The sequence below is a fragment of the Rhodococcus sp. 077-4 genome, assembly GCF_047782425.1.
GTDB lineage: Bacteria > Actinomycetota > Actinomycetes > Mycobacteriales > Mycobacteriaceae > Rhodococcoides.
Map to the genome: position 1 here is coordinate 1,579,287 of NZ_JAJPWC010000001.1, position 115,343 is coordinate 1,694,629.

The window sequence follows — 115,343 nt, forward strand, 5'->3', positions numbered from 1 at the left end:
TCGCCACCGTCGTCGTGGTGGCGTGGACCCTACTGCCTGCAGTACTCGCGGTACTGGGAACGCGTATCGGCGCATGGTCGTTGCCACGCAGATTCCAGCCGCCGTCGGTCGACGAGCACGACGCGGCTGTGCCCACGTGGTGGTCGCGGTGGGCGCAACACGTCATCGAGCGCCCGTGGCGCTATACGGCCGTGTCCGCTGCGCTCCTCATCGTGTGCCTGATCCCGATCGGTTCCATCTCCTACGGCGTCGACCTCGGGGCCGAGGCACTCAGTGCCGAACCGTCAGGTCGGGCGAACACGGTCCTGACGGAGAAGTTCGCGCCAGGGACCATCTCGCCCATCACCATCGTGTTCACCGGTGAGGACGACAGTCCGCTGGGGCCGCAGCAACTGGCCACCGTCAACGCGTTCGCCGACTCCGTGCGCGGAGACGATCGCGTCGCCTACGCGCTGGCTCAGCAGGAAGGCGGACGGTCGCTGCTGATCGTGGTGCCCTCGGTGCCGATCGACTCGACGGCGGCCGCCGATCTCGTCGGATCCCTTCGCGCCCAGGCGATCGCCGCCGGAAACACGGACGGCACGAACGTCTCGGTGGGCGGCACCACCGCACTGGTGGTCGACGCGTCCGACGAGATCTCCGGCAAGTTCGCCTGGGTCGTCGCCGCGGTCCTGGCATTCTCGCTCTTCTATCTGGCCGTCGTCTTTCGCAGCGTGGTGATCCCGCTCAAAGCCGTCGTCATGAACCTGTTGGTCACCGGTGCCGCGTTGGGTGCGACCGTCGCCGTCTTCCAATGGGGTTGGGGTGCAAGCATTCTCGGCTTCGAGAGTCCGGGCTACATTCAGGTGTACCTGCCGGTGACGGTGTTCGCAGTGGTCTTCGGTCTGTCGATGGACTACGAGGTGTTCCTCATCGGCCGGATGCGTGAGGTGTTCGTCAGGGGAGCGAGCAACGACGCGGCCGTCGTCGACGGAATCGAGCACACCGCCAGGCCGATCACGGCCGCTGCCGCGATCATGATCGCCGTGTTCGCCAGCTTCCTCACAGCCGACGTGCTCGAGCTCAAACAATTCGGCTTCGCGCTCGCCATCGCAGTGCTGTTCGACGCGGTGCTGGTGCGCATGATGATGGTGCCCGCGATGATGAAGCTCTTCGGCGAGCGCAACTGGTGGCCGGGCTCGGACCGCGGGAAGGCCGTCGCAGGCTCGGGGCGCTACGAGGCCGTCGGCAGCTGAGCGCGAGCCAGGACGGCACCGCCGGACGTGCGGATCTCGATGTCGGTCACGTCCTGGCGTAGCACCGCGGCGTTCATCCGGCACTCGATGGTGACGTCGCTACCGAGAAAGGTGCCGGACGGGCGTTCGGCACCGGACCGGTCGACGAGAACCACCTCGTAGGGGCCGCGGTCGGAGATGCCGTCCATCTCCAGGACGGTCTCGGTGCCCCACGTGTGGGCAACCAGACCTCCTTCGATGTCGACGTCCGACACACTCGTCGTGAACGCGACCTCCTCGTACGCGCCGAGGGTTCCGGGTGGGCCGGTGATCGCGGCGGATGCATTCGTGGGCTGCTGGCGGTAGGCATCTACTCCGAGCACGATCCCGCTTCCGACCACCACCCCCACGATTGCGGCTGCAGCAGCGAGTCCAGCAGATCTGCGCTGTACTCCGAACCGCTGCATTCCGAATTGCTGCCGCTCGGAGTTGCTCGTCGCGTCGAGGATTCGTGCGCGCAGGTCCGGTGCCGTTGGAGGTTCGAGCCACGGCTCGGCAGGTCTGTTGCGGCCCAGGGTGTCCGTCATCGCGCGCAGTTCGGCGATCTCGGCGTCGATCGTAGGGTCCGACGCGGCCAGCGCGCGCAGTTCGGCGGCCTCTAGGTCGTCGAGGTCGTCGCCTACGGCGGCAGCGATCAACTCGGCTCGTCGATCGTGTGACGCGCTCATGTGTCCTCACTTCCGTCGAGATGCTCTCGTAGTGCTCGCAGTGCGTAGAAGGCTCGGGTGCGCAGTGTTCGCACGGCAACCCCCGTCGACTCCGAGAGCTCCGTGTAGGTGCTGCCGGCCAGGAGCACGGCGACGACGACCTGTCGATGCTCAGGGGAGAGCAGTGCGAGCGCGGCGATGATGCGAAGCCTTTCGTCCACATCGGGGCTGGTGTCCCGCGTGACGGAGCCCCGATCGATGTCCTCGATCCGGTCCGAGGCCGGCACCGGCATTCTCGTCAGCGACCGTTAGACGTCGACGATGACGTTGCGTTCGATGGCGAAGAGCCAGGTACGCAGCGACCCGCGTCTCGGCTCGAATCGGGCTCGGGCCCGCCATGCGCGAAGGAAGGTCTCCTGCACACAGTCCTCGGCCAGGGTTCTGTCACGGAGCGCGTTGACGGCGAACCCGAGCATGGCCGACGCGTGCTCGTCGTACGCGGCAGCGACGTCGAAGTCCAGTTCGATCACGCTCCCGATGCTCATGACAGTGAATACGTCGGTGGACCCCCGGACGTTCATATCCAGGACTGGAAAATTTCTTTACGGAGCGTTGAACATTCTGGCATCGGCGCTCGTACACCTTCCACGGGCTCGCCTGCCCGATACTCCCACGGAAGGCATACGAGATGACCAGACGCTCGATCCCACGCCCGGCAACGTCGATTCGATCCACCGCCACAGCACTCGTCGGTGGTACTGCAGCCCTGATGCTGTTCGCAGCTGCCCCTGCCGGTGCCGATACGCCTGTCGCCGAACCGGATTCGTTCACCAGCGCTTTCACCGCTATGGCCACCCCGGACCAGGTACTCAACGGTGAGGGTGTCGCTACTCCGGGGCAACCGGGCTCGATGGGTACCTTCACACTGCGCATCAACTCCGACCTCGACATCGTTTGCTACGACATCGCGCTCGAAGGCGTGACCGGCGACTACATGAGCCCGGCCAAGACCGCCACGCACATCCACCAGGCGGCAGCAGGCGCAGCAGGACCTCCGCGTCTGGCATTCCCGAACCCGACCCCGATCGGCGACGGCCCGCGCACCAGCAGTGGCTGCATGCAGGGACCGTTCACCACCGGTCTGACTCCGGCAGGTGCCACCGCGGACAGCGGAACCGGCTTCACCCTCGACCAGATCGAAGCCGATCCTGCGGCCTTCGCCGCGGACACCCACACCGTCGACTTCCCGGCCGGCGCGGTGCGCGGCCAGCTCACCCAGATTCCGGTCGGGTCCGTCGCGACCGGAGGCGGCGGCTCGGCCATTGCCGCGCCCGATTCGACGTCGAGCTCGATGGTTCCCGTCGTCGGTTCGTTGGCGCTGGGTGCGATGGTTGTCGCGGGCGTGACGTTCGCGGCCCGACGAGGGGTGCGGAGCTGAAATTTCCGGCTCTGCTCGCGACCGCGGCAGTGGTGGTGGCGATGGCGGGCTGTACCGCGTCACCACCACCATTGCCGGGACCGTCACCGCTACCGGCTACGTCCGCGGCGCCCTCACCCGATCGGGCACCCGTGTCTGTGCCGGTCCCTGCGAGACCGGCCCCGGCGCGAGTGAGCGCGCAGGCGATAGGCCTCGACGAGCCGCTGATCGGACTCGGTCTCATGGAATCGGGCGAGATGCAGGTGCCCGCCGACTACGACGACGTCGGCTGGTTCACCGGAGGTGGCCGGCCCGGCGCGATCGGCAGCCCGACGGTGATAGCCGGGCACGTCGACTCGACGACCGGTCCCGCGGTGTTCGATCGTCTGTCGGAACTCGGAACCGGCGATGTCGTCACGGTGCAGGACGAGGCGGGTGAACGAGCCGAGTACCGCATCGACGAGATCGGTGACTACGGCAAAGCGGAGTTCCCGACGGCGCTGGTCTTCGGGGCGGTGCCTGCGGACGAGATTCGGCTCGTGACGTGCTCGGGTGATTTCGACGTGGCCGTCGGCAGCTACGAGCGCAATCTGGTTGTCTACGGGGTGCGTATATAACAGTGCGATCGACGACGTTTTGGAGTTGACGCCGAACGTGTTGTAGCCTGGTCGACGGTTCGGATCACGAGTGCTTGCACCTGTGCCCGCACCGCCCAATCAAGTTCTACCCAAGACCGTTGGTCACCGCCTTCTCGAGGATTCACTTCCGGGAGTTGCGCGGTTGAAGGTCCGAGATCGCATCGGACGGCCCACGCAGGAGAACGAGGTAGGGAACCTGTATGCAGCCCTTGCGGTTGCCCGCTCGTTCACGCCCCGTGTGCTTCTTGCGCCGGGGCGTTCGTCGTTTTCCGGCCCTCTCGCGATCGACACAACTTCCCACGAGAGGAGGCGAAGTATGGCAAAGCCCGAAAAGGTCTCAGCAGTATCGGAGATCACCGAACAGTTCAAGGGTTCGACGGCTGCCGTCGTCACGGAATACCGTGGCCTGTCGGTGTCCGGTCTGACTCAGCTCCGGCGTGCGCTCGGCGAAGGTGCCACGTACTCCGTCGCCAAGAACACCCTGGTCAAGCGCGCAGCAGCCGAGGCTGGCATCACCGGCCTCGACGATTTGTTCGTCGGACCGACCGCCATTGCATTCATCAAGGGCGAGCCGGTCGACGCAGCGAAGGCCATCAAGGCTTTCGCCAAGGACAACAAGGCCTTGATCGTCAAGGGCGGCTACATGGACGGCGCAACGCTGTCCGTGGACGAGATCAACAAGATCGCAGACCTCGAGTCGCGCGAAATCCTGTTGGCCAAGCTCGCCGGCGCCATGAAGGGCAACTTGTCGAAGGCTGCAGGCCTGTTCAACGCTCCCGCATCGCAGTTCGCGCGTCTGGCGTTCGCGTTGCAGGAGAAGAAGGCTGCCGGCGAACCCGCCGCAGCCGAGGCACCTGCAGAAGCAGAAGCACCGGCGGAAGCTCCCGCCGAAAGCTGATCCGCTGGTATTGGCGAACAGCTCAGCTCCACACCACCAACACCAAGTCGCGGATCAGCGACCAGGTACTTACAGGAAGGACCCGCCACCATGGCGAAGCTCAGCACCGAAGAATTGCTCGACCAGTTCAAGGAGCTCACCCTCCTCGAGCTCAGCGAGTTCGTGAAGGCATTCGAGGAGACCTTCGAGGTCACCGCAGCCGCTCCCGTCGCAGTTGCAGCAGCAGGCGCAGCCGGTGCTCCGGCTGAGGCCGCTGAAGAGCAGGACGAGTTCGACGTCGTTCTCGAGTCGGCCGGCGACAAGAAGATCCAGGTCATCAAGGTCGTCCGTGAGGTCGTCTCCGGCCTCGGCCTGAAGGAAGCCAAGGACCTCGTCGAGAGCGCTCCGAAGGCAATCCTGGAGAAGGTCGCCAAGGACGCAGCCGAGGCTGCCAAGGAGAAGCTGGAAGCTGCCGGCGCGAAGATCTCCGTCAAGTAAGACCGCTTCTGTGCAGTCGTACTACGCGCTCTGAAATCGAAGAGCGAGTCCAGGGGCCGTTCCCACGTGTGTGGGGACGGCCTCTTTTCTGTGTTTCGGGTGTCGCCGCATGACTCGTCGTTGTGATCGGTCACGGAGTCCGTCGGATTGCGTGACACCCGCTCTGCGTCACTGTTTACTCGACCTCGCCGAAGTCCGAAGCGTTCCGAAGGGCTTCGGATGTGATCGCTTGTGGCTTGTCACAGCAACGCAGGGCAGGGACTTGTCACAGTTCTGGCGAGTCTACGACCGTGTCGAGTGAGATGAGCCACACTGATGCAAGCTCTCCAGCCCGACTCGGGGAAGTTCTTACTGGGCGGTAAGCTCCCGTGTCGGTGCGGACACGTGCATGGGATACAGTGACGCAACCCACATCTGGGTCGATGTGTACGAATTGTGGAGGTCAGCGTGGGAGTCGAGGTTTCGGTCGAGGGATTGACCAAGTCTTTCGGTGTACAGAAGATTTGGCAGGACGTGACGTTGACCCTGCCGAAGGGTGAAGTCAGTGCGCTCCTCGGTCCTTCCGGTACCGGTAAGTCGGTCTTCCTGAAGTCTCTGATCGGTCTCCTGCGTCCCGAGCAGGGCAAGATCTTCATCGACGGCACCGACATCCTGCAGTGCAGCTCGCGCGAGCTCTACGAGATCAGGAAGCTGTTCGGGGTGCTGTTCCAGGACGGCGCACTGTTCGGCTCGATGAACCTCTACGACAACGTCGCGTTCCCGCTGCGGGAGCACACGAAGAAGTCCGAGTCCGACATCCGCAAGATCGTGATGGAGAAGCTCGAACTGACGGGTCTGCTCGGTGCCGAGGACAAGCTGCCCGGCGAGATCTCCGGCGGTATGCGCAAGCGCGCCGGACTGGCCCGCGCTCTGGTACTCGATCCGGAGATCATTCTGGTCGACGAGCCGGACTCCGGCCTCGATCCTGTTCGTACCACCTACATCTCGCAGACTCTGATCGACATCAACGCCGAGATCGACGCCACGATCCTGATCGTCTCGCACAACATCAACCTGGCTCGGACGGTGCCCGACAACATCGGCATGCTCTTCCGTCGCCAGCTGGTGATGTTCGGTCCACGTGAGGTGCTCCTGACGAGCGACGAGCCGGTGGTCAAGCAGTTCCTCAACGGAACGATGATCGGCCCGATCGGCATGTCGGAGGAGAAGGACGAGGCGCAGATGGCCCAGGAGCAGGCGATGGTCGACGCCGGTCACCACGCCGGTGGCGTCGACGACGTCGAAGGCATCGTGCCGCAGATGAAGGCGACTCCCGGTACCCCCGTGCGCCAGGCCGTCGGGCGCAGGCAAGAGCGCGTGCGTCAGATCATGCACACGCTGCCGCACAACGCGCAGGTCGCCATTCAGGAAAGCCTCGACACCACCGATCCCGGTCAGCGTTACCCCGCCTACGCAGATCAGCAGCAGGGTTACGACCAGCAGGGCTACGACCAGCAGGGTTACGACCAGCAGGGCTACGACCAACAGGGTTACAGCCAGCAGGGTTACGACCAGCAGGGTTACGGCGGACAAGGTCATGATCAGCAGGGCTACCAAGCTCCAACACAAGGTCGGGGTCAATAGCAGACATGGGGGGATCGAAGAAGTCCGCGTTCGCTCCGGCGAACGCCGCTCTGACACAAGCCGGCAATATCGTCGAACTGTTCGTCGAGGTGGTTCGGAACACGTTCCGTAGGCCGTTCCAGTTCCGTGAGTTCATCGAGCAGGCCTGGTTCATCGCCAGCGTCACGATTCTGCCGACAGCACTCGTCGCAATCCCGTTCGGCGCGGTCGTGTCGCTGCAAACCGGATCGCTCATCAAGCAGCTCGGTGCCGAGTCGTTCACCGGTGCGGCCAGCGTGCTCGCGGTCATTCAGCAGGGCAGTCCTATCGTGACCGCGCTGTTGGTGGCCGGTGCTGCCGGTTCTGCCGTCACCGCAGACCTCGGCTCGCGCACCATTCGCGAGGAGATCGACGCGATGCGGGTTCTGGGCATCGACCCGGTTCATCGTCTGGTCGTTCCGCGAGTTCTCGCGATGATTCTTGTCGCTCTGTTGCTCAACGGCCTGGTATCGGTCGTCGGCATCGCCGGCGGCTACTTCTTCAACGTGATCCTTCAGGGCGGTACGCCCGGTGCGTACCTCGCGTCCTTCGGAGCGCTGGCGCAGCTACCCGATCTCTATGTCGCAGAAGCCAAAGCGGCGATCTTCGGACTCATCGCGGGCATCATCGCCTCGTACAAGGGACTCAATCCCAATCCCGGACCCAAGGGCGTCGGCGAGGCAGTGAACCAGACGGTGGTCATCACGTTCCTGCTGCTCTTCTTCGCCAACCTCATTCTGACCCTGGTGTATCTCCAGGTCGTCCCAGCGAAGGGAGCGTAACCGCGATGACGATCGCAAGAGGTCGCGGTGACCGCACACTGATGCGCGTCAAGCGCGTCGGTAATGCCCCGCTCAACGTGCTCGACCGCGCAGGCGAGCAGATGTCGTTCTACCTGCGGGCCATCGGGTGGATTCCCAAGACCGCAGTGCACTACAAGAAGGAGGTGCTCCGCTTGCTGGCGGAGGTCACCTTCGGCAGCGGCGCGCTGGCCGTCATCGGTGGAACCATCGGCGTGATCGTGATGATGTCCGGTTTCACCGGCATCGTCGTCGGCTTGCAGGGCTACGCCGCACTCGAGCAGCTGGGCAGCTCGGTGCTCACCGGCTTCCTGTCCGCCTACGTCAACACTCGTGAGATCGCACCGGTCGTCGCAGGCCTGGCGCTCTCGGCCACCGTCGGCTGTGGTTTCACCGCCCAGCTCGGTGCGATGCGCATCTCGGAGGAGATCGACGCTCTCGAGGTGATGGCAGTGCCGAGCGTGCCGTTCCTGGTGACGACGCGCATGATCGCTGGGTTCGTCGCCGTCATCCCGCTCTACATCGTCGGACTGCTGGCGTCGTACGTCGCCTCCCGAGGAATCAGCACCATTTTCAACGGGCAGTCGTCGGGGTCCTACGACCACTACTTCAACCTCTTCCTACCGCCGGAAGACGTGTTGTATTCGTTCCTGAAGGTGCTCATATTCGCCTTCGTGCTGATCATGATCCACTGCTATTACGGCTACCACGCGTCCGGCGGACCTGCCGGCGTCGGTGTGGCGGTAGGCCGTGCCGTTCGTACCGCGATCGTCACGATCGCCGTTCTGGACTTCTTCTTGAGCCTTGCCATTTGGGGCACGACCACCACAGTGAGGGTTGCGGGATGATCGACTCGCCGTCGCGACTGAAGCGAGTACTGCTCGGTTTGGCGTTTTTCCTGGTACTCATCCTGTTCCTGGGATGGAGCATCACCTCCTACAACAAGACGTTCAAGTCAGTGGTGAACGTCAGCCTCGAAACCGACTCGGTCGGCAACGCCTTGCCGCTCAATGCCGATGTCAAGGTGCGCGGAATGATCGTCGGCGAGGTGCGCTCGGCGTCCACCGTTGACGGCGTCGTCACCTCGCAGCTCGCCATCGACCCGGACAAGGCTCCGCTGATTCCGTCCAACGTGACTGCGCGGTTGCTACCGAAGACGCTGTTCGGTGAGCGCTACGTCTCGCTGATCCTGCCCGAGAACGACTCGGCATCGCCGATCACCGACGGCACCAAGCTTCGACAGGACGTGAGTGGAAACGCCATCGAGGTCGGGCAGTTGCTCGATGGCCTGCTCCCACTGCTGCAGGCGATTCCGCCGCAGGATCTCGCCAACACCCTCGGGTCGCTGGCGCAGGGCCTCAGTGGAAAGGGCGAGCAGCTCGGGCAGACGATCGACAATCTGAACAACCTCGTGTCGGGTCTGAACACGGAGCTGCCGAACATTCAGCAGACGTTGGTCGGGCTCGCGGACTTCTCCCAGACCTACGCAGACGCCGCGCCCGAGTTGATCTCTGCGCTGGACAATCTGCGGACGACGGGAAACACCGTGGTCGAGCGGCAGTCCAGCCTCGAAACGCTGTACGGCTCGCTCACCTCGGCCTCCTACACGACCGCGGACTTCTTGCAGACCAATTCCGAGAACCTGATCGGACTGGCCGCGAACTCCCGTGAAGCCCTCGAACTGCTGGCCGAGTTCTCTCCGACCTTCGGCTGCACCTTCACCCAGTTCGCCGAAGGTGCCAGGCGCGGCAAGATCGTGCTCGGCGAGGGCGACGAGTACCCCGGCATCAACGTGTCCGCATCGTTCGTCAACCCGAAGGGCCGTTACTTGCCGAACCAGGACGAGCCGCGCTTGTTCGACGACCGTGGGGCCACGTGCTTCCAGCCCGCAGCGCCGGGGGAGTTCTTCCCGCAGTATCCGGGAGGCTCGGTCAACGACGGGTCCTACCAGGTTCCGACGCGCAACCCGGGCCCGCAGGTGATCGAAGGACAGGGACCACCCAAGTCGGCTCAGAGTTCCATCGTTCCTGCCGTCTCCGCATCCGCGCAGCCTGCGAGCTACGAAGGATCGGACTTCGAGCGTGACACCCTCGCCGTGATCTACGGACAGGCGAATGGTGTTGCACCGGAAAGCATCCCGTCGTGGGCCGCCGCTATCGGCGCACCGGCACTGAGAGGAGTGGAGGTGACCGTGCCATGAGAGGACTTCTCGCGCCGATCATCAAGTTGGTTGTGTTCGCCGTGATCACGATCATTGCAACGGCCACTCTCGCCTTCACCATCGCGAACTCCAGCGGTGGCGGCGGCACCAAGTTCTCGGCGGTGTTCACCGACGTCACCTCACTCAACGAGGGCGACGAGATTCGCATCGCCGGCGTTCGCGTGGGCCAGGTCGACAAGATTCAGATCGCCAACGAACGCGAAGCGAAGGTCGACTTCACACTGAGCAATCGCGATTGGCTCCCGGCCGGTTCGACGGCAACCATTCGGTTCCGGAACCTCGTCGGCCAGCGCTACATCGCCATCGAGCAGGGCTCGGGCGACCAGGGCCGCAAGATCACCGAGGGAGCGACCATTCCCTTGGAGCGGACCAAGCCTGCGGTGAATCTGACCACGCTGTTCGACGGCTTTCGGCCGCTGTTCACCACGCTCAGCTCCGATGACGTCAACAAGCTCTCGTACCAGATCATTCAGGTGTTCCAGGGGGAGTCGGGCACCATCGGTGAGCTCGTGAGCAACACGGCAACCCTGACGAACACCGTCGCCGACAAGGACCAGGTCATCGGCCAGGTCATCACCAATCTCAACAACGTGTTGGCCACGGTCAACCAGAACGACGGCCAGCTCGACAGTCTGATCGTCAACACTCAGCAGCTCGTCTCCGGCCTGTCGGCCGACCGTGACGTCGTCGGCTCCGCCGTCACTTCACTCGCCGGTCTGACCAACGCCACCGCCGACCTGCTCGAGCCCACCCGGCCGTCGATCCAAGGATCGGTGACCGCGTTGAACACACTGTCCGAAACCATCAACCGCCGAAGCGACGACGTCGACACGGTCCTCGGAATCCTGCCGAACAAGCTCGACAAGTTGATCCGCACGGCTCAGCAAGGATCCTGGTTCACCTTCTACCTGTGCGGCATCGACATCGTCGCCGGACCGGGTAGCTCGCCGAATCTGAACCTGCCCACCGGGCTTCCGACCGTCAACCAGCCGCTGTACACGAACTCGGCAGAGCGCTGCAGAGCTGGGGGTATCAAGCAATGAAATCTCGTCGTAGTCCGGCCACCATCGGCGCACTGGGCATCGCAATCGTCCTGCTCGCCACGATGTCGGTCTTCTTTCTCGACCGGCTCCCGATCATCGGTGCGGGTTCGGTGTACACCGCCGAGTTCAGTGAGGCGGCAGGTCTCAAGCCCTCCAACGAGGTCCGCATTGCCGGCGTCAAGGTCGGCAAAGTGACCGACGTGCGCCTCGAAGGCGATCGGGTTCTCGTGGACTTCACAGTTCAGGACGCCTGGGTCGGTAACGAGTCGCGGGCAGCCATCGCGATCAAGACTCTGCTGGGCCAGAAATATCTGGCGCTCGACCCGAGCGGACCGGAGACACTGAGCCCCAAGGACCCGATCCCGCTCGAGCGCACTACGTCCCCGTACGACGTCATCGACGCATTCTCGGACTCCGCTGCGGTCATCAACGACATCGACACCGACCAGCTCGCCACGAGTATGCGGACGCTGTCCGAGGCGTTCTCCGAGACGCCCGCGAACATCCGTGCATCGCTCGACGGCGTGACCCGGTTGTCGCAGACAGTGGCCAGCCGCGACGCAGAGCTGAAGAAGTTGTTCGAGGCGACCGGCGAGACCTCCAAGGTGCTGGCCGACCGAAACGAGCAGTTCAACAAGCTGATCACCGACGCAGGTCCGCTTCTCGAAGAGCTCAACAATCGGCAGCAGGCCATCTCGCAACTGCTGACCGGTACTCAGCGTGTCTCGCAGCAGCTGACCGGCCTGGTTCGTGACAACGAGGCCACTATCAACCCGATGTTGCAGCAGCTCAACGGCGTCATCGAGATTCTGCAGCGCAACAACGACAACCTCGACCGTGCTTTGAAGCTGTACGAACCGTTCATTCGGCTGTACACGAACGTGACCGGCAACGGTCGATGGCTCGACATCGCACTGGCCAACATCGCACCTCCCGGAGTTCCGTTGATACCTGGTTACCGTCAGCCCTCCAACGACATGCGGGTGGGGAACTGATGACCGAGACTCAGGCAGCACCGAAGAACACGAACAAACTGGCGATCATCGCCGTCGTCGTGGTCGTCGCGCTGGTTCTGGCCGTCGCAGGCTGGTGGCTGTTCACGAGGGCAGGCACGACCAAGATCACGGCGTACTTCGACAAGTCGGTCGGTATCTACTCCGGCTCCGAGGTGCGCGTGCTGGGCGTCAAGGTCGGCACCGTCGAGTCCGTCACGCCACTCGGTGACGACGTCGAGGTCGTCCTCCGCGTCGACCGCGGGGTCGATATCCCGGCCGACGCCAAGGCCGTACAGGTCAGCCCGTCGCTCGTCGCCGATCGTTACGTCCAGCTTTCGCCCGTCTACACCGGCGGCGACACCATGGCCAGCGGCACCACGATCGACCGCGACCGCACCGCCACACCCGTCGAGGTCGACGAGCTGTATTCGTCGATCAACGACCTGTCCAGGGCTCTCGGTCCCGACGGCGCGAACAAGGACGGGGCTCTCACCGACCTCGTGAACACCGGAGCTGCCAACCTCGACGGCAACGGTGAAGCGTTGGGCAACAGCATCACTCAACTGTCGGCCGCCGGCCGCACGCTGAGCGACTCGCGCACCGACGTGTTCGACACGATCAAGAACCTGCAGACCTTCGTCAGTGCACTGGCCGTCAACGATCAGCAGGTGCGCAATTTCAACACCCAGCTGGCCGACCTGACCGGTTTCCTCTCGGGACAGCGCGAAGATCTCGGAGCAGCGCTGAATCAGCTCTCGATCGCGCTGGGCGACGTGGCTACGTTCGTCGCGGACAATCGGACCGAACTGACCGATGCCGCAAACGGTCTCGTGGTTCCGACTCAGACGCTCGCCGACAACCGTGAGCAGCTGGTTCAGACCCTCACGTTGCTGCCGCTCGCGATCAGCAACCTGGTGAATTCGTACGACGCAGAGTCGGGCACGCTGGCCTCGCGCGCCAACCTGAACGACGAGACCCAGGATCCGCTCGGTACCGTCTGCCGGCTCCTCGATCTCGGCAAGCTGGTCCCCGGTGATCCGCGATTCGAGGCGCTGGGCGCGCAGATCCAGCCGATCCTCGATCAGTGCTCCAACATCACCGACATGATCCAGGCTCCGATCCGCGACCAGAACCGGATCGTACTTCCGTTCGGTGTCCTGTCCAACGACATCGAGCAGAACGTATCGGTGCCGGGCACCGTGCCGGGCGTCGTTTCACCCAGGCTCGGAAACAGCTCCATGCCCGGACTGGAGCAGTCGTACATCGGAGGTGGGGGTCAGTGAAAACCTCTGTGAATCGGAATCGAGTTCGCGTGAAACGTTCGTTGGTCGTCGGAGCCGGAGCGTGTGTGGTGGCCCTGTCCGCCGGAGCGTGCTCGTCGGCAGGCATATACGCCGTCCCACTGCCAGGAGGCGCCGATGTCGGTGACAACCCGTTCAACCTGACGGTTCAGTTCGACGACGTGCTGGACCTGGTTCCGCAGTCGACCGTCAAGGTCGACGGTGTGGCTGTCGGCCGGGTCGACTCCATCTCCGTCCCGAACGAGGGATGGACGGCCGACGTCAACGTCATCCTGAACTCGGACGTCGATCTGCCTGCCAATGCGATCGCATCGGTACAGCAGACCAACCTGCTCGGTGAGAAGTTCGTGCAGCTCTCGGCGCCTCCCGGTGACGAGGCCGCGTCGCGTCTTCAGGACGGCGACACCATCCCGCTCGATCGCACGCGCCACGCCACCGACATCGAGCAGGTCCTCGGCGCACTGTCGTTGCTGCTCAACGGCGGCGGCGTCGGGCAGCTCTCGCCGATCATCAAGGAATTGAGCACTGCGTTCGACGGTCGCGAAGGCAAGACCAAAGAACTTCTGCAACAAGCGAACACGCTGATCGACGGTCTGAACCAGCAGCGTGACGACATCACCCGGGCCATCGACGGTCTCGATACCCTCAGTGGCCGCGTCAACTCGCAGACCGACAAGATCGACGCAGTTCTGAAGGACCTGCCGATCGCCACCGAGGTTCTCGAGAAGCAGCGTCCGCAGCTGACCGAGATGCTCGGAGCGCTCGATCGCCTCGGCACCGTCGGCACCGACGTCATCGACCGGTCCAAGGACGATCTGATCGCGGACCTGCGAGCACTGCGCCCGACGCTCCAGGCCTTGGCCGATTCGGCGGACGACGTGGTGACTTCGCTCGCGGTGGTCCCCACGCTGCCGTTCGCCGATGGCACCGAGAAGATCATCGAGGGCAACTCCGCCAACCTGTTTCTCTCGCTCGATCTGTCGATCGGAACCGCGTTGCGCAACTTCGGTGTCGGCGAGGGCGATCCGGTCTACATCCAGCCCAAGTACGGCAACACGTTGCCCGTCGTAGACCCGTCGAATCCGTATTACAACGGAAACGGACCGCGACCGGGCTGGCCGACGATCTCGCTGCTGCCTTTGCCGCCGATCATCCCGTCACCTGTTCCCGGCCCGGGAGCGCCTGCGAACGAGCAGGCGGCGGCGGCTGCTGCGCCTGCACCGTTCGACCCGTTGGCACCGTTGAACGATCTGCTCGAGCGATTCGGAGTTGGACAGTGAGATCGAAACTTGTTCGCTTTCAGTTGGTCGCGTTCGTCGTGGTCGCCGTTCTGGGATTGATCTTCGTCGGTGGCAAGTACGTGCGCCTGGACAACATGCTCGGGTTCGGGCAGTACCAGGTCGACCTGAATCTCGCCGATTCCGGCGGAATCTTCTCCAACGCGGAGGTCACCTACCGAGGTGTTCCGGTCGGAACCGTCGGGGATCTGGAACTGACGCAGGACGGCATCCGGGTCGCGCTCATGCTCGACAACGGTGGCCCGGATATTCCGGCCGACACCAAAGCCGTTGTGGCCAACAGGTCCGCGATCGGCGAGCAGTACGTCGACCTGCAGCCCGAGACCGATCAGGGCCCGTACCTGGTCGACGGTTCGCAGATTGCGCAGGCCGATACCGCCACGCCCGTGCCGGTGGAGGACGTCCTCGCCAACACGAACACCCTCGTCAGGTCGGTTCCGTTGGAGAATCTGACTCGGGTCGTCAATGAACTCGGAGTTGCGTTCGACGGCAAGGGCACAGATCTCGCGTCACTCGTCGATTCGCTCGGAAACATCTCCGAGGCAGGCAACGAGGCGCTGCCGCAGACGCTCGCGCTGGTACGTGATGCGGTGCCGGTGCTGAACACACAGTCCGAGCAGTCGGATCTGATTCGTGAATTCAGCACCAGCCTCGATCAGGTGACCGCTCAGCTGAAGTCCAGTGATCCCGATATCCGTCGCCTGATCGATACCGGTACAGCGGCAGGCGATCAGCTCGGTGGGCTGATCACCGACGCCGGTCCCGCACTGACCACCGATATCAACAACCTTGCGTTGGTTGCTGCTCAGGCCGAGCCGCGGTACGTCGCGCTTCGTCCGTTCCTGACGTTCCTGCCTGCTCTCGGTGCAGGCATCTCGACGATCGTCCCCGGTGACGGCACCATTCACCAGGGTCTGCTGCTCGAGACCAACAATCCACCGCCGTGCACGGTCGGCTACGAAGGTAGTCAGGCAATTCTCGACGAGGAGAAGCGCAAGAATCCGAACTTCGATCCGACTCGGGAGAACTACCCGCTGAACCTCGACGCGAACTGCGCGACGCCGCAGGGCAGCGTGACGGGTGTGCGTAGCGCCAACCGCATCGTGTTCGCCGATCCGGACGTGCCGCAGCCGTGGGACCTCAAGCCCAAGGTCGATCCCGAGAAGCTGAACCTCAACCCCATCGCCACCCAGTTGGCACCGCTGATCGGCGTCACGCCGAAGTAGAGGAATCGGTGGAACTGCTGCTCAGCAATGCCGTCGGGCCGAGAGTGGTTCGGCCGGATATTACCGAGTAGTAGGGTGGAAAGTGTGAACTCGAGCACCGAAGCCCTGGAGTCCCCAGCGACTCCAGGGCGCAACAACACCGCAAAAATTCTCTTTGGCGTCGTCACGGCGATTGCCGTGGTTGCTCTCGCAGCGGCAGTGTTCTTCGGTTACGGCTGGGGCAATGCACTACTGAGCCAGAAGCCGACCGCGGACACCAGGGACGCGGCGCTGACCGGCGCTCAGCAAGCGGCCGTCAACCTCAACACGGTCGACGCGGCCAACATCGATCAGTCGTTCGACAACATGAAGTCGTCCATCACCGGTGACCTGATGCTCAACGACCTCGAGCAGACTCGCTCGGGCATCACCGATCAGGTTCGACAGTCCGGTGCCAAGAGCGAGGCCGAGGTCTTGCACGGAACGCTGACCGAGCTGAGCACGGACGAGAACACCGCCACCGCTCTGGTGGTCATCGCGACCACCACCACGTGGCCCGACCGCACCGAGCGAAGCAAGCTGACGATGCGTCTGGCCATGGAAGAGGTCGACGGGGTGTGGAAGACCAACAAGGTCGATCCCATCGGTTCACGGATTTCGCTCGACAACCCGAGCACCAACCCCGTCATCCCGACCGAACCTGGCGGCCCCGCCGATCCGAATGCGGCCGACCCCAGTACGGAAGCGACGCCGGCTCCTGCGCCGGACACCGGCGGCAACTGAGATATCCGGCAGTGCCGTCTTTTCCGTCTGTATGAAGTGAGTTTCGAAGGAGTTCTTCCAGTGCCTCCCCAGCGTCGCAAGATCGTTCCACCCACCACCACCAGCAAGGTTCGCCGCAAGGTGGCCGGTACCGGAAAGCCGACCGTTCAGGGCACGGAGTCGACCGGAACCGAGGGATCTCCGGTGACCGATACGACGGCAATCACCACAACGCCGCCCGAGAAGCCGGTGTCGGCCGAGCCCGCCGCCGACAAGTCGGTAACCGAGAAGCCGATAACCGAGAAGCCTTCGCTCGACAAACCTGCCGCCGACAAGCCTGTGACCGAAAAGCCTTCGCTCGACAAGCCTGTGACCGAAAAGCCTTCGCTCGACAAGCCCGCAACAAGCGGCCGTCCGTACGCCGCATCCTCGTCGGGGATCGGCTACAAGCACGTGATCGTCGTTGCGATCATTGCCGTGGTACTCGGTGCGTTCGCTGCCATTGCAGCGTTCAAGCCTTTCGCCACGATCGACGATGCGGCCTGGGTGGATTCCGCGGCTACACAGGAAGTCACCTCGGCCGCGACCGATGCGCTGCAGACCCTGTACACGTACAAGGCCGCCACGATCGACGCCGATTTCGATGCCGCCCGTGCTGTGCTCAACCAGTCGATGCTCGACGAGTTCAACTCCACTGCTGAAACCACGAAATCTGCTGTGGTGCAGACGAATACGGGAACCGAAGCTTTGGTCACCGATATCGGCGTCTCGCGGCTGGAGGACGACAAGGCAGAATTGATCGCCAACGTGAACATCAGCGCCACGCAGAACGGCGTCGCGTCGGGCAGTGCGGAGGGCCCGTTGACGGTCAACATGGAGAAGGTCGACGGCACCTGGAAGCTGTCGGCAATCGACGACCAGTAGTAGCGGGTACCAGCTCGAGTCGGTACAAGAGAGCCCCGTTCGACGCAGAATCTCTGCTCGGACGGGGCTTTTTCGTGCGCTTTTCGCCCATCTGCCACCGGCTTCCCACCGAGTTACCATCGCGTTTGCGTCCTGGCTTGGGACGAGCCCTGGTTGTTCGGGACAACCATTTCACGCTCGACAGCCAGGGGTGGATCCGATGAAAACGGAGCATGCTGGTCATGACTGACACAACTGTCGATGTATCTGTGTTGCAAACGCGGTCCGGGCGATCGGGCTACGCCGAGAACGTCAATCCCGAACTGTATCGCCTGCTGTCTGCATTGAACCTGGATCGTGAGTACGTTCGCGGTGACGGGACGGTGTTGTTCGACGCCTCGGGCCGCCGCTATCTCGATTTCGCCGGCGCGTACGGCGCTCTTCCGTTCGGGCACGGTCCGACTCCGATCTGGCAGGCGGTCAACGATGTTCGGTGCAGCGGGGAGGCGATTTTCGTGCAACCCTCGGTGTTGAGCGCTGCGGGTGAGTTGGCAGATCGGTTGGGGCGTATAGCTCCTGACGGATTGACGCGAACGACGTTCGTCAACAGTGGTACCGAGGCTACGGAGGTGGCGCTCAAGATCGCGCGAGCGCACACCGGACGGCTGGGTGTTCTCACCACCGGAAACAGTTTCCACGGCAAGACTCTCGGGGCCTTGTCTGCAACGGGAAATATCAAGTACCAGAGCGGTTTCGGTGCTCCGGTGGAAGGCTTCGATCACATCGAGTTCGGTGATGCGGACGCGCTCGACGCGGCCCTGGCCGCGGCGCCCGGGCACTATGCGGTGTTCTTGGTGGAGCCGATTCAGGGTGAGGGTGGAGTGGTGTGTCCACCCGATGGTTACCTGCGTCGGGTGCGGGAGATCTGTGATCGGCACGGGGTGCTGATGGCGCTCGACGAGGTGCAGACCGGGCTCGGCCGGACCGGCAGGATGTTCGCGGCGGAGCACGAGGGTGTGGTGCCGGACATTCTGACCGTGGCCAAAGCGCTCGGTGGCGGCATCGTTCCGGTAGGAGCTGTGCTGTGTGCGCCGAGGCTGGTGAACGAGAGTTTCGCGTTGCGCCACACGTCGACGTTCGCGGGCAATGCTCTGGCGGCGCGGGTGGGTATCGCGGTTCTCGACGAGCTGACTCGGGACGACTGCGCGGTGGTGGAAAATGCGGCTGTTCTGGGACGGCAGTTGAAGAACGACCTGAGTGCGCTGGCCGAGAAGTATCCGTCCGTGGTCACCGAGGTTCGTGGGCGCGGTCTGCTGCTCGGTATCGAGCTCAGTGCGGACGTCAACATGGTCGGGAGACAGTCGCTGCTGGGATCGATTGCCGATCAACACAATCTGACCGTGGTGATCTGCTCGTACCTGCTCAACGTCGAGGGGATCCGAGTGGCTCCGACTCTGTTCGGCAACAGGGTGATTCGGATCGAGCCGCCGCTGACGGTGTCGGCGGTGCAGTGTTCACGTTTGGTCGCAGCATTGGATCGAGCGTTGGGGTACGCGGCGGTGGGGGACATGGACGGACTGTTCGGGCACCTGCTCGGGCGTCCGACCGTTGCCACTCCGCCTGCGCTCGAGGCGCTGCGTCCGGGCCGGACGCCCGATATTGCTGTGCGACCGACGGATCGACGGTTCGCGTTCATTGCGCATCCCCTCGATCTCGGGTTCTTCGCTGCGTTCGATCCGGCTCTCGAGGTGTTCGACCATGCCGAGCGGCTGGATCTGCTCGAGCGGTTCGCGGCGTCGACGTCCGAGCTCGAACCCGCCTCGTTCGTCATCGGCAGTGGCCGGGTGGTCGGGGGAGGGGACGCGACGGCTCACGGTGATCTGATCGGGCTGCCGTACACCTCCGAGCAGTTGTTGCATCTGTCGACCGAGCGGGCGCTGCGAGTGGTGGGTGGTGCCGTCGAACTGGCGATCTCGCGCGGGGCCACGGTCGTCGGGTTGGGTGGGTACTCGTCGGTCATCACTGGGAACGGGTTGGGCCTCGGCGCGACGGCTCGGCCGATCACCACCGGCAACACGTTCACCGCTGCGGCCAGTCTGCGGGCTGTTCGACGCGTGTGCCGTGAACGCGGCATCGATGTCGCGAGGGCTCGGGTGACGATTCTCGGTGCTGCCGGGGCGATCGGGCGAACGATCGGCAAGCAGTTGGCCGGCGAGGTGGGCAGTATCGTGCTGGTCGGCAGGCAGGGGGAGAGCTCGGTCATCGCTCCCAAGCTGTGGGCGGCCGCGCAGGAGATGGTGGCGAGCGCTCGGGTCGGTTCGGGTTCGGGAGATCTGGCCGCTGCCGCGGACGCGGTCGACGGCGATCTGGACGATCTGATCAGGTCGCGTCATGTCGAGTTCTTCACAGATCCTGTTGCTGCGGTGCATGATTCGCTGATCGTCATCGCGGCCACGTCGGCGCCGCACGCGCTGATCGATCCGACGGATCTGATGGAGGGTGCCATCGTCTGCGATGTGGCGCAGCCGCCGAACATCGGCCGGGACGTGCGTAGTGAGCGGCCGGACGTGACGGTGTTCGACGGCGGCATCGTGCGGGTGCCGTCGGCTTCGGATTTCGGGTTGACCTACGGGTTGGCTCCTGGTCTGACATACGCCTGCATGGCCGAGACGATGCTGATCGCGTTGTCGGGTGAGTTCGGACTGCGCAGCATCGGCACCACTCTCGACGGTGACAGCGTCGAGCGGTTGGGCGAGTTGGCCGACGTTCACGGCTTCGCGCTCGCCGAGGCCACGCGGTGGCGCGAGGGCACCCGGTAAGTCGGCAGGGGCGGGGCGCACGCCCGGTGCGTCCCGCCCCGACCGGACGGGTCTCGAGAAAACGGATGGGGCCGTCCCTCTTGACGAAGGCGGCGGCACGGTTCACTCTTGTCGTCAGGAGCACCCCCAGTAGTTCCGGAAGCACAGTGGTTTCGGAAGCGCAGTAGTTCCCGAAGCACAGTGGCATCGGGCGCGAAGTCGGACCGGAAGTCGTGGCGACACGCTTTCGTCTTCTCAGCGCATGATCGGACCCCGGGTGCTACTTTTGATGCCCCCGTTGCGCTGCGCGCACATTTGGGGTATCTTTGGACGTTGCGCTGGCTGCCTCCTGTCCACCTCTCGATCGCTGTTACCCGAATCCATGTTTTCGGGCCGCTGTGATGGGGATTCGGTTTGGTTGCACCAGCCGAAATTCGCCCCACATATAGCAAACAGATACAGCGGCGGTCGCCATGTCCTGTCAACTGACAGAACGGCGCGACCCGCGTGAGGTGCTGGAAGGACGCATCTTGGCAGTCTCTAGCCAGACCAAGGCAGTTGTCGGAACACCGGGAGCCCCGAGGAGGGTTTCGTTCGCGAATATTCGCGAGCCGTTGGAGGTACCCGGTCTCCTCGATGTACAGACGGATTCGTTCGAGTGGCTGGTGGGTGCGCAGAGTTGGCGTGACCGTGCCGCCGCCCGCGGAGACAGCAGTGTCGCCGGTGGACTCGAGGACATCCTGACCGAGCTCTCCCCGATCGAGGACTTCTCGGGCTCGATGTCGCTCTCCTTCTCCGACCCACGATTCGACGAGGTCAAGGCCTCGACCGATGAGTGCAAGGACAAGGACATGACGTACGCAGCTCCGCTGTTCGTCACCGCCGAGTTCATCAACAACAACACCGGTGAGATCAAGAGCCAGACGGTCTTCATGGGTGATTTCCCGATGATGACCGACAAGGGCACCTTCATCATCAACGGCACCGAGCGTGTCGTGGTGTCGCAGCTGGTGCGTTCTCCGGGCGTCTACTTCGATCATTCGATCGACAAGACCACCGAGAAGGACCTGCACAGCGTCAAGGTGATCCCCGGTCGCGGTGCATGGCTCGAGTTCGACGTGGACAAGCGCGACACGGTCGGTGTCCGTATCGACCGTAAGCGTCGCCAGCCCGTCACGGTGCTGCTCAAGGCTCTCGGTTGGTCCACCGAGCAGATCACGGAGCGCTTCGGCTTCTCCGAGATCCTCATGGCCACGCTGGAGAAGGACAACACCGCCGGTACCGACGAGGCGCTCCTCGACATCTACCGCAAGCTGCGTCCGGGCGAGCCGCCGACCAAGGAGTCGGCGCAGACCCTGCTGGAGAACCTGTTCTTCAAGGACAAGCGCTACGACCTCGCTCGCGTGGGTCGCTACAAGATCAACAAGAAGCTCGGCCTCAACATGGGTCAGCCCATCGTGGCGTCGACCCTCACCGAGGAAGACATCGTCGCGACCATCGAGTACCTGGTGCGTTTGCACGCAGGTGAGACCTCGATGACCGCACCCGACGGCGTCGAGGTTCCGGTCGAGGTCGACGACATCGACCACTTCGGTAACCGTCGTCTGCGTACCGTCGGCGAGCTCATCCAGAACCAGATCCGCGTGGGCCTGTCCCGCATGGAGCGCGTCGTGCGCGAACGTATGACGACTCAGGACGTCGAGGCGATCACGCCGCAGACCCTGATCAACATCCGTCCCGTCGTCGCTGCGATCAAGGAGTTCTTCGGAACCTCCCAGCTCTCGCAGTTCATGGACCAGAACAACCCGCTGTCGGGTCTGACGCACAAGCGTCGCCTGTCGGCTCTGGGACCCGGCGGTCTCTCTCGTGAGCGCGCCGGCCTCGAGGTCCGCGACGTTCACCCGTCGCACTACGGCCGCATGTGCCCCATCGAGACCCCGGAAGGCCCGAACATCGGCCTGATCGGATCGCTCTCGGTGTACGCACGCGTCAACCCGTTCGGGTTCATCGAGACCCCGTACCGCAAGGTCGTCGACGGCAAGGTGACCGACGATGTCGATTACCTGACCGCCGACGAGGAGGATCGCCACACGCTCGCGCAGGCGAACTCTCCGGTCGACGATTCGGGTCGCTTCATCGAGGACAAGATTCTCGTTCGCCGTAAGGGTGGAGAGGTCGAGTTCGTCTCGTCCGACGACATCGATTACATGGACGTCTCGCCTCGTCAGATGGTGTCCGTCGCAACCGCGATGATTCCGTTCCTCGAGCACGACGACGCAAACCGTGCCCTGATGGGCGCGAACATGCAGCGTCAGGCCGTTCCGCTGGTTCGCAGCGAGTCGCCGATCGTCGGAACCGGCATGGAGCTGCGTGCAGCTGTCGACGCCGGTGACGTCGTCATCACCGAGAAGACCGGTGTCGTCGAAGAGGTTTCGGCCGACTACGTCACGGTCATGGCCGACGACGGATCGCGCAAGACCTACCGGATGCGTAAGTTCGCGCGCTCCAACCAGGGCACGTGCGCCAACCAGCGTCCGATCGTGGACGAGGGACAGCGCGTCGAGTCCGGCCAGGTCCTCGCCGACGGCCCCTGCACCGAGAACGGTGAGATGGCTCTCGGTAAGAACCTGCTGCTGGCGATCATGCCGTGGGAGGGCCACAACTACGAGGACGCGATCATTCTGTCGCAGCGCCTCGTGGAAGAGGACGTTCTCACCTCGATCCACATCGAGGAGCACGAGATCGATGCTCGCGACACCAAGCTCGGTGCCGAAGAGATCACTCGCGACATCCCGAACGTCTCCGACGAGGTCCTCGCAGACCTCGACGAGCGCGGCATCATCCGTATCGGTGCCGAGGTTCGTGACGGCGACGTGCTGGTCGGAAAGGTCACGCCGAAGGGCGAGACCGAGCTGACCCCCGAAGAGCGCCTGCTGCGCGCCATCTTCGGTGAGAAGGCTCGCGAAGTTCGCGACACCTCGCTCAAGGTTCCGCACGGCGAGAACGGAAAGGTCATCGGCATCCGCGTCTTCTCGCGCGACGACGACGACGATCTGCCTCCCGGCGTCAACGAGTTGGTCCGCGTCTACGTGGCTCAGAAGCGCAAGATCCAGGACGGCGACAAGCTCGCCGGCCGCCACGGCAACAAGGGCGTCATCGGCAAGATCCTCCCGCAGGAGGACATGCCGTTCCTGCCCGACGGCACCCCGATCGACATCATCCTCAACACCCACGGTGTGCCGCGTCGTATGAACATCGGTCAGGTCCTCGAAACCCACCTGGGTTGGATCGGCAAGACCGGTTGGAACGTCCAGATCGCCGCGGACGGCACGAAGCCCGATTGGGCCGAGCGTCTGCCCGAGGAGATGTTGGCGGCTCCGGCCGACAGCAACATCGCCACCCCGGTGTTCGACGGTGCCAAGGAAAATCAGCTCGCCGGCCTGCTGGAGAGCACGATTCCCAACCGCGACGGCGAGCAGATGGTCGGATCCGACGGAAAGGCCACGTTGTTCGACGGCCGCTCCGGCGAGCCGTTCCCGTACCCCGTCTCCGTGGGCTACATGTACATCATCAAGCTGCACCACTTGGTCGACGACAAGATCCACGCTCGTTCGACCGGGCCGTACTCGATGATCACGCAGCAGCCCCTCGGTGGTAAGGCGCAGTTCGGTGGACAGCGCTTCGGTGAGATGGAGTGCTGGGCCATGCAGGCCTACGGTGCCGCGTACACGCTGCAGGAGCTTCTCACCATCAAGTCGGACGACGTCGTCGGCCGCGTGAAGGTGTACGAAGCGATCGTCAAGGGCGAGAACATCCCGGAGCCCGGTATCCCCGAGTCCTTCAAGGTGCTCCTCAAGGAGCTCCAGTCGCTGTGCCTCAACGTGGAGGTGCTGTCCTCGGACGGCGCAGCCATCACGATGGCCGACGGCGACGACGAAGACCTCGAGCGTGCCGCAGCCAACCTGGGAATCAACCTCTCCCGCAACGAAGCTGCCACGGTCGACGACCTCGCTCAGTAGTTCAGTGATCCCCGTGCCTGCGTCACCGCAGGCACGGGGGTGATCACGCTTTTTCTGATTCGGTATCACAACACCCATAACGGGGAAAGGAAGTTACGTGCTCGACGTCAACTTCTTCGATGAACTTCGCATTGGCCTTGCCACTGCGGACGACATCCGTCAGTGGTCCTACGGCGAGGTCAAGAAGCCGGAGACCATCAACTACCGCACGCTCAAGCCCGAGAAGGACGGCCTCTTCTGCGAGAAGATCTTCGGCCCCACTCGCGACTGGGAGTGCTACTGCGGCAAGTACAAGCGCGTCCGCTTCAAGGGCATCATCTGTGAGCGTTGTGGCGTCGAGGTCACTCGCGCCAAGGTGCGTCGTGAGCGCATGGGCCACATCGAACTGGCTGCTCCCGTCACGCACATCTGGTACTTCAAGGGTGTGCCGTCGCGTCTGGGCTACCTGCTCGACCTGGCTCCGAAGGATCTCGAGAAGATCATCTACTTCGCTGCCTACGTCATCACCACGGTCGACGACGAGCTCCGTCACAACGAGCTCTCGACGCTCGAGGCCGAGATGGAGGTCGAGAAGAAGGCCGTCGCAGATCAGCGCGACGCCGATCTCGAGGCTCGTGCGCAGAAGCTCGAAGCCGACATCGCCGAGCTCGAAGCCGAGGGTGCCAAGTCCGACGTGCGCCGCAAGGTCAAGGACGGCGGCGAGCGCGAGATGCGTCAGCTCCGTGACCGCGCGCAGCGTGAGCTCGATCGTCTCGAAGAGATCTGGACCACGTTCACCAAGCTTGCTCCCAAGCAGCTCATCGTCGACGAGCTCATCTACCGCGAGCTCATCGACCGGTACGGCGAGTACTTCACCGGTGCCATGGGTGCCGAGTCGATCCAGAAGCTCATGCAGACCTTCGACATCGACGCCGAGGCGGAGTCGCTTCGCGAGACCATCCGTAGCGGCAAGGGTCAGAAGAAGCTGCGCGCGCTCAAGCGTCTGAAGGTCGTCGCTGCGTTCCAGGCCGGCCGTAACTCACCGATGGGCATGGTTCTCGACGCCGTCCCGGTGATCCCGCCGGAGCTTCGTCCGATGGTGCAGCTCGACGGTGGACGTTTCGCCACGTCCGACCTCAACGATCTGTACCGCCGCGTCATCAACCGCAACAACCGCCTCAAGCGTCTGATCGACCTCGGTGCTCCCGAGATCATCGTCAACAACGAGAAGCGGATGCTGCAGGAGTCGGTCGACGCCCTGTTCGACAACGGCCGTCGTGGACGTCCGGTCACCGGACCGGGTAACCGTCCGCTGAAGTCGCTCTCCGACTTGCTCAAGGGCAAGCAGGGTCGTTTCCGTCAGAACCTCCTCGGCAAGCGCGTCGACTACTCGGGCCGTTCGGTCATCGTCGTCGGCCCGCAGCTCAAGCTGCACCAGTGCGGTCTGCCGAAGCTGATGGCTCTCGAGCTGTTCAAGCCGTTCGTGATGAAGCGTCTGGTGGATCTGAACCACGCGCAGAACATCAAGTCGGCCAAGCGCATGGTCGAGCGTCAGCGTCCGCAGGTGTGGGACGTTCTCGAAGAGGTCATCGCCGAGCACCCCGTGCTGCTGAACCGTGCACCCACCCTGCACCGGTTGGGCATACAGGCGTTCGAGCCGCAGCTCGTCGAGGGCAAGGCCATTCAGCTGCACCCGCTCGTGTGTGAGGCGTTCAACGCCGACTTCGACGGTGACCAGATGGCTGTCCACCTTCCGTTGTCGGCCGAGGCTCAGGCCGAGGCGCGCGTGCTGATGCTGTCGTCGAACAACATCCTCTCGCCTGCATCGGGCCGTCCGCTCGCCATGCCGCGTCTGGACATGGTGACGGGTCTGTTCCACCTGACGCGTCTCGACGCCGGTGCTGTCGGTGAGCGTTCCGACGCCAAGACCGATCAGGCCGAGTTCGGGGCGTACTCCTCCCCGGCCGAGGCTCAGATGGCCGTCGATCGTGGATCGCTGACGGTTCAGTCGCAGATTCGAGTTCGTTTGACCACGCAGCGCCCGCCGCGTGACATCGAGAACGAGCTGTTCCCGAACGGTTGGACTCGCGGCGAGGCATGGACCGCGCAGACCACTCTTGGACGCGTTCTCTTCAACGAGCTGCTTCCGGCGGACTACCCGTTCGTCAACGAGCAGATGCCGAAGAAGCGTCAGTCGACCATCATCAACGATCTCGCCGAGCGTTACCCGATGATCGTCGTCGCACAGACCGTCGACAAGCTCAAGGACGCAGGCTTCTACTGGGCCACGCGTTCGGGTGTCACGATCTCGATCTCCGACGTCCTCGTGCCGCCGGAGAAGCCTGCCATCATGGAGACCTTCGAGGCTCAGGCCGACCAGATCGAGAAGAAGTACCAGCGTGGCGCACTCGACAAGGTCGAGCGCAACTCTGCACTGGTCAAGATCTGGCAGGACGCGACCGAGCAGGTCGGTAAGGCCATGGAGGCGCACTTCCCCGACGACAACCCGATCCCGATGATCGTGAAGTCCGGCGCAGCCGGAAACATGACTCAGGTTCGCTCGCTCGCCGGCATGAAGGGCCTGGTGACCAACCCGAAGGGTGAGTTCATCCCGCGTCCGATCAAGTCTTCCTTCAAGGAAGGCTTGACGGTCCTCGAGTACTTCATCAACACGCACGGTGCTCGTAAGGGTCTGGCCGACACGGCGCTTCGTACCGCCGACTCGGGCTACCTGACGCGTCGTCTGGTCGACGTCTCGCAGGATGTCATCGTTCGGGAAACCGACTGTGGCACCGAGCGCGGCATCGTCACGACGATCGCCGAGAAGACCGCCGACGGCAAGATGATCCGCGACGCTCACGTCGAGACCAGCACGTACGCCCGCACCTTGGCGAACGACGCTGTCGACGCCGACGGCACGGTCGTCGTCGCTCGCGGCCACGATCTCGGTGATCCGGCCATCGACGCGCTGCTCGCTGCGGGCATCACGTCGGTCAAGGTTCGCTCGGTGCTCACCTGCACCACGGGAACCGGCGTCTGCGCCACTTGCTACGGCCGTTCGATGGCCACCGGCAAGCTGGTCGACATAGGTGAGGCCGTCGGTATCGTTGCCGCACAGTCCATCGGTGAGCCCGGAACCCAGCTGACCATGCGTACCTTCCACCAGGGTGGTGTCGCCGGAGATGACATCACCGGTGGTCTGCCTCGCGTGCAGGAGCTGTTCGAGGCACGTGTGCCGAAGGGCAAGGCTCCGATCGCGGACGTGTCGGGACGCATCCAGCTCGAGGACGGCGATCGTTTCTACAAGATCACCATCGTCCCGGACGACGGTGGCGAAGAGGTTGTCTACGACAAGCTCTCCAAGCGTCAGCGTCTGCGCGTCTTCAAGCACGACGACGGCACCGAGCGCCTTCTGGCGGACGGTGACCACGTCGAGGTCGGCCAGCAGCTCATGGAAGGTGCTGCCGATCCGCACGAGGTCCTGCGTGTGATGGGTCCCCGTCAGGTGCAGATCCACCTCGTCAACGAGGTCCAGGAGGTGTACCGGTCGCAGGGTGTGTCGATCCACGACAAGCACATCGAGACCATCGTGCGCCAGATGCTCCGTCGCGTGACGATCATCGACAGCGGCTCCACCGAATTCCTGCCCGGTTCACTCACCGAGCGCAGCGAATTCGAGTCGAGCAACCGTCGCGTCGTCTCCGAGGGTGGCGAGCCCGCAGCCGGACGTCCGGTGCTGATGGGTATCACCAAGGCATCGCTGGCCACCGACTCGTGGCTGTCGGCGGCGTCCTTCCAGGAGACCACTCGTGTGCTCACCGACGCGGCGATCAACTGCCGCTCGGACAAGCTCATAGGTCTCAAGGAGAACGTCATCATCGGTAAGCTCATCCCGGCTGGTACCGGCATCAACCGGTACCGGAACATCACGGTGCAGCCGACCGAAGAGGCACGTGCCGCGGCATACGCGGTTCCGTCGTACGACGATCAGTACTACAGCCCGGATGGCTTCGGCCAGGGAACCGGCGCTGCAGTGCCGCTCGACGACTACGGTTTCTCCAACGAATACCGCTAGAGCGACTTCGTCGCACGTGAGCAGAAATTCGTAGCCCGCTACGAATTTCCGTGCACGACGACAGAGCGTGACACACAGAGCCCCGCATCGACTTCGGTCGGTGCGGGGCTTTGTCGTATCTGGAGGCGAGCGGTGAGTTTCCCGGGTCAGCCGGGTCGGTACGGATATGACTGATCAAGCACCCGGCAACCAAACACCCAGCACCATCGTGAACATCGGCGTGGCCATGTTCACCGTCGCGGACCAGGACGCGGCTCTCGATTTCTACTCGCGCGTGCTCGGCTTCGAGATTCGCGGCGATCTGCGGTTCGGCCCCGAGGGTGAGTATCGGTGGCTGGAAGTGGCGCCACCCGGTTCGACGGCACGGCTCGCCCTCAATCCGCCGATGGGGGGCGCGCCCGGCGGTGCGTCGATCGGTGTCGAAACCTCCGATGTCGCGGCCGAGCATGCGCGCCTGAGCGCGATCGAGGGCCTCGATCTGGACGACGCCTTCGAGTCGCAGGACGGTGCGCCGCCCATGTTCGCGCTGCGCGATCCCGACGGCAATTCGGTGTGGGTCGTTCAGGCCTGACTCGGGTACCGGGGCCTATGGGCGCTGCGATCGCGTCGCCGCTGCTACGCCGATGAATGCCAACGCGGCAAAGGTGAACAGCAGCAGTTGAGCCGATCGCAGCGTCGACGGTTCTCCGAGGTTCACCAGTACGCCCGCGAGAGCTGCGCCGAAGGCATTGGCGATCAGTTGGACGGTGTTGATGGCGGCGGAGGCGCGTGCGCCTTCGCCCGGTTCGGCCACCGCGGTCATGGCTCCGACCGCCAGGTGCGGCCACGCGATTCCTATTCCGACGCCCGCGACGATCAGACCCACTACCCACGTGGCGACAAGACCGGCACCGGCGTGGTCGGTGAGAAACGCTGCCATGATGCACAGTCCGGCGGCGACGAGTATCGGTCCGCCGATGACGATGCGTCGTACGACGCGCGGAGCGGTGGCCGAGGCGCTCGGTATTTCGCCGATGGTCCACCCCAATGCCAGTGCGGCTCCGAGGAATCCGGCCGCCAACGGTGCCAATCCGGCAAGTCGTTGGCCGAAGAGCGGGATGAACGTCTCTACCGTCGAGGCGACGGCGAGAACGACGATGGTCAGGTACACCCATTTCAGCGACGATGCCTCGAAGGTCGATGGCGGCAGTACGCCGTGCGCTGCGCGACGGTCTGCCGTCACGAAGGCGATCAGCAGAAGCACTCCTCCCAGGACCATCGCTGCGGTGATTGCGAGACTGGGCATCACTCCGGCGACGCTCACCATCAGTGCAGCTGTGGTCAGCAAGGTCAGCGACAGTGTCGGTACCGGGCTGGTCTCGGCGGCCTCGCTCGTGCGGGCGGGAAGTGCCCTTGGCACGAGGGCGGCGACCGCGAGTGCTGCGACGACGAGCACGCCGAACGCCGTTCGCCAGGCTCCGAATTGCGCGAAGATGCCGCCGATGGCCGGGCCGGCGAACGTTCCGACGCCCCACATGGCCGAGACCAGCGCAGCGCCGCGGGTCCAGAGATGTTGCGGCAGTGCTGCATTGATGACGGCGTAGCCGAGTCCTGCCAGGAGGCCGCCTCCCGCGCCCTGGATCGTTCGGCCCACCAGTAGCAGCTCCATCGTGGGGCTGACCGCGCATACGACGGTTCCGGCAGCGAAGATCGTCAGGCCGATCAGGTACGCGCCGCGCGGTCCGCGGGCGGCCAGAACGTTACTGACCAACATCGAGGAGATGACGGACGCGATGAGGAAAACCGTTGCGGTCCATGCGTAGTAGCGTTGGCCGCCGATCTCGTCGATGGCTGTGGGGAGCAGGCTCGTGGTGAGGTAGACGTTGGTCGCGTACAGCGCAACGCCGCCGGCGAGGACGGTGGCGGTGCCGACGTAACGGGCGCTGAGCAACTGTCGCCAGGTTCCGGTCGTGGATTCGGTGGGGGAGTGCATGGTGACGAAGGTTAGGATCTCAAGTGCACTTGAAGTCAAGTCCGTATATCTGCTGGGAGGCAGCATGATCCGAATCAGTGACGAATTGCTGTCGATCGGCGAGGTGGCGGCCCGAACCGGTGCTGCCGTGTCCGCTGTCCGGTACTACGAAACGCTCGGGCTCGTTCCTGCCGAGCGGACGGCCGGCAACGTCCGCAAGTTTCCCCGTCATGCGATTCGGCGGATCTCATTGATTCAGGTCGCGGTGCGGTTCGGAATACCGCTCGCCGAGGTTGCCGAGGTCTTTGCGTCCCTGCCATCGGGTCGTACCCCGAACAAGCGTGATTGGGCCAAGATCTCGGCTGCATGGAACCAGCGGTTGGAGGACCGCAAGCAATCGATAGCACGGATGCAGGAAGAGCTGACCGGCTGTATCGGCTGCGGATGTCTTTCGCTCAACAAATGCACCCTGCTGAATCCGGGGGACGAGCTGGGCAAGGCGGGTCCAGGGGCGCGGCTCATCTGAACCGACTCATCCCGCAGGCGGCTGACTACTTCTGGTCGAGGAACGTGTACAGCTCGGCGATCCCGTCGTCCTTCACGACGACGAAGTCCTGGCCGGCGACGACGGCCGGGGCATCGGGAGGCGACAGTGCCCAAGAAATTCGAGCGACGCTGCCCAGGGCGGTGGGTTCGGCAGTGACGGCGAACGTCAGGCCGTTGGAGGGACCGACCAATGCTCGGATTGCCTCGATGACCGCTTCTCGGCCGGTCGCTGTGTTCTCGGCGTCGTAGAACACCGCGTCGTGGTGGTACATGGCCTCGATGAGTTCGCGTCGCTTCGCGTCGTCGCTCGTGTTGAACACGTCGACGACGTTGCGGCGTGCCAGCTCCGCGGGCGAGTTCTGGTTCATGGTGTGCCCTCTATCGTTGGTTGTCGGGGTCGTGGGTTTCCGCACCCCCGGATTCAGCATCCCAGAAAGTGCGTGACATGTCACCTAAAGACGAGCAATCGACCCAGCGCTGGTTGACGCCCGCTCAGGAATCGGCGTGGCGCGCGTATATGGGCTTGTCGTTGCAGATGACGTTCGAGATGAACAGGCAGCTCACCGAGGACCACGGACTGTCCTTGGCCGACTATTCGGTGTTGGTCGCGTTGGCCGACAGCCAGGACGGCCGGCGCCGCGTGGCCGACCTCGCGTCGGAGATCGGCTGGGAGCGCAGCCGGACATCCCACCACCTCGCTCGCATGTGCGCTCGCGGTCTCACCGACCGCCAAGCGTCGAGCGGCGACGCCCGCGCCACGGATGTGGTGCTCACCGACGCAGGGAGGGCTGCGTTGGAGGCATCCGCGGCCGGCCATGTCGATCTGGTGCGTCGGTTGTTCTTCGATGGTCTCGATCCCGACGACGTGGCAGACCTCGGTGTTGTACTGACCCGTTTGCGTGAGCACGTGCGATCGAACGGAACGTTGCCGCGACCGCGATGACGGACCCGACCCGCCGAGTTCACTTGGCTGTCGGATCGATGACGAGCACAGTTTTCCCGAGCGCGACAGGCTCCAGTGATGGTGAGACGGGGTAACGAGGTACGGATCGGGCAGGACATCTCTCTGCGGGCGGGGGCCACGCGTCGACAGTTCCTGACGTGGAGCGCGCTGGTCGGGGCGCTGGCCTTCACACCGGAACTCGCGGGGACGTCCGCGACGGCAGGTGCCCAGTCGGTGATCACGCCCGACTACCCGTTCCGTCTCGGAGTGGCGTCCGGCGACCCCTTGCCCGATTCTGTGGTGTTGTGGACCAGGCTCGCCACCGATCCCTTTGCGCCGCTGGGTGGAATGACACCCGGTGTGGTGCCGGTGCGGTGGCAGATTTCGACGGACGAGCGCTTTGCGAACATCACCCGCGAGGGCATCGAGCTCGCCACCGAGTTCGACGGATGGTCGATACACGTCGACGTGCGAGGTCTCGAGCCGGCTCGCGAATACTTCTATCGGTTCCTCGTCGGACCGCATGCCAGTCCGGTGGGACGAACCAAAACTGCACCGGCACAGGGCCAGCAGCTCAACAGGCTCGATTTCGCGTGGGCGTCGTGCCAGAAGTGGGAGGACGGCTACTTCGGTGCGTACCAGGACTTGGCTGCGTCGAACCTCGACGTGGTGTTCTTCCTGGGTGATTACATCTACGAGTACGCGATCAAGGACGAGGGTGCACGCAAAGGCCAGCCGCGAACCGCATCGGCCGCACGAGAGACCATGGTGCTCAGCGACTATCGCGACCGGTATGCGATGTACAAGGCCGACGAGAACCTTGCTGCGGCGCACGCGTCGGCTCCGTTCGTCTCCACGTTCGACGACCACGAGGTGGACAACAACTGGGCCTCGCAGATCAGTCAGGACGACGACGATCCGCGAGAGTTCCTGTTGCGTAGGGCCGATGCTTTCAAGGCATGGTGGGAGAACACCCCGGTCCGCGCGAACCTGAAGCCCGTGGGCCCGGACATGAAGGTATACCGTCGGTTCTCGTTCGGGGATCTGGTCGACTTCTCGGTGTTGGACACTCGGCAGTACCGCAGCGATCAGGCGCACGGGGACGGCGAGCATGCGCAGGACGCCGAGACGGCGGATCCGTCGCGCACGATCACCGGTGCGGCGCAGGAGAAGTGGATACTCGACGGCTTTGCATCACCGTCGAAGTGGAACTTTCTGGCGCATCAGACGGTCATCGCCGATCTGGCCCGTGGTCTCGACAGTGATCGCAAGGTCGGCATGGATCCGTGGAGCGGGTACGAGGCTTCTCGGCATCGGATTCTGGACGGAGCCAGGGATCGTGGCACGAAGAACGTGGCCTCGATCGTCGGCGACATCCACCGCACGATCGTCTCGGAACTGCGCCGGGACTATCAGGATCAGGTGTCGCCGATCCAAGGCGTCGAGATCGCTACCACGTCCATCGCGTCGGGCAAGGACGGTGCCGATGTCGACTCCGCCGGGGCGGCCATCGCCAATGGCTCCCCCCACGTCAAGTACGGCAATGCTCGGCGTGGCTACCTGCGCAGCACGCTGACGAACACCGAATGGCGTTCGGAGGTAAGGGTTCTCGATCGAGTGTCGACGCCGGGAGCGTCGGCGCGAACCGCAGCGACGGTCACCGTCCCCGAGGGGCGCCCCGAGATCCAGCTGAGCTAGCGCAGATCAGCGCCCGTCGGCGATGATCTGCGCGACGTTGCGTTCGGCGAGTGCGGTGATGGTCAGCGACGGGTTGGCTGCTCCGGTGCTGCCGGGGATCAAGGCACCGTCGACGACGTAGAGACCGGGGTGGCCCTTCACGCGGCCGTAGTTGTCGGTGGCCTCGCCCAGTACCGCGCCGCCGAGTGGGTGGGCGGTGAAGGTGTCGTCGACGTCGCGGGTGAAAGGTTCGGCTGCGACGATGGTGCCGCCGGCCTGGGCCATCCGATTCTGCACTGCGCGTAGGGCTTCGACGGTGTCGCGGCTGCCGCCCTTCGGCCAGTTCAGCGTCAATTTGTTGGTGGCGGAATCGAATCCGAAGTTTCCGCGCAAAGGGTCGATGGTCATGCCGAGTGAGCCCAGGAAGCCCATGTTCACCGGAACGCCCGGGGTGTACCAGTTCTCGACGGTCAGCGGCAGACCGGAGTCGTCGACGATGCGGGATGCGCAGGGTGCCGCTTGGGGGCCTGCGGACATCGGTCCGAGGGATCGGGTCATCGAGGCGTCACCGTTGGTGCCCCAGCCGGTACCGACGAATTCGTTGAGATTCCCCAATGCTCCGGTGGTACGGGCGCGCATCAGCAGTTCGGTGGTGCCGATGGAGCCGGCTCCGAGAACGAGGGTGTCGCACGTGAGGGTTCGGGTCTCGACGATGTTGCCGAACGGGTCGAGTCGTTCGATCTCGACGCGGTAGCGTCCGCCGGATTCGGTTCCGATCGCCGCGACGCGGTGGCTGTGACACACCGTTGCGCGGCCGGTGGCCTCGGCTTGGGGGATGTAGTTCTGCGTCAGGTCGTGCTTGGCACCGTTGGAGTTGCCGAAGGTGCTTTCGCCTACGGTTGCGGATGGCCTCGAGCGGCCGCCGATCTCGTCGCGCACGACGTTCCAGTTCCAGTTGCCGTCGACTGCCTGGGGGGTGAAGCCTGCCCGCCGGGCGTGATCGTCCCAGGTGCGCGAGTGCGCGAAGTTGGGGCTGTTGTAGACGTCCTCGGGCATGGGCGACGGTCGGAGCATGGAGCGGGCCTTGGGGTACCAGGTGGCGGCCATCTCGTCGAAGTTCAGTCGTCCGCCGAAGGAGAGGTCGAAGAACTTCTTGTCGGGGGCGATCGTGACGCCGGTGTAGACGATCGAGCCGCCGCCGACGGCCGCTCCGCGCCAGACCGAGAGGTTCTCGTAGCGGGTGGTGTCGAGGACGCCGCCGAAAAGGTCGACCGGCCCGACGGGCATACCGGTGATGTTGGTGAACGAGCTCTGTTGCCACAGTCCGCGTCCGTCGGCGGTCATGTCGGCGGTGAAGATTTCGCGCCACGGGTCACGCGGCCAGCGCAGTCCACGTTCGAGGACGGTCACCGGGGTGCCGGCCTGAGCCATGCGGAGGGCGGCGGCGCTGGCACCGAATCCGGATCCGATGACGATGACCGGAGAGTGGTCCGGTGGACGCGGGGGGTCGGCGAACAGCTCCGGTACCAGTGCTCGGATGCGTTCTGCACCGATGGGAAGTGCGCCTGCCACGGCAGAACCCGGTGCTCCGGTGGAGCTCAGGACCGGAGCGGCGGCAGCGCCGAGCATTCCGGCAGCGGCCAAACGCAGCAGTTGCCTTCGATTCACGGACACTTCCCCCTAGAACACCTCACGGACACCGCCACCGATTCTGTCGTGTTTGTTGCGAGAAAGCCAACACTTCGGTCGGATTTGGGGACGGCTCCCAGCTCGGCCTCAGGTTTTGCTGGCACACTCCGCTCATGGTTTCGGCATCGGTGGCTTTGTTACTGCTCTTCGTGGCGGTACTCGGCATCGCGGCACACCTTCTCGACGCGCGCGGGCAGGGGATGCTCGTCCTGGGTGCGTTGGCACATGTCCTCATGCCGGCCGCCGTGCCCGGAACAGTCCTGGCGGCGTTGGCGTTCGGTCCGTGGGGGCTGACGGGCGGTCTTGTGGTGCTGGTCGTCGCGGCTGCAACCCAGGTACCGCTGCATCGGCGCAGATTCGTCTCGGACTCCGACCAGTCGAACCTGACGGTGCTGCACACAAACATCTGGCTGGGGCAGGCCGATCTCGATGCGTTGGTTGCACTGGTCGAGCAGCACCGGCCCGATGTGCTCACGCTCGTGGAGCTGACGCCTCAGGCGGAGGCGGATCTACGCGGCAGGTTGGTCGAGCTGCTGCCGCATGCCTATGTCAGTGCAGCTCCCGGCGGCGACGGCACCGGAATCTACAGTCGCTTCCCGCTCCGAGACCAGCAGCGGCACGACGGCTTCGTGACCGAGTTGCTGTCCGCGCGGGTGGAGATGCCGGGTCGGCCGCTCGTGTTCGCGGTCCATCCCGTGCCGCCCTGGCCGCGGGAGCCGTCCGAGTGGGTTCGCGAGCTCGGACTGTTGCGTGAGTTGCTGGCCAAGATCCCCGTCGACGACGGTCCCGTGGTGGTGGCGGGCGATTTCAACGCGACGCAGGATCATCGTCGCTATCGGGACTTGCAGGACGGCCGGTTCGTCGACGCCGCGGTGGCCACCGGAGCCGGGATGCTCAGGACATACCCGGCGCACACCTGGTACCCGCCTGTCATTGCCATCGATCACGTGCTGGTCGCCGACATGGCGGTCCGGTCGGTCGATGCGGTGCCGATCCCCGGTTCGGACCACCGCGGCATCGTCGCGCGGCTGCAGGTGCGGACCTAGCCTCAGGATTGCGCCGGCAACTGCTGCACCGACCACTTGTTTCCGTCGGGGTCGGCGAAGTACACGAAGGTGCCCCAGCCCTCGTCCTTGGGCGGGTCGATGCTCAGGCCTGCCGCGGTGAGGTGTTCGTAGGCGTCCTGGACGCTGTCGACAACCATCAGAATCCCGGCTCCCTTGCCCGGCTCGGCGTCGGTGATGTTCTCGCCGATCGCGATGGAGCACGCCGAGCCCGGGGGAGTGAGCTGGACGTACCGGATGCCGTCCCAGGGGCGGGCATCGTGGTCGGCGTTGAAGCCGATCGACACGTAGAAGTGCTTGGCCCGGTCGACATCGGTGACGGCGAGAGTGACGAGTTCGATCTTCATGGTGAGGTTCATGAGGTAATTCTGAACGGCATTGCGGACAACTTCGGTCCGCGATGTTCCCCTTGGACCGAGAAATATGCCCGACGCCTCGTCGGTTGAATTGATCGTGCTCTTCTCACTGCTCGACAGGTCTCGCACTCGAACCGGTTTCGACGACGCCTCGGCGCTACGTCATACCGTCGAACGGGCTGTGCATGCGGAGACGATCGGGCTGCATCGGTTCTGGGTGGCCGAGCATCACGGCGTTCCCGGAATCGCGTCGGGCGCACCGGCGGTACTTGCCGCGGCGGTGGCGTCACGGACTTCGAGCATTCGCGTCGGGTCCGGTGGGGTGATGCTGCCCAATCATCAGCCGCTGATCGTGGCCGAGCAGTTCCTGATGTTGGAGTCCCTCTTTCCCGGGCGGATCGACCTGGGCGTCGGCCGTTCCCTCGGGTTCACCGAGCCGGTCCGGGAAGCATTGCGAGGTGGGCGCACCGACACGTTCGAGGACGACATTGCCGAATTGCGTTCGTATCTCGACGGTTCCGGCTCGGTGACGGCCCGGCCCGCTGCGCCGCCGCCGCCGGTGTTCGTCCTCGCGACCGGAGCCGGCCTCGAGGTTGCCGCCCGAGCCGGACTCCCGGTGGTCGTCGGTGGACCCGTGCTGCAGCACGACGACCCATTGGCGCTGTATCGCAAGCACTTCCGGCCGTCATCGACGAATCTCGAACCGTATGTGATCGTCTCGCTCGACGTGACGATCGCGGCCGACGCCCAGGATGCGCGCAGGCTTGCCGTACCGGAGGCGTGGGCGATGGCCAGGTCGAGACGCGAGGGTGAGTTTCCGGCTCTGGAACCGGATTCCGCGATCGATGCCGTGCAGTGGACGCCGCAGACACGCAGCCGAGTGGAGGCGTCGCTGGCGTCGAGCATTCTCGGCACTGCTCTGCAGGTCCGTCCTCGGCTCGAGGAAATAGTCGAACGTACCGGCGCGGACGAGATCATGGCCTCGACGTCCACCTACGATCGCGCCGAACTGTTCGACGCGGATGCCGCCTTCGCTCAGCTCGCCGGAGTGGCGGGCTGAACCGGAGCGGTCGCCGCCAGGGCTGCCACGAGGTCGCGCTGTATGTCGGTGGCAGGCACGGTCGCGTCGACCACGGCCGATACCGGTAGCCGCAGTCTGCGGTCGGCCTCGGTGCGGAAGACCAGGCCGGTCTTGGGGGTGCTGTCGGCGGTGCTGGCGTACAGGATCGACCAGCACTGCGGGTGGTTGAGCAGCTCGGCGCTGGCGGTGTGGTCCGACGCCACGGGTGGGCCGAAGGTGAGTGGTAGTCCGCTGTGCTTCATCTCGCGCTCGATCACCCGGTGCAGCAGAATCTGTTCGCTGCGTTTGGGTAGCAGCAGGGGGTAGTCGGCGAGCTGGCTCAGGCTCGGGTTGTCCTCGGCTGCCAGGGGATGGCCCTCGGCGAGCACGACGACGAGGTCCTCGGTCCACAGTTCGGTCACGTGCAGCCCGGAGCGTTCGACGCTGCCACGGATCAGCGCGACCTGGCAGTCCCCTGATGTCACCGCTTCGATCTGTTCTGCGAATCGTTTCAGCACGAAGTCGATCTCGGCGTCGGGATGGCGCTCGCGTACCGCGACGATGGCGGCGATGGCGTTGGCGGCGAAGGTCATGTTTCCGGTCAGGCGCAATTGATTCTTCTTGCGCGTCGCCAGCGCCAGGGCAGCTTGCTCGAGCTCCACCATGTGTCGTGCGATGGACACCAATTGTGCTCCCACAACGGTCAATCGGACGGTGCGAGAGGTGCGCTCGAAGAGTGGCTCACCGATTTCTCGTTCCAGCTTGGAGATCTGCAGACTGATCGCCGATTGCGAGACGTAGCAGCGTTCTGCCGCGCGCGAGAAGTTCAATTCCTCCCCGACCGCGAGGAAGTACTTCAGCTGTCGAAGCTCCATGTGGTCATTCAATCATGAGTTCTGCTCATAGATGCTATTTCAAGTTTCGCGTTGATAGACCACGGCGGTGGGAGTTTCATGGAAGTAGTTCGCAGATCGGTGAAGTGTGTTGCTCGGAAAGGTAAGTGCTGTGGAAACGTACGACGTCGTCATCGTGGGATCGGGATTCGGAGCGTTGGCTGCTGCCAAGACTCTGGGCAAGGCCGGCGTGACGTTCTCTCTGATCTCCAGCACCACCGAGCACTTGTTCCAGCCGTTGCTCTACCAGGCTGCCACCGGAATGCTCTCGACGGGTGAGATCGCCCCTCCGATCAGACGCATTCTGGCGCAGTACGATTCGGCCGACGTTCGTCTCGGCCGCGTCGTCGATGTCGACCCCGAGCGCCACCAGGTGACGTACGTCGGCGGCGGTCGGCGCCACACCATCGGCTTCGGTCGCCTCATCGTCGCCACGGGTGCCACGCAGGCGTACTTCGGCCGCGACGAATTCAAGGACCGCACGTTCGCGCTCAAGACAGTCGACGATGCGATCGCTCTGCGTGAGCAGATCCTCAGCTGCTACGAAACCGCGCATCTGACAACCGATTCGGCCGCCCGCAAGGAGTTGCTGAGCTTCGTCGTCGTCGGTGCGGGTGCGACGGGTGTCGAACTCGCCGGTCAGATCAGGGATCTCGCGCATCGCTACTTCGCGGGCTCGTTCCCGGATATCGAGCCGAGCGACGTCACGGTGACGTTGGTCGACGGGGTCAAGGAAGTGCTGCCCGCGTTCGGCGGCAAGCTGAGCGCCTACGCCCGCACCAAGCTCGAGAAGTCGGGCGTCGACGTCGTCACCGGGGCCATGGTCACCGATATCGCCGACGACGTCGTGACCGTGCAGGACGTGGATACCAAGACCTCCCGCACTTTTGCGGCCAAGACCGTCATCTGGTCGGCGGGCGTGCAGGCCAGTGAATTGGCCGCCACGATAGCCGAGCGCACCGGATGCGAGACCGACCGTGCCGGACGGCTTCTCGTGCACGACGACCTGACCGTGGGCTCGGCCGAGGACATCTACGCCATCGGCGACGTGACGTCGCTGAACAAGCTGCCCGGGCAATCGCCGGTGGCGATGCAGCAGGGCCGCCACGTGGCGAAAACGATCATCGGCAAGGTCGACGCGGGTACGCCGTTCGAGTACACCGATAAGGGCAGCATGTCGATCGTCGGCCGATTCAGCGCTGTGGCGCGGTTGTTCGGCAAGGTCGACATGTCGGGACCCATCGCCTGGGTCATGTGGCTCGCGGTGCACCTGATGTACCTGGTCGGCTTCCGGAACCGCTATGTCGCGGTGGTGTCGTGGATGACGTCGTACATCGGCGACAAGCGGCCCCACTTCCAGTACACCGACCACTCCGCTTCTACGGCTCAGCTCACCGGCGAGACGTCGGACACCAAGGAACGCAGGGCTGCCTAGCTGCTCACGAGCCCGTTGCGGTAGGCCCAGATCACCACGTGCACTCGGGTATTGACGTCGAGTTTGCGGCAGATGTTGCTGATGTGGGTTTTGATCGTGCTCTGTTCGAGGTGGAGTGACCGGGCGATTTCGCTGTTACCGAGGCCCTGCGCCAACAGTTGAACCACCTCCATCTCGCGCACGCTCAGATCATGCTGCGGGGCAGGGGACTTCGGCGGTGTTGCAGCCGCGCCGCGGCGGGCGAACTCGCTCATCAAGCGCGGAGTCAGGCGCGGCGACAGCACCGCTCCGCCGCCGGCGACGGTAACTACGGCGTCGGCGAGTTCGTCCGGGTCGGTGTCCTTGAGCAAGAAGCCGGATGCTCCGCTGTCGAGAGCCGCGAACACGTAATCGTCGAGATCGAACGTGGTGACGACGAGGACACTGACGCTGCCGCCGTCGGTCGAATTGCGCGACAGTATTTCTCGCGTGGCCGTCAGTCCGTCGCCGTCGGGCATTCTGATGTCCATCAACACGACGTCCGGTTTCAGTGCAGACACTTGTTGCACGGCGTGCCTTCCCGATATCGCGTGCCCGACGACCTCGATATCGGGATGGCCGGCAAGGAACAACTCGAATCCCTGCCGAACGACCGGTTGATCGTCCGCGATGAGCACTCGAATCATGCAGGCACCCCGATCATGTAGGCACTCCGGTCATCCGAACAGCTCGGCGGGCTGCGAGATCGTTCCGCCTACGGGCACTCGTGCGTGCACGGTCCACCTGTCGCCGTCGGCAGACGATCCGGCATCGAGGGTTCCGCCGAGCAGCGCAGTGCGCTCCCGCATTCCTGGTATACCGAAACCCTGACCTGCCGAGTCGTGATCGTCTGTTGTTGCCGAGGTGATCGAGTTGGTGACGGTCACCTCGATGGCCGAGGATCGAGTCGTCACCTGCACCTGCACCTGCACGGCGCAGTCGGGTGCGTGGCGTCGGGCATTGGACAGTGATTCCTGAACGACGCGATAGCACGTCAACTGCACGGCGCTGTCTGTGTCGTCCGTGTTCTCGACGTCGCCGACCATCCGGAACTCGATGGACGAGAACGACATTCGTGACTGGTCGATCAAATCGGGGATGTCGGCGATCATCGGCTGCGGTGCGCTGTCGGTGCGATCGGTCGGGCGCAGGATCCCGACGATCTGGCGCAGGCTGTCGAGGGTGCGCTGGCCATGTCCGATTGCGCCCGTGAGCAGTTCGCGCGCCTGCTCGGGTTCGGTCGAGATGAGTGTCCTCGACGCCTTGGCCTGGATGAGCATTCCGGTCAGGTGGTGGGCTGCGACGTCGTGCAGTTCGCGTGCCATGGTTCGGCGTTCGTTCTCCAAGGCCGCGTCCAGTTGTTCTCTGTGTTCGAGTTCGGCTCGGTCGAGGGCGGCCTCGCTCTCGAGTTCCTGTGCCCGCCCACGCGCGATGTACTTCCCCAGTGCGATGAGCACGGTGTAATTGATGGCGAGGTTCACGATCTGTTCGGCCACCACGCCGATCGTGCCACCGGGACCGGCCGCTGCATCCGGGAAGGACAGGCGGGTGTCGACGCTGACGAGAATTTCGAGGATCAGTCCGACGGCGATGGGGGCGAACAGGCGCGGCCCGGTCACTCGAATCGCCAAGGCGGCGATGGCAAACCAGTACAGCGGGGTGAACCCCAGAGTGCGGTCCGGCAGCACCAGGATCAGCGCGACACTGATCGCCACCACCGTCAGATACGCCATGACGGGAAACGCGCGACGCACACACGTCACCGCGGTCATAGCCAGCAGGGCAGCGACGCTCACCGCGATCAGGGTTGGGCTGCTGACGAGTTCGTCCCTGGTGTCACCGACCATTCCTGTCGAGAGCTGGAACCCGGCGTAGACGAGCGTGGCCAGCAGCATTTCGATCGGCAGCACCACAGGATTGCGTGGCCGCCAGGCGGGACGAAAGGCACTCAGTCTCCCGGAACCGCCCAGTATCCCGGACTCACCCAGCCTCCCGGAAACGCCCATATCAGTGCCGACTCCGTTCTCCTGCAGTATCTTTCGTATTCTTCGTACCCACTACCCACAGCGGTCCGGTGACGAACCAGAAGAAGGTGATGACGCCGAGAGGCCCGATCACTGCTTTCAGCGCTGCGGCCTGCTCAGAGTCTGCCACGGTGTAGGCCAGTGCGTAGGTGATCGCCAGGGCGATAGCGGCGGCGAGTAGCCATTTCACGAAACTCCGGATCTCGTTGCGGAATGCCTGCGGACCGGTTTTCGGGGGCTTGACCGGAGCGGGTCCGCCCGCGAATCGGTGCGCGAAACGTACATCGAGCCAGGCCACGGTTGAGTGCGCGAAGACGACGGTCCAACCGAGGTAGATGCCGGCGAGGCGGTGTGCGAATTCGACCTCGCCGCCGCGGTGTAGATCGAGGGCGACGGCCGCCACGAGGACGATGTCCAAGACGGGGAGCAGGGCGAGCGTGATCGTGCTGGCGAGCCGCAGCCGTGCGATGTAGCGCAGGCACAGGCCACCGACCACGAGTACCCAGAAGCCGACCTCGCAGATCGCGATGGTGAGCAGAATCGGATTGTTCATGGGCCACATTTCACCGCAGCCGTCGTGCGCGCGACACCCCCGCGGAGGCGTCGTACCTGGTTGTTCGGCAGAAGGTACGACGCACATCTCCACCGAAAGTCGTAGCCGGGAGCTATGCATCAGGCGGGCTAAGCTCTTCGGCGTGATCCGCTTCGGAGTGTTCGGACGTCAACCGAAGATTTTCTGGGTCTTCGTTGCTGTGGTCTTGGTTGCGGTGGGAGTCATCGTCGTCGACTCGCGCGCGACCGGCCCTACGGAGGTTGCGTTGCCGGAGACGCCCGCGTCGAGTGGGTTCAGCGCGTCGAGCCGTGACCAGAGTGGCGCGCCGACATCGATACCGGGTTGCGATGCCGTCGTCGCGTCCGGCTCCGAGAGTTTCGTCGGAGTGATCTTCCAGCTCGGCGACGGCAGCTACGACGATCCTCGCTATCCGTGGTTCTCCGGGCGTAAGGCAACTGCGCTGTCCGACGCGCTTGCGTCGGCGTTGCCGGCAGGCACCGCCATCGAGTTCGCCACACCCGGTACGGCCGCGTTCGGCACCGAATCGGCGTTTCGATTCGGACCGGTCCAAGGTCCCATGTCCGACGGTTCTATGTCCGACGGTTCCATGGACGACGGTTCGGTGCATGATCTCTCGATGTTCGCGAGCTCCACTGCCGCCGGGCTGCTGATTCGCGACGGCCGAGGTGCCGACGTGACGGTGACGATCTCGAAGTCGACTGGTGGTGTACCGCCCTGTGTCGCCGGTGATCTCGACAGCAGGCAGGTGACGGCAGACGGTGCGGTCGTGGACACGAAGGAGGCCATCAGCGAAGACGGTGGCAGGAGGGCGGTGACCAGGACGGCGATTGTCCATGCGCTCGACGGAACGATGTTGCAGGCCAGCGCAAGTCAGTTCGTATCGCCCAACGAGGTGATGTCGATGGACGAGCTGATTTCTCTGGTGTCGCCGAGCGATCTCCGGCTCGGCGCACCGATACCGGACGGAACCCGCCCGCCTCCTGTTCCGTGCGACAGGCTCGGTGAGGCGCAGGCTGGACCAGCGGTGAACCGTGCCGACGCAGACCGTATCGGTCTTGCGCTGGAACAGGCCCGCATCCGCGCGCTTCGGGCCGTGATTGCGTTCGAGCAGCCGCTGACTCCGATGCAACGCGGCGCGTTCGCCGACGACACTGTGTGCGCGGCCGGAAGGATCGTCACCCCTGGTTCGGAAGGCGTTGTGACGGTATCGATCACGGGTGGGCAGCCGCTTCCCGAAATTCCCGACAAGTACGATCCGGCTGCTGATCGCTCGGTGTACACGGTTCGTCTGCCCGACGGATCCATCTCCGAGCGCTCGAAGTTCGGTGCCCGTACCGTGACCGTCACCCGGCCGTCCGGCACCCGCATCTGCATCTCGTCGACGTCGGCGGGCGAACTCGTCACCGTCGGCAATCTCGAGTCCATCGCGACAGCACCGGGTTTGGACCTGTGAGCGCCCGGTGGCCGGTGTGGCTCGCGGGCACCGCAGCAATGGTGGCCGTCGTTGCGGCGGTGATCGTCGTGCAGGACGACCCGACTCCTGTGGTGGCGACCGCGCCGGCATCGACCACTACAGGAACCCCGACGGTTCCGCGTGCGCCCGAGGTCCAGTGGTCGAGATCGGCCGAGGATGTCTACGGTCGCGAATTCGCGCAGTTTCGCGATCCGGGTGTGGGCAACCAGTTCGATTCCAGTGCAGCCACATTCATCGATGCCGGTGACGTATACATCACCTCTGTCGGTCTGCCCGATCCGTCCAACAGTAATTTCGACGCCCCCGCCATGGTGGGTCTCGATGCGACGGATGGATCCACGGTGTGGCGGCGTGACGATATTCGAGTGGACTCTTGTGCGGACCGTCTATTCCTCGGAGATGTGGTCTGCGTCTCGGGTGTCGAGTCGCAGGAATCGGAATCTACGATCGTGCTGGTGAACGCCATGACCGGTGAGGTTGATTCCGTTCGTGCCCCGCAGCGTGTCCTCGCCGTCGGAACCGATGGATCTTCGGTCTACACGGTGAATTCCACTGTGACACCGCAAGGTTACGAGGGGACGCCGCAGCTGAGGAAGGGCTCGGTAGACGATCTCGGTCGCGAATGGGTCAGCGAATTCCCCGGCGTCGCTCTTTACGCAGGTTCGCAGGGGCCGGCCATAACTCTCGACGGAGCGTACGGCTTGGGCCGGTTCGGTTCGACGGCAATAGGATTCGACTCGGCTACCGGCGCAATCACCTGGAACCGGGGGTATCCCGACAGTTGCGTGCAGCAGCCGTACCGGGTGAAGCCGGCGCTGGTGATCATGACCGAGATGGTGTGCTCGCAGTCCGAGGCATTCACCGGCACTGCCGCTGTCGCTTCCGATGGTCGAGTTGTAGCTCGGTCATCGACGCCGATTTATCCCTATCCCGAAATCGACGCTCCTGCTGACCTATCGCTGCCGATGATTGTCGGTGATACCGCGTTCGACCGTTCGACCGGAGCGTTTGCCTGGTCGAGCCCACTGTTGGCGTCGAGCAATGGTGTGGCCGTGGTCGGCGACGTGGTGATTGTGCGTGGCTCCGGAACCGCACTGGTGACGGCCCTCGACCTGAAAACCGGGGCGATCCGGTGGGAGAACGATCCTGATGACTACTACCCGATCACCGCATACGCCGACGGTCTCGCGTACTCCACGGTCGGCGGTGTCGTGGAGTCGATCGCTCTGGATGACGGTTCGACCCGGCGGCGAATCGAGATCGAGCCGACGCCCGATCCCCATGCATCGAATCGCTACCTGGGATCGCGGGTGACGGAATCCGGCGATCGTCTGGTGTATTCGTCCACAGCAACGCTTGCTGTCATGGACCGCTAGACGCCCTGTGGACCTGGTGCGTTGGCAACTACAGTGGAAGTACGCATACAGGACATACGAAACCCGGGAGTCGACGATGGCAGGCAAGAAGATCGACAGAGTGCACGCACAGTCCGCGCTGGAGACGGTTCGCGAGAATCCCGGCATTGCCCTGATCGCCGCCGCACCCGCATTGGTGGTGCTGGCAGTGGTGTGGTGGCTGCTCGGGTTCCCCGCAGCGTTGATTCTGCTGATCGCGGCAGGCGGTGCGGGCTTCCTCTATCTCAGGAACCGCTGATTACCGACAGGCACTGCTCACTGCTCGGCGCGAGGGATGCAGAACTCGGTGATGGTGGCCGTGCCTGCGGCCAGTTCCGCCCAGGACGCCTCGGTGGTCAACACGGCGATTGCCGAGGTGGGGAAGCGGTGTCGCACTTCGCGGGCCACGTCGGTGTCGTCGTCTGTCGCCAATTCGAGTGCAGTCCAGGGGATTCCGGGCTCATGCCCGACGACCAGCAGGGTCGAGACAGCGACGTCTGCAGTGTTCGAACCCGCGAAGTAGGTGTCGGCAAGCCGGATTTCGTCGATGATCTCGTCGGCCGATCCGCCGTAGATGTCTCGCTCGAACCGTGTGGGGGCATCGCCGAGACCGGTGGCGACCAACGTTTCGCGGGTTCGCAGAGCCGTCGAGCACAGAACTGCATCGACGGGACCGACGTGCTCGGTGATCCAGGCTCCGGCAAGTCCGGCCTCGCGTCGGCCGCGCGCGGCCAAGGGGCGTTCGTGATCCGGTATTCCGTCGGGGTAGCCGGACTTGCCGTGCCGCATCAGCACGAGGGTCCTAGTGGTCGCCATGCTGTCCACCGTAAACGGTCAGGGCGACGGGATCGGGTACGACGCTCACCGGCTCCGGGAAGACGAACTTGCGCATCGCCCACCATCGGAACGCGGTTGCCAGCAACGTGCCGATGATGGATCCACTGATGAAGTCGGCGATGTTCTCGGTGAGGAAAGACACGTTCGGCGACCGTAGATCCAGCATGTAACTCGACACCCACAGCGGTAGCTGGTTGATTGCCAGACCGGTTCCGGCGACTGCGAAGAACAGCGCCGCCTCGTGGTGACGACGTCGTCCGCCGCGGGCGGTGAACGACCATTCCCGGTTCAGGATGTACGACACAATCGTCGCGATCAGCACGGCCAGAACGTTCGCTGTCACCGGCTTGTCCTGCAGGATCGTCCACTTCAGGCCGAAGAACAGTACGACGGTGATGACGAAGGTGATGCCTCCGACGATGAGGAACTTGAGGGCCTCGGCGTGCTTGACGAGGGGCTCGAGCCAGCGCTGGGGAACGTGGTCGGTGAGGCGGTCGGACACATGCATCCCATCGACGTTACCTCGAGTAACGGATCCGGCTCGCTCGTCGGCGATAGGCTCGCATCGATATGAGTAGCGCTCGGATGTCCGTAATCGTTGTTTTCTTCGTCAATGGAGCCGTGTTCGCCAACTGGGCTCCACGCATCCCGGAAATTCAGAACTCGCTGTCGATCGACGTCGCCACTCTCGGTCTGGCTCTGACCGGAATCGGACTCGGCGGGTTGGCGGCTGCGCCCATCGCGGCCGTGATGGTTCGTCGGTTCGGCAGTCGGTGGGCAATTCTGGCCTCGGGGCTGCTGTTGTGCGCGGCGTTCGTGCTGCCTGCAGTGGCCGCGTCGTGGTGGACGCTGTTGGCCGCGCTGGTGCTGCTGGGTGGGGCGGACGCGGTGATGGACATTTCGATGAATGCGCAGGGCGTCCTCGTCGAGGAACGGGCGGGCAAGTCCCTCCTGAGCAGCTTTCATGCCGCGTGGAGCGTCGGTGCCGTCGTAGGAGGAGTGACCGGTGCCGCCGCGGCAGGCGCGCGAGTGCCGGTAGCGCTGCACTTCGCCGTGGTCGGTGTGGTCTTGATTCTGGCCTTGTCGGCTGTGGGACGGGGCCTGCTCGGACCGGCGCGGGTCGGCCGCGCGCACGAGAACCAGGTGGCCGGCCCGGTTGCCGCACGACCCACCGCTGCCCTCGCCCTACTCGGAGCCGTCGTGTTGCTCGCCGGGCTGATGGAGGATTTTCCGCAATCGTGGAGCGCTGTCTACATGACGACCGAGGAGGGTGCGGGCCCGGGCTCGGCCGGCATGGCGTTCGTAGCGTTCTCGGCCGCGATGCTGGTCGGGCGGCTGGTCGGAGATCGAGTCGTCGATCAGTTCGGACCGTCGACGGTGTTGACGGGCGGTGCGTCGTTGGTGGCGCTGGCCTTTCTCGCCATCCTGGGCTTGTCGCTGCTCGCTGCGGATCTACCGGTACTGGTCATCGGGGCATTCGCAGTTGCAGGCCTGGGTGCGAGTCCGCTGTTTCCCATCGTGTTCAGCCTGGCCGGTCGGCTTGCCGGTGTGTCCTCGGCAGCGGCCATCTCGATCGTGTCGTTGGTCTCGCGGATCGGATTTCTCCTGGCACCGCTGGCCGTCGGTCGTGTCGTGGATGCGTCGGGCTTCGGATCGGTGTTGGGGGCCATTGCCGCGGCGGGCATCGTCGTCGCCGTGATCGGCTGGTTCTACGGCCGCAAGTTCCCGGTTGGATCGCGCTCGCACTCTGCCTCGGGGTAATTGCGCAGTACGTAATCACGCAGCAGTCGACGCACCTCGTCGGCGGTCAGTTGCTCGGGATATGTCACGGCCTGCAGCGTCAGCCCGTCGATGTACGTGTGCAGTTCCGCTGCCGCGTGCTCGTCCGCAATGCTGCCGAACCGGAATGCGGGCGAGTTCGGGAGATCGAGATCGCGAAGGTGTGCCCAGGCGAGGCGGCACAGGTACCGGCTACCGAACCAACCGGCCGTCTTGAGGGCGGCGAGCCGCTCGTCGAACCGAGCCCGAACGATCGCCTCCAGCCACACCGACGCCTCGGCTCGTCGGTCCTCGTCGAGAGGCAGCAATTCCTCGAGCACACGAATTGCGCGTACGAGGCCGTCACCGCTGTTGGGATGCGCCTCCAGCCGATGCACGACGCGCTGCGTCATGGCCTCTGCCGCGAACAGGACCAGCTCGCCCTGATCGGCGAAGTAGTACCGCAGTGATCCGGGGGACACACCCGCCTCTGCGGCGACGCTGCGTACCGTCGCTCCGCTCATGCCTGCTCGCTCGATGACGCGCCACACGGCGGCGACGATCTCCGCCCTGCGAGCTTCGTGGTCGACGATCTTCGGCATCGGTCTGTTCTAGCACGAGCAAATTTTATCTGACACACATGTGTCGAAAAACTGTTACGGTACATCTGTGTTAATTAAGCTGGCCGGGCTCGCGCTGGTGGACAGCGTCGGCGTCGGAACTCTCGCGGTTCCGCTGTGGATGATGCTGCGGCCGTCGTTTCGAGCGCGCGCCGTTCTGCTGCATCTCGGTGTGCTGGGACTGCTGTATCTCGGTGTCGGCATCGCGTTGTCGGCTACCGCCGGCATCTCCGTGGTCGCCCCCGGTAACGCGTGGATTCGGCTGGCGGTAGGTCTGGTGGTTCTGGTCGCAGGGCTGTTCTGTGACCGTCGGGGTCGAGATGTCCGAGGTGCCTGGTGGGCGAGAACACCGGCAAGTGCGCGCGGGGTGGTTCTACTCGCCGTCGCGGTGGGCGTGACGGAGGTGGCGACGATGCTGCCGTACTTCGCCGCGATCGACGCGGTGGGCCATGCCGGCCTGGGGTCGATATCGACGGCGTTGGTGCTCGCGTCGTACGTGCTCGTGATGCTGACGCCGGCTCTGGCCCTTCTTGTCGCCAGACTGGTTGCACAACAATATGTTTCGACCATCGCGCAGCGCCTGCTGCGCAGGGTGGATCGCTGGAGTGCGGGAGCGTTGGGAACGGTGTTGATCGTGGTGGGTGCACTGCTGGCCGCAGACGCGGCGATCGAACTGAATTTGGTCTGAACAATCGAGAGGAGACGCAATGAAATTTCGGGATGCGCGCAGCGTCGTCATGATCGGTGTGGGCGCGGTGCTGGCACTGTTCTTCTGGGATTTGCAGGTGTTCTGGTTTCAGGGCGGCCCGTTCGGCTGCGTTCTGATGGTCCTCGCCGTGGTGGACATGTGGAAATCGCGTCGCGGCACCCCGAAGAGGGGTCTGCTCGAAGAGTTGCGCGACGACATCGTCGGCAGCAGGGATTCGGGTAGCAGGGATTCGACCGACACATCAGAGCGTGACACTCGGCCTTGAGTCGAGCGGCTTTTGTCGCATCGCGGGGACGGTACTGAATTCTCGGCCGAGCCGTGATAGACAAGCAGTTCGTCGATGCTGTGTCGAGTGGAATGGTGGTGGCCTGGTGACGACCGGTGTCGACGCGGGTTGCCCTGCTCACTCGCCTCGGCGTGGAGTGACCGTTCTGGGCACCGCCGTGATGGTCGTGGGTCTGGTGATCGGCTGGGTTGTTCTCTACGCCGTCGGCCTGGTGGGTGCGTTGTGGCGTTTCCGCGAGCCCGATGCGCCTGCTCCGACGCTGTCTTCGAGTGATCAGTGGGCCGATCTTGCGGTCGGCGCGGCCCAGGTGGCCGTGGGGGCCATAGCGATCGCCGCTGTGTATTTCGCTCGGCGTCGGAGGTTGTCTGCGGTGTGGCTGCCGCGTGCCGGCACCGCCCGTGAGGCTGCGATCACCTGGTGCGCCGCGATCGGTGCTGCGTCTGCCTCGGTGCTGTTGTTGTCTCGGACGGACATCGTCAGGTTCAGTTTCTCGATCCCGGCCTCGGTCGAGTCCGATTGGCTCGCAGTGGTTTCTGCGCTCGCCGTGGGTCTGCGCGAGGAGCCGATCCTGGTGGCGCTACCGGTGCTGCTGCTCGTGGGCAGGCTTCCGGTCTGGGCCATCATGGCGTTGTCGGGCACGATGCGGGGCCTTCTCTACCTGTACTTCGGCGGCGGTGGATTTCTGTGGGCCCTGTGCTGGGGTGCGGCGGCGGTGTGGGTGTTCTACCGGTACCGGCGGCTGTGGGTGTTGATCGCGATTCACGGACTGGTGATGAACATTCAGGTGCTCGATCGGGTGATTCCGTCCGAGAATGCGGCCACCGTCCTGCAGTGGATCAACATTCTGATCCTGTTCACGGCGCTCCTGTGGTGGGTCACTCCGCGGGCGCTCGACGCGTTTCTGCCGAACACGGTGGCCGGTCGATACGGCGATTCGACTGGCCGGACGACCCCGATGGTGACCGAGGTAGTGCTGAACCACGAAAAACTCGATCCCGACGAGGTCGGAAGAGAACCGCCCGTCAAGCCCTGACCATTCGGGCTTCGAGGCACTCCCAGAGCGGGTCGAATTTCGTTGTGCCGTCCAGCTCGAACCGGTGCTTTCGGTAGAACGCCACCGCACGGTCGTTTGCCGCGGCCACCCACAAGTAGGCGGGCGTCTGTTGGCCGATCACCTCGACCATGAGTGCGGTAGCGACGCCGGTGCCGTGATGTTCGGGCAGCACGTTCAGTGACCACAATTCGGTCGAGGCCGGCGGATTCTCGTCGCGGGGAGGGCCGCCGGTGGCGAATCCGACGATGCTTGAACAGTCGGTGTCCACGGCGCATCGGGTCCGGACGCCGCGGCTCGACGCCTCGTCGCGGCCGGCGATGATGTGCTCCCAACGTTCGATGCGATCGCGGGGGCGTATCGCGTCGAGCTTGGCGCTGTTCATCATTCCCGCGTACGTCGCCTTCCAGATGGCCACGTGAGCTGTGCCGAGCTGTGTTTCGTCAGCAGGACCGATATCACGGATCGAGTAGCTGCCCACGGTTGTAGTTATACCGACTCAGTACATGTTTTTGGTGCGATTTTCTGTCGGACCCTTCCCATATTCTCGAATGCATGTTCGATACCGGGGGGTGTGGGGTGGCGCAGACGCCACCGATCGACGACTGCATTGCGGGGTTTCTCGACGTCATTGCGCTCAACCGTGTCAGCGAGAACCTTGCTCGGGCGGCGACTCTGCTTGCGTACTGCGACGTACTCGAGATGCGTCTCGATGCTGCCGAAGCAGCTGGGGGCGACCCGGGCGAGACGGTTCGCGGTGCCTTGTGCGATCTGGCGGTGACGATGACCGGCACGCGTCGCGATGCGTCGGTGGTGCACGATGTCGCGGAGCGCCTGCATCGAATGCCGTTGACTGCCCTGCGTTTCGTGACCGGAAGCTTCGACTGGTCGACGGTGGTGACGATCACCTCGGTGCTGCATCGTGCACGTGACGAGACGATCGCGGCAATCGAGTACGAGGTCTGTGCAGCGGGCGGGCGAATGCGGCCGCAGGCGTTGCGCAATCGGATCTGGCGGCTGTGGATGAAGGCCGACCCGGTCGGTGCCGCAGCGGCTCGCGAGACCGCGAAGTCCGAGGAGGTCGGTGTGCGGATCGACCGCACCGGTCCCGGAGGCATCGCGTCGCTCATCGCGAAGATCACCGATCTCGAAGCGGCCGAAGCCGATGCCCTCATCGTCGAGATCGTCGGGACGGTCTGTAAAGCCGACCCCCGATCGACGGGGATGCTGCGAGCGGCGGGTCTGATGGCGTTGCTGCACGGCGAGCATTCACTCGTGTGCCAGTGCGCTCGAGGCGACGACTGTCCGGTGGCCGGTGCTGCCGACGACCTTGCCCCTCGGCGTGGCCATCTGCTCCAGATCGTGGTGGCGGTGGAAACGTTGCTCGGGCTGAGCTCGGAGCCTGCGACCCTGGCCGATGGGACGCCTATCGACCCCGAGGTGGCGCGCATCGTTGCCACGGACGCAAAGTGGCAGGCCCTCCTGACCGAGCTGGTCGAGATGCTGAAGCCCGGACAGACGAGCTCGGGTGACGACGGATCGCACGATGACGGCCCTGACGATGATGGTGCTGACGATGGCGGTCTTGTCGGTGGTGGTCCTGACGGTGACGGTGGCCCGGATAAAGGTGGCCCAGATAGCGGTGGACCCAAGGGCGGTGGTCCAGGTTGCGGTCCTGACGGTGATGGTTTTGACGGTGATGGTCCTGACGATGATCAGGACGGCTCCGGTGCTGATGGTGACGGTGGCCCGGATGGTGACGGTGGCCCGGATGGTGACGGTGGCCCGAGTGGCGGTCATGGCGACGGTGGTCCGGAATCCCGCAGCACCGAAGGCAGCGATGGCACCGACGGTCCGGCTTCGAATGGCTCAGGGGGTCGGTCGAACACGTATACCGCGCAGGTGAACACCGGTTTCGGTGCTGCCGGACATCTCGGTTCGGTATCGAGTCCGTACGGGCCGTTCTCGCCCGGACGTTTTTCGTTCGGCCCGTTCTCGGTGCGCCCGTCGCTGTTGCGTCGGGTGGTCGGCATGGGTCGGGTGCGGGGTGCCGCCGAGCTTCCTTCCGTGCGGTTCGTGGATGGCTGTTGTCCATCCCTGAATCAGATTTGTCCACCCCTGAATCCGATGCTGGGGGAGGAGTCTGTCCGCGATGGGCTCGTCGCGCGGTGGCTGGCATGGATTGCCGAGCGACCCGAGCGTGCTCGTGGCATCTTCCCTGACGGTCATGGGGGCGAGGCGATTCCGTCGAAGGCGGCGGTGACGTATCGGCCCAGTGCGCGTGTCGCCGCGTTCGTACGGGCTGCGTATCGCACGTGCACGTTCCCGAACTGCGACGTGCCATCGGCTCGGTGTCAGATCGACCATCTGGTTCCGTTCGACAAAGACGATCCGAGACATGGCGGTTGGACGATCGTGACCAATCTTCAGCCGGTGTGCGTGTTTCATCATCAGGCCAAGACCTCGAAGGCATGGTCGGCGGTGATGCTCGCCGGCGGAGCGATTCTGTGGTCGAACTCCCTCGGTCTGCGCAGGGTCACGTTGCCGGAGTTTTCCGTCGCACCGCATCCAGGACGCCGTCGACGTCGGAAGCGGGCGGTGGAGATGGTGCGATCCCCGGCCGAACCCACCCGTTGGGAACTCGAACACGGCGGGTCAGCGCCGCCGACTCTTGCAGAAATTCGTTCTGCATCAACGGAAATGGAGAGGGAGAAGCTCGCGGAGAAGCTGCGCGCCTACCTCGAGCACTGCCGCGTCGTACATGCGCGCGTTCGATACGACCGCACCCATTACGACCCGCCGCCATTCTGAACAATCACCCGTGCCGGTGTGGTCAGGGCCACCCACCTGCTATCTTGAACGCCGTTCAAGTCTCTGGGGCAGGTCACCGCCCCACTCCTCGAGGAGTCACCCGTGCCAGATGTCGACAGCAGTACCCGCCAGCCGAGCCGTAAGGTCGGGCGAATGAACGTCTCCGCCCGTGACATGGCGCAGATTGCAGTGTTCGCTGCACTCATCGCTGCTCTCGGTCTACCGGGCTCGATCACGGTCGGGTTCTCGGGCGTCCCCATCACCTTGCAGACCCTCGGCATCATCCTGTCCGGTGCCATCCTCGGACCCCGCAAGGGCACAGCCGCGGTCCTCGTGTTCCTCGCGCTGACGATGATCGGTTTGCCGCTCCTGGCAGGTGGACGCACCGGTCTCGCAGCCATGGCCGGACCCACTGTCGGCTATCTGATCGGCTGGATCCCGGCTGCGTTCCTGATCGGCTTGCTCACCGCACGCATCCTGCCGAAGTATTCGATCGCGCTCGGCCTGCTGATCAACGCGGTCGGCGGCATCGTGGTCGTCTACGCATTCGGCATCATCGGACTCGTTCTGCGTACCGATGTCGGACTGTGGGCCGCCGTCACCTCCAACGGACCGTTCCTGCCCGGCGACATCGCCAAGGTCGTCGTCGCCACCGTTGTCGCCAAGAGCGTCCACCGTGCGTACCCGGGTCTGATCAAGGCGTGACTCTCGCGCTGGGAGGTCGAGGCAGCGACAACAGCACAGCCAACGGCACCGCCGTCGTCTGGCGTGGTCGCACCCTCACCTACGCCGAACTCGACGCCGCCGTCGAGCAGTGGCCTCACCTCCCGGTGCATGACGCGTCAGCGCTCGATCTGCCCGAGGCATTGATGTGCGTCTTCTCGGCAGCGCGCCAGGGCACTGCGGTACGAATCGAGGACCCGGCCGCCCGTCCCGATCGCTCTGCACCCACCGATCCCGACGCGTTCCTGCTGGTGGCGACCTCCGGTTCCACCGGCCGCCCGAAACCGCTGCAGCGCACCGCAGCGTCGTGGGTCGACAGCTTCCCCGAGTTCACCGAGATCACCGGAATTCGACGCACCGACACCGTGCTGATCACCGGACCACTGCACGCCACGATGCACCTGTTCGCCGCGGTGCACGCACTGTGGCTCGGGGCATGCGTCACCGACGACCCGGCGCTGGCCACGGCGGTGCACGCTGTTCCTGCGGTGCTCCGCGATGTGGTTCGATCGATGCCAGGCGCGCGCATCGCCATCGCAGCAGGAGCCGGCCTCGATCCCGCTGCAGCGCAACTTATCTCGGCGCAGGGCGTGAGGCTGGTCGAGTACTACGGCTCGGCGGAGCTGTCGTTGGTGGCGACGAGGGTGGTGGGCGAGCACTCGTCGCTGATGCTGCTCTCGGGCGTCGACGCACGCACCGAGGGCGGGTATCTTTTCGTCAGATCCCCGTACTCGGCGCTCAGTGCGCGCGGGTGGTTCGGCATCGGTGATCTGGCCGAGCTGAACGGCCGCGAGCTTCTGGTCCACGGCCGCGGGGATGCAGCGATCAACGTGGGCGGTACCACCGTGATCGCCGAGGACGTGGAGAACATCCTGACCGCACTCGACGGCGTCCGAGCCGCGGCAGCCATCGGTAGTCCGCACACGGTTCTCGGCGAAACGGTCTCAGCGGTCCTCGAACTCGACGGATCCCGCGAGCTGGACCTCATTCGCGCAGACGCGCGCGCGATCATGACGAAGGAAGCATTGCCGAGGCGGTGGACGGTGGTGCACCAATTGCCCCGCACTGCCAGCGGCAAAATCGCTCGAGGGGCACTGGTGTGACGCCGATTCCTGTCATCGTTGCAGGCAAACGCACTGCAATCGGTATCGCTGGGCATGGCTTTGCCGATATCACCGCTCCCGATCTGGCTGCCCCTGTACTGAAAGCTGTTGCAGCAGAGGTCAGCTCTCTCGGCATCCCGATCGATGATGTGATCCTTGGCAATTGTCTCGGTCCCGGCGGTGACGTCGCGCGTGTTTCTGCCCTGCTCGCGGGCCTCGGTGTCGGAGTCCCCGGCGTCACCGTCGATCGGCAGTGCGGATCCGGGCTCGACGCCGTCGCGCAGGCCGCGTCGCGTATCCGCAGTGGCGACGAGACGCTGATTCTGGCCGGCGGCGTCGAATCAGCCAGTACGACCCCATGGCGATTCTGGCCCCCGGTCGACGGCGCAGAACCCTTCCGCTACACCCGGGCGCCGTTCGCACCCGAGGGCTTCGAGGATCCGGACATGGGTGCCGCAGCGGACGAGCTCGCCAAAATTCGCGGAATCGGCCGAGAACGACAGGATGCCTATGCCGCACGGTCGTTCGCATTGGCCCATGCGCACGACTTCGCCGCCGAGATCGTCCCCATCGGGCAAATTGCCGCCGACGAGCGAATCCGCCCCAACATGACCGCCGGGCGGCTCGGCAGATTACGTCCCACCTTCACCTCCGACGGGACCGCCACTGCGGGCAACTCGTGCGGAATCTCCGACGGCGCAGCGGTTCTGGCGATCACCTCGGCCGAACGGGCGGCCGGAATGCCGTCGATGCGCATCCTCGGCAGCGCTGTCGCGGGGTCCGACCCGGCACTTCCCGGTCTCGGTCCGGTGCCCGCGATCGAGAAACTGCTCGCCCGCACCGGGGTAGCGATCGGCGATGTCGACACCGTCGAAATCACCGAGGCGTTCGCATCGGTAGTGCTCGCCGTCGCGGACGAACTGGGCCTCGACGAGGAGCGCATCTGCCCGGACGGTGGAGCGATCGCGATGGGGCATCCGTGGGGCGCGTCCGGTGCAATCTTGTTGGTGCGCCTGGCTTCTCGAATGCTCCAGCCCGGGGGTTCGGCTCTGGGCTTGGCGGCCTGCGCCATCGGCGGCGGGCAAGGTATAGCAATGTTGGTGGAGCGAGTGACATGAGCAGGGTCATATGAGCACGGTCAAGTTCGAGAACATCTCCCATTCGTTCGGGGAGCGGCAGGTGCTGCACGGCATCGAACTCGAATTCGACGAGCGTCGAATCGGCATCATCGGCTCCAACGGTTCGGGCAAGTCCACTCTCGCTCGAATGATCAACGGGCTCATCAAGCCCGATACGGGCCGCGTCACCGTCGACGGTATCGACGCCGCGAAGAAGGGGGCGCAGGTTCGCAAGAAGGTGGGCTTCGTGTTCACCGACCCCGACTCACAGATCGTGATGCCCACTGTTGCAGAGGATCTTGCGTTCTCGCTGCGCAGGTCCGGTTTGAGCAAGGCCGAGGTGGCCGAGCGCGTCGAGGAGATTCTCGTCCGTTTCCGCCTCGATCAGCACCGAGACCATCCGGCGCACTTGCTTTCCGGTGGACAGAAGCAACTGCTGGCAATCGGTGCAGTCCTGATCCGACGCCCGGAGGTGGTAGTCGCAGACGAGCCGACGACGTTGCTGGATCTGCGCAACGGACGCGTCGTCGCCCAGGCTCTGGATTCGATGGACCAGCAAGTCATCGTCGTGACCCACCAACTGGCGCTGCTGGACAGCTTCGAGCGCGTGATCGTCATCGACGACGGCCGCATCGCATTCGACGGCACCCCTGCGTCCGCCGTCCCGGCTTATCGGGAGCTGATCGGATGATCGGTCTCTACCGCCCCGGCACCTCTCTGCTGCACCGGATGAGCCCGGGGTGGAAGCTCCTCGCGCTGATCATCTCGATCCTGGCGACGGTGATCTTCGCACGAACCCCGTTCGAGGTGGCTGCAGTCGCCGGGGTTGTCGCGGCTCTGTTCGCCGTGGCGCGCATCCCAGCGAAAGTGGCACTGGCGCAACTGTGTCCGGTGCTGTGGATGCTGTTGATCATCGGCGTGTTCCAGGTGATCATCACCACCTGGCAGCGCGCGGTAGTGGTGTGCGGGGTGCTGGTGATCTCCGTTGCACTGGCGGCCCTCGTCACCCTGACCACCCGGGTGACCGACATGCTCGACACCGTCACCCGGGCTCTCGGCCCCATCCGCCGCTTCGGCGTCGATCCGGATCGCATCGGACTGCTACTGGCCCTTGCCATTCGATGCATCCCACTACTCGCGTCGATCGTGCAGGAGGTCTCGCAGGCCCGCAAAGCTCGCGGGCTGCAGTGGTCGATGACGGCACTGGCTACGCCGGTCCTGGTGCGCGCCCTCCGCACTGCCGACGCCATGGGGGATGCTCTCGTCGCACGCGGTGTGGACGACGACGGTGTGGATGATGACGGTGTGGACGACGACTGCGAAACAGACCATGACGAGTGAGCTTCTCGCCTCTCGGATAGCGCGGCATTCCGACCGTCGGGAGACGGCGATCGTCGACGCGACCGGTGAGATCACCTACCGCGAGTTCTGGAGCCGGGTGCAACGCGCGGCGACGGCGCTTTCTCACAGATCGGCAGGGATGCGTCGCATCGCGGTACTGCCGACGTCCGACATCGGTTCGCTGGTGATCGTCGTCGCAGCGATGCACGCCGGAGTGAGTGTCGTTCTGCTGCATCGGCATCTGTTGCCCCAGGAGTTCGCCGACGTCATGGCGGCGAGTGAGCCCTCGCTCGTCATCGCGCATCCGCGCCAACACTCGAGGTTGCATCGTTGGGGTGCTGTCGACGTATTCGCACCCGAGGACATGGCTGCCGACACGCCCGTCGCCATCGCTGACCCCACCCCGAATACCGAACTGCTGGTGGGCATCACGTCCGGAACCACCGGCCCACCAAAACTGTTCGTGCGCAATCAGGCGTCGTGGGCGGCCACGCTCGACCGCTCCGATGCCCTGTTCGATCTCGGCCCGGGCGATCGGGTCTCCGCGCCCGGCACCCTCGATCACACACATTTTCTCTACGGCGCACTGCATGCGCTCACGCGTGGGGCGACGGTGGACTTGCGTGAACCGAAAGCAGCTCTCGAAGATGCTGCCACCCATCTGTATTCGGTTCCGACCATCGCGTGGGACATTGCTCGCTCGGGAGTCGAAGCCCTCAGCGTCCGCGAGGTGCTCTCGTCCGCGGCGCGGTGGCCGGAGTCGGGCCGGGCTGCACTGGCGGCGGCACTGCCGAACGCGGCGCTGACCCACTTCTACGGCGCGTCCGAGCTCAGTTTCGTCTCCTACGACCGCAGCGAGAACACTGGCGCAGGGGTCACCGGAATGCTCTTCGACGGAGTCGAGGTGGAGATTCGGGACGAGTTGCTTCACGTGCGCAGCGACATGCTGTTCGACGGTTACCTCGGCCGCGCCGGGAAGCAGGAAGTTTTGACCGGTGGGCCGGTCGACGGGTGGATTACGGTCGGCGATCGGGCGCGATCGGGGGACGACGGGCTGCACCTGCTCGGTCGCAGCAGCGACACGATCGTCAGAGCCGGGCTCACCGTCGAGTTGACGCCGATCGAGGCTGCCCTGCTCGCCGTTCCCGGTGTACTCGAGGCCGGGGTGGTCGGGTTGCCCAACGACCGCACCGGTGAGGAACCCGCAGCGGGAGTCGTTCTTGCGCAGTCCGATCGGACTTCCGTCGCGCAGATCCGCCGCGGGCTGCGCGCCGTACTTCCTGGGCCGAGCCTACCGGTGGTGATCGCCGTGCTGGACAGCTTGCCGCGCACCCCACGCGGCAAGCTGGACCGTCAGGCTTTGGGGGCAACCTTGGCGACAGTACGTACTGCTCCCGGTTCGCCCGATGCTCCCGTGACGACGAACCAGACGGTCAGCGCGCCGCCGGAGTAGCGGTGGCGCAGGGTGACGCGTTCGTTCGCCAGCACCGGGCTCAGGTACTCGATGACGGCGCGGTGCGGTGCCGCAACCAGCTCGGGTAGGTCGACCAGCAACTCCTCGATCGCATGCCAGTAGACCGCATTGTTGAGGTGGTTGAAGGGGTCGATATCGGTTGCGCGCAAAGGGAAGTGCATGTCGGCGGGCGACTCGGCCGGTGCGGGCTCGCTCAGCCATGCCTTCCACCGCAGGCGATGCTGATCGGTGGTTCGGGCCAGCATTTCCAAGGCACCGTCGCTGATGCGGGTCGGCATTCCGGTGGTTTTGCTGATGTTGATCCAGAAGCCCTCGGTCTCGATGCGCCCACCCTTCGGCGTCGTCAGTGCCACGCGCATGTTGGACCATCGCGTCGACATCGACGAACACCAGCGCCGCATGTGCACCCGGTCCGGAAAATGGATGGGCTCGAAGACGTCGATGACGGTGCGCCGCACGATCCACATCGGGTCGGTCTCGCCGAGTGTGGTGGCGTCGAGGTTGTCGGTGCCGATGTCCTGCAGGTACCGGGCCACTCCGTCGAACCGCAGCCTGTTGTTCGGGTCGATGTCACCCGTCCGCACCGGCCAGTCGGTCTCGAAGCCTTCACCGGGCGGCGGCTCCGGTGCCAGTTCGTCCTCGAAGCCGGCCGGTTCCACGCGTGCATTGGTCACGCTCGCACTGTACGCGGACAGGCCGAAATAACGCCGCTACACGATGTGCCGGGCCCGCATTCCGTCGAACACCGGTGCCACTCGCACCACGTCACCGGTGGTGGGAGCGTGCACCATCTGGCCGTTGCCCATGTAGATCGCCACGTGTCCCGGGCCGGCCGGGCCGAAGTTGCCGAACAACAGATCGCCGGGTTGCGCGAGCTCCATCGGCACCTCGGCACCTACATTCCACTGAGTTTCCGAGGTGCGAGGCAGCGTCACCTTTCCACCCGAGGCCTTGTACAGGGCATACGACGTCAGGCCGGAGCAATCGAATCCGCCACCGGAGGGGCCGTTGATGTTGCCGCCGCCCCACACGTACGGCAGGCCCAGGTAGTCCATCGCCAATTGCACCGACCGGCCGCCGATGCCGGTGAGGTCGAGTCCGGCGAACGGGGTGAGGATGGCAGCGAACTGCGCTTCGGTCGCCCGGATACGAGACACGTACGGTTTCGTCTGCGTCTCGTAATCGACTGTCCCCGAGGGCATCCCGCCCGATCGGAGTACCGCGCCCGCGCCGGCGTTGTACCCGGCCAGCGTCAGGTCCAGGCTGTCGCCGGACACCTTGCCCTCTCGCTTCCAGCCGTCGACCTGTCCGTAGATATCGCACAGCAGGGTGCCCGACGCCATCACCGAATCGCCGATGCTGTTGACGTCGGTGACGCCGTTGCCGTCGTAATCCTTGCCGTACGTCGCCCACGTGCCCGGCATGAACTGTCCGGGACCCTGCGCGCCGGTGCTCGAGACCGGAGCGGTGGGGCCGTGCCGAAAACCGTTCTCGGCGGCATAGAGTGCGGCGATCGTCGTCGCTTTGACGCCGCCGCAGATGTTTCCCGCCTTCTGCAGCCACGGCACGAAGGCGGTGATGGCTCCGACTGCGCCCAAACCGATCGGACCTATGTTGATGCCGGTGAACGTGGCGGGTTGACCGGGAAACAGCGCTCGCCGAATGGCCTCGGCCGACGCCATGAACGCCGTCTGGGTGGCGATATCGGCCGCGGTGTACGTGCGGCCGGCGAACTGCACAGCACCGGCACCGAGCGCAGCGGCGGTGGTGGACACCGCGCTGGAAGAGAACCCGGCATTCGACGAGAACACACTGAACGGAAGTGGGGTGCTGGGTACGGCCGCAGCAGCTGTAGCGGCGGCTACTGCTGTCGGATCTGTCGGCACCGTAGCGCCCTCGACTGTTTCTGCCGCTTCTGTGTCTGTGCCTGCTGTTTCGATGTCTTCCACCGTCGGTAAGTCGGGGAGCATCGGCTCGGCCGCGGTGTGCAGGCCCTCGGCGGCGTCGGAGAGTGCTCGGTCGGCGATATCGGCTGCAGGCTCGGGCATGGTGCCCAGGAGCTCGGCCCATCGATCGGTCATCGTCTTCGCCTGGTCCTCGGCGGAGGCAGCTATCTCTGTCGCCTGATCCTGGACCGCCTGATTCTGCAGCGGTGGCGGTGCGTCCGTGCCAGCGACGGCACCTGCGGCAGACACGATGACGGCAACGATGACTGCGATGGGATCGCCGGCCATGTATCGACTCCTGTTACTCGAACGTCCTTCCCCGAGCCAGGAGCTGTGACCAGACTCACTCGGGTGCTGCACCCATCATGCACGGTGCGGACGTTCGACTCATGAGATTCGCAAAAGGAGTGGCAGCGTTGTCGGAACAGGGTTGTCGAAACCGGTTGTCAGAAGAGGGACGCCCAGTAGTCCGAGAAGCGGATTCCGATGAGCGCGACGACGATTGCGTACCACACGGCGAGCAGCGTCCACCGCCATTCGAGGAACAACCGGCCCACGGTGCTGGGGTTCTCGCGACCGATCAATCGGCTCAGTGCCAGCACGAACATCGGCATCGTCACCGCCCACACCACCATGCAGTACGGGCACAGGGCATTGATCTCGTACAGGCTCTGGAACATCAGCCAATGTACGAACACCTCGCCGAGCAGCAGGCCTGCACTCATCCCGAGCCAGAACCAATGCGGCAGCTCGACGCGGCCGAGCACGAGCACCCCGGCGACGAGGGCGATGGAGAACGCGACGATGCCGAGGACGGGGTTCGGAAACCCGAACAGCGCAGCCTGTTTCGTCACCATCACCGACCCGCAGGAGAGCACCGGATTCAGGCTGCAGGACGGTACGTACGACGCGTCTTCGAGCAGTTTGAATCGCTCGATCGTCAGCGTCAGTGCGGCCAACAGTCCGAGCGCGCTGAAGACTGTGAATACTGCAGCGCCTGCCCGGGTCCTCACGGCGTCAGTTACCGGCTGCTGCTGCAGCGGCGAGGATGTTCTCGGGCGTCGGGTTGGTGATGTCGGTGCCGTTGACGCGCACGCTCGGCGTTCCGTTGATGCCTTCGCCGAGGACGGACTGTGTCTGGGTGGTGACCCAGTCGGTGTAGCTACCGTCGGCGATGCACGATGCGGTGGCGGGGGAGTCGGCACCGGCTGCGGCGGCGATCTCGACGAGCTTGTCGTCGGACAGGCCGTTGCCGTTTTCGGCGGGCTGCTCCGCGAACATCGAGTTGTGCCAGTTCATCCAGCTGTCCCGATCGTTCTCGGCCACACAGATCGAGGCGCTGGCCGCGCGGGTGGAGTACTTCGTGCCGTTCGAGAAGCGATCGAGGATCGAGATCGGTCGGTAGTCGACGGCGACATTGCCTGCGTCGGCCACCTGCTGCAACGTCGAACCGCTGATGGACTCGAAGTTCTTGCACGCCGGGCACTGGAAGTCCTCGACGACACTGATCACGGTGGTGGCATCGGGATTACCGAAACGGATGGCACCGTTCTCGGTGAGAGAGGTAGGGGTGAGCTGCGCTCCGGAACCTCCGGCGGGGGATGCCTCTCCCGACGTCGAATCCTTGTTGACGACGAAGAAAGCAATCGCGGCCACGAGCCCGATCAACACGACTGCGACGACGATCTGAATCAGAGTTCGACGATTCTTGTCGCCGTTCTGCATGGCCCGGATGTCTTTCGAGACGCTGTTCTTACTCGTGTTCACGGCGACCAGTTTAGGCAGGACAACCTGAGCGCCAGATGAGAGCTGTTGCTGGATGAGTGCTGTTGCTGATTGAGTGCTGTTGCTAGATGAGAGTGACGAGTCGCTCTATCGCGAAACGGTATCCGTCGATCCCGAGGCCGGCGATGACACCGCTGGCGATCGGAGATACGTAGGAGTGGTGCCGGAAGTCCTCGCGGGCGTGCACGTTGGAGATGTGTACCTCGATGATCGGCACCTCCGGGATGACGAGTGCATCGCGTAGCGCCACCGAGGTGTGGGTCAGTCCGCCCGGGTTGATGACGATGCCCGATGCCACCCCGCGGGCCTCGTGGATCCAGTCGATGAGCTGGCCCTCGTGGTTGGATTGTTCGGCCTTGATGGTGAATCCGTGGTCGGCGGCGGTTTTCTCGCACAGGGCGACGACGTCGGCGAGGGTGGCACTGCCGTACACCTCGGGCTGCCTGGTTCCGAGCATGTTCAGATTCGGACCGTTGAGCACCAACAGTTGCTTGGCCATGACTCGACTCACTTTCCTGCGCAACGAACTACCGAGTCGATCATTTCACAGCTGTCTTGAGAGACTTGTCCGGTGAGAGCTGTGACTGCATGAGGACCGTGTGGGTGGTGTGGGGCGTCGGTGTCTTCGCCTACATCGTCGGGGTGCTGCATCGCACGTCGTTCGGTGTTGCGGGTCTCGGTGCTGCCGATCGCTTCTCGGTGTCGCCGTCGGTGCTGTCCTCGTTCGTGGTGTTGCAGGTGATCGTCTACGCGGGCATGCAGATCCCGGCCGGGGTGCTGCTGGATCGGATCGGTTCGCGCAAGATGATCGCCGCGGGCGCAGTGATCATGGCGTCGGCGCAGATCACGTTGGCGCTCACCGAATCGCTTCCGATCGCGGTGGCAGCGCGCGCGTTGGTCGGCGTGGGTGATGCGCTCACGTTCATCTCGGTGCTGCGATTGGTGCCGCGTTGGTTCACGCCGCGACGGGTGCCGATCGTCTCGCAGTTGACGGGTCTGCTCGGGCAATTCGGGCAGGTGCTCTCGGCGGTCCCGTTCCTGATTCTGTTGAACGGGTCCGGCTGGACCTTCGCTTTCGGTAGCGCGGCGGCGTTGGGGTTGCTCGCTCTCGTCCTGGTCCTCGCTCTCGTTCGCGACCGCCCCGACGGCGGCGGTGCCCCAGAAAGCGGTGCCCCAGAAAGCAGTGCCCCAGAAAGCGGTGCCCCGGAATCGCTCGCCTCCGACAGTGGGCCCACATCGCTGCGGCAGACCCTCGCCTCCATCGCGGAGGTGTGGCGTCGGCCCGGCACTCGGCTCGGATTCTTCTCGCACATGGGTACGCAGTTCTCGATCACGGTGTTCGCGTTGCTGTGGGGAGTGCCGTATCTGACGCAAGCACAGGGCCTGTCGGCGTCGACGGCCGGAGCATTGCTGACGACGTCGGTGTTGGCCGCGGTGGCGTCGGGCATCGTGCTCGGGTTGCTCACCGGGCGTTACCCGATGCGACGGTCGTGGCTGGTGCTGGCGATCATGGTCAGCAACGCGACCATGTGGGCGATCGTGCTGGCGTTGCCGGGGCCCGCGCCGCTGTGGTTGCTGGTGTTGCTCGTGGTGGTAATCTCGGTGGGCGGCCCCGGTTCGGTGATCGGGTTCGATTACGCGCGCACGTTCAATCCGAGCGCAAATCTGGGGACGGCGCAGGGGATGGTGAACATCGGCGGCTTCCTGGCGTCGCTGTTGGTGATCGCGGCGATCGGCTGGATTCTCGACGCGATGGGCGGTTACACCTTCGACGGTTTCCGGGTGGCGTTGCTCGCCCAGTTCCCGGTGTGGATCGTCGCCATCATCGGAGTTCTGTCGACGCGGAGCAAGACTCGCAAGGTGCTCGCGGCGGAGGGCATTCGTCCACACACGATGCGTGAGGTGCGGGACCGGATTCGGCGCAGATAAACCTTTGCTTCGAAGGCCTTCGGGGAGCATGCTGATGTCCGAATATTGTTGTAGGACACAAGCAAATGCTACGTAAAGGTGCGTCAAAGAGATGGTAACCGAGCCTGAAACGACACCCGCGACCGGCGAGTATTCGCATCGCGAGATCATGACGATTCTGTCGGGCCTGATGATGGGCATGTTCCTGGCTGCTCTCGACCAGACCATCGTGTCGACGTCGGTGCGCACCATCGCCGACGACCTGAACGGGTTCTCGGTTCTGGCCTGGGTGACGACGGCCTACCTCATCACCTCGACGGTATCCACGCCGTTGTACGGCAAGCTCTCCGATCTGTACGGACGCAAGCCGTTCTTCATGACTGCCATCTCGATCTTCGTCGTCGGATCGATGCTGTGCGGTATCGCGACGTCGATGTACGAGCTCGCCGCGTTCCGTGCCGTTCAAGGTCTCGGCGCAGGCGGTCTGATGTCGATGGCGTTGGCGATCATCGGCGATATCGTCCCGCCGCGTGAGCGCGCCAAATATCAGGGCTACTTCCTGGCTGTGTTCGGAACGTCCAGTGTGCTCGGGCCGGTCATCGGTGGCCTGCTCGCCGGGCAGTCGTCGATTCTCGGAATCACCGGCTGGCGCTGGGTCTTCTACATCAACGTGCCGCTGGGGATCATCGCGCTCGTGGTGGTGTGGCGGGTGCTGAACCTGCCCGTGTATCGGCGCGAAGCGCGCGTGGACTGGTGGGGCGCAGTGTTGCTCAGCGTCGGACTGGTGCCGCTGCTCATCATCGCCGAGCAGGGTCGCGTCTGGGGATGGAGTTCGCCGCGGGCCCTGCTGTGCTTCGGAATCGGCATCGTCGGCGTCATCGCGTTCGTGCTCGCCGAGATCAAGATGGGCGACGACGCCCTGATCCCCATGCGGTTCTTCCGAAACCCGTTGTTCTCGTTGTGCATTGCCGTGAGCGTCATCGCCGGCGCGGCCATGTTCGGCGGCATTTCGCTGTTGCCGCAGTACCTGCAGGTGGTCAAGGGCTCCTCGCCGACGCTGGCCGGCTATCAGACCTTGCCGCTCGTCGGTGCGTTGATGGTCGCGTCCATCGTCTCGGGCTCGATCATCTCGAAGACGGGGCGCTACAAGATCTTTCCGATTGTCGGAACCGCGCTGATGGCGATCGCGATGTTCGTCTTCCACTATGTGCACGCCGATACCCCGCTGTGGCAGACGATGGTCGTCATGGGTGTGTTCGGGCTCGGTCTCGGTTCGATGATGCAGCCGCTGACCCTCGCCATCCAGAATGCGATGCCGCCCAAGGACATGGGCGTATCCACTTCTGCCGCAACGTTCTTCCGGCAGATCGGTGCGACGGTGGGTGTTGCCGTCTTCCTGTCGATGCTCTTCACTCAGCTGACCCCCAAGACGGGCGACGCGTTGGTCGCCGCGAGTTCGACTCCGGCGTTCCAGCAGGCAGTGCAGAGCGCCGCGAGCAGTTCCGATCCTCTGCAATCCGGGTTCGCGCGGGCAATCGCGTCCGGCGATGCCTCCGTCGCCGGCAGTGCACTGGAGGACAGCTCGTTCATCCAGAAGCTCGAACCGGCTCTCGCCGAGCCGTTCCGCATCGGCTTCTCCGACGCCATGGACTACGTGTTCCTGGCAGTGTCGATTCTGATGCTCATCGGGTTCGTCCTGGTGCTGTTCTTGAAGGAGGTTCCGCTGCGCACGATGTCGGGTCTGGCCGCGGCGCAGCAGGAGCGAGACGAAGAACGAGCGAACGAGGTAGACCCGAGCCAACGGTAGGTGCGGTGAGTTCTGCCAACCGGGTGCATTCTGGTCCCGTCACGGATGCGGTGTTCAGGGGCCCATGCATGGATTTCGCGCCGATATTGCGGCCGTGATTGCTCGACACAGCCAGTGCGCGCTCGAGTTCGGCCGTTCGGAATCGAGATCTCCGATGCAATGGATTACGTGTCTGTCGCGGTGCCGATCCTGAAGATCAGGGTATTCGTGCTGGTGCTCATCCTAAAACAGGTTTCGCTGCACACGATGTCGGGCGGTGCTCCGGCGCAGCAGAAAGCGTCGAGAGAATCGAGAGGCCAAGGCGAGCTCGGCTTGCCGGTTTCACTGCATTCCGAAGGGACGATCGGCCCAGGATTCTCGGAGCATTGGACGGGGTGGGGCGCATAGTCTTTATGCATTCTAATCTTTATGAGTTCTAATAGTTTATCTGTAACCGTCGGTAATGGAGTTATGGATCGGTTTAGACCCCCTAAACAAACTACTTGTCCCGGATTGACAGCTCGATATCCTGATGGTGTGATTGGCCTCACATCATGATGCTCGCAATGGCCATGACCAGGAGTGAGGGTTTGATAGCCGCCCACATCATGGCTGTATTTCAGTGTTGAAGCAGAGGCGGTAGAAGCTCAAAGCAGGATCCAGAAGTATGAATGTCTCACGCCATACACGCCTTTGGTGCGCAATTCAGTCAGTCGTGCAATGGTTTACATCGATCCTACGGACTTCAGGGACGCCCATGCATTCTTCGGAATATGGCAATGCGAAATCCGGACGCTCAATTTCACGCAAGAGGCTGTTCCCTCTGGCGGGTTCTATCGCGACGGCAATCGTAGGTTTGATGCTGCTCCACGCCTCACCGGTTGCAGCTCAACCTTCGACCGTGGGGCTCGGCACGGCTGACAGTTATGCAGTACTGGCGGGCTCGACGGTGACCAATACCGGTACGTCGGTGATTTCCGGCAGCATCGGGGTGAGTCCTGGTGTCGGCGATCCGCCCGGCGTTACCGGTTTTCCGCCCGGAGTGGTCACCGGGGGAACGATCGAGGATCGCACTGCCGCGGCTGCGCAGGCGCAGTCGGATTTGACAGTCGCGTACAACGATGCCGCCGGCCGGACTCCGCCGACCGCGATCGGTGTCGAAATCGGCGGATCGACCTTCACAGCCGGGGTCTACAGAGCAACGACCGAAATTGGTCTGACCGGACAGGTGACCCTCGATGCGCAGGGAAACTCGAACGCTGTGTTCATCTTTCAGGCAGGCTCGACGCTCACCACTGCATCGGAGAGCAGCGTCCTACTGATCAACGGAGCAAACCCTTGCAACGTGTTCTGGCAGATCGGAAGCTCGGCCACCCTCGGCACCGACACGGAGTTCGTCGGTACGATCATGGCCCTTGCATCGATCACGGTCACAACGGGAACGACGGTCCAGGGACGCATGCTGGCGCGTAATGGTGCGGTGACGCTCGATTCCAACACCATTACCAGGCCGGTGTGCGGGGAGCCGACGACGACAACGACAACGCCGCCGACAACAACAACGACCACGACCACCGACGCGACGACGACCACTGACGCGACGACGACCACGACGACCACGGACGCGACGACGACCACGGACGCGACGACGACCACGACGACCACGGACGCGACGACGACCACCGACGCGACGACAACCACCGACGCGACGACGACCACGACGACCACGGACGCGACGACGACCACCGACGCGACGACAACCACCGACGCGACGACGACCACGACGACCGCGGGCGCGACGACAACCGCAGGTCCTCCTGTCATTACGATCCCGCAGATTCCGGGCATACCAGGGCTGCCTCCTGTCATCACATTGCCGCAGATTCCGGGTATCCCGAACACGCCGGGACAGCCAGGACAGCCAGGACAGCCAGGACAGCCAGGACAGCCAGGACAGCCAGGACAGCCAGGACAGCCGGGTCAGCCGGGTCAGCCGGGTCAACCGGGTCAGTACAACCCTGGTGGTCAGATCACCCAGATTCCCATGGGCGGTGTCGACACTGGCGACGGAAGTTCCCTGCACGACCGGAGCCCGACCTCGGTCCCGGTGTGGATTCTGTTGATATCGGTGATCGGCAGTTCGACCTTGGCCCTCTCCCTGGTTCGTATTCGACGCTGACTCTCGGTGAGCTCTGTGAAGAACGCCCGCTTCCTGCCGCTGGTGGCGGCCGGGATAGTCATGATGATCGCGCTGCTCGTCGGTTGCGCCACTCCGGCGGACCCGGGGCCGAGCCCGAGGACGGCATCGAGTGACACGGTGCCTGCCCCCGCCGAGTCGGTCGGTCCTACTGAGTCGACCGGCGAGAATGCGGTCGGTGCGGGGTCACCTCCGATTCGGATCGAGATCGCCGCGATCGGTGTCGATTCCGGGGTCATGGGGCTGGGGCTGCGCGCAGACGGCACTATGGAGGTACCCCCGGGAGGATTTCCGGCCGGGTGGTACACCGGATCGCCGATCCCCGGATCGCTCGGTCCCTCGATATTGGCCGGGCATGTCGATTGGGGTGGCAGTGCGGGTGTCTTCTATCGCCTCGGCGAGTTGAACAAGGGAGACGCGGTGGTCGTCACAAGCAGTGACGGTCAACAGGTTCGGTTCGATGTCACTGCGGTCGAGCAATACCCGAAAAACGAATTTCCGACCCAGTCGGTATACGGCGATATCGATCATGCGGGCCTACGGCTGATCACCTGTGGTGGTCAATTCGATTCCGGTGCAGCCAGTTACGACGACAACATCGTCGTGTATGCAGCGCGGGTTTGAGGTATTTTTCCAAGGCTGTACACACGGCGCTGCTCGCACACGAGTGGGCGCGGTGACTCCTCGCTCCCACGCGGGTCTTCTTGTGTAGCCGGGCGTCGGATCCGGGTACGGGGAGGATCTTCATGACCGAGGGCTGGGTGCAGTTGGGTCCGGTGCGAACGTGGTTTGCGGCGGTCGGTGACGGTGATCCCGTGGTGTTTCTGCACCCCGGGGGCGTCGACGCGCGGGCGTTGGATCCGACCGTCGCTGGCCTGGCGTCGGCACTGCGCGTGTACACACCTGAGCGTCGAGGTCACGGCCGCACACCCGACGTCGAGGGTCCTGGGCTCTCCACGAAATTGTCGTTCGCGGACATGGCCACCGACACCATCGCGTTCATCGAACAGGTCGTCGGTGGACCCGCGAGGTTGGCCGGATGCAGTGACGGCGGTGTGGTGGCCCTGCTGGTCGCGTTGCAGAGACCGGATCTGGTGGAACGCCTCGCCTGCGTCGCGAGCGTGTTCCACCGTGACGGTTGGGGCGGAGGCATGTCGGGACAGGGCGATCGGAGCGACTTCGTCCGCAGACTCGACGGCATGCACAGCGCGGATCCGGTGTTGACGGGCGCGGATCTGGCCGAGCTGTCGGTACGCACACTGGTGATGATCGGCGACGACGACGAGGTGAGCATCGAGCACGCCGCCGAGTTCTACCGCAGTGTGCCGGCTGCCGAACTTGCGATCGTGCCAGGGACTTCCCACGGGCTGTTGGTCGAGAAGCCTGCCCTCTGCAACGCGATCCTGATCGACTTCCTCACTCGGGACGCAGTGCAGACATATGCGCCGATTCGGCGGGTGTGATGGCCTCGGCCGGCCGCATGGCGCGCTCGAGACCATCGAACAGCACGTCCAGTCCACGTTCGAGCTCGTCTGCACCGTCGTACTCGGTGATGAGCGGCGGCAGCGTGGACAACAGCGGAAACTGATCGACGGGGAGTCGGCGCAGGGCGAGGCTGAGGCGGTCGCCCGTCTCGTCCTGATTCTCGGTCATTTCCTGGGTCTCGCTCAACAGGTGACCTCGTAGGAACGACCTCAACAGTCGGTAGGTCGACAGAGCCTCGGGTGCGGTGAATCCTGCGGTGATCATCAACGCCAGAATGCTCTCGAGCGATCTCAAAGATCTGGTGGTGCCGAGCCCGAGCGGGGTCGACTGCGGCCGGGTGGCCAGCAGGATCACCGTCTTGGGATGTTCGAGGGCGAGTTCGCGGTAGTGCCGGGCGAAGATTCTCAGCTGGTGCCGCCAGTCCGGGTCGGTTCGATCGACCGCGACAAGCGTGCTGAGTACCGAATCGGCTATGGCGTCCAGTAGTGCCTCCTTGGTCGGGAGGTACCGGTACACGGTCATGGGGTCGCGATCGATCGATGCAGCCAGGCTGCGGATCGACAGACTGTCGAGGCCGCTGCGATCGACGATGGACAGGGCAGCTGACACCACGTACTCGCGGTCGATCTTGTCCCGGGAGTGTGGGCCGAATCGGTTGTTCGGAGACATCGGCTGGCACCCCTCTCGTAAAGCCGTAAACGAACCGTTTAGTCGCTTGCAAACAAACTTGTTGTTTGGCAACGCTTTTGGCTTGACGCACGATGCTACACGTGGTGTGCTGTAGTTCTACACCGTAGAGATACGGGGAAACTCTTTGTTGCGGAGTGGGAATGAGCCTCCGCTGAATTCGCATTCTTGTCACCCTGCTGAAGCCAGTCGGCCGGTGACACCAACGATGTACAGAATCTGCGAGACCTCGACGCCCCTGGTCTGTTCCAGTGAGCACTCGTCGAACGTCGCGGTATATCTGAAGACGCACACGAATCTCGTCGGGGGATTTGGAACGCACATCATTCAGTGAGACAACATGTTTCACTCGAACCCTCGAGCAGATCGGTACATTCATGCACGCTCCGCAGCACGGCTCTGCCTCGGCCAAGTCCAGGCGAAAGGGCGCGACTCTGATTCCGCTCGCCGGCACGATAGCGCTGGCAACCAGCGCGCTGATGCTGGTCAACGCGTCGACGGTAGACGCACAACCCACCACGGTGGGCCTCGGAACCGCACAGAGTTTCGCCGTTCTGGCCGGGTCCACTGTGACCAATACCGGTCCTTCCGTCATCGTCGGCGATGTCGGCGTCAGCCCCGGTGAAGGCGAACCGCCCAGTGTGAAAGGCCTTCTACCGCAGCAGGTTACAGGCGGAGTGATTCACGACCGCGACACTGTTGCGGCATCGGCGCAAGCGGGCCTCACGGTCGGATACAACGATGCTGCCGGGCGAACGGGGCCGGCCAATGTCGGGGTCGAACTCGGTGGACAGACTCTCTTCGCCGGACTGTACGGAGGCTCGGGCACTCTCGGCCTCACCGGAACCCTGACGCTCGACGCCCAGGGAAGATCGGATGCCGTCTTCATCTTCCAAGCCGCATCGACCCTGATCACGGCGTCCAACAGCCGAGTGTTGCTTACGAACGGGGCCAACCCGTGCAACGTGTTCTGGCAGATCGGTAGCTCCGCGACGCTTGGTACCGGTACCCAGTTCGTCGGCACCGTCATGGCCCAGGCGTCGATCACTGCCACGACGAACGCGACTGTGCAGGGTCGACTGCTGGCTCGAAGCGGTGCCGTCACCCTCGACTCCAACACGATCACCCGGCCGAACTGCGCGACAGTCCCGGTGACGACCACAACGGTGCCACCGACTACGACCACGACCACGGTGCCACCCACCACCACGACCACCACCACCGTGCCACCCACCACGACCACCACGACCACCACCGCGGCGCCGACGACGACCACGACGACCACGACTGCACCGGGTGGCGGTGGCGGGACCCCGGGTGGGCCAGGTGATGGTGGCGGAACACCGCCCATCGTCATCGAGGTTCCCCCGATCCCGGGCGTGCCGCCGATTCCCGGTGTGCCGCCGGTGATCACGCTCCCGCCGATACCCGGTTTGCCCGGTATCCCTGAGCAGCCGAACACGCCGAACATCCCGAATCAACCGAACATCCCGAATCAACCGAACACGCCCAACACACCGAATCAGCCGAACGTGCCGAACACTCCCAATACACCGAACACTCCGAACACACCGAACACTCCCAATACACCGAACACACCGAACACACCGAATCAGCCGAACACACCCGGTGTTCCGAATCAGCCCGGTCAGCCAGGTCAGCCAGGTCAGCCAGGTCAGCCGGGTCAGCCGGGCACGTACAACCCGGGTGGTCAGATCACTCAGATCCCCAACGGCGGTGTCGAGACAGGTGACGGCAGCACCACGTCGCGGCCCACCGCAGCGTCGATGATTCCGATGTGGAGTGTGCTTGCGGTGCTTACCGCAGGTGCGGTATCGGTCCTGGCGCTGACCCGTCGTCGTCGCTGAGATCGAAAGATGCACGCGAACAGGGAAATTGATTCCCCCGCTGCTGTCGCCCGTACTACAACTCGATACCGGGTTGTAGTACGGGCGGCGGTGGCAGCCGTCCTGATGTCGATCGCGCTCGTGTCCGGGTGTGCGACGCCCGTGGATCAGCCGGCTCCGGCTCGTGCCGTGCCGGCAGAGTCTACCGAGGCTGTGACGTCTACTGAGGCTGTGACGTCTACCGAGGCTGTGGCACAGCCGAATTCGACTCCGACGCAGGGGAGTGATTCAGGTGTCGAGTCGGGTTCCCCGCCCGCTCGCATCGAGATCGGCGCTATCGGTGTCGATTCCGATGTGATGGGTCTCGGTCTGCGTTCGGACGGCTCCATGGAAGTTCCGGCGGGCGGTTTCCCCGCCGGTTGGTACACCGGGTCGCCGGTTCCTGGTCAGTTGGGACCGTCGATCGTTGCAGGACACGTGGATTGGGGCGGCAGCCCCGGTGTCTTCTACCGGCTCAGCGAACTCGAGCAGGGCGACGACGTCACCGTCGTCGGCCAGGACGGGAACACGGTTCGGTTCGTCGTCAGCTCGGTGGAGCAGTATCCGAAGGATGCGTTTCCCACGCAGCAGGTCTACGGCGATATCGATCATCCCGGCTTGCGTCTGATCACCTGCGGCGGCCAATTCGACTCGGATGTCTCCAGTTACGAGGACAATATCGTCGTGTACGCCGACCGCGTCTGATCGAGACCCGAGCTCACAGGTAGTTCGCAGCCTGCTCCCAGCTCGGCCGACGTTCCATCGCACATTCTCGTAGTCGACAACTTCGACGAACAGGATCTGCGATGACTGCCCAACTCGACCGACCGGCTGCGATGCCGCCGTCGCACGCCCGCCAGCCGTCCTGGCAGGGCCGGTGGTGGTATCGCCGCCGCCACCTGCTGGGGCTGCTGGGTCTGCTCGCTGCCACCGCGACGCTGTACCTCTGGAATCTGACGGCAAGTGGGTACGCGAACACGTTCTACGCCGCTGCGGTGCAGGCGGGTACCAAGGACTGGACGGCGTGGTTCTTCGGGTCGCTCGACTCCGAGAACTTCATCACCGTGGACAAGCCGCCGGCCTCGCTGTGGGTGATGGGGCTGTCCGCTCGACTGTTCGGGTTCTCGAGCTTCGGTCTGCTTCTTCCGCAGGCGTTGATGGGCGTCGCCTCGGTGGCCACCGTGTACGCCGCCGTCAAGCGCGTCGCGAATCCCACGGCCGGCCTGTTGGCGGGCTTCGCGCTTGCGTCGGTTCCGGCGGCGGCGTTGATGTTCGACTTCGACAATCCCGACGCACTGCTGGTTCTGCTCATGACGCTCGGCGGCTACTTCGTCGTGAGGTCTCTGCAGACGACAGCGGGACGACGGGCCGCGATGTGGTTGGCGCTTGCTGGTGTTGCACTGGGCTTTGCATTCCTCACAAAGATGTTGCAGGGACTGCTGGTGTTGCCGGCATTCGGGTTGACGTATCTCGTTGCGGGGCAGGCGCAGTTGCGGTCTCGGCTGGTCCACTTGATGGGTGCCTTCGCGGCGTTGGTCGTGGCGGCCGGATGGTGGGTGGTGACGGTTCAGCTGTGGCCCGTGAGCGCCCGACCGTACATCGGCGGGTCCACCGACAACACCGTGATGGATCTGGTGCTCGGATACAACGGTTTCGGTCGTATCTTCGGCAACACCGGCGGGGGTGGGATGGAGGCACCCGCCGGAATGAGTGCAGGCGCCGCGGGATCCAGCTTCGGTGGCTCGACCGGGTTGGATCGGTTGTTCGGCAGTGAGATGGGGATTCAGATCTCGTGGCTCATCCCGGCTGCGCTGGTGGCGTTGGTATTCGGGTCGATCGCTCGTGGCCGGGCACCGCGTACCGATCTGCTGCGCGCGTCGCTGATCCTGTGGGGCGGCTGGTTCCTGGTGACGGCGCTGATCTTCAGCTACATGTCCGGAACGATTCACCCGTACTACACCGTGGCGCTGGCCCCGGCTCTTGCGGGCATGATCGGCACCGGCGGCTATGCACTGTGGGTTCGACGTGAATCAATTTGGGGCAGAGCCGGTATGGCGGCAATGATGATTTCTGCCGGCACCTGGAGTTGGGTGTTGTTGCACCGTAACGCAGATTGGCTGCCGGCCCTGAAATGGATCTTGTTGGCCGGAACCGTCGTGGCAGCTGTGATGATCATGCTGGCCGGGCGCTACAAGAAACTCGCAGCGGCGGCGCTGATCCTCGGTGCGGTCGCAGGTCTGGGCGGCGGGGCGTCGTACGCCATTGCCACCACAACCAACGCGCACAGCGGGTCGATTCCGACCGCAGGTCCGACCGGTGCAGTCAGCGACGGTGGTATGGGAGGAATGGGTGGCGGAATGCCGACCAGCGGAATGCCGACCAGCGGAATGCCGGACGGTGCGCTGCCGGCCGGTGCTGCCGATGGTGCCGCGACTGACAGTGCTCTGCCGGACGGTGCCGTGCCGGACGGTGCTGGTGCCGATGGTGTTGCGGCATACGTCGGTGCTGCTGCTGCGGGAGCGACTGCCGATGCGGCAGGTCTTCCGACGGGATTGGGGACAGGCGATGGCGGCATGCCCAGCATGCCCAGCATGGGTGGCGGTATGGGCGGTGAGACCAACGAGGAGTTGACGACTCTGCTCGAGTCCACGACCACGCGCTGGTCTGTTGCAGTGAACGGCTCTATGTCGGCTGCGGGGTACGAGTTGTCGTCCGATACTGCGGTGATGGCGATCGGTGGCTGGAGCGGTGACCCGGCGCCGTCGCTCGACGAGTTCATCGAGTACGTCTCCAACCACGAAGTGACGTACTACGTGTCCGGCGGCATGGGTGGCGGTATGGCTCGTGGCGGAATGGGCGGCGACACGGAGAGTACGTCCTCGCAGATTCAGGAATGGGTCGAGGCGAACTTCACGGCCACCACTGTCGGCGGCGCGACGGTGTACGACCTCAGTTCCTACGCAGGCTGACCGAAGACCGAACGGTACGACCGAACACACGGCAGAAACGCACACTTTTTCCGTCGCAGATGTATTCGACTGCGGCGGAACAAGTGTGTGCACCCTCGGGTCTGGTCAGAAGGGCGGTGGCTCGTCCTCGGGCGTCGAGGTCATCAGTGGAGTCGGTTGCGGGGTCGGTTGTGGTTTCGCAGCCCTCGAAGTCGACCAATCTTGCTCGATCGCTGCCCCTCTGGGCTTCGAGTGGACCTTCTGCAGGTGGCTGAGGTCTGCGGGGTGGGTCGTGCCGGGAACGGTGACCGCGGTGGTGCCGGCGTTTGAGATCCAGAACTCGGCACCGCCGGCGAGCATGACGGGAGTCCACAGGCCCATGGTCTTGAGGCTGTGGTGGTAGCGGCACAGGCAGTGCAGGTTGGTGTCGATGGTCCAGCCGCCCGTCGAGGGATCGCGATGGAAGTACGGGACTATATGGTCGATGTCGCATTGCCGAGCCGGGACATCGCACCCCGGATGCCTGCAGGTGCGATCGCGATGCCGAATGAGCTCTGCCAGTGCAGCAGTCGGTCGATATACGAGAGCTCCGGGTGGCGGCACCACGAGACCGCCGTGCCCGTCCGGGTGCAGGGCAAGTCCGAGTGTCGGATCGGCCGCGATGGCCGCTTCGAAATCGGCGACGAAGGTGTAGGTGCCTCGATACGGCGTGGCGATACAGGTGTTGCGCAGTCCTTGTGGGGACTGTCCTTGTGCCGACTGTGATTGTGCGGACTGTGCTTGTGCGAAATACGGCGCTCGCGGGGGCCTGGGAACGGACCCGCCGGTGCGACGCCGACCGCGCCCCAGCGGATGAAACACCGTGTGCCCGCTGCTTTTCGGCCCGTTGCCTCTCTGCCCGTTGCCTCTCGGCCCACCGACTTTCGTCCCGTCGCCTTGCGTCGCGTTGCGATTCGGCTTGCTGCCGCTGTCGGTTGTGCCTTTGGCACCTGCGCCGGTGTCACTGTTGTCGCTACTGGTCGCGAGGTCGGTATCGAGCTCGGTGAGTGACTCCAGGTCGTCGCCGTAGCCGAGCTTCTCGGCAAGATCGCGCGCCTCGGTGAGGAGGATCTGCCAGTGAGCGTTGCCGGCGAGTTCGCGGGCGTAGTCTGCGTCGATGCTGCCGTGGCCGGCCAGGTGAGCCGGATTGGACAGTAATCCGGCAAGGGTGGCGAGGTCGACAGTGATGACCGTCAGCGGTGTACGCCGATCGGGTCGCGAGGTATCGGCCGTGCACGGATTGTCCTCGTCGGGCTCGCACATGCATGCCATGGAGGATTCCTGGTGCAGCAGAGCAACATACGCCGCCGCTCGCTTCTGTCCTCTGTTCCGTGGATCTCGACGACATACGGTTGCGGCCATCTCGTTGATGAGTTGCCAGGCAGCGGCGGCGTCGGCAGCGGTGAGGTCAGCTTTCAGCGTCGACAACACATCTTTGTCGGTGTACGTGACGTTGGTGTGCCGTTCCAATTCCGTGCGCAGCGCGGCGGCCTCCTCGGGCGCGATGCGGAACATGATCGACCAAATTTCGGTCGCGAGCGGACCGGGCGACAATCGTCGGGCAGCGTGCAGAACTTCGCGCTGGACGGCCGTCGCCGCCTCCAGCGTCAGATTGTGGGTGCAGCGGTAGATCGCACGAACTCGAGGTAAATCGAGCTCGCCGGCCCCGAATGCGGCTGCGACGGCGGGAAGCCGAAGCCGCAGGTCCATTCCGACCTCGGCGTATGTGTTCGCGACGGTCTTGGAGCAACCCAGAACGTGCGCAATTTCGGAGGCCGCATAGTTGCCCGCGTCGTGGATGACATCACCGACGAGCACATTTTGATGAATGCACTTGTCCCAGATATCAGCGGCCAGAGCAACCTTGCGAGCGCACGCCTGATTCTCGAGGATCGCGATGTCGCGGATCTCGCCCAGCGCTGCACTGTCGATGTACGGCTTCGATTGCGGCCCGAGATAGGCAGCGAACCGACTCCGCGTCGTTGTAGATGCAGTCATCTCGAGTCGCCCCCCGGCATGTGTTCCCAACAGCGATAGAACGTATGTTCGATGATACTTCGGATTCCGACACCGGTCAACCCCAATTATGTTGCGCAGAAACAAGATCGGAGAATTGCGCTCTATACACCCGCCCACCGACACAATTCTCGATCCCGATGCACGCACCGACTGTCTCGCGGTCAGTGCTGCGTGCCGATGCTTCTCACATACCCGCCCGCGACTGGACGCCTTCAGTTCGGCGAGTATTTCTTGGCATCGGCCCCTGGATCGCAGGCTGTCCCCGGGGCCGCCACGAGCTCGAATCGCTCCAGAACCACCTGGGTATCGTCGTTCACGGTGAAGTGCGGGTCGCCGAGTTCTTCGCGGACTGCGGCCGACTGCCAGAACTTCTCGTGGCCGGCCCGCCACTGCGCAACGTCGATGTATCCCTCGCCCTCGTCGAGGGCGTGGTGCAACGAAACATTCTTCAGCGCAACGATATCTACCGCTATCGTCTCGATGACCCCCACTACGGCTTCGGCGGAATCCACTACCGCGCCGCGCTCACCGACCCTCGGTAGGTCCTCGTCCGCATACTGCGCCAACAGGCTCGCTGTGGTGGTCTTCTCGCCGGACAGAACCGCCGAAACCAGGGCATCCCTCAGGGGCCCAGGGAACGCGAATTCGACTAGCGGTAGCTCGGACACTGTCGGATCATATTTCGAGGTCTGCCCACACCAGTCGGTGGTCGGAGGGGTGCTCGGGCTGATTCGGCCAGTACACCTGCGAGTCGATCACCGTCAGATCGTCCGACGGCAGGACGTAGTCCACGCGCAGATCGCCCGGCGTCGGGTCCGAGAAATCGGCTGTGTCCGTGCCGTGTTCGGCGGATGTGGGCGCCGGATCCTGAACCCGCGCGAGATCGAGAACCTGCGCGATGGCACCCGCTACCGAATCGCCGTCGACCGGGTCGCTGTTCTGATCGCCCAGCATGATGAACGACGCACCGTCCTCGAGCCCGCCGCGCACACCCTTGTCGTCGTAGAGGTAGTCCGCACCCGAGATGTAGTCGGCGCTGAGCCGAATCTCGTCGTGATTGCGCTTGCCGTTGCGGTCCTCTTGTCCGTCGAACGACGGGGGAGTGGGGTGTGATGCCAGCACGTGCAGCGTCTTCCCGTTCACGTCGATCGGCACGTCCCAGTGCGACTTGCTGGACAGCCGAAGCGCGTCCGACGCCTCGCCGTAGTAGTCGCGCGGCAACAGCGAGTCCGGCATGTCCTTCCACAGAAAATTCTGGAACGTACGTACCGAATCGGTGTCGATCGGGAACTTCGAGTAGACGACCATCCCGTACTGACCCGGGAACTGACCGAAACCCCATGCATCGCCCGGCCCGCCGAGCTTGCCGTCCCGGTCCAGGTCGAGTCCCGAATCGACGCCCGTGTTCACCGGTGCGGTGAAGAAGTGTGGGTACCGACCATCCAGGTAGTTGTCGTTGAACAGGGCCGGAGCATCGTCGCCGGAGTAGTCGAACTCGTTGACCAGCAACACGTCCGGTGAGTTCTCGGCGATCACGTCGGCCACCGCGCGGGCCTGTGCGTTCTCACCGGTCAGATCGGTCACCAACTGTCCGGCCGCAGGCCGGTTGAGGCTGGCATTGAACGTCGCCACCCGAATGTTCGACGGTTCGTCGGGGGCCGGATCCGCAGAAGAGCAACCAGCAGCCATGAAGGTGATGGTAACGATCACGGCCACGACTCTCGACATTCTCACGCTCGACACCGTAGAGACGGCAAGCGAACACGAGGTTACGAATTAACAAGCAGGCGTGCTTGCTTTTTTCTTGGCTCTTTGTGAAGCTGGACCGATGGCAGACCTCGACACGCTCATCGCCGACCTTCGCGCCGAGGGCAACGACCTCGATGCGCTCGTGGCCGACTTGACTCCGGAGCGATGGGAGGCACCGACACCAGCCGAGGGCTGGACCGTCGCGCACCAGATCGCACATCTTTCCTGGACGGATCACGTCGCGGAGCGCACCACGTCCGGTGCATCCGGCGACGCCGACGCGACAGCGGAGTTCGCGGTCACCCTGAAGAGGGCGTGGGAGAACCCCACCGGCTTCGTCGACGAGGCCGCGGAGGAAGAATCTCGCAACCCGAACCTCCTGAGCGAATGGCGAACCCGACGCACCGCCATGACGGAAGCGCTGCTGCAGGTGCCGTCGGGAACCAAGATCGAATGGTTCGGCCCGCCGATGAGCGCGGCGTCCATGGCCACCGCGCGTCTGATGGAGACCTGGGCACACGGCCAGGACGTCGCCGACGCGGTGGGCGTCACGCGCGTTCCCACCGACAGGATCCGCGGAGTGGCGCACATCGGAGTCCGCACAAGAGATTTCGCCTACGCGGTCAACCAGCAGGCTCCACCCACCGAACCGTTTCGCATAGAACTCACCGCGCCGTCGGGTGAGCTCTGGGCCTGGGGGCCCGAGGAGGCGAACCAGCGGGTCACCGGCCCGGCTCTCGATTTCTGCCTCCTCGTCACCCAACGCGCTCACCGCGACGACCTCGCCGTTCACGCCGAGGGGACCGACGCCGCGCACTGGCTCACCATCGCTCAAGCCTTCGCAGGCCCTCCAGGGGGCGGACGGCCACAATCAGGACGCGAGAAAGCATGACAGTACGAATCGGCAATTGTTCCGGCTTCTACGGAGACCGGCTCTCCGCCATGCGCGAGATGCTCGAAGGCGGCGACCTCGACTATCTCACCGGCGACTACCTCGCCGAGTTGACGATGCTCATCCTCGGCCGCGATCGTATGAAGGACGCGACCCGCGGCTACGCCAAAACCTTTCTGCGCCAAGCAGAGGACTGCCTCGCCCTGGCGCTCGACAAGGGCGTCAAGATCGTCGCCAATGCCGGCGGACTCAATCCCCGAGGCCTCGCGGAGGCACTCGAAAAACTGGACTCCGGCGCGAAGATCGCCTACGTCGACGGCGACGACCTCCTCGGCAGAGCTGCCGAACTCGGCCTCGGCAACCCGCTCACGGCCAATGCCTACCTCGGCGCGTGGGGCATCGTGGAATGCCTGAACTCGGGGGCCGACGTCGTCGTCACCGGGCGCGTCACCGACGCCAGTGTCATCGTCGGACCGGCGGCAGCTCACTTCGGCTGGACCGAAACCGATTACGACGCGTTGGCCGGGGCTGTTATCGCCGGGCACGTCATCGAGTGCGGAACTCAGGCGACGGGTGGCAACTACTCCTTCTTCACCGAAATCGCGGACATGTCTCGGCCCGGATTCCCCATCGCCGAGATCGAGGCCGACGGTTCCTCCGTCATCACCAAGCACGAGGGCACCGGCGGTGCTGTCAGTGTCGGCACCGTGACCGCTCAGCTGCTGTACGAAATCACCGGCGGCCGTTACGCGAACCCCGATGTCACTGCACGTATCGACACGGCGATCCTGACGCAGGAGGCCAGTGATCGAGTGTCCGTCACCGGAGTGACCGGTGAAGCTCCACCGCCCACTTACAAGGTGTCGCTCAACGCACTCGGCGGCTTCCGCAACGAATTCACGATGGTCCTCACCGGTCTCGACATCGAGGCCAAAGCCGAACTGGCGCAGCGACAGTTCGAGTCCTGGCTCACTGCCAGGCCGGCCGAGCTGGACTGGACCCTCGTTCGCACCGACAAGCCCGACGCCGAGACCGAGGAGACGGCCAGCGCTCTGTTGCGGTGCGTCGTCCGCGACAGCAACCCCGACATCGTCGGACGTCAGTTCTCGGCGGTAGCAGTCGAACTGGCGTTGGCCAGCTACCCCGGATTCTCCGTCACCGCGCCACCCGGAAACGGTGCACCGTACGGGGTGTTCACCGCCGGATTCGTCGACGCCACCGAGGTGCCGCACGTGGCGCACCTCGCCGACGGCACCGAGCGCATCATCGCTCCGTCCCGGCAGACGCGAGCACTGGAAGCGGTGACCGAACCGGCTCTGCCCGCACCGAGAGCGCCGGAAGCGACCATCAGGCTGCCACTCGGGACCATCGCCGCGGCCCGTAGCGGCGACAAGGGCGGCAACGCGAACGTCGGAGTGTGGGTCCGTACCGACGACGAATTCGCTTGGCTCGTCCATGCATTGACTGTGAACACCCTCAAGACGATGCTGCCCGAGGCCGAGCCCCTCACCGTCACCCGCCACGTATTGCCCAATCTGCGGGCGGTCAACTTCGTCATCGAGGGCATCCTCGGTCAGGGCGTTGCATCGCAGGCACGATTCGACCCACAGGCCAAGGGACTCGGTGAATGGCTGCGGTCGCGGCACATCGACATCCCGGAAACACTCGCGTTCACAGGAGAACTCGTATGAGCATCTGGACGACGCCCGAGCGTCAGCAGCTTCGAAAGACCGTGCGCAGCTTCGTCGAGCACGACATCGCACCGCACATGAATCAGTGGGAAGCCGACGGCGAGATTCCGCGTGATCTGCACAAGAAGGCTGCCGCTCTCGGTTTGCTCGGAGCCGGCTTTCCCGAGGAGGTCGGAGGTAGCGGCGGGGATGTCGCCGACGCGGTTCTGATCTGCGAGGAGATGCATCAGGCCGGCGCGTCCGGTGGACTGTTCGCATCCTTGTTCACCTGCGGAATTGCGTTGCCGCACTTGATTGCCGCCGGAGACCCGGAGCAGATCGAGAAGTGGGTCGTGCCGACACTGGCGGGGGAGAAGATCGGCTCGCTCGCCATCACCGAGCCAGGGGGCGGCTCCGACGTCGGGCACCTCAGAACGAAGGCGGTCAGAGACGGTGACCACTACGTCGTCAACGGTTCCAAGACGTACATCACCTCGGGGTGCCGAGCCGATTTCGTCGTCACTGCGGTCCGCACCGGAGGCGACGGCGCCGCGGGTGTCTCGCTGCTCGTCATCGAGAAGGGCACACCCGGCTTCGAGGTGACGAGCAAGCTCGACAAGATGGGTTGGCGCGCATCCGATACCGCCGAACTCTCCTTCGTCGACGCACGGGTGCCGGTGGCCAACCTGGTCGGTGCCGAGAACAGCGGCTTCGTGCAGATTGCGCAGGCGTTCCTCACCGAGCGCATCGCCCTCGCGGCCCAGGCCTACGCCAGTGCGCAACGGTGCCTCGATCTGACGCTGCAGTGGGTGCGCGACCGCGAGACCTTCGGAAAGCCGCTCATCGCACGGCAATCCGTACAGAACACCGTCACCGAGATGGCTCGCAAGATCGACATCGCGCGGGTCTACACCCGCTCCCTCGTCGAGCGATCCATGCAGGAGAACCAAGATTTCATCGCCGAGGTCTGCTTCGCGAAGAACACCGCCGTCGAGTCGGGAGAGTGGGTTGCCAATCAGGCGGTGCAGCTCTTCGGTGGGCTCGGCTACATGCGCGAGAGCGAGGTCGAGCGACAGTACCGCGACATGCGAATCCTCGGCATCGGCGGCGGCACCACCGAAATTCTGACCGGATTGGCAGCAAAACGATTGGGGTACCAGGCATGAGCGTGCTCAAGTCCGCCCTCGACACCGCATCGGAGCAGTACTCCGGAAGCGTCGAGGCCATGAACACCAAACTCGCCGAGATCGACGCCGAGCACGACAAAGCACTTCTCGGTGGCGGCCAGAAGTACATCGAGCGTCACAAGAAGCGCGGCAAGCTGCTCGCGCGCGAACGCATCGAGCTGCTCATCGACGAGGATTCGGCTTTTCTGGAACTGTGCCCACTCGCGGCCTGGGGCAGCGACTTTCCGGTCGGTGCGAGCACCGTGATGGGCATCGGCGTCGTGTGCGGGGTCGAATGTCTCATCGTCGCGAACGATCCGACGGTGCGCGGCGGTTCGAGTAACCCGTGGACCCTCAAGAAGGGTTTCCGCGGCAACGACATCGCCACGCAGAACCGTCTTCCGGTCATCTCACTCGTCGAGTCCGGTGGTGCCGACCTGCCGACGCAGAAGGAGGTGTTCATCCCGGGCGGGCGCATGTTCCGCGATCTGACGCAGCTCTCCGCGGCCGGAATTCCCACCATCGCGTTGGTATTCGGAAACTCCACCGCCGGCGGTGCGTACATCCCCGGCATGTCCGATCACGTCGTCATGATCAAGGAACGATCGAAGGTCTTCCTCGCCGGGCCACCGCTCGTGAAGATGGCCACCGGCGAGGACTCCGACGACGAGTCTCTAGGCGGGGCCGAGATGCACGCCCGAAAGTCGGGTCTCGCAGACTACTTCGCCGTCGACGAGCAGGACGCCATACGCATCGGACGCAGCATCGTCTCCAGGTTGAACTGGAAGAAGAAGGGCCCCGAACCTCGCGCCGAGGTCATCGAGCCATTGGCCGACCCCGAGGACCTCCTCGGTATCGTCCCCACCGATCTGAAGATCCCGTTCGACCCGCGCGAGGTCATCGCTCGCATCGTCGACGGCTCCGACTTCGACGAGTTCAAGCCCATGTACGGCGGCTCGCTCGTCACCGGATGGGCCGAGCTGCACGGTTATCCGATCGGTATCCTCGCCAATGCTCGCGGTGTGCTGTTCAGTGAGGAATCACAGAAGGCGACGCAGTTCATCCAACTCGCCAATCGATCGAACACTCCACTTCTGTTCCTGCACAACACCACCGGCTACATGGTCGGTAAGGAATACGAGGAAGGCGGGATGATCAAGCACGGCTCGATGATGATCAATGCCGTCTCCAACTCCACCGTCCCGCACATCTCGATCCTGCTCGGCGCTTCCTACGGAGCGGGTCACTACGGCATGTGCGGACGCGCCTTCGATCCGCGATTCCTTTTCGCCTGGCCGTCCAGCAAGTCCGCCGTCATGGGCGGAGCGCAGCTGGCCGGGGTCATCTCCATCGTCGGACGCGCCGCCGCCGAAGCTCGCGGCCAAGCCTTCGACCCCGAGGCCGACGCCGGAATGCGCGCCATGATCGAGGGCCAGATCGAAGCCGAGTCGATGCCGATGTTCCTGTCCGGACGCCTCTACGACGACGGCGTGATCGACCCCCGTGATACTCGTACGGTAGTGGGAATGTGCCTGTCGGCCATCGCCACTGCCCCGATCGAAGGCACCGCCAACTTCGGTGTCTTCCGGATGTGAAGCCATGACCATAACGTCCGTCCTCGTAGCCAACCGCGGCGAAATCGCCCGGCGCGTATTCACCACCTGCCGCGCAGGAGGCATCGGCACCGTCGCGGTGTTCTCCGACGCCGACGCGAATTCCCCACACGTGCGTGAGGCCGATGCAGCAGTGCGGCTCCCCGGCAACAGTTCGGCCGAGACGTACCTGCGCGGCGAGCTCGTCATCGCTGCCGCTGCGGCGGCCGGAGCCGACGCCGTGCACCCGGGCTACGGATTCCTCTCCGAGAACGCCGATTTCGCGCAACAGGTGCAAAATGCCGGCCTGACGTGGATCGGACCGCCCGTCAAGGCCATCGAACTGATGGGCTCGAAGGTCGAGTCCAAGAAGATGATGGCCGACGCCGGAGTGCCCGTGCTGACTCAGCTCGATCCCGAGTCGGTCACCGACAGCGAGCTGCCGGTCCTGATCAAGGCCTCGGCGGGCGGCGGTGGACGCGGCATGCGCATCGTACGCAGGCTCGAGCACCTGCAGTCCGAGCTTGAAGCCGCGGGCCGAGAGGCACTCTCGGCGTTCGGTGACGGGACGGTGTTTGTCGAGCGGTACATCGAGACCGGGCGCCACATCGAAGTACAGGTCATGGCCGACAGATTCGGCACCGTGTGGACGGTGGGCGAGCGCGAATGCTCGATCCAACGCAGACACCAGAAGGTCGTCGAGGAAGCTCCGTCACCGTTGGTGGAGCGTATCGACGGAATGCGGGCCCGACTGTTCGACGCTGCGCGTCTGGCCACCGAGGCCATCGGCTACGAGGGCGCGGGCACCGTCGAGTTTCTGGCCGACGAGCGCGGCAACTTCTTCTTCCTCGAGATGAACACTCGTCTGCAGGTGGAACACCCGGTCACCGAGTGCACGACAGGTCTGGACCTGGTAGCACTGCAGATCGAGGTGGCAGCGGGGCAGCGGTTGCCCGCCGAACAACCGCCGACGCGAGGTCACTCCATCGAGGTGCGGCTCTACGCCGAGGATCCGGCACAGGATTGGCAGCCGCAGAGTGGAGCGGTGCACCGATTCGACATTCCCGGTGCGCAATTCGAGGTGCTGGCCAAGTCCGGCATCAGAGTCGACTCGGGCGTCGAGAGCGGCAGTGTGGTGGGAACTCACTACGACCCGATGCTCGCCAAGGTCATTTCGTTCGCGCCGACGCGGGATCACGCCGCGAATCTGCTCGCGAAAGCGTTGCAGAAGGCCACCATTCACGGACTGAAGACCAACCGTGATTTGCTGGTCAACATACTGCGGCACCCGGCGTTCCTGGCGGGTGACACCGACACGGCCTTCTTCGACACGCACGGGCTCGACGTCTTGGCTGAGCCGATTGCCCACGGCCGCTCCGAGGAGCTGTCCGCACTCGCGGCGGCGCTGGCCGACGCAGCGGGCAACGTAGCGCGGGCGCGAGTGAACCGGGGACTGCCCGGCGGATGGCGAAATCTCAGGTCGCAGCCGCAACGAAAGATCTACAACGACACCGTTGTCGAGTACTCGATCGGCCGTGACGGGCTCATCTCGTCGGTGGACGGCGTCACACTGAACGGTGTAGAGCTCGTCGAACATACTCCGACGCGGGTGGCGCTCGACGACAACGGAATTCGCCGTACCTTCGAGGTGCGCAGCTACGGGCCGGACGTGTTCGTCGACTCCGCGCTCGGTCCGGTCAGGCTGGTCAAGGCCCCGCGATTCACCGACCCCACCGACGCGGTTGCGGCTGGTTCCCTGCTCGCGCCGATGCCGGGCAGCGTCATCAGAATTGCTGCAGCGCAGGGCGATACGGTCACCGCCGGTCAGCCGATCCTGTGGCTCGAGGCCATGAAAATGGAGCATACGGTCACCGCACCTGCCGACGGCGTACTCACCGAACTGAATGTGCAGCAGGGGCAGCAAGTCGAAGTCGGTGCAGTTCTGGCCGTGGTCACAGAAATGGGAGTGGAGCAATCATGAGTTTCATCGAGACCGAAGAACAGAAGGGTCTGCGCAACGCAGTCTCGTCACTCGGCAAGCGCTACAACTACATCGATTACGTGCTGCCCAAGGCGCGTAAGGGCGAGCCGCTGACCGAACTGTGGAACGAGGCGGGCAAGCTCGGCTTCCTCGGCGTCAATCTGCCCGAGGAGTACGGCGGCGGGGGCGCGGGCATCTACGAACTCGCGCTCGTGCAGGAGGAGTTGGCAGCGCACGGCGCAGGCCTGCTGCTGGTGGTCGTCAGCCCAGCGATCTGCGGGACCATCATCGGTAAGTACGGCACGGCCGATCAGAAGCAGGAGTGGCTCACCGCTCTCGCCGATGGTTCCAAGATCATGGTTTTCGGCATCACCGAACCCGACGCCGGATCCAACTCTCACCAGATCACCACCACCGCGCGTCGCGACGGCGACGAGTGGATTCTCAAGGGCAACAAGATCTATATCTCGGGTGTCGATCAGGCTGACGCAGTTCTGATCGTCGCGCGCACCGAGGATTCCAAGACAGGCAAGCTCAAGCCGGCCCTGTTCATCGTTCCCACGGACGCTCCCGGTCTGCAGAAAACGCAGATGGAGATGGACATCGTCGAGCCCGATCACCAATTCGTCCTGTTCCTCGACGACGTCCGTCTGCCTGCCGAAGCGCTCGTCGGTGAAGCCGATGCTGCTTTGATGCAGTTGTTCGCGGGCCTGAACCCCGAGCGGATTCTCGGTGCCGCAATGGCGATCGGGATGGGTCGCTACGCTCTGGACGCAGCCGTGAAGTACGCCAAGGAGCGGACCGTCTGGAAGACGCCGATCGGGGCGCATCAGGGCCTGGCGCATCCGTTGGCGCAGTGCAAGATCGAACTCGAGCTCGCCAAGCTGATGATGCAGAAGGCAGCGGTGCTCTACGACTCCGGCGACGATTTCGGTGCTGCCGAGGCCGCGAACATGGCGAAATACGCTGCTGCCGAGGCCAGTATCAAAGCACTCGACCAGGCGATCCAAACCCACGGGGGTGCCGGCTTGAGCAGTGAGTACGGGCTCGCTGCCATGCTCGGAGCCGCCCGCATCGCCCGCGTTGCACCGGTGAGCCGGGAGATGATCCTCAACTTCGTCTCGCAGCATTCGCTCGGACTGCCGAGAAGCTACTGATGGCTGTCCTCACAGAATCAGGCAATGGGGTCGAGTCGGGCGACGGCACAGCATATTTGACATTGGACTCTCCGCAGAACCGAAACGCACTGTCCTCGGTGCTGGTCGAGGAACTCACGGCCGGTCTCATCGCTGCGGCGCACGACGAGAACGTCAGAACGATCGTGCTCGGTCACACCGGCACGACGTTCTGTGCCGGAGCCGATCTTCGGGAGGCCGGGGCATCACCGGAACTGCGGACCCGGCAGATGCTCGATCTGATGCGGCTGATCATCGACACCCCCAAGCCCGTCGTCGTGCAGATCGACGGACATGTACGGGCGGGCGGAATGGGTCTCGTCGCGGCGTGCGATATCGCTGTCGCCGGACCGCAGAGTTCGTTCGCGTTGACCGAGGTTCGGCTCGGGCTCGCCGCGTCGGTCATATCTGTCGCCGTGTTGCCGCGACTGTCGTCTCGGGCGGCGAGTCGCTACTTCCTCACCGGGGAGACGTTCGACGGTGCCACCGCCGAGGCGATAGGACTGATCACCGTGGCCGACGCCGTTCCTGCGGCCGCGGTGGCCGACTACATGACTATGTTTCGAAGGTGTTCGCCGCAGGGTCTGGCCGAGTCGAAGCTGCTCACCACGGCCGCGATCAGGCGTGAAATCGACGAGCGCGGGGCCGCTGTAGCCGAGCAATCGGCCCGGTTGTTTGCATCGGACGAGGCCCGAGAGGGGATGATGTCCTTTCTGGAGAAACGGCCTCCGTCCTGGGCGGCCGAGAAGTAGGTCAGGAGCAGGGAGATGGTGATGGCGCGCGAACCCAAGCAGGATCGCAGCAGAATGACGCGTCAGCGACTGCTCGAGGCGACGATAGATTCACTCGCCGAGAAGGGCTGGGTCGCGACGACGGTCGGCGTGGTTGCCGAACGCGCGGGTGTCTCCCGCGGCGCGACCCAACACCATTTCCCGACGCGGGAGGATCTGATCACCGGGGCGCTCGAGTACATGTTCGATACTCGAATGGACAGCGCTCGCCGCGAGGCCCAGGAAATTCCGCCGGGCCCCGGCCGAACGAAACTCGTGGTGGAGCGGCTCGTCGAGTACTACACCGGACCGATGTTCAAAGCGGCACTGCAGGTCTGGACTGCGGCGTCGGCAGATCCCGAGTTGCGTGATCGGATCGTGCCCCTCGAGGAACGGTTCGGCCGTCGCGCCCACAAGATGGCCGTCGAGAACCTCGGTGTCGACGACAACGATCCCGTCACGCACCGTCTCGTCCAGGCCACCCTGGATCTCGCTCGCGGATTGGGACTGGCCGATGTTCTGACCGACGACGCGCGACGACGTGCCGAGGTCGTGCGATCGTGGGCCGAGGTATTGGACGCCTCGCTCAACGCGCGGCTGTCCGTCGTTGCGGCGGGTGCGCGCTAGACCCATACGGTCTGCGCCGCAGCGCAACCTGTGCTTGAGTCGGCTCGTGACTTCAGACCTCGCACGCGTGTATCGCGGCCACATATTTCACGTCGCAGGCTCGCCCACCGTGACGGCCGCGTCTGCTGCGTTGGTGTCGATTCCCGACGGTGTCCTCGTGGTGTCCGGTGAGGGGATGATCGAGTTCTGCGGCGAGTTCGATTCTCTCCCAGCTCGATTCGCCCAACTATCGATTGCGGATCATCGACCCGGGTTTCTGCTGCCGGGGTTCGTCGACACGCACGTTCATTTCCCGCAGACCTACGCGGGAGATTCCTACGGCGGCGGGCAGCTCCTCGAGTGGCTGAACACGTGCATCTTCCCGTCCGAGTCCCGCTTCGCCGATCCCGAGTTCGCAGCCGCGGCGGCCGCGGATTTCTGCGCTGCAAGAATCCGGGCCGGCACGACGCAGGCGATGGTGTTCGGATCGGCGTTCCCGCACGCGCAGGACTCGCTGTTCTCCGAGACCCTGAAAAGTGGGCTACGCATCGTCAGCGGCCGCGGCGTACAGACCACCGGCCCGGCGTCGGCGCAGGCCTTGATCACCGGTGAGGACGAGGCCATCCGGCTGGTGTCCGAGGAGATCGAGAAGTGGCACGCCGCCGATACCGGTGATGTCGACACGGCGATGCTGCACGTGGCCGTCGTACCGAGGTTCTCGCTCTCGGTGACGACAGAAACCCTGCAGAATCTGGGCGAGCTCTACGATTCCGTCCGCGATCGCGGCGTCTACTTCCACACACACCTCAACGAGAACAACCGGCCGGGCACCGGCGAGATCGACGCCACCAAGAACGCCTACGGGGTGGACAGCTACCTCGACACCTACGACGGCAAGTTTCTGCCGGGATCGCAGGTCGGCGGCAAGAGCTTCCTCGGTAAGCGGACCATCCTGGCGCACGCGGTGCACTGCCAGGACGCCGAACTGGCGCGAATGGCAGAGACCGGCACCTCCATCGCGCATTGCCCGACCTCGCAGCAGTTCCTCGGCTCGGGAACCATGCCGTGGCAGCGGACCGTCGCCGCGGGAGTGAACATCGCTATCGGTTCGGACTTCGGCGGAGGCGACGAGTGGCTGCTGCCACAGGTACTCGCAGACGCCTTCAAGGTGCACATCTCCGAGGACGGGGACGCCGGACTGTCGCTGCACCCGGCAGAACTACTGTTCACCGGAACCCTCGCCGGGGCTCGTGCACTGGACATGGAGAACCGCATCGGCAATTTCGACACCGGCAAGGAAGCAGATTTCGTCGTCGTCGATCCGTCCGCATGGCCGCAGTTGGCCGCGGCGATCGACCACGGCGTCCGCGCCGACGACCCCGAGTTGGCACGCGACCAGACCCTGTTCGCTCTGCTGATGGCCATGCGCGAGCCTGCCATCGTCGGCGTGTACGTCCGCGGCCGTGAACTCACCGGCCCGGCGAACTGACATGCCGCAGGCGCGGGTTGCCGCATCTGCGATCACTGTCTTTCACCGCGGACCGGACACCCGGCCGATGGAGCAGCTCGACGCCGCCGTGCGGGGGTGGCCCGGGTTGGTCGGCAGCGTCACCTCCCTGTACGACGCGCCGATCGACTGGACGTGGTCGGTGACGTTCGAGTCGGAAGATGCGTTGCACAGCTGGTTGGACAGCCCCGAACGCGTCGACGCGCTGGCCGGCGCTGCAGCCGCCGGAATGCCGCGCGCCGGTACCGACATCGTCGTGGCCGACGGACACGAAACTGCGCCGGGACTCGAAATCTTCGAGCACGACGTCCGGGCCGGTCACGAGGCAGACTTCCTCCTCGCGCAGCGTCGGTTGATAGAACTCAGCTCTGGGTTCTCGGGCTTCGAGGGTGCGTCGGTACTACCGCCGCGCAGTCCCGGAGTGGGCTGGCTGTCGGTGCTGCGGTTTCGAACGCCCCGGCAGCTGGCGGTCTGGATGGAGTCCGAGGCGCGCGCCCGCGCACTACCGCAGGTGCGACGCGATCTGCGAGAAGACTTCACCGTGCATGCGCGTGACACCGGATTCGGGTCGATCGTGCGCATCGACGGCGACCGGACGAGCGTGACGCCGGACTGGAAGACGGCGATGCTCGTACTTCTCGTGCTCTATCCCACGGTGATGACTTTGTCCCGGTTTCTCGGACCCGTACTCGACGGCGTTTCTGCGTCGCCGTGGCTGACGATGTGGCTCAGTCAGATCTGCAGCGTCGTGGTGATGACGTACGTGTTCATGCCCGCGGTGACCCGGCGCTTTCGTCGGTGGCTGGACCCGGTGGACGGCGCGAGAGTGCGTGTGACCGTGAGCGGTGCAATGATCGTCCTCGCGCTGTACGCACTGACCTTGACGTTGTTCGCTTCGGTGAAGTGGTTGCAGTTCTGGGACTACTTCGATTGATACCGTGAGGGCTCTCGGTGCGAGATCGGTACATCAACAGGTGATCAGGAGACACGCTCGTATGGTTCGTCGGACTCGATTCGGTCTTGTCGCAGCAGCAGTCGCGGCCGTCGCTGCGATGGCCTTCTCGCCGGTCGCGCAGGCCCAACCGCCTGCCGACCAGCCGCCTGCACCCACCGAGAACGCGCCTGCACCCGCTCCAGGACCTGTCCCCGTTCCCGTTCTGCAGATTCCCAACCTCGGGGTCACCGTCGGCGGTCTCGTCGTCCCCGACCAGTGGATCGGCACCATCGAGGTGGCCAGCACCGCGACGCCGGGACTGACCCACATCTGGGGCCGCGCCGCCGAGCCGAGGATCTGCACCTCCTACCAGAACTTCGCCAGCCTCCAGGTCGACTTCGTCAACATCGCCAACGGGCGCACCGGGTCGGTCAACGCGCCGATCTGCCAGCAGGGAAACGGGGTGTTCGAGCCCTCGGGCCCGGTGATCGCGGATACCGGCAGCGGTCCGGTTCTGTTCACCGCACACGTCCTGGCCTACGGCATCCTGTTCGACATTCCCGGCGTCGGCGGATTCTCGGCCCCGTAGATGTGAGCCCCCGTGGATGTGAGCTTCCGCAGATGACGAGACGCTTCGCGATGGTCGTGACGGCGACAGCTGTGCTGATCGCCGGATGCGGCGGTTCCGAGGACGACGCTGCGGCACCGGACGACACTGCCCCGACCACCGCTGCCTACGAGCCCGGCCCCTTCTTCGGCGAGTGCGGATCGATCGGCGACGCCGAGGTGCAGTCCGCTTTCGGAGCAGGCCCGTTCGCCCAGATCACCCGCAATTCCGTCGGCTGCCAGTGGGAGACCGCGGGATTCGGCGGCCCGGGCGTGAGCTTTTCCTGGTACCGCGGCAGCCCCATCGGACGCGAACGTGCCGGTTCCGAGCTGATCGGGCGTCCCGCCAAGGACATCGAGATCGACGGCAACCCCGGTTTCGAGGCCGAACAGGGCGCGCTGTGCGAGATCGGCGTGCAGTTCGGAGACGACTTCTTCCACTGGTCCATCACGTACTCCGACGGACCCGCGGCGCGCCCGCCGTGCGACGTCGGAAACGAACTCGCGAAGCTCACAGTGGAGCGCAAGCAATGACGCGCGCCCGCTTCATCGCGGCGGCGTCGACCCTGTTGCTCGTCGCAGGATGCGCCCAGACAGTCGAGGGGACTGCGATACCGGCGGCGAGCTTCACCGGATCCGGTGGCCAAGAATTCACCGAATTGTTGACCGAGTGCGACGCCGTCTCCGACGAACAGATTGCCGAGACCACCGGTGCCGACGCCATCGAGCGGGGCTTCTTCGGGGCCATCTGCCGGTGGGATCTCGTCGGCTCCGCGGGCACGGTGAAGGTGACGTTCAACTGGTTCGAGTCCGGCACCCTGGCGGCCGAGCGGGCCGCCGACGAGAAGATGAACTACACCGTCACCGACACAACTGTGCAGGGCCGCAAGGCAATACAGGCCCAGCGGCCCAACGACGCCGCGTCGTGTGGAGTCTCGGCCGGTGCGGATCGAGACGGCATCTTCGGGTGGTGGGTGCAGTACCAGCCGGACGTCGCCCATCCCGATCCCTGCCAGGCCGCGGCGAAGCTCGCCGACCTCACGCTCAACCTGAGCCGATAGGTTGCGCGCCCGTCCGAGGGGTGTTTTGACCCGAGGCGACGCTGCCGGGTATCGTTATGGGTCGTGTCCGGCCTGGCCGGACCGTTTGTGTGCCTATGCGAGGTACAGCCGTGCGCACGTTCCCTTGAAAGAGCGCGCAACCGGCTGGACGTGTGGGGGTATGCGACACACCCGACCGCGGGGTGCAAGAGACCCGCGGTAGCAGTACTGGAGCAGCAGCAGTACCGGGTGAGGAGCAGTGTTCTCTTGCTCCAACTGCTAGATCCCTGTTTATCGACACGAAGAAAGCCGGTTTATGCCAACGATCAACCAGCTGGTCCGCAAGGGTCGCACCGACAAGGTCGCGAAACTGAAGACCGCTGCCCTCAAGGGCAGTCCACAGCGCCGTGGCGTGTGCACTCGCGTGTACACCACCACCCCCAAGAAGCCGAACTCCGCTCTCCGTAAGGTCGCGCGTGTTCGCCTGACCTCCTCGGTCGAGGTCACCGCGTACATCCCCGGTGAGGGTCACAACCTGCAGGAGCACTCGATGGTGCTCGTTCGCGGTGGTCGTGTGAAGGACCTCCCGGGTGTGCGTTACAAGATCATCCGCGGCTCGCTCGACACCCAGGGTGTCAAGAACCGCAAGCAGGCTCGTAGCCGCTACGGAGCCAAGAAGGAGAAGAGCTGATATGCCACGCAAGGGCCCAGCACCCAAGCGGCCGCTGATCAACGACCCGGTCTACGGATCGCCGTTGGTCACGCAGCTCGTCAACAAGATCCTTCTCGACGGCAAGAAGTCGACCGCAGAGCGCATCGTCTACCAGGCGCTCGAGCAGGCTCGCGAGAAGACCGGCACCGACCCCGTCGTCACGCTCAAGCGTGCACTCGACAACGTCAAGCCGGCCCTCGAGGTTCGCAGCCGTCGTGTCGGTGGCGCCACCTACCAGGTGCCCGTCGAGGTTCGTCCCGGCCGCTCCACCACGCTGGCACTGCGCTGGCTGGTCACCTTCTCGCGCGCTCGTCGTGAGAAGACCATGGTCGAGCGCCTGGCAAACGAGTTGCTCGACGCCAGCAACGGCCTCGGTGCCGCTGTGAAGCGTCGCGAGGACACTCACAAGATGGCCGAAGCCAACAAGGCGTTCGCTCACTACCGCTGGTGATCTCCTCGCTCGGGCGGTATCGGAACTTTCCGATGCCGCCGGAGCGTTGATCAGCTCAGGCATTACCTCTTCCAACACCAAGGCGGGTTAACTCGTGGCACAGGACGTGCTGACCGACCTCAACAAGGTCCGCAACATCGGCATCATGGCCCACATCGATGCCGGCAAGACCACCACTACCGAACGCATCCTCTTCTACACCGGTATCTCCTACAAGATCGGTGAAGTTCACGATGGCGCAGCCACCATGGACTGGATGGAGCAGGAGCAGGAGCGTGGCATCACGATCACCTCTGCTGCCACGACGTGCTTCTGGAACGACAACCAGATCAACATCATCGACACCCCCGGCCACGTCGACTTCACCGTCGAGGTGGAGCGTTCGCTCCGCGTCCTCGACGGTGCTGTCGCAGTGTTCGACGGCAAAGAAGGTGTCGAGCCGCAGTCCGAGCAGGTCTGGCGTCAGGCCGACAAGTACGACGTGCCGCGCATCTGCTTCGTCAACAAGATGGACAAGCTCGGCGCGGACTTCTACTACACCGTGCAGACCATCATCGATCGTCTCGGTGCCAAGCCGCTGGTCATCCAGCTGCCCATCGGCGCGGAGAACGACTTCGAGGGCGTCATCGATCTCGTGCAGATGAAGGCTCTCGTGTGGAGTGGCGAGACCAAGCTCGGTGAGAAGTACGAGATCCAGGAGATCCCGGAACACCTCAAGGAGCGCGCAGACGAGTACCGCACGCAGCTGCTCGAGACCGTGGCCGAGTCCGACGAAGCGCTTCTGGAGAAGCACTTCGGCGGCGAAGAGCTCACGATCGAAGAGATCAAGGGCGCCATCCGCAAGATGACGGTCAACAGCGAGCTGTACCCGATCCTGTGTGGATCCGCGTTCAAGAACAAGGGCGTACAGCCCATGCTCGACGCGGTCATCGACTACCTCCCGTCTCCCCTCGACGTTGCCGAGACCATCGGACACGCCGTCGGCGACGAGGAGAAGGAGATCACTCGCAAGCCGTCCGCAGACGAGCCGTTCGCAGCTCTCGCGTTCAAGATCGCGACTCACCCCTTCTTCGGCAAGCTGACCTACGTCCGGGTGTACTCGGGCAAGGTCGACTCCGGTGCTCAGGTCATCAACTCGACCAAGGGCAAGAAGGAGCGTCTGGGCAAGCTCTTCCAGATGCACTCCAACAAGGAGAACGCGATCGCGACCGCATCTGCCGGTCACATCTACGCCGTCATCGGCCTCAAGGACACCACGACGGGTGACACGCTCTGCGATCCGCAGAACCAGATCATCCTCGAGTCCATGAGCTTTCCGGACCCGGTCATCCAGGTCTCGATCGAGCCGAAGACCAAGTCCGACCAGGAGAAGCTGGGAACAGCAATCCAGAAGCTCGCCGAAGAGGATCCCACCTTCTCGGTGAAGCTGGACGAGGACACCGGCCAGACCGTCATCGGCGGTATGGGCGAGCTGCACCTCGACATCCTCGTCGACCGTATGCGTCGCGAGTTCAAGGTCGAGGCCAACGTCGGCAAGCCGCAGGTCGCGTACCGCGAGACCATCCGCAAGACGGTCGAGAAGCACGACTACACGCACAAGAAGCAGACCGGTGGCTCCGGCCAGTTCGCGAAGGTCATCATCAAGCTCGAGCCTTTCGAGGGCGAAGACGGCGCGACCTACGAGTTCGAGAACAAGGTCAGCGGTGGTCGTGTGCCCAGGGAGTACATCCCCTCGGTCGACGCTGGTGCTCAGGACGCCATGCAGTACGGTGTTCTCGCCGGATACCCCCTGGTCAACGTCAAGGTCACACTGCTCGACGGTGCGTACCACGACGTCGACTCGTCGGAGATGGCCTTCAAGGTCGCCGGCTCACAAGCGTTCAAGGAAGCCGCCCGCAAGGCCAGCCCCGTCATTCTCGAACCCGTCATGGCCGTCGAGGTCATCACGCCCGAGGATTACATGGGTGAGGTCATCGGCGACCTGAACTCCCGCCGTGGTCAGATTCAGGCCATGGAGGAACGCAGCGGTGCCCGTATCGTCAAGGCACTGGTTCCGCTGTCGGAGATGTTCGGCTACATCGGAGACCTTCGGTCGAAGACGCAGGGCCGCGCTAACTACTCCATGGTCTTCGATTCGTACGCAGAAGTTCCCGCGAACGTCTCGAAGGAAATCATCGCGAAGGCGACCGGAGAATAATTCTCTGCCGCTGGACCACGCTCGACCTGTAATAAGAACAACACATACGCGTGCTTGCCCCGCAGGGGTACGCACAGATCAGTCCAGGAGGACACACAGTGGCGAAGGCGAAGTTCGAGCGGACGAAGCCGCACGTCAACATCGGGACCATCGGTCACGTTGACCACGGCAAGACGACGCTGACTGCAGCAATCACCAAGGTTCTGCACGACAAGTTCCCCGACCTCAACGAGGCCTCGGCCTTCGACGAGATCGACAAGGCGCCGGAAGAGAAGGCTCGTGGTATCACGATCAACATCTCCCACGTCGAGTACCAGACCGACAAGCGCCACTACGCGCACGTCGATGCACCGGGTCACGCCGACTACATCAAGAACATGATCACCGGCGCGGCACAGATGGACGGCGCAATCCTGGTCGTGGCAGCAACCGACGGCCCGATGCCGCAGACCCGCGAGCACGTGCTGCTCGCTCGCCAGGTCGGCGTGCCGTACATCCTCGTTGCACTGAACAAGGCCGACATGGTCGACGACGAAGAGATCATCGAACTCGTCGAGATGGAGGTCCGTGAACTTCTTGCTTCGCAGGAGTTCGACGAGGACGCTCCCGTCATCAAGGTTTCCGCTCTGAAGGCACTCGAGGGTGACGAGAAGTGGGCCGAGAGCATCGTCGAGCTCATGCAGGCCGTCGACGATTCCATCCCGGAGCCGGTCCGTGAGACCGACAAGCCGTTCCTCATGCCCGTCGAGGACGTCTTCACCATCACCGGCCGTGGCACCGTGGTCACCGGACGTATCGAGCGCGGCTCGGTCAACGTCAACGAAGAGGTCGAGATCGTCGGCATCCGCCCCGGCTCGACCAAGACCACCGTCACCGGAATCGAAATGTTCCGCAAGCTGCTCGACTCGGGTCAGGCAGGCGACAACGTCGGCCTCCTCGTTCGTGGCATCAAGCGCGAAGACGTCGAGCGTGGACAGGTCATCATCAAGCCGGGCACCACGACTCCCCACACGGAGTTCGAGGGCAACGCGTACATCCTGTCCAAGGACGAGGGCGGCCGCCACACGCCGTTCTTCAACAACTACCGCCCGCAGTTCTACTTCCGTACCACGGACGTAACGGGCGTCGTGACCCTCCCCGAGGGCACCGAGATGGTCATGCCCGGTGACAACACCGAGATGTCCGTCACGCTGATCCAGCCGGTCGCCATGGACGAGGGCCTGCGTTTCGCAATCCGTGAGGGCGGTCGTACCGTCGGAGCCGGTCGCGTCACGAAGATCATCAAGTGATCTAGTTCCACCAGCTGTACCTGAAGCGGCACTCACCCGAAAGGGTGGGTGCCGCTTTTGCGTGCGCCCTCCCTCTCCCCGCGCCGCCCCCTCCCCGTGTGCGTGAATGGACCACTGCACCGCCCAGACGTATGCAATGGTCCATTCACGCGGTCCGAGGTGGCCACCCACAGTGGGTGAATGGACCCTTGTCGCGGTCAGACGTATGCAATGGTCCATTCACGCGTCCGATTCGGGCGCAGACGACCGAAAAATGGGACGCATCGGACGCGGCTGTCCCGTAACGTCACCGCGGTGCTACTGACCGTGACTGCAAATGCCACAACCGATTTCCCGGACGCCTCCGACATCGGGTATTTGTTGCACAAGCACCCCGATCGCGTGTTGAGTCGGAACCTGCCCATGGGTGCCGCCACAGTGCTCTACCCTGAAGTCTCGGCCGAACGCTCGACCATCGCAGTCCTGCTGGACGACGGTGTCGCGTCGGGACTGGCGGTGGCTCTGTCTCGGCTGTTCAAGCAGACGCTCGCAGGCGTGTGCACCGGTAGACCCGAATTGGTCTCGGCTGCAATCGAATTGACGATCGCTTCTCCTGCCGTACCGTCGCGCGGTGCGATCGACCTTGCCTCACGGTTGTTCGGTCCGCTGGGGTGGAACGTCGAGGCGACGGCGATTGAGCTGGACCCGACGCAACCCGATTGGGGCAACTCCGAGTACATCGATCTGGTCCTCACCGGCACGTTCACGCTGCCGGCCGCGTTGCGCCACCTCTACGTTCTGCTGCCTGTTCTCGACGACGGGAAGCACTATTGGGTGGGCGAGGACGAGGCCGACAAACTCGTTCGAGCAGCAGGGGATTGGCTCGGCGATCACCCGGAGTCGTCGTTGATCGCGTCCCGCTATCTGGCGCACCGACGCGAACTGGTCGCGTCGGCTCTGGACCGACTCGTACCCGACGCGCCGCAGGACGACGCGGTGCCCCGTGATCCCACCTTGGCCGAGCAGCGGGTTCGCGCAGTACTGGCGGCGTTGACAGAGACCGGTGCGAAGTCGGTGATCGACCTCGGCTGCGGTGAGGGTCGACTGCTGCGAGAGCTGCTCGCAGACAACACCTTCGAGCGGATCCTCGGTGCCGATGTGAGTGATCGCGCGCTCGCGAAAGCGCACCGACGGCTGCGTCTGGACGATACGTCCGATCGGCAGCGCGCTCGGATCGAACTGGTCCAGTCGTCGGCCACGTACAGGGATGTGCGGTTGCAGGGATTCGACGCGATGGTGCTCATGGAGGTGATCGAGCACGTCGACTTCGATCGGCTTCCGGCGTTGGTGCGGTCGGTGTTTCGTGAGGCACGTCCGCGAACCGTCCTCGTCACCACTCCCAACTCCGACTACAACGTGCTGTACCCGGGGCTGGAACCGGGAACGTTCCGTCACGTCGATCACCGATTCGAGTTCACGCGTGCGCAGTTCGAGCAGTGGGCTGCGTCGGTCGCGAACGAACACACCTACTCAGTACGCGTCGAGGGAATCGGCCCCGTCGACGACATTCACGGCACACCTACCCAGATGGCCGTCTTCACCCGAGAGGAGCAGTCCCCATGAGTACCTTCGACATTCCGGATCTGTCCCTCGTCGTACTCGTCGGCATCAGCGGTTCCGGCAAGTCGTCGTTCGCGGCGCAGCACTTCGGTCCGTACGAGACGGTGTCGAGTGATGCCTGCCGAGGGATGGTGAGCAACGACCCGAATTTGCAGAGCGCAACCAAGGACGCGTTCGCATTGCTGGAATTTCTCGTCGCGATCAGGCTCCGAGCAGGTCTGCTCACCGTCGTAGATGCCACCAACGTCCAGCCGGCTGCGCGCAAGGCGTTGATCGCGCTGGCCCGCGAACACGACGTACTGCCGGTTGCCGTCGTACTCGACGTGCCGGAAGCGTTGTGCGCCCAGCGAAATGCGGACCGAACCGACCGGACGTTTGGCCGAGACGTGCTGCGCCGTCAGCAGTCTCAGCTGCAGCGTTCGATGCGGGGCCTGTCTAAGGAAGGGTTTCGCTCGGTCCATGTTCTCGACGGCGTCGACGCGGTGGCGTCGGCCCAGTTCGTTCGGACGCCGCTGCGTAGTGATCGACGCGAACTGACCGGACCGTTCGACGTCATCGGCGACATTCACGGATGCCTATCCGAGCTCGAAACCCTCCTCGTCGCACTGGGTTACACGATCCAGCGCGACGATTCAGGGCGTCCAGTGGGTGCAACGCCGCCGTGCGGTCGTACGGCTGTGTTCGTCGGTGACTACGTCGATCGCGGGCCCGACTCGGTGGGGGTGCTTCGGCTGGTGATGGGAATGGTCGGAACTGGTGCGGCGCTTGCGGTTCCGGGCAACCACGAGAACAAACTCGTCAAGGCATTGCGAGGCCGAAAGGTGACCGCTTCGCACGGTCTGGCCGAAACCCTCGAACAGCTCGACGCAGAACCCGAAGAGTTCCGCCGTGAGGTACTCGAGTTCTGCGACGGTCTGGTGGCTCACCTCGTGCTCGACGGCGGAAAGTTGGTCGTTGCGCACGCCGGTCTGATCGAGAAGTACCACAACCGGGCGTCGGGCAGGGTTCGAAGCTTTGCTCTGTACGGCGACACCACCGGCGAGACCGACGAATTCGGCCTGCCGGTGCGGTATCCGTGGGCGCAGGACTACCGCGGATCGGCGATGGTGCTCTACGGGCACACCCCCGTGCCGGAAGTGGAGTGGGAGAACAACACTGCGTGCCTCGACACGGGGTGCGTCTTCGGTGGGAAGCTCACGGCGCTGCGGTATCCGGAGCGAGAGGTCGTGTCGGTGCCTGCCGAAAAGGTCTGGTACGAGCCTGTGCGACCGATGGGCGGTTTCACGCGGGATGCGGCGTCGCTCGATCTGTCCGACGTGATCGGGCCGACGGGCGTCGAGACGTCACTGCGTGGGCGAGTGTCGATTCGGGCCGAGAATGCAGCGGGCGCACTGGAAGTGATGAGCAGATTTGCGTTGGCTCCGCAGTGGCTGCACTACCTTCCGCCGACGATGGCACCGAGTAGAACGTCGGCGCGCGAGGGCTACCTCGAGTACCCGACGGAGGCGTTCGACGCATATCGCGCGCTCGGTGCGCCGCGGGTGATCTGCGAGGAGAAGCACATGGGCTCGCGGGTGGTCCTGGTGGTGTGTCGCGATGGCGCTACTGCCACGGCCAAGTTCGGCGCGCCGCAGGGTGCGCTGGGTACCGCGTACACGCGAACGGGTCGTCCGGTCTTCGACGAGACGCTCACCGGGCAGCTCATCTCCAGTGTTTCCGACGCCATCGAACAGGCCGGCGTGTGGGACGAATTGGCCTCGAGCTGGCTCATTCTCGACTGCGAACTGATGCCGTGGTCTGCCAAAGCGGAGGGACTGATCAAAACCGAGTACGCGACGGTCGCTGCCGTATCTCGGGCCGATCTCGAGGCCGAGGCGGCGATACTTGCATCGGCCGGATCGCGAGGTCTGGACGTTTCCGAATTGCAGGGGCGGAACACGGTTCGGCAGAGCAATCTCGGCGAGTTCACCGCTGCGTATCGGCGGTACGTGTGGCCTACGGACGGTGTGAACGGTGTTCGGATTGCACCGTTTCAGATTCTGGCGTCCGATGCCGGCACGTATGCGGAGCGTCCGCACGAGTGGCACCTCGATGTCGCCGACCGGCTGGTGGCGGCCGCTCCCGAGGTGTTCGCCACTACGCGTCGAATCGAGGTCGATCTGTCGTCTCCGGAATCGGTTGCGGCAGCGGAGAAGTGGTGGGAGGAGCTGACGGCAGAGGGAGGCGAGGGCATGGTCGTCAAACCCGCGGCCAACGCTCCGCGCGGAAAGATGCAGCCCGGCATGAAGGTTCGCGGCCGGGAGTACCTGCGGTTGATCTACGGTGCCGACTACACCGACCCGGATCGATTGACTGCGCTGCGCAACCGAAACGTGGGACACAAGCAGTCGATGGCCCTACGGGAATACGCACTGGGAATGGAGGCGCTGGACCGATCGGTGCGAGGTGAGCCGCTCTATCGCATCCACCAGGCCGTGTTCGCCGTCCTGGCATTGGAATCCGAGCCCGTCGACCCGCGGTTGTGAGTGCCTGCGGCAGTGGTGTGGTTATGTGCCCCAGGTGGCACTTATCCGCACCACTGCCGCAGGCACTACTTCGCCGGCGACGCGAATGGACTGATTCCGAGGCTGATCGGTGCCGCGATTGCTGCAGCAACTGCGATCGATGCCCAGAAGGTGGACGAGCCCAGCATCAGTCCGCCTGCGAGTCCGCAGACAACGACCAGAATGCCGCATCCCACCAGTAGGGCCGATCCGACAGCGGCGTGGACGAGTGAGCTTCGTTCACGGATGTGGTGTGCTTTGAGCCAGATCATCGTGCCGGTCGTGACGAATACCAGTGGGGCGTAGAAGTAAACCGAACTCCCGCCCAGTTTCGAGGCGAAGCCGGCAAGTACCAATACCGCTCCGAACGCGACGGAAGCGGCGACGGGCATGCCGCCGGACCATCGCTGAAATTTACTGCGCGTCGGGGCAACCATCTGCTCGACCTTACTGCCGCACGCCCTACTTCCGTTTGTCGACGTGCAATTGGATGCGGGTGGCAACGTACGCACCAGAGAGTGATTCGGCCACGAAGGCTGCACGCGCGTCGGCCAGGGCTGTAAAGGCAACGACATCGAAATCAGCTGCAGCATAGACCGATACTGCGATAGTGGGCATGCCGCGATCGTCGATGGCCGTACCGCGGGCTCGTCGAACGCCGGGGAAATCAGCCAACTCCGCAGCAACGCCCGATGCGATGGCGCTCAGGTCCACGTGTGCCGAGAAGTGCGGTACCTCGATGACGCTCGCTGTTCCGGTGGTCCGTGGCGAGAAGTTGCCGACCAGCAGGAGCAGTGCCACGACGACGGAGACTCCGGCACACACGGCCAGCGCCGGCACCCACCAACCCTGGTCCGGCAACTCCGCGATTCGCGCACGATCGAAGCGAGACAGCGTCTCTCGTGCCCATGGAGCATCGTAGTGCCAGGCAAGAGCAATGATACCTCCCGCGATCAGCGCAACCCCGCCCACGATCGCGAGAAGTCGATCTACACCGGCGACAAGCTTTTTCATCACGCCACCCTCGACGGTGGTGCCACCGACTGCTTCACTGTCAGGCGTCGCCCGTCTGCGGCAACGGACAGCGTCGGCGCGAGCGCCTTCCTCAGAGCGGAGTCGACGTGCTCTGCATCGACGGCCCTGTCACGCTCCACTCGCACCTCGATCTTCCTACGTGTGACGACGGTGTGCGCAGTCGTCACAGCGCCGATGGATTGCGCTGCCGCACTGCATAATCGAGCGATATCGGTGGCCGTGGCCCAGACGGTCGGAGCCGACCCGCCCACACCGGAATGAGTTCTCGTACGAGGCTTGACCCCGATGAACACGAGAAGCAACCCGATGGCGGCGGCACCGACGGCAGCGGCGATCATCCAACTGTGCCAGTGCAATCGGGCTACCCATGAGATGGCGTCGGCGATCCATGGGCTGCCGCCGACGTGCTCGCGCGCGATGAGGAATTCCCTACCGGCGACGAAGGCGACACCGAGGAGTGCGAACCCGAACAGCAGCGCCACCGGCATGGCGGCCGGCCCGGCGGTGGGTGGGCGGGGTGAGATGGCCTGTGATTGTTCGGTGTCCGAGGTATGTAGAAGACCGCTGTCCAGTGTGGTGTCGGATACCAGGACGTTCACCCGATGCACGTGCAAACCGGTCATCGTCGCCAATGCGTGTTCGACGGTTGCGTGCACGGACTCGGTCACCTCGGTGATGCTCGACGGCCACTTCACGCCGATGTAGAGGTTGACGGCCACGGTGTCCTCGCCGAGGGTGACGTCGGCGCGGGGGAGTTCCCGGCCGGTCAGTCTCGAGATACCGCCGGTGGTACGGGTGACCCGAGGATCCTTCAATGCCGCCGCGATGGCGGTCCGTGAAATTGCCCGATCCTTGATCTCGAGGCTGCCACGCATCTCGAGTCCGTCGCTGACGTCGTCGGATCCAGCCTGCGTCATCACCGAGAATCCTTCTGCCGGTCGCGGCTCGCTGTGGTGCGGCTCGCGCTCCCCAACTGTAGTGACGACCGCTAGGAGATGCCGTCACGGGAGTAATTGTTCCTGGCATACTGCGACCGTGTCGGAAATTGTGCGGGTTACTGCGTCGGATATTGCGTCGGCCGAGGAGCTGCTCGAGCCGGTCATGCGCCGGACCCCGGTGGTGGCCTCGAGGATTCTGTCGGATCTGACCGGCCACGAGGTGCGCCTCAAATGCGAGAACCTGCAGCGCACCGGATCGTTCAAGCCGCGAGGGGCATACAACCGCATCGCCAGACTCGACGCCGAACAGCGTGCACGCGGCGTTGTCGCGGCCAGCGCGGGCAACCACGCGCAGGGTGTTGCGTGGGCGGCATCGCAGTTGGGGATCGACTCGACCGTATTCATGCCGGTGGGGGTGTCGTTGCCCAAGCTCGTCGCAACCAAGGCCTACGGTGCGACGGTTCATCTGGTGGGCAACACCGTCGACGAGGCTCTGAAGTCCGCACGAGAGTTCGCCGAACGCACCGGTGCCACGCTCATCCACCCGTTCGACCACCTCGACATCGTCGCAGGGCAGGCGACGCTCGGGACCGAACTGCTGCAGCAGATGCCGGACGTCGGCACCGTCGTGATTCCCACCGGCGGCGGGGGACTGCTGGCAGGCGTCGCAGCGGCGATCAAGCTGACCAAGCCGGATATCAGGATTGTCGGCGTGCAAGCCGAGGGTGCTGCCGCGTGGCCCGCGTCGCTGAAGGCAGGGCACCCGATCGCGTTGGAGTCGATGTCGACGATGGCCGACGGTATCGCGATCGGTCTGCCCGGATCGGTCCCGTTCGATCACGTGCTGGGGTGGGTCGACGACATCGTCACCGTCAGCGAAGACGCGTTGTCCAGAGCGCTCGTGCTGTGCATCGAGCGAGCCAAACTGATCGTGGAACCGGCAGGCGCGGCAGCGGTGGCCGCCTTGATGACCCATTCCGCCGAGGAACTCGGTCTGACCGGCTCGGTATGCGCCATCCTCTCCGGCGGAAACATCGACCCGCTGCTGCTTACTCACGTCATCACCCACGGTCTGCGAGCGGGTGGGCGCTATCTCGCTGTGCGCGTGACCATTTCGGACAAGCCGGGCGGACTCACCGGGGTACTCGGTGTGGTGCGCGACGCCGGTGCCAGTGTCGTCGACGTCGTCCACTCCCGTACGGGCGGACGCCTGGGCCTCGAAGAAGTCGACGTGATGTTGACCGTCGAGACCCGCGGACCCGACCACCGAGGCTCGGTACTCGATGCTCTCGATGCGGCAGGATATGCGGTGCACGTGGAGAGTTAGAAGTACCTGCCATGGAGGTTGTGGGGCGACGAGTGTGCCGCGACACTCCGTTTACCCAACCAGCGCGACCTGAGCTCAGTACTCCTGAAACGCCGGCGCTTGCGCGCGTTGCGCGGCGGCGGCCTGGACGTTCAAGTCTGCACACCAGCTCGGATATACCCGAAACCCACGTTTGCCAGGTCGGTAACCCGAGGTGATGCCGAGCTCGGTGAGATGCACGCCGGTGAACCGAAACACTCCGCGCCGATCATGCTGCTCCACAAAGACAAGTAGGCCCGCAGCAAGGTCATCACCGAACGGCGTCGTGTTCCCCTCGGCGTCCCGCTCCCAGAAGGCTACGAATGCACCCGGCTTGGTCGGGGTGTTACGCGCAGTCCGGATATGCCATGCATCCTCGCCGATCCGGACAATCCCGGACTCGTAGTCCCCGTTCTGCATCTCGGGACTCACCTCAGCGGTCACGCCGACCGCAGCGGAGTATGCCGCGAAGGCATTGAACTGCATGCAGCCACGCTATCTTGCCGAGCCGTCGCACTACGCGGCGAAGTTCGGGAACTAGAAGTACCGCCTGGTGATCAGCTCCAAGAGATTGCCACCAGGATCGAGGAAGTAGACGCCTCGGCCCCCGTGCTCGGTGTTGGTCTCGACGGGTCGGGTGCGTTGTGGGTCGGCCCAGTGTTCGACGCCCCGGTCCACGAACCTCGAGTAGGCGCGGTCGAAAAGCTCGTCGTCGACGAGAAATGCATAGTGTTGCGGGTGGTAATCGAAGGGTGGCTCGGCGAATTGGAGCATCACTCCAGCGTCGAGGGTGATGTTGGTGAACGGTCCCCAAGAGGGTGCCGATGTCGCTTCGAGGACATCGACATAGAACTGTGCGGATTCGTTGCGGTCTGTTGCGGCAATGATGGTGTGATCGAACGTGATCGACATGATCGGATACCTCGTGGATAGGCCCATCTGGGGCGCGGGTCCGATGCTAACGCTGATCGGAGAGACCGGCAATACCCGACTGGTACCTTGATCAGCGACTTGGACCAGGACATCGGTGGGAGATATTTGCATGGCTCGGCTTGTCGCGATCGTCTCCGCTGTTCTGGGAATTCTGCTGACGATTGCGATACCCCTGTTGCCGATCGAGCAGCAGCAGTCGTCCCTGACGTGGCCGCAGAACGGGACTGTCGGCAGTGTCGAGGCGCCGCTCGTCGGCTACACCCCGGTCAGCGTCGACGCGACCGTTCCGTGTGACGCCGCGAATCAGCTTCCCGACGGCGGCCTGTTGGTATCGACGTCGCCCAAGGGATCGCCCGACGCCTATCGCTACGGTCTCGTTGCCGAGGTGACCGGCGGGGACGTGTCGCGACTGAAAGTGACGTTGCGCGATTCCGTTCTCCTCGAAAAGCCGGTCTCGGAACTGACCGACTGCTCGTTGACCATCACCTCGAACAGCACGGCGACCACCGTCGGGCTCAATGGTGCCGACTCTGTGACGCGCGAGGGTGGTGTTCGGCCACAGTTGGTGGGTGTGTTCAGCGATCTTCGGGGCACTGTCGACGGCCTGACGATGACGGCGCAACTCGACAGCCGGTTCTCGTCCACGCCGAGCGCGCTGAAATGGTTCGCGATGATCGTCGGCGTCCTCGCCACGGGCATCTCGTTGTTGGCACTGCACCGTATGGATCTGTCCGACGGCAGGCGGGCCCGACGGTTCCTGCCGCGGCGGTGGTGGACGTTCGGCGTAGCCGATGCTGTGGTGATCGGGACGCTTCTGGTGTGGCACCTCATCGGCGCGAACACCTCCGACGACGGCTACCAGCTGGGCATGGCGCGCACGGCCGATCACGCCGGGTACATGTCCAACTACTACCGCTGGTTCGGTGTGCCCGAGACGCCGTTCGGCACACCGTTGTACGACATGTTCACCCTTCTCTCGCACGTCTCGACCGCCAGTGTCTGGATGCGGCTGCCGACGCTCATCTGCGGCATCGTGGCGTGGCTCGTCATCAGTCGCGAGGTGATTCCGCGGTTCGGAGCCGCGGCACGCGCGTCGAAGACCGCGCTGTGGACCGGTGGCCTGGTGATGCTGGCATTCTGGCTGCCGTACAACAACGGCCTGCGGCCCGAGCCGTTCGTGGCGCTCGGAGTACTGCTCACGTGGTGCTCGGTGGAGCGTTCGATCGCGACCCGCAGGTTGCTGCCGGCTGCGGCAGCAATTCTGATCGCGGCGCTGACAGTGACATGCGCGCCCTCCGGTTTCATCTGCTTCGCGCCGCTGATCGCCGGAGCTCGGCCGGTGCTGCAGATCGTGATCGCTCGCGCCCGGGAATTCGGCAGCACCGCCCGGTCTTTCGGCAATACAGCATGGGGTGTGGCGACGCTGCTCGCCCCGTTGGTCGCGTCGGGCACGGTTGTCCTGGTCTTCGCATTCGGCAACCAGACCGTGGCGGGCATGCTCGAGATGCAGCGAGTGCACACCGCGGCCGGCCCGAGTCGGGTCTGGTTCGACGAGTACCTTCGCTACCAGTGGTTGATGAACATGGACATCGACGGCTCGCTCGCGCGCCGATTCGGGGTGTTCGTCATGATCGTCTCGCTGATCGCGGTGGTCGTCGCGATGCTGCGCAAGGGCGGCAAGATCCCCGGAACCGCAACGGGTCCGGGGAGACGAATCGTCGGCATCACCGTCGGGGCGATGGCACTGATGATGATCACCCCGACCAAGTGGACTCACCACTTCGGTGTCTTCGCAGGTCTTGCGGCATCTGTTGCGGTTCTCGCGGCAGTGGCCACGGGTGCGGCGGTGCTGCGTTCACGGCGCAACCGACTGTTGTTCGCCGCTGCAGTCTCGTTTCTGATGGCCGTGGCGTTCACCGGGACCAACGGCTACTGGTATGTCTCGGCATGGGGAGTTCCGTTCTGGGACAAGCCGATTCTCGTTGCTGGTCTCGGCATTTCGACGATGTTCCTCGGTCTGACCGTGCTGCTGTTGCTCGCGGCCGTCTGGTTCCATCTCCGCGCGCCGTATGTGCGTGTCGACAAGCCGATGGCACGGTGGTGGTCGGTGCCGCCGATTGCGGTCGCGGCGGCGCTGATGGTGCTGCTGGCCGTCGCGTCGATGGCCAAAGGTGCTGTGGCGCAATGGCCGTCGTACTCGATTGCGAAATCGAACCTCTCGGCGCTGGCAGGCAACACGTGCGGTTTGGCGAACGATGTGCTGCTCGAAACCGATCCGAATGCCGATGTGTTGCAACCGGTCAGCGGGGACGCGTTCGCCGCATTCGGTGCAGAGAACGACGGGTTCACCCCGAACGGGGTGGCGGGCGACCTCACCGCAGACAAGGAATCCTCGGCGGCGGGCACCTCGAACACCGTCGACACCGGAGAGCAACAGCAACCGACATCGACCACCGGGGCCGGAACCGGTGGCAGCGCATTGCCGTTCGGGTTGGACCCGGCCGACGTCCCGGTACTCGGCTCGTTCGGATCCGACACGCCTGCGACACTGACCACCGGGTGGTACGCCCTGCCTGCCGAACCCGGCGAGCTGATCTCCATCGCCGCTGCCGGACGCATCCGATCGGTGGATTCCGACGGAGTCGTCACCTACGGACAGAGCCTCGAACTGGAGTACGGCGTCGACGGCCGGGCGCAGGGGCGCGTGACGCCGATCGACATCGGCCCGACGCCGTCGTGGCGCAACCTCCGCGTGCCGATGGACCAGATCCCGGCCGGTGCCGACTCGATTCGGCTCGTGCTCGCCGATACCGATCGCGATCCCGATCAGTGGCTTGCGGTGACTCCGCCGCGAGTCCCGCGCATGAAGACGCTGAACGAGGTTGTCGGCCGCGAGAATCCGGTGCTGTTGGACTGGGAGGTCGGCTTCAATTTCCCTTGCCAGCATCCGTTCGACCACAGACTGGGAGTGGCCGAGGTCCCGAAGTACAGAGTGCTGCCGGACCGCAGCGGTGCCGTCATCACCAACGCCTGGCAGGACCACTTCGGCGGTGGCCCGCTCGGGTGGATCGACATCGTGGCCTCGGCCCGCACCATCCCGTCGTATCTGAAAGACGACTGGGACCGTGACTGGGGGTCGATCGAGCAGTACACCCCGTACGACGAGTCGGCGCAGGCGGCGCAGATCACAGCAGAAGAGGTCCAGCGTTCGGGTCTGTGGACGCCCGGTCCGATCAAGACCGGTTAATCTCTTTGCGTTCGGGAGTCCTTATACCGACAGTGAAAGAAACGGGGAGAGGGCCATGGCGAACGCTATAGAAGTAGAGAACCTGGTACTTCGGTACGGGAAGAACGTCGCGCTCGACGGGATCGACTTCACCGTTCCGGAAGGGACGGTGCTGGGTGTGCTCGGCCCCAACGGTGCCGGAAAGACGACGGCGGTCCGTATTCTCGCCACCTTGCTCGAGGCGACCTCGGGTTCCGCGCGAATCTTCGGACTCGACGTCGCGACGCAGGCAAACGAGGTGCGCAGCACGATCGGATTGACCGGCCAGTTCGCGGCCGTGGACGAATACCTGACCGGATACGAGAATCTGGAGATGGTCGGCAGGCTGTTCGGACTGCGCAAAGCGGAGGCCAAGAAGCGGGCAGGGGAACTGCTCGAGCGATTCGATCTGGACTACGCACGTGATCGCACCGCCAAGCAGTACTCCGGCGGTATGCGTCGACGACTCGACATCGCGGCCAGCCTGATCGGTCGACCGCGGGTGGTGTTCTTGGACGAACCCACCACCGGGCTCGATCCACGTAGCCGAATCACCATGTGGGAGTTCATCGCAGACCTCGTGCGCGACGGAACGACCATTCTGTTGACCACGCAGTACCTCGAAGAGGCCGACCGGCTGGCCGACTCGATCATCGTGCTGAACAAGGGCAAGATCATCGCCCGTGGCACAGCGGACGAGCTCAAGGCTCAAACCGGCGGAGAGCGAGTCGAATTCGTGCTCACCGATCGAGCCCAGGTCGATCAGGCCAAGCAGATTCTTGCTCCGATCGGCGTCGAGCAACCGACGTTCGACGAACAGGTGGGCCGAATCGTCATGCCCGTCAACGGAGGTTCGAAAGACCTCTCCACCGCACTGTCCCAGCTCGACGCGGCGGGGATCGGCGTGGTCGACGTCGGACTGCGCAGGCCCAACCTCGACGATGTGTTCCTGAGTCTGACCGGTCAGACCACCGGCGAGCCCGAGACGGCGGAGGAAGAGAAATGAGCAACGTTTTCCTGGACTCCGCGATCATCACCAAGCGGAACCTGATCAAGCTCAAGCGAGTTCCCGATCTGCTGTTCTTCGCGATGCTGTCGCCGATCATGTTCGTTCTGCTCTTCGCCTACGTGTTCGGCAGTGCCATCGACGTGCCCGGCATCGACTACAAGAGCTTCCTGATGGGCGGGATCTTCGTGCAGACGATGATCTTCGGTGCCTCCCTTACCGGGTCCTCGCTGGCGGAGGATCTGCAGAAGGGCGTGATGGATCGGTTCCGATCGCTGCCGATGGCGCGATCGGCCGTTGTCATCGGGCGCACTGCGGCCGATGTGGGCAACAACCTCGTCACCATCACGATCATGTCGATCACCGGACTCATCGTGGGCTGGCGCATCACGTCCTCGTTCTTCGACGCGCTGCTCGGTTACGTGTTGTTGCTGCTGTTCGCGTATTCGATCTCGTGGGTGATGGCGCTGGTCGGACTCACGGTGCGCTCGCCCGAGATCTTCAACAACGCGTCGTTCATCGTGATCTTCCCGTTGACGTTCATCGCCAACACCTTCGTCCCGATCGACAATTTCCCGAGCGTGCTCAAGACGATCGCGGAGTGGAACCCGATCTCGTCGGTGACGTTGGCCGTGCGTGAACAGTTCGGCAACACCAACCCGATGGCACCGCCGCCAGAGGTGTGGCCGCTGCAGAATCCCGTGCTCTACACCCTGATCTGGGTCGTGTTGATGCTCGTGGTGTTCGTGCCGCTGTCGGTGCGTAAATACCAGAAAACGATGACCGCCTGATGCGCACCGCGGCGGCATGGGCATGTGCGCTGGCCGTCGCGGTGGCGCTCACCGGATGCGAAGAGAACGAACAGCCATCCCATGAGCGCTTCGACTACCAGCTCGGTGCAGCGTACGAGACCGAGGGCGGTATCGATACCGTCGTCCGAGATTCCACCGCCGAGCCACTGCCCGGCGCGTATTCGATCTGCTACGTCAACGGTCTGCAGACGCAGCCCGGTGCCGAGTGGAACCCAGACCTACTACTGCGCGATGCGGACGGCGAGCTCGTGGTCGATCCGGCCTGGCCCGACGAGCACATTCTCGACCCGAGTACGGCCGAGAAACGATCGGGAATCGACGCGGTCGTCGGGCCGATCATCGATGCCTGTGCTGCGAAGGGGTTCGATGCCGTCGAGATCGACAACCTCGACAGCTGGACGCGCTTCCCGGACCGGATCGACGAGGATTCCGTGTTGGCATTGGCGCGCCTGTACGCAGACCGTGCCCATGCGTCGGGCATCGAGGTCGCGCAGAAGAACACCCCGGACGGAGCAGGCCGGATAAAGGACGACGTCGGATTCGATTTCGCCGTCGCAGAGGAGTGTCTCGCCTACGACGAATGTGGCTCTTACAGTGCGGCATACGGATCTCGGGTGTACGACATCGAATACACCGACAACATTTCGGAGTCGTTCGATCGGCTGTGCGCCCGACAGGATCGCGCGGCCGTCACGATTCTGCGGGACCGCGGCCTGGTGTCCCCGTCCGATCCGGCGTACGTGTATGAGCAGTGCTGACTCCCTCGGACGAGTGCACCCCCGGCCGCTGAGCGACCGGGGGTGCAGCACATCTTCTCCGAGCAGGCTTACGTGTGGTACGGCTCCGCGCTGACGAGCGTGACCTTCATGGTCTTGCCGTTGGGCAGCGTGTACTCACGGGTGTCGCCGACCTTGGCGTCGATGAGCGATCCGCCCAGCGGGGACGCGGGGGAGTACACCTCGAGCTTGTTGTCGCGGGCACCCTCTTCGCGGGTGGCGATCAGGAAGGTCTCGGTGTCGGACTCGTCGCCGTCGTAGTAGACCTTGACGACAGATCCGGGCAATGCAACACCGGACTGGGTGGGTGCCTCGCCGACCTTCGCGTTGTTGAGCAGTTCCTGCAGCTGGCGAATGCGTGCTTCCTGCTGGCCCTGATCCTCGCGGGCAGCGTGGTAGCCGCCGTTCTCCTTCAGATCGCCCTCTTCGCGGCGCTCGTTGATCTCGGCGGCGATGACGGGGCGATTGGAAATGAGCTGGTCGAGTTCGCTCTTGAGCCTGTCGTGTGATTCCTGGGTAAGCCAGGTCACCTGGGTCTCGGTCATCTCGATCACTCCCTCGTAGTCGGAATCTGAGGTCGATTCCGGTCTCTGAGCAGGTAGGGCACACAGCGAACCGGGGACTCCAATGGTTGGATCCCCTTTGGTCGGCCCACATCCTGGAGCCGTCGTTGTCGTTCGCAGTCGAAACCCTGCCCGCAATGCAGCAATACACGGCACCTGTTCGGCGGCCGTGTATGACCCGAGCTTACCACGAACAGGCAGTTCGCCTATCGAGCTCGTAAATATTCGGGAACATCGAGGCTGCAGCCGTAGACGTCGCCGACGGCCGGCGGCGACGACGTCGTCACCTCGGTGGTCATCTCGACGGTGCCGGACGATGCCTCCGGTGGGATGTACACCTCACGCCTTCCGGTCTCGGAGCCGTCGCGGGAGCGGGCGCGGACGATGCACACGGCCGGTTGCTCGGGATCCTGCCGAGTGACGCTGAATCTGATCGACATCGTGTTCTCGTCGACGATGTCGAACGAGAGTTGACTGCCTTCGATCGGCTTGACCGAGAACTTCGTGTACGCGTAATAGGCCACGCCCATTCCGACCAGGAGGACCAGCGCCACCAGTGCGATCCTCGTCGCACGCTTCGGGGCCTGCCGAATGCCGCTGGGACCGGAACCCGAGGGGTATCTACCTGCGGGAAGTGCGTTGGTCATATCAGCTCTCGGGAAGAAATCGGGGGTGCCGCTGGGGGCCTGTCGGTGTCAGGTGGAACTATAGGACAGGCAAGAACCAGGTGAATCCGAGGTGAGGAAGAACGTGTCCGGACTGCGGCTCATGGCAGTGCATGCCCATCCCGACGACGAGTCGAGCAAAGGTGCTGCGACGACGGCGCGCTACGCAGCCGAGGGGCACGACGTTCTGGTCGTGACGCTCACCGGTGGCGAGCGAGGCGACATCCTGAATCCGGCGATGGACATTCCGGGAGTGCACGAGCGCATCCGTGATGTCCGACGCGAGGAGATGGCCGAGGCCGCCCGAATCCTGGGAGTCCAGCAGACCTGGCTCGGGTTCGAGGACTCGGGCCTGCCCGAGGGCGATCCGCTGCCACCTCTGCCCGACGGCTGCTTCGCGCTGGTTCCGTTGGAAGTCTCGACCGAGGCGCTGGTGAAGGTGGTGCGCGAGTTCAAGCCGCACGTCATCACCACCTACGACGAGCGCGGCGGCTACCCGCATCCCGACCACATCCGGTGCCACGAGGTCTCGATGGAGGCGTGGGAGGCCGCGGGAGATCCCGAACGTTTCCCCGACGCGGGCGAGCCGTGGACTCCGCTCAAGCTCTACTACTCGCACGGCTTCATTCGTAAGCGGATGCAGCTCTTTCACGACTGGTTCATCGACCGCGGCGAAGAGAGCCCGTTCGTCGATTGGCTGAAGCGGTGGGACGGCCAGCGCGACGAGATCATGGGGCGCATCACCACCCAGGTCACCGTCGGTGACTACTTCGAGCAGCGGGACGACGCCTTGCGGGCGCACGCGACACAGATCGATCCGAACGGGTCGTTCTTCGCGGTGCCGCTGGACGTACAGCGCAAGTTGTGGCCCACCGAGGAATTCGAGTTGGCCCGCACTCGGGTCAAGACCTCGCTCCCCGAAACGGACTTGTTCGCCGGTATCGAGGAGACCGACAAGTGATCGTCGCGATTCTCGCCCAGCAGCCCACCGGTCCCGAGTTCGGCAAGTCCTCGCCGATCGGTTTGGTGATCCTCGTCGCCCTGTTGGTCGGGACCGCGCTGCTGATCTGGTCGATGAACAAGAAGATAAAGCGTCTGCCCGCCACGTTCGAGAAGGACGATCCGACGCTGGATCAGGCGCTCGACGAGGGCACCGATCGCGGCGGAATCGCCACCACCACCCCCTCGCCGGAACAGAGCTCGGCAAAACCCGCCGCAACCGACGAGACCTGATGCTCGACGCCAATGCCCTGGGTGAGTCCACCAGCCCGTATCTGAGGCAGCACGCGGACAACCCGGTGCACTGGCAGCAGTGGGGACCGCAGGCTCTGCAGTCCGCGCGCGATCGCGATGTGCCGATCCTGTTGTCGATCGGGTATTCGGCGTGCCATTGGTGCCATGTCATGGCGCACGAATCGTTCGAGGACGAGGCCACGGCGGCGCTGATGAACGAGCACTTCGTGTGCATCAAGGTCGATCGTGAGGAACGCCCCGACCTCGATTCGGTGTACATGAACGCC

Annotated in this window: 106 protein-coding genes (2 of these 106 cut by a window edge); 75 read left to right on the forward strand and 31 right to left on the reverse strand. The window is 64.3% G+C overall.

Features of this window, described 5'->3' with window-relative positions; genetic code table 11:
• On the forward strand, positions 1–1,235 hold the 3' portion of the coding sequence (locus ACNEOT_RS07845) for an MMPL family transporter (RefSeq protein ID WP_415973323.1). The gene continues 1,012 nt to the left of window position 1, outside the view; the window shows 1,235 of its 2,247 coding nt (coding positions 1,013–2,247); its start codon lies off the left edge, out of view; it ends in the stop codon at positions 1,233–1,235.
• On the opposite strand, the gene ACNEOT_RS07850 is transcribed toward ACNEOT_RS07845, so the two are convergent.
• Genes ACNEOT_RS07850 through ACNEOT_RS07860 form a run of 3 tightly spaced genes read right to left on the reverse strand, consistent with a single transcriptional unit; the run spans position 1,214 to position 2,466 of the window.
• Positions 1,214–1,942: a hypothetical protein gene (locus tag ACNEOT_RS07850; RefSeq protein ID WP_415973324.1), complete on the reverse strand. Its 729-nt coding sequence runs from the start codon at positions 1,940–1,942 to the stop codon at positions 1,214–1,216. The two genes, ACNEOT_RS07845 and ACNEOT_RS07850, sit on opposite strands and share 22 nt — an antisense overlap.
• Complete coding sequence (locus ACNEOT_RS07855) at positions 1,939–2,208, reverse strand: RNA polymerase sigma factor (protein ID WP_415973325.1); 270 nt, start codon at positions 2,206–2,208, stop codon at positions 1,939–1,941. The genes ACNEOT_RS07850 and ACNEOT_RS07855 overlap by 4 nt, the downstream gene beginning before the upstream one ends.
• 21 nt (positions 2,209–2,229) lie before the next feature.
• A complete protein-coding gene (locus tag ACNEOT_RS07860) occupies positions 2,230–2,466 on the reverse strand; it encodes a sigma factor (RefSeq protein ID WP_415973326.1) in 237 nt (78 codons plus the stop codon).
• Between the two features lie 143 nt (positions 2,467–2,609).
• Here ACNEOT_RS07860 and ACNEOT_RS07865 point away from each other — a divergent pair, with 143 nt between their 5' ends.
• The 19 genes from ACNEOT_RS07865 to ACNEOT_RS07955 all read left to right on the forward strand — a co-directional run bounded on the left by ACNEOT_RS07865 (position 2,610) and on the right by ACNEOT_RS07955 (position 28,962).
• Positions 2,610–3,359, forward strand: a complete 750-nt coding sequence (locus ACNEOT_RS07865; RefSeq protein WP_415973327.1) for a CHRD domain-containing protein — start codon at positions 2,610–2,612, stop codon at positions 3,357–3,359.
• Positions 3,360–3,490: 131 nt separating this feature from the next.
• A complete protein-coding gene (locus ACNEOT_RS07870; RefSeq protein ID WP_415973328.1) occupies positions 3,491–3,955 on the forward strand; it encodes a class F sortase in 465 nt (154 codons plus the stop codon).
• 337 nt (positions 3,956–4,292) lie between these two features.
• Positions 4,293–4,874 (forward strand): 50S ribosomal protein L10, encoded by a 582-nt coding sequence (gene rplJ, locus ACNEOT_RS07875; RefSeq protein WP_317565728.1) that lies wholly within the window; start codon positions 4,293–4,295, stop codon positions 4,872–4,874.
• A 90-nt stretch (positions 4,875–4,964) separates the two neighbouring features.
• Positions 4,965–5,351, forward strand: coding sequence for a 50S ribosomal protein L7/L12 (gene rplL / locus ACNEOT_RS07880; RefSeq protein ID WP_032380460.1), 387 nt, complete (start codon positions 4,965–4,967; stop codon positions 5,349–5,351).
• A 447-nt stretch (positions 5,352–5,798) separates the two neighbouring features.
• Entirely contained in the window at positions 5,799–6,974 is a 1,176-nt protein-coding gene (locus ACNEOT_RS07885; RefSeq protein ID WP_415973329.1) for an ABC transporter ATP-binding protein, read from the forward strand.
• A 5-nt stretch (positions 6,975–6,979) separates the two neighbouring features.
• Positions 6,980–7,774, forward strand: a complete 795-nt coding sequence (locus tag ACNEOT_RS07890) for an MlaE family ABC transporter permease (RefSeq protein ID WP_037191254.1) — start codon at positions 6,980–6,982, stop codon at positions 7,772–7,774.
• Between the two features lie 5 nt (positions 7,775–7,779).
• On the forward strand, positions 7,780–8,640 hold the full coding sequence (locus ACNEOT_RS07895) for an MlaE family ABC transporter permease (protein ID WP_135041184.1): 861 nt from the start codon (positions 7,780–7,782) through the stop codon (positions 8,638–8,640).
• Positions 8,637–9,992 (forward strand): MCE family protein, encoded by a 1,356-nt coding sequence (locus ACNEOT_RS07900; RefSeq protein WP_415973330.1) that lies wholly within the window; start codon positions 8,637–8,639, stop codon positions 9,990–9,992. Before ACNEOT_RS07895 ends, ACNEOT_RS07900 begins: the two co-directional genes overlap by 4 nt.
• Entirely contained in the window at positions 9,989–11,056 is a 1,068-nt protein-coding gene (locus tag ACNEOT_RS07905) for an MCE family protein (RefSeq protein ID WP_415973331.1), read from the forward strand. The genes ACNEOT_RS07900 and ACNEOT_RS07905 overlap by 4 nt, the downstream gene beginning before the upstream one ends.
• Positions 11,053–12,051 carry an MCE family protein gene (locus ACNEOT_RS07910; RefSeq protein ID WP_415973332.1) on the forward strand — a complete coding sequence of 333 codons (999 nt, stop codon included), beginning with the start codon at positions 11,053–11,055 and terminating at the stop codon, positions 12,049–12,051. Before ACNEOT_RS07905 ends, ACNEOT_RS07910 begins: the two co-directional genes overlap by 4 nt.
• Positions 12,051–13,334 (forward strand): MCE family protein, encoded by a 1,284-nt coding sequence (locus ACNEOT_RS07915; protein WP_415973333.1) that lies wholly within the window; start codon positions 12,051–12,053, stop codon positions 13,332–13,334. Before ACNEOT_RS07910 ends, ACNEOT_RS07915 begins: the two co-directional genes overlap by 1 nt.
• Before the next feature lie 29 nt (positions 13,335–13,363).
• On the forward strand, positions 13,364–14,632 hold the full coding sequence (locus ACNEOT_RS07920) for an MCE family protein (RefSeq protein ID WP_415973334.1): 1,269 nt from the start codon (positions 13,364–13,366) through the stop codon (positions 14,630–14,632).
• Positions 14,629–15,876 carry an MCE family protein gene (locus tag ACNEOT_RS07925; RefSeq protein ID WP_415973335.1) on the forward strand — a complete coding sequence of 416 codons (1,248 nt, stop codon included), beginning with the start codon at positions 14,629–14,631 and terminating at the stop codon, positions 15,874–15,876. The genes ACNEOT_RS07920 and ACNEOT_RS07925 overlap by 4 nt, the downstream gene beginning before the upstream one ends.
• A gap of 84 nt (positions 15,877–15,960) precedes the next feature.
• Entirely contained in the window at positions 15,961–16,638 is a 678-nt protein-coding gene (locus tag ACNEOT_RS07930; RefSeq protein WP_415973336.1) for a hypothetical protein, read from the forward strand.
• A gap of 60 nt (positions 16,639–16,698) precedes the next feature.
• A complete protein-coding gene (locus ACNEOT_RS07935) occupies positions 16,699–17,541 on the forward strand; it encodes a hypothetical protein (RefSeq protein WP_415973337.1) in 843 nt (280 codons plus the stop codon).
• 221 nt (positions 17,542–17,762) lie between these two features.
• Entirely contained in the window at positions 17,763–20,339 is a 2,577-nt protein-coding gene (locus ACNEOT_RS07940) for an aminotransferase class III-fold pyridoxal phosphate-dependent enzyme (protein ID WP_415973338.1), read from the forward strand.
• 491 nt (positions 20,340–20,830) lie between these two features.
• Positions 20,831–24,337, forward strand: a complete 3,507-nt coding sequence (gene rpoB / locus ACNEOT_RS07945) for a DNA-directed RNA polymerase subunit beta (protein ID WP_415973697.1) — start codon at positions 20,831–20,833, stop codon at positions 24,335–24,337.
• A 97-nt stretch (positions 24,338–24,434) separates the two neighbouring features.
• Positions 24,435–28,391, forward strand: a complete 3,957-nt coding sequence (locus ACNEOT_RS07950; RefSeq protein WP_415973339.1) for a DNA-directed RNA polymerase subunit beta' — start codon at positions 24,435–24,437, stop codon at positions 28,389–28,391.
• 166 nt (positions 28,392–28,557) lie between these two features.
• Positions 28,558–28,962, forward strand: a complete 405-nt coding sequence (locus tag ACNEOT_RS07955) for a VOC family protein (protein WP_415973340.1) — start codon at positions 28,558–28,560, stop codon at positions 28,960–28,962.
• 15 nt (positions 28,963–28,977) lie between these two features.
• Here the strand turns inward: ACNEOT_RS07955 and ACNEOT_RS07960 are convergent, their stop codons facing one another.
• Positions 28,978–30,363, reverse strand: a complete 1,386-nt coding sequence (locus ACNEOT_RS07960; protein WP_415973341.1) for an MFS transporter — start codon at positions 30,361–30,363, stop codon at positions 28,978–28,980.
• A 67-nt stretch (positions 30,364–30,430) separates the two neighbouring features.
• On the opposite strand from ACNEOT_RS07960, the gene soxR reads away from it, so the two are divergent.
• Positions 30,431–30,868, forward strand: a complete 438-nt coding sequence (gene soxR / locus ACNEOT_RS07965) for a redox-sensitive transcriptional activator SoxR (protein ID WP_415973698.1) — start codon at positions 30,431–30,433, stop codon at positions 30,866–30,868.
• A 25-nt stretch (positions 30,869–30,893) separates the two neighbouring features.
• Here the strand turns inward: soxR and ACNEOT_RS07970 are convergent, their stop codons facing one another.
• A complete protein-coding gene (locus ACNEOT_RS07970; RefSeq protein ID WP_415973342.1) occupies positions 30,894–31,256 on the reverse strand; it encodes a nuclear transport factor 2 family protein in 363 nt (120 codons plus the stop codon).
• 77 nt (positions 31,257–31,333) lie between these two features.
• Here ACNEOT_RS07970 and ACNEOT_RS07975 point away from each other — a divergent pair, with 77 nt between their 5' ends.
• Together ACNEOT_RS07975 and ACNEOT_RS07980 are read left to right on the forward strand one after the other, a co-directional pair.
• Entirely contained in the window at positions 31,334–31,831 is a 498-nt protein-coding gene (locus ACNEOT_RS07975) for a MarR family winged helix-turn-helix transcriptional regulator (RefSeq protein ID WP_415973343.1), read from the forward strand.
• A 78-nt stretch (positions 31,832–31,909) separates the two neighbouring features.
• Entirely contained in the window at positions 31,910–33,529 is a 1,620-nt protein-coding gene (locus ACNEOT_RS07980) for an alkaline phosphatase D family protein (protein WP_415973344.1), read from the forward strand.
• A 6-nt stretch (positions 33,530–33,535) separates the two neighbouring features.
• Here the strand turns inward: ACNEOT_RS07980 and ACNEOT_RS07985 are convergent, their stop codons facing one another.
• Positions 33,536–35,137 (reverse strand): GMC oxidoreductase, encoded by a 1,602-nt coding sequence (locus ACNEOT_RS07985; RefSeq protein ID WP_415973699.1) that lies wholly within the window; start codon positions 35,135–35,137, stop codon positions 33,536–33,538.
• A 173-nt stretch (positions 35,138–35,310) separates the two neighbouring features.
• Between ACNEOT_RS07985 and ACNEOT_RS07990 the strand changes: the two genes are divergently transcribed.
• Positions 35,311–36,243 (forward strand): endonuclease/exonuclease/phosphatase family protein, encoded by a 933-nt coding sequence (locus ACNEOT_RS07990; protein ID WP_415973345.1) that lies wholly within the window; start codon positions 35,311–35,313, stop codon positions 36,241–36,243.
• A 2-nt stretch (positions 36,244–36,245) separates the two neighbouring features.
• Here the strand turns inward: ACNEOT_RS07990 and ACNEOT_RS07995 are convergent, their stop codons facing one another.
• Positions 36,246–36,620 (reverse strand): VOC family protein, encoded by a 375-nt coding sequence (locus tag ACNEOT_RS07995; protein ID WP_415973346.1) that lies wholly within the window; start codon positions 36,618–36,620, stop codon positions 36,246–36,248.
• Between the two features lie 94 nt (positions 36,621–36,714).
• Here ACNEOT_RS07995 and ACNEOT_RS08000 point away from each other — a divergent pair, with 94 nt between their 5' ends.
• Complete coding sequence (locus tag ACNEOT_RS08000; protein WP_415973700.1) at positions 36,715–37,677, forward strand: MsnO8 family LLM class oxidoreductase; 963 nt, start codon at positions 36,715–36,717, stop codon at positions 37,675–37,677.
• On the opposite strand, the gene ACNEOT_RS08005 is transcribed toward ACNEOT_RS08000, so the two are convergent.
• A complete protein-coding gene (locus tag ACNEOT_RS08005; RefSeq protein ID WP_415973347.1) occupies positions 37,653–38,552 on the reverse strand; it encodes a LysR family transcriptional regulator in 900 nt (299 codons plus the stop codon). The two genes, ACNEOT_RS08000 and ACNEOT_RS08005, sit on opposite strands and share 25 nt — an antisense overlap.
• Before the next feature lie 130 nt (positions 38,553–38,682).
• Between ACNEOT_RS08005 and ACNEOT_RS08010 the strand changes: the two genes are divergently transcribed.
• Positions 38,683–40,005: an NAD(P)/FAD-dependent oxidoreductase gene (locus tag ACNEOT_RS08010; RefSeq protein ID WP_415973348.1), complete on the forward strand. Its 1,323-nt coding sequence runs from the start codon at positions 38,683–38,685 to the stop codon at positions 40,003–40,005.
• Here the strand turns inward: ACNEOT_RS08010 and ACNEOT_RS08015 are convergent.
• From ACNEOT_RS08015 to ACNEOT_RS08025, 3 genes are all read right to left on the reverse strand, one after another.
• Entirely contained in the window at positions 40,002–40,670 is a 669-nt protein-coding gene (locus tag ACNEOT_RS08015) for a response regulator (RefSeq protein WP_415973349.1), read from the reverse strand. The two genes, ACNEOT_RS08010 and ACNEOT_RS08015, sit on opposite strands and share 4 nt — an antisense overlap.
• Positions 40,671–40,700: 30 nt before the next feature.
• Positions 40,701–41,933, reverse strand: a complete 1,233-nt coding sequence (locus ACNEOT_RS08020; RefSeq protein ID WP_415973350.1) for a sensor histidine kinase — start codon at positions 41,931–41,933, stop codon at positions 40,701–40,703.
• Positions 41,934–42,030: 97 nt separating this feature from the next.
• Positions 42,031–42,600 carry a hypothetical protein gene (locus ACNEOT_RS08025; protein WP_415973351.1) on the reverse strand — a complete coding sequence of 190 codons (570 nt, stop codon included), beginning with the start codon at positions 42,598–42,600 and terminating at the stop codon, positions 42,031–42,033.
• Positions 42,601–42,742: 142 nt separating this feature from the next.
• Between ACNEOT_RS08025 and ACNEOT_RS08030 the strand changes: the two genes are divergently transcribed.
• The 3 genes from ACNEOT_RS08030 to ACNEOT_RS08040 all read left to right on the forward strand — a co-directional run bounded on the left by ACNEOT_RS08030 (position 42,743) and on the right by ACNEOT_RS08040 (position 45,748).
• Positions 42,743–44,074, forward strand: coding sequence for a hypothetical protein (locus tag ACNEOT_RS08030; protein ID WP_415973352.1), 1,332 nt, complete (start codon positions 42,743–42,745; stop codon positions 44,072–44,074).
• Positions 44,071–45,471: a PQQ-binding-like beta-propeller repeat protein gene (locus ACNEOT_RS08035; protein ID WP_415973353.1), complete on the forward strand. Its 1,401-nt coding sequence runs from the start codon at positions 44,071–44,073 to the stop codon at positions 45,469–45,471. The genes ACNEOT_RS08030 and ACNEOT_RS08035 overlap by 4 nt, the downstream gene beginning before the upstream one ends.
• A gap of 76 nt (positions 45,472–45,547) precedes the next feature.
• Entirely contained in the window at positions 45,548–45,748 is a 201-nt protein-coding gene (locus tag ACNEOT_RS08040) for a hypothetical protein (RefSeq protein WP_415973354.1), read from the forward strand.
• 17 nt (positions 45,749–45,765) lie between these two features.
• Here ACNEOT_RS08040 and ACNEOT_RS08045 read toward each other — a convergent pair whose 3' ends face one another.
• Complete coding sequence (locus ACNEOT_RS08045; protein WP_415973355.1) at positions 45,766–46,305, reverse strand: SixA phosphatase family protein; 540 nt, start codon at positions 46,303–46,305, stop codon at positions 45,766–45,768.
• Entirely contained in the window at positions 46,292–46,834 is a 543-nt protein-coding gene (locus ACNEOT_RS08050) for a GtrA family protein (protein WP_415973356.1), read from the reverse strand. The genes ACNEOT_RS08045 and ACNEOT_RS08050 overlap by 14 nt, the downstream gene beginning before the upstream one ends.
• 77 nt (positions 46,835–46,911) lie before the next feature.
• On the opposite strand from ACNEOT_RS08050, the gene ACNEOT_RS08055 reads away from it, so the two are divergent.
• Positions 46,912–48,087: an MFS transporter gene (locus ACNEOT_RS08055; RefSeq protein ID WP_415973357.1), complete on the forward strand. Its 1,176-nt coding sequence runs from the start codon at positions 46,912–46,914 to the stop codon at positions 48,085–48,087.
• Here the strand turns inward: ACNEOT_RS08055 and ACNEOT_RS08060 are convergent.
• The gene (locus ACNEOT_RS08060) at positions 48,036–48,686 is read right to left on the reverse strand and encodes a TetR/AcrR family transcriptional regulator (RefSeq protein ID WP_415973358.1); all 651 of its coding nucleotides are present in this window, start codon (positions 48,684–48,686) and stop codon (positions 48,036–48,038) included. The genes ACNEOT_RS08055 and ACNEOT_RS08060 overlap by 52 nt on opposite strands.
• Positions 48,687–48,753: 67 nt before the next feature.
• On the opposite strand from ACNEOT_RS08060, the gene ACNEOT_RS08065 reads away from it, so the two are divergent.
• From ACNEOT_RS08065 to ACNEOT_RS08075, 3 genes are all read left to right on the forward strand, one after another.
• Positions 48,754–49,392: a GAP family protein gene (locus ACNEOT_RS08065; RefSeq protein ID WP_415973359.1), complete on the forward strand. Its 639-nt coding sequence runs from the start codon at positions 48,754–48,756 to the stop codon at positions 49,390–49,392.
• A 19-nt stretch (positions 49,393–49,411) separates the two neighbouring features.
• Positions 49,412–49,678: a hypothetical protein gene (locus tag ACNEOT_RS08070; protein ID WP_415973360.1), complete on the forward strand. Its 267-nt coding sequence runs from the start codon at positions 49,412–49,414 to the stop codon at positions 49,676–49,678.
• A gap of 106 nt (positions 49,679–49,784) precedes the next feature.
• A complete protein-coding gene (locus ACNEOT_RS08075) occupies positions 49,785–50,732 on the forward strand; it encodes a CPBP family intramembrane glutamic endopeptidase (protein ID WP_415973361.1) in 948 nt (315 codons plus the stop codon).
• Here the strand turns inward: ACNEOT_RS08075 and ACNEOT_RS08080 are convergent.
• Positions 50,722–51,231 carry a GNAT family N-acetyltransferase gene (locus ACNEOT_RS08080; RefSeq protein WP_415973362.1) on the reverse strand — a complete coding sequence of 170 codons (510 nt, stop codon included), beginning with the start codon at positions 51,229–51,231 and terminating at the stop codon, positions 50,722–50,724. The two genes, ACNEOT_RS08075 and ACNEOT_RS08080, sit on opposite strands and share 11 nt — an antisense overlap.
• 74 nt (positions 51,232–51,305) lie before the next feature.
• Here ACNEOT_RS08080 and ACNEOT_RS08085 point away from each other — a divergent pair, with 74 nt between their 5' ends.
• The 7 genes from ACNEOT_RS08085 to ACNEOT_RS08115 all read left to right on the forward strand — a co-directional run bounded on the left by ACNEOT_RS08085 (position 51,306) and on the right by ACNEOT_RS08115 (position 59,299).
• A complete protein-coding gene (locus ACNEOT_RS08085) occupies positions 51,306–53,561 on the forward strand; it encodes a hypothetical protein (protein WP_415973363.1) in 2,256 nt (751 codons plus the stop codon).
• A gap of 153 nt (positions 53,562–53,714) precedes the next feature.
• A complete protein-coding gene (locus tag ACNEOT_RS08090) occupies positions 53,715–54,266 on the forward strand; it encodes a biotin transporter BioY (protein ID WP_415973364.1) in 552 nt (183 codons plus the stop codon).
• A complete protein-coding gene (locus tag ACNEOT_RS08095; RefSeq protein ID WP_415973365.1) occupies positions 54,263–55,387 on the forward strand; it encodes an AMP-binding protein in 1,125 nt (374 codons plus the stop codon). The genes ACNEOT_RS08090 and ACNEOT_RS08095 overlap by 4 nt, the downstream gene beginning before the upstream one ends.
• Positions 55,384–56,505: a thiolase family protein gene (locus ACNEOT_RS08100; protein WP_415973366.1), complete on the forward strand. Its 1,122-nt coding sequence runs from the start codon at positions 55,384–55,386 to the stop codon at positions 56,503–56,505. Before ACNEOT_RS08095 ends, ACNEOT_RS08100 begins: the two co-directional genes overlap by 4 nt.
• Before the next feature lie 10 nt (positions 56,506–56,515).
• Positions 56,516–57,196, forward strand: coding sequence for an energy-coupling factor ABC transporter ATP-binding protein (locus ACNEOT_RS08105; protein WP_415973367.1), 681 nt, complete (start codon positions 56,516–56,518; stop codon positions 57,194–57,196).
• Positions 57,193–57,846 carry an energy-coupling factor transporter transmembrane component T family protein gene (locus tag ACNEOT_RS08110; RefSeq protein WP_415973368.1) on the forward strand — a complete coding sequence of 218 codons (654 nt, stop codon included), beginning with the start codon at positions 57,193–57,195 and terminating at the stop codon, positions 57,844–57,846. Before ACNEOT_RS08105 ends, ACNEOT_RS08110 begins: the two co-directional genes overlap by 4 nt.
• Positions 57,761–59,299 carry an AMP-binding protein gene (locus tag ACNEOT_RS08115; RefSeq protein WP_415973369.1) on the forward strand — a complete coding sequence of 513 codons (1,539 nt, stop codon included), beginning with the start codon at positions 57,761–57,763 and terminating at the stop codon, positions 59,297–59,299. The genes ACNEOT_RS08110 and ACNEOT_RS08115 overlap by 86 nt, the downstream gene beginning before the upstream one ends.
• Here the strand turns inward: ACNEOT_RS08115 and ACNEOT_RS08120 are convergent.
• The 5 genes from ACNEOT_RS08120 to aroQ all read right to left on the reverse strand — a co-directional run bounded on the left by ACNEOT_RS08120 (position 59,200) and on the right by aroQ (position 63,550).
• Positions 59,200–59,994, reverse strand: coding sequence for an acyl-[acyl-carrier-protein] thioesterase (locus ACNEOT_RS08120; protein WP_415973370.1), 795 nt, complete (start codon positions 59,992–59,994; stop codon positions 59,200–59,202). The genes ACNEOT_RS08115 and ACNEOT_RS08120 overlap by 100 nt on opposite strands.
• Positions 59,995–60,030: 36 nt before the next feature.
• Entirely contained in the window at positions 60,031–61,554 is a 1,524-nt protein-coding gene (locus tag ACNEOT_RS08125) for an NlpC/P60 family protein (protein ID WP_415973371.1), read from the reverse strand.
• Between the two features lie 158 nt (positions 61,555–61,712).
• Positions 61,713–62,279 (reverse strand): vitamin K epoxide reductase family protein, encoded by a 567-nt coding sequence (locus ACNEOT_RS08130; RefSeq protein WP_415973372.1) that lies wholly within the window; start codon positions 62,277–62,279, stop codon positions 61,713–61,715.
• A 4-nt stretch (positions 62,280–62,283) separates the two neighbouring features.
• Entirely contained in the window at positions 62,284–63,033 is a 750-nt protein-coding gene (locus ACNEOT_RS08135; protein WP_415973373.1) for a DsbA family protein, read from the reverse strand.
• Positions 63,034–63,115: 82 nt separating this feature from the next.
• Positions 63,116–63,550 (reverse strand): type II 3-dehydroquinate dehydratase, encoded by a 435-nt coding sequence (aroQ, locus tag ACNEOT_RS08140; protein ID WP_415973374.1) that lies wholly within the window; start codon positions 63,548–63,550, stop codon positions 63,116–63,118.
• Between the two features lie 89 nt (positions 63,551–63,639).
• Here aroQ and ACNEOT_RS08145 point away from each other — a divergent pair, with 89 nt between their 5' ends.
• The 5 genes from ACNEOT_RS08145 (at position 63,640) to ACNEOT_RS08165 (ending at position 70,405) form a co-directional block, all read left to right on the forward strand.
• Positions 63,640–64,980 carry an MFS transporter gene (locus ACNEOT_RS08145; protein WP_415973375.1) on the forward strand — a complete coding sequence of 447 codons (1,341 nt, stop codon included), beginning with the start codon at positions 63,640–63,642 and terminating at the stop codon, positions 64,978–64,980.
• A gap of 91 nt (positions 64,981–65,071) precedes the next feature.
• Positions 65,072–66,766, forward strand: coding sequence for an MDR family MFS transporter (locus ACNEOT_RS08150; RefSeq protein ID WP_415973376.1), 1,695 nt, complete (start codon positions 65,072–65,074; stop codon positions 66,764–66,766).
• A gap of 838 nt (positions 66,767–67,604) precedes the next feature.
• Positions 67,605–68,924 (forward strand): ice-binding family protein, encoded by a 1,320-nt coding sequence (locus ACNEOT_RS08155; protein ID WP_415973377.1) that lies wholly within the window; start codon positions 67,605–67,607, stop codon positions 68,922–68,924.
• 6 nt (positions 68,925–68,930) lie between these two features.
• Positions 68,931–69,566 carry a class F sortase gene (locus tag ACNEOT_RS08160; RefSeq protein WP_415973378.1) on the forward strand — a complete coding sequence of 212 codons (636 nt, stop codon included), beginning with the start codon at positions 68,931–68,933 and terminating at the stop codon, positions 69,564–69,566.
• 122 nt (positions 69,567–69,688) lie between these two features.
• Positions 69,689–70,405, forward strand: coding sequence for an alpha/beta fold hydrolase (locus tag ACNEOT_RS08165; RefSeq protein WP_415973379.1), 717 nt, complete (start codon positions 69,689–69,691; stop codon positions 70,403–70,405).
• Here ACNEOT_RS08165 and ACNEOT_RS08170 read toward each other — a convergent pair.
• Positions 70,359–71,096 carry a TetR/AcrR family transcriptional regulator C-terminal domain-containing protein gene (locus tag ACNEOT_RS08170; RefSeq protein WP_415973380.1) on the reverse strand — a complete coding sequence of 246 codons (738 nt, stop codon included), beginning with the start codon at positions 71,094–71,096 and terminating at the stop codon, positions 70,359–70,361. The genes ACNEOT_RS08165 and ACNEOT_RS08170 overlap by 47 nt on opposite strands.
• Positions 71,097–71,491: 395 nt before the next feature.
• Here ACNEOT_RS08170 and ACNEOT_RS08175 point away from each other — a divergent pair, with 395 nt between their 5' ends.
• The 3 genes from ACNEOT_RS08175 (at position 71,492) to ACNEOT_RS08185 (ending at position 75,969) form a co-directional block, all read left to right on the forward strand.
• Positions 71,492–72,982: an ice-binding family protein gene (locus tag ACNEOT_RS08175; RefSeq protein WP_415973381.1), complete on the forward strand. Its 1,491-nt coding sequence runs from the start codon at positions 71,492–71,494 to the stop codon at positions 72,980–72,982.
• Positions 72,983–73,192: 210 nt separating this feature from the next.
• A complete protein-coding gene (locus ACNEOT_RS08180; protein ID WP_415973382.1) occupies positions 73,193–73,705 on the forward strand; it encodes a class F sortase in 513 nt (170 codons plus the stop codon).
• A gap of 101 nt (positions 73,706–73,806) precedes the next feature.
• Positions 73,807–75,969, forward strand: a complete 2,163-nt coding sequence (locus ACNEOT_RS08185; RefSeq protein ID WP_415973383.1) for an ArnT family glycosyltransferase — start codon at positions 73,807–73,809, stop codon at positions 75,967–75,969.
• A 105-nt stretch (positions 75,970–76,074) separates the two neighbouring features.
• Here the strand turns inward: ACNEOT_RS08185 and ACNEOT_RS08190 are convergent, their stop codons facing one another.
• The 3 genes from ACNEOT_RS08190 to ACNEOT_RS08200 all read right to left on the reverse strand — a co-directional run bounded on the left by ACNEOT_RS08190 (position 76,075) and on the right by ACNEOT_RS08200 (position 79,734).
• Complete coding sequence (locus tag ACNEOT_RS08190; RefSeq protein ID WP_415973384.1) at positions 76,075–77,985, reverse strand: DUF222 domain-containing protein; 1,911 nt, start codon at positions 77,983–77,985, stop codon at positions 76,075–76,077.
• 233 nt (positions 77,986–78,218) lie between these two features.
• Entirely contained in the window at positions 78,219–78,674 is a 456-nt protein-coding gene (locus ACNEOT_RS08195) for an ASCH domain-containing protein (RefSeq protein ID WP_415973385.1), read from the reverse strand.
• Positions 78,675–78,681: 7 nt separating this feature from the next.
• Positions 78,682–79,734 carry an endonuclease/exonuclease/phosphatase family protein gene (locus ACNEOT_RS08200; protein WP_415973701.1) on the reverse strand — a complete coding sequence of 351 codons (1,053 nt, stop codon included), beginning with the start codon at positions 79,732–79,734 and terminating at the stop codon, positions 78,682–78,684.
• Between the two features lie 100 nt (positions 79,735–79,834).
• Between ACNEOT_RS08200 and ACNEOT_RS08205 the strand changes: the two genes are divergently transcribed.
• The 19 genes from ACNEOT_RS08205 to ACNEOT_RS08295 all read left to right on the forward strand — a co-directional run bounded on the left by ACNEOT_RS08205 (position 79,835) and on the right by ACNEOT_RS08295 (position 102,467).
• Positions 79,835–80,647, forward strand: coding sequence for a TIGR03084 family metal-binding protein (locus ACNEOT_RS08205; RefSeq protein ID WP_415973386.1), 813 nt, complete (start codon positions 79,835–79,837; stop codon positions 80,645–80,647).
• A complete protein-coding gene (locus ACNEOT_RS08210; RefSeq protein ID WP_415973387.1) occupies positions 80,644–82,338 on the forward strand; it encodes an acyclic terpene utilization AtuA family protein in 1,695 nt (564 codons plus the stop codon). The genes ACNEOT_RS08205 and ACNEOT_RS08210 overlap by 4 nt, the downstream gene beginning before the upstream one ends.
• Positions 82,335–83,483 (forward strand): acyl-CoA dehydrogenase family protein, encoded by a 1,149-nt coding sequence (locus ACNEOT_RS08215; protein WP_415973388.1) that lies wholly within the window; start codon positions 82,335–82,337, stop codon positions 83,481–83,483. Before ACNEOT_RS08210 ends, ACNEOT_RS08215 begins: the two co-directional genes overlap by 4 nt.
• Entirely contained in the window at positions 83,480–85,078 is a 1,599-nt protein-coding gene (locus ACNEOT_RS08220; RefSeq protein WP_415973389.1) for an acyl-CoA carboxylase subunit beta, read from the forward strand. The genes ACNEOT_RS08215 and ACNEOT_RS08220 overlap by 4 nt, the downstream gene beginning before the upstream one ends.
• Positions 85,079–85,082: 4 nt before the next feature.
• Complete coding sequence (locus ACNEOT_RS08225) at positions 85,083–87,056, forward strand: biotin carboxylase N-terminal domain-containing protein (protein WP_415973390.1); 1,974 nt, start codon at positions 85,083–85,085, stop codon at positions 87,054–87,056.
• A complete protein-coding gene (locus ACNEOT_RS08230; RefSeq protein ID WP_415973391.1) occupies positions 87,053–88,213 on the forward strand; it encodes an acyl-CoA dehydrogenase family protein in 1,161 nt (386 codons plus the stop codon). Before ACNEOT_RS08225 ends, ACNEOT_RS08230 begins: the two co-directional genes overlap by 4 nt.
• Positions 88,213–88,983, forward strand: coding sequence for an enoyl-CoA hydratase family protein (locus ACNEOT_RS08235; RefSeq protein WP_415973392.1), 771 nt, complete (start codon positions 88,213–88,215; stop codon positions 88,981–88,983). Before ACNEOT_RS08230 ends, ACNEOT_RS08235 begins: the two co-directional genes overlap by 1 nt.
• A gap of 21 nt (positions 88,984–89,004) precedes the next feature.
• Positions 89,005–89,628 (forward strand): TetR/AcrR family transcriptional regulator, encoded by a 624-nt coding sequence (locus ACNEOT_RS08240; RefSeq protein ID WP_415973393.1) that lies wholly within the window; start codon positions 89,005–89,007, stop codon positions 89,626–89,628.
• Between the two features lie 46 nt (positions 89,629–89,674).
• Positions 89,675–91,096 carry a guanine deaminase gene (locus ACNEOT_RS08245; RefSeq protein WP_415973394.1) on the forward strand — a complete coding sequence of 474 codons (1,422 nt, stop codon included), beginning with the start codon at positions 89,675–89,677 and terminating at the stop codon, positions 91,094–91,096.
• A gap of 1 nt (position 91,097) precedes the next feature.
• The gene (locus ACNEOT_RS08250) at positions 91,098–92,048 is read left to right on the forward strand and encodes an antibiotic biosynthesis monooxygenase (RefSeq protein WP_415973395.1); all 951 of its coding nucleotides are present in this window, start codon (positions 91,098–91,100) and stop codon (positions 92,046–92,048) included.
• Positions 92,049–92,109: 61 nt separating this feature from the next.
• Positions 92,110–92,637, forward strand: coding sequence for a hypothetical protein (locus ACNEOT_RS08255; protein WP_415973396.1), 528 nt, complete (start codon positions 92,110–92,112; stop codon positions 92,635–92,637).
• 32 nt (positions 92,638–92,669) lie between these two features.
• A complete protein-coding gene (locus tag ACNEOT_RS08260; protein WP_415973397.1) occupies positions 92,670–93,188 on the forward strand; it encodes a DUF3558 domain-containing protein in 519 nt (172 codons plus the stop codon).
• Positions 93,185–93,715 (forward strand): DUF3558 domain-containing protein, encoded by a 531-nt coding sequence (locus ACNEOT_RS08265; RefSeq protein ID WP_415973398.1) that lies wholly within the window; start codon positions 93,185–93,187, stop codon positions 93,713–93,715. The genes ACNEOT_RS08260 and ACNEOT_RS08265 overlap by 4 nt, the downstream gene beginning before the upstream one ends.
• Before the next feature lie 295 nt (positions 93,716–94,010).
• Positions 94,011–94,385, forward strand: a complete 375-nt coding sequence (gene rpsL, locus ACNEOT_RS08270) for a 30S ribosomal protein S12 (protein WP_008714048.1) — start codon at positions 94,011–94,013, stop codon at positions 94,383–94,385.
• A gap of 1 nt (position 94,386) precedes the next feature.
• A complete protein-coding gene (gene rpsG, locus ACNEOT_RS08275; protein ID WP_003941856.1) occupies positions 94,387–94,857 on the forward strand; it encodes a 30S ribosomal protein S7 in 471 nt (156 codons plus the stop codon).
• 94 nt (positions 94,858–94,951) lie between these two features.
• Positions 94,952–97,054 (forward strand): elongation factor G, encoded by a 2,103-nt coding sequence (gene fusA / locus ACNEOT_RS08280; RefSeq protein WP_415973399.1) that lies wholly within the window; start codon positions 94,952–94,954, stop codon positions 97,052–97,054.
• 98 nt (positions 97,055–97,152) lie between these two features.
• A complete protein-coding gene (gene tuf, locus ACNEOT_RS08285) occupies positions 97,153–98,343 on the forward strand; it encodes an elongation factor Tu (RefSeq protein ID WP_415973400.1) in 1,191 nt (396 codons plus the stop codon).
• A 306-nt stretch (positions 98,344–98,649) separates the two neighbouring features.
• Complete coding sequence (locus ACNEOT_RS08290) at positions 98,650–99,945, forward strand: 3' terminal RNA ribose 2'-O-methyltransferase Hen1 (protein ID WP_415973401.1); 1,296 nt, start codon at positions 98,650–98,652, stop codon at positions 99,943–99,945.
• The gene (locus tag ACNEOT_RS08295) at positions 99,942–102,467 is read left to right on the forward strand and encodes a polynucleotide kinase-phosphatase (protein WP_415973402.1); all 2,526 of its coding nucleotides are present in this window, start codon (positions 99,942–99,944) and stop codon (positions 102,465–102,467) included. Before ACNEOT_RS08290 ends, ACNEOT_RS08295 begins: the two co-directional genes overlap by 4 nt.
• A gap of 65 nt (positions 102,468–102,532) precedes the next feature.
• Here the strand turns inward: ACNEOT_RS08295 and ACNEOT_RS08300 are convergent, their stop codons facing one another.
• The 3 genes from ACNEOT_RS08300 to ACNEOT_RS08310 are packed head-to-tail and all read right to left on the reverse strand — an operon-like array spanning position 102,533 to position 104,437.
• Positions 102,533–102,922, reverse strand: coding sequence for a hypothetical protein (locus ACNEOT_RS08300; RefSeq protein ID WP_415973403.1), 390 nt, complete (start codon positions 102,920–102,922; stop codon positions 102,533–102,535).
• A gap of 25 nt (positions 102,923–102,947) precedes the next feature.
• The gene (locus tag ACNEOT_RS08305; RefSeq protein ID WP_415973404.1) at positions 102,948–103,499 is read right to left on the reverse strand and encodes a hypothetical protein; all 552 of its coding nucleotides are present in this window, start codon (positions 103,497–103,499) and stop codon (positions 102,948–102,950) included.
• The gene (locus ACNEOT_RS08310) at positions 103,499–104,437 is read right to left on the reverse strand and encodes an Asp23/Gls24 family envelope stress response protein (protein ID WP_415973405.1); all 939 of its coding nucleotides are present in this window, start codon (positions 104,435–104,437) and stop codon (positions 103,499–103,501) included. The genes ACNEOT_RS08305 and ACNEOT_RS08310 overlap by 1 nt, the downstream gene beginning before the upstream one ends.
• Positions 104,438–104,621: 184 nt before the next feature.
• Between ACNEOT_RS08310 and ilvA the strand changes: the two genes are divergently transcribed.
• Entirely contained in the window at positions 104,622–105,785 is a 1,164-nt protein-coding gene (ilvA, locus tag ACNEOT_RS08315; RefSeq protein ID WP_415973702.1) for a threonine ammonia-lyase, read from the forward strand.
• Positions 105,786–105,860: 75 nt separating this feature from the next.
• Here the strand turns inward: ilvA and ACNEOT_RS08320 are convergent, their stop codons facing one another.
• Both ACNEOT_RS08320 and ACNEOT_RS08325 read right to left on the reverse strand, forming a co-directional pair.
• Complete coding sequence (locus ACNEOT_RS08320; protein WP_415973406.1) at positions 105,861–106,289, reverse strand: MepB family protein; 429 nt, start codon at positions 106,287–106,289, stop codon at positions 105,861–105,863.
• A 51-nt stretch (positions 106,290–106,340) separates the two neighbouring features.
• The gene (locus ACNEOT_RS08325) at positions 106,341–106,715 is read right to left on the reverse strand and encodes a VOC family protein (protein WP_415973407.1); all 375 of its coding nucleotides are present in this window, start codon (positions 106,713–106,715) and stop codon (positions 106,341–106,343) included.
• A gap of 130 nt (positions 106,716–106,845) precedes the next feature.
• Between ACNEOT_RS08325 and ACNEOT_RS08330 the strand changes: the two genes are divergently transcribed.
• From ACNEOT_RS08330 to ACNEOT_RS08345, 4 genes are read left to right on the forward strand one after another with little or no spacing between them, the layout of a single operon-like run.
• Positions 106,846–109,983, forward strand: a complete 3,138-nt coding sequence (locus ACNEOT_RS08330; protein ID WP_415973408.1) for an arabinosyltransferase domain-containing protein — start codon at positions 106,846–106,848, stop codon at positions 109,981–109,983.
• Between the two features lie 55 nt (positions 109,984–110,038).
• The gene (locus ACNEOT_RS08335; protein ID WP_415973409.1) at positions 110,039–111,007 is read left to right on the forward strand and encodes an ATP-binding cassette domain-containing protein; all 969 of its coding nucleotides are present in this window, start codon (positions 110,039–110,041) and stop codon (positions 111,005–111,007) included.
• Positions 111,004–111,798: an ABC transporter permease gene (locus ACNEOT_RS08340; protein ID WP_121873348.1), complete on the forward strand. Its 795-nt coding sequence runs from the start codon at positions 111,004–111,006 to the stop codon at positions 111,796–111,798. The genes ACNEOT_RS08335 and ACNEOT_RS08340 overlap by 4 nt, the downstream gene beginning before the upstream one ends.
• Complete coding sequence (locus ACNEOT_RS08345) at positions 111,798–112,577, forward strand: endo alpha-1,4 polygalactosaminidase (RefSeq protein WP_415973410.1); 780 nt, start codon at positions 111,798–111,800, stop codon at positions 112,575–112,577. Before ACNEOT_RS08340 ends, ACNEOT_RS08345 begins: the two co-directional genes overlap by 1 nt.
• Before the next feature lie 68 nt (positions 112,578–112,645).
• On the opposite strand, the gene greA is transcribed toward ACNEOT_RS08345, so the two are convergent.
• Complete coding sequence (greA, locus tag ACNEOT_RS08350) at positions 112,646–113,140, reverse strand: transcription elongation factor GreA (RefSeq protein WP_415973411.1); 495 nt, start codon at positions 113,138–113,140, stop codon at positions 112,646–112,648.
• A gap of 224 nt (positions 113,141–113,364) precedes the next feature.
• Entirely contained in the window at positions 113,365–113,805 is a 441-nt protein-coding gene (locus tag ACNEOT_RS08355; protein WP_415973412.1) for a DUF4307 domain-containing protein, read from the reverse strand.
• Between the two features lie 103 nt (positions 113,806–113,908).
• On the opposite strand from ACNEOT_RS08355, the gene mca reads away from it, so the two are divergent.
• The 3 genes in view from mca to ACNEOT_RS08370 are tightly spaced (each overlapping or abutting the next) and all read left to right on the forward strand, a layout consistent with a single transcriptional unit that may run on beyond the window.
• Positions 113,909–114,784: a mycothiol conjugate amidase Mca gene (mca, locus tag ACNEOT_RS08360; protein WP_415973703.1), complete on the forward strand. Its 876-nt coding sequence runs from the start codon at positions 113,909–113,911 to the stop codon at positions 114,782–114,784.
• Complete coding sequence (locus ACNEOT_RS08365; protein ID WP_415973413.1) at positions 114,781–115,056, forward strand: hypothetical protein; 276 nt, start codon at positions 114,781–114,783, stop codon at positions 115,054–115,056. The genes mca and ACNEOT_RS08365 overlap by 4 nt, the downstream gene beginning before the upstream one ends.
• Positions 115,056–115,343, forward strand: the 5' end (the start) of a protein-coding gene (locus ACNEOT_RS08370; RefSeq protein WP_415973414.1) for a thioredoxin domain-containing protein. It continues 1,722 nt past the right edge of the window; 288 of the gene's 2,010 nt are visible here — the first part of the coding sequence; it begins with the start codon at positions 115,056–115,058; the stop codon falls past the right edge of the window. The genes ACNEOT_RS08365 and ACNEOT_RS08370 overlap by 1 nt, the downstream gene beginning before the upstream one ends.

What these genes read in the sequence shown, in the direction of transcription:
- ACNEOT_RS07910 (WP_415973332.1), top strand. Translation starts at nt 11,053, where the DNA reads ATGAAATCTCGTCGTAGTCCGGCCACCATCGGCGCACTGGGCATCGCA.
- ACNEOT_RS08025 (WP_415973351.1), bottom strand. Translation starts at nt 42,600, where the DNA reads ATGAACAATCCGATTCTGCTCACCATCGCGATCTGCGAGGTCGGCTTC.
- ACNEOT_RS08265 (WP_415973398.1), top strand. Translation starts at nt 93,185, where the DNA reads ATGACGCGCGCCCGCTTCATCGCGGCGGCGTCGACCCTGTTGCTCGTC.
- ACNEOT_RS08045 (WP_415973355.1), bottom strand. Translation starts at nt 46,305, where the DNA reads ATGGCGACCACTAGGACCCTCGTGCTGATGCGGCACGGCAAGTCCGGC.
- ACNEOT_RS08185 (WP_415973383.1), top strand. Translation starts at nt 73,807, where the DNA reads ATGACTGCCCAACTCGACCGACCGGCTGCGATGCCGCCGTCGCACGCC.
- ACNEOT_RS08335 (WP_415973409.1), top strand. Translation starts at nt 110,039, where the DNA reads ATGGCGAACGCTATAGAAGTAGAGAACCTGGTACTTCGGTACGGGAAG.
- ACNEOT_RS08345 (WP_415973410.1), top strand. Translation starts at nt 111,798, where the DNA reads ATGCGCACCGCGGCGGCATGGGCATGTGCGCTGGCCGTCGCGGTGGCG.
- ACNEOT_RS07865 (WP_415973327.1), top strand. Translation starts at nt 2,610, where the DNA reads ATGACCAGACGCTCGATCCCACGCCCGGCAACGTCGATTCGATCCACC.
- ACNEOT_RS08105 (WP_415973367.1), top strand. Translation starts at nt 56,516, where the DNA reads ATGAGCACGGTCAAGTTCGAGAACATCTCCCATTCGTTCGGGGAGCGG.
- ACNEOT_RS08260 (WP_415973397.1), top strand. Translation starts at nt 92,670, where the DNA reads ATGACGAGACGCTTCGCGATGGTCGTGACGGCGACAGCTGTGCTGATC.
- ACNEOT_RS08305 (WP_415973404.1), bottom strand. Translation starts at nt 103,499, where the DNA reads ATGAAAAAGCTTGTCGCCGGTGTAGATCGACTTCTCGCGATCGTGGGC.
- ACNEOT_RS08330 (WP_415973408.1), top strand. Translation starts at nt 106,846, where the DNA reads ATGGCTCGGCTTGTCGCGATCGTCTCCGCTGTTCTGGGAATTCTGCTG.
- aroQ (WP_415973374.1), bottom strand. Translation starts at nt 63,550, where the DNA reads ATGGCCAAGCAACTGTTGGTGCTCAACGGTCCGAATCTGAACATGCTC.
- rpsG (WP_003941856.1), top strand. Translation starts at nt 94,387, where the DNA reads ATGCCACGCAAGGGCCCAGCACCCAAGCGGCCGCTGATCAACGACCCG.
- greA (WP_415973411.1), bottom strand. Translation starts at nt 113,140, where the DNA reads ATGACCGAGACCCAGGTGACCTGGCTTACCCAGGAATCACACGACAGG.
- ACNEOT_RS08015 (WP_415973349.1), bottom strand. Translation starts at nt 40,670, where the DNA reads ATGATTCGAGTGCTCATCGCGGACGATCAACCGGTCGTTCGGCAGGGA.
- ACNEOT_RS08355 (WP_415973412.1), bottom strand. Translation starts at nt 113,805, where the DNA reads ATGACCAACGCACTTCCCGCAGGTAGATACCCCTCGGGTTCCGGTCCC.
- ACNEOT_RS07905 (WP_415973331.1), top strand. Translation starts at nt 9,989, where the DNA reads ATGAGAGGACTTCTCGCGCCGATCATCAAGTTGGTTGTGTTCGCCGTG.
- ACNEOT_RS08060 (WP_415973358.1), bottom strand. Translation starts at nt 48,686, where the DNA reads ATGCCGAAGATCGTCGACCACGAAGCTCGCAGGGCGGAGATCGTCGCC.
- ACNEOT_RS08070 (WP_415973360.1), top strand. Translation starts at nt 49,412, where the DNA reads ATGAAATTTCGGGATGCGCGCAGCGTCGTCATGATCGGTGTGGGCGCG.
- ACNEOT_RS07960 (WP_415973341.1), bottom strand. Translation starts at nt 30,363, where the DNA reads ATGCACTCCCCCACCGAATCCACGACCGGAACCTGGCGACAGTTGCTC.
- ACNEOT_RS08310 (WP_415973405.1), bottom strand. Translation starts at nt 104,437, where the DNA reads ATGACGCAGGCTGGATCCGACGACGTCAGCGACGGACTCGAGATGCGT.
- ACNEOT_RS07895 (WP_135041184.1), top strand. Translation starts at nt 7,780, where the DNA reads ATGACGATCGCAAGAGGTCGCGGTGACCGCACACTGATGCGCGTCAAG.
- rpsL (WP_008714048.1), top strand. Translation starts at nt 94,011, where the DNA reads ATGCCAACGATCAACCAGCTGGTCCGCAAGGGTCGCACCGACAAGGTC.
- ACNEOT_RS08235 (WP_415973392.1), top strand. Translation starts at nt 88,213, where the DNA reads ATGGCTGTCCTCACAGAATCAGGCAATGGGGTCGAGTCGGGCGACGGC.
- ACNEOT_RS08175 (WP_415973381.1), top strand. Translation starts at nt 71,492, where the DNA reads ATGCACGCTCCGCAGCACGGCTCTGCCTCGGCCAAGTCCAGGCGAAAG.
- ACNEOT_RS07970 (WP_415973342.1), bottom strand. Translation starts at nt 31,256, where the DNA reads ATGAACCAGAACTCGCCCGCGGAGCTGGCACGCCGCAACGTCGTCGAC.
- ACNEOT_RS08325 (WP_415973407.1), bottom strand. Translation starts at nt 106,715, where the DNA reads ATGTCGATCACGTTCGATCACACCATCATTGCCGCAACAGACCGCAAC.
- ACNEOT_RS08170 (WP_415973380.1), bottom strand. Translation starts at nt 71,096, where the DNA reads ATGTCTCCGAACAACCGATTCGGCCCACACTCCCGGGACAAGATCGAC.
- ACNEOT_RS08165 (WP_415973379.1), top strand. Translation starts at nt 69,689, where the DNA reads ATGACCGAGGGCTGGGTGCAGTTGGGTCCGGTGCGAACGTGGTTTGCG.
- ACNEOT_RS08055 (WP_415973357.1), top strand. Translation starts at nt 46,912, where the DNA reads ATGTCCGTAATCGTTGTTTTCTTCGTCAATGGAGCCGTGTTCGCCAAC.
- ACNEOT_RS08320 (WP_415973406.1), bottom strand. Translation starts at nt 106,289, where the DNA reads ATGCAGTTCAATGCCTTCGCGGCATACTCCGCTGCGGTCGGCGTGACC.
- ACNEOT_RS07955 (WP_415973340.1), top strand. Translation starts at nt 28,558, where the DNA reads ATGACTGATCAAGCACCCGGCAACCAAACACCCAGCACCATCGTGAAC.
- ACNEOT_RS07980 (WP_415973344.1), top strand. Translation starts at nt 31,910, where the DNA reads ATGGTGAGACGGGGTAACGAGGTACGGATCGGGCAGGACATCTCTCTG.
- ACNEOT_RS08125 (WP_415973371.1), bottom strand. Translation starts at nt 61,554, where the DNA reads ATGGCCGGCGATCCCATCGCAGTCATCGTTGCCGTCATCGTGTCTGCC.
- ACNEOT_RS08215 (WP_415973388.1), top strand. Translation starts at nt 82,335, where the DNA reads ATGAGCATCTGGACGACGCCCGAGCGTCAGCAGCTTCGAAAGACCGTG.
- ACNEOT_RS08150 (WP_415973376.1), top strand. Translation starts at nt 65,072, where the DNA reads ATGGTAACCGAGCCTGAAACGACACCCGCGACCGGCGAGTATTCGCAT.
- ilvA (WP_415973702.1), top strand. Translation starts at nt 104,622, where the DNA reads ATGCGCCGGACCCCGGTGGTGGCCTCGAGGATTCTGTCGGATCTGACC.
- ACNEOT_RS07860 (WP_415973326.1), bottom strand. Translation starts at nt 2,466, where the DNA reads ATGAGCATCGGGAGCGTGATCGAACTGGACTTCGACGTCGCTGCCGCG.
- ACNEOT_RS08230 (WP_415973391.1), top strand. Translation starts at nt 87,053, where the DNA reads ATGAGTTTCATCGAGACCGAAGAACAGAAGGGTCTGCGCAACGCAGTC.
- ACNEOT_RS08110 (WP_415973368.1), top strand. Translation starts at nt 57,193, where the DNA reads ATGATCGGTCTCTACCGCCCCGGCACCTCTCTGCTGCACCGGATGAGC.
- ACNEOT_RS08085 (WP_415973363.1), top strand. Translation starts at nt 51,306, where the DNA reads ATGTTCGATACCGGGGGGTGTGGGGTGGCGCAGACGCCACCGATCGAC.
- ACNEOT_RS08225 (WP_415973390.1), top strand. Translation starts at nt 85,083, where the DNA reads ATGACCATAACGTCCGTCCTCGTAGCCAACCGCGGCGAAATCGCCCGG.
- ACNEOT_RS08090 (WP_415973364.1), top strand. Translation starts at nt 53,715, where the DNA reads ATGAACGTCTCCGCCCGTGACATGGCGCAGATTGCAGTGTTCGCTGCA.
- ACNEOT_RS07940 (WP_415973338.1), top strand. Translation starts at nt 17,763, where the DNA reads ATGACTGACACAACTGTCGATGTATCTGTGTTGCAAACGCGGTCCGGG.
- ACNEOT_RS07890 (WP_037191254.1), top strand. Translation starts at nt 6,980, where the DNA reads ATGGGGGGATCGAAGAAGTCCGCGTTCGCTCCGGCGAACGCCGCTCTG.
- ACNEOT_RS07915 (WP_415973333.1), top strand. Translation starts at nt 12,051, where the DNA reads ATGACCGAGACTCAGGCAGCACCGAAGAACACGAACAAACTGGCGATC.
- ACNEOT_RS07900 (WP_415973330.1), top strand. Translation starts at nt 8,637, where the DNA reads ATGATCGACTCGCCGTCGCGACTGAAGCGAGTACTGCTCGGTTTGGCG.
- ACNEOT_RS07850 (WP_415973324.1), bottom strand. Translation starts at nt 1,942, where the DNA reads ATGAGCGCGTCACACGATCGACGAGCCGAGTTGATCGCTGCCGCCGTA.
- ACNEOT_RS08250 (WP_415973395.1), top strand. Translation starts at nt 91,098, where the DNA reads ATGCCGCAGGCGCGGGTTGCCGCATCTGCGATCACTGTCTTTCACCGC.
- ACNEOT_RS08050 (WP_415973356.1), bottom strand. Translation starts at nt 46,834, where the DNA reads ATGCATGTGTCCGACCGCCTCACCGACCACGTTCCCCAGCGCTGGCTC.
- ACNEOT_RS08005 (WP_415973347.1), bottom strand. Translation starts at nt 38,552, where the DNA reads ATGGAGCTTCGACAGCTGAAGTACTTCCTCGCGGTCGGGGAGGAATTG.
- ACNEOT_RS07985 (WP_415973699.1), bottom strand. Translation starts at nt 35,137, where the DNA reads ATGCTCGGCGCTGCCGCCGCTCCGGTCCTGAGCTCCACCGGAGCACCG.
- ACNEOT_RS08295 (WP_415973402.1), top strand. Translation starts at nt 99,942, where the DNA reads ATGAGTACCTTCGACATTCCGGATCTGTCCCTCGTCGTACTCGTCGGC.
- ACNEOT_RS08255 (WP_415973396.1), top strand. Translation starts at nt 92,110, where the DNA reads ATGGTTCGTCGGACTCGATTCGGTCTTGTCGCAGCAGCAGTCGCGGCC.
- ACNEOT_RS08040 (WP_415973354.1), top strand. Translation starts at nt 45,548, where the DNA reads ATGGCAGGCAAGAAGATCGACAGAGTGCACGCACAGTCCGCGCTGGAG.
- ACNEOT_RS08155 (WP_415973377.1), top strand. Translation starts at nt 67,605, where the DNA reads ATGCTGCTCCACGCCTCACCGGTTGCAGCTCAACCTTCGACCGTGGGG.
- rplJ (WP_317565728.1), top strand. Translation starts at nt 4,293, where the DNA reads ATGGCAAAGCCCGAAAAGGTCTCAGCAGTATCGGAGATCACCGAACAG.
- ACNEOT_RS08200 (WP_415973701.1), bottom strand. Translation starts at nt 79,734, where the DNA reads ATGTCGAGAGTCGTGGCCGTGATCGTTACCATCACCTTCATGGCTGCT.
- ACNEOT_RS08205 (WP_415973386.1), top strand. Translation starts at nt 79,835, where the DNA reads ATGGCAGACCTCGACACGCTCATCGCCGACCTTCGCGCCGAGGGCAAC.
- ACNEOT_RS08340 (WP_121873348.1), top strand. Translation starts at nt 111,004, where the DNA reads ATGAGCAACGTTTTCCTGGACTCCGCGATCATCACCAAGCGGAACCTG.
- ACNEOT_RS08210 (WP_415973387.1), top strand. Translation starts at nt 80,644, where the DNA reads ATGACAGTACGAATCGGCAATTGTTCCGGCTTCTACGGAGACCGGCTC.
- ACNEOT_RS08145 (WP_415973375.1), top strand. Translation starts at nt 63,640, where the DNA reads ATGAGGACCGTGTGGGTGGTGTGGGGCGTCGGTGTCTTCGCCTACATC.
- ACNEOT_RS08300 (WP_415973403.1), bottom strand. Translation starts at nt 102,922, where the DNA reads ATGGTTGCCCCGACGCGCAGTAAATTTCAGCGATGGTCCGGCGGCATG.
- ACNEOT_RS08220 (WP_415973389.1), top strand. Translation starts at nt 83,480, where the DNA reads ATGAGCGTGCTCAAGTCCGCCCTCGACACCGCATCGGAGCAGTACTCC.
- ACNEOT_RS07975 (WP_415973343.1), top strand. Translation starts at nt 31,334, where the DNA reads ATGTCACCTAAAGACGAGCAATCGACCCAGCGCTGGTTGACGCCCGCT.
- ACNEOT_RS07995 (WP_415973346.1), bottom strand. Translation starts at nt 36,620, where the DNA reads ATGAACCTCACCATGAAGATCGAACTCGTCACTCTCGCCGTCACCGAT.
- rplL (WP_032380460.1), top strand. Translation starts at nt 4,965, where the DNA reads ATGGCGAAGCTCAGCACCGAAGAATTGCTCGACCAGTTCAAGGAGCTC.
- ACNEOT_RS08190 (WP_415973384.1), bottom strand. Translation starts at nt 77,985, where the DNA reads ATGACTGCATCTACAACGACGCGGAGTCGGTTCGCTGCCTATCTCGGG.
- ACNEOT_RS08115 (WP_415973369.1), top strand. Translation starts at nt 57,761, where the DNA reads ATGCTCTCGTCGCACGCGGTGTGGACGACGACGGTGTGGATGATGACG.
- ACNEOT_RS08240 (WP_415973393.1), top strand. Translation starts at nt 89,005, where the DNA reads ATGGCGCGCGAACCCAAGCAGGATCGCAGCAGAATGACGCGTCAGCGA.
- ACNEOT_RS07990 (WP_415973345.1), top strand. Translation starts at nt 35,311, where the DNA reads ATGGTTTCGGCATCGGTGGCTTTGTTACTGCTCTTCGTGGCGGTACTC.